Below are 115,343 nucleotides of genomic sequence, written 5' to 3'. Positions count from 1 at the left end.
CACGGCGCGTCGCTGGACCTCGCAGGACCTCGACCGCGCGGGCAAGCCGCACGAACTCGTCGACTCCGGCCGGGTCTGGCTCAACATCGATCACCGGCAGCAGGGCCTGGGTTCGGCATCCGTCGGCCCGGCGCTCCCGGAGCGATACCGCGTGCCCCGCGAGAGCACCTCGTGGAGCGTGCGCCTCGAGGCACACTGACCCGGCCCCAGCGGCGGCGACGCACGGCCCGCACCGGCACGCGCGTGATGTCAGGGCTACGGCCGCCCGACGAGCGAGCCGGGAGGCGCCGGGAACGGGCCTGCGGGGTACAGGTCGTCGGCCACGGCCTGGATGTCGCGGGCCATCGGCAGCCGGATCGTCGACAGCTGGCGCCCGTTGTACCGGGCCCGGAACACGTCGCCCGATCCGACGGCGTTACCCACCCACACTGCGGTCGTCACCCGCGTGCTGGACTCCACGAGCCACGTCTGGAGCTGCTCGTGGGTTCCCGTCTTGCCGAGCAGAGGCGTGCCGTCGTGGGGGTTTCCGCCCGATCCCGTTCCCCCCGGGGCCATGACGCCCTGCAGCGCGAAGGCCGCCGCCGACGCGACCTCGGGGCTGAGCACCGGCGCACACCGGTTTCCCGGAACGGGCAGCTCCTCACCGTCGGCGCTGACGACGCGCTCGATGATCCGCGGCACGCAGTGGACGCCGTTGTTCGCGACCGTCGCGAAGGCGGCTGCCATCGCCATGGGGGCGATGTTGTTGGTGCCGATGATCGCGGCCGCGCCGTCGATGTCGACCGGGTCGCCGGTGCCGCGGGTCACCCCCATGCGCGTCGCGACCTCTTCGATGTCGCAGAGGTCGAGCTTCTCGGCCATGCCCAGAAAGCCGCTGTTGAGCGACTGCGCGGTGAACTGCAGAGGCGTGCCGGTGTACCCCTGAACGCCTCCGAAGTTGCGCACCACGTGGTTCTCGCGATTGATCCACGTGCCCTCGCACCGATCCTGCAGTCGCGGGATCGCGCGCAGGCTGCCGTCGACGCGCTCGGACAGCGAATGCCCCTGTTCGAGCCAGTCGATGAGGGTGAACAGCTTGAACGTCGATCCGGTCGGGAAGCCGTCCGAGACGCCGTGCACGGCGTCTCCCGCGTAGACGAGCGACGTGTAGACGGGGTCGCCGGCGGCCAGATCGGCATCCTCCGTGAACCGGTTGTTCTGGCTGATCGCGAGGATCCGCCCGGTCGAGGCCTCGATGCTGACCGTCGCCGAGCCGAAGGCCATGCCGGGAACCGCCTCGGGGGCATACCGTCGCATCGCGTCCTGGGAGGCGTTCTGCAGCCGCCAGTCGAGGGTCGTGTAGATGTTCAGGCCCTCGCGCGTCAGCGACTGCCGGCGCTGCTGCGCGGTCTCGCCGAACGCGCTGGCGTAGTCCGGATCGAATCTCACCGTGTTGACGACGTACTGGCAGAAGAAGGGCGCGGCCGTCGCTGCGCAGCCCGTTCGCGCCGGCTGCAGGGCCGGGACGATCGGTTCGATGGCGGCGGCGACGTACTGGTCAGCGGTGATGCGCCCGTCCTCCCGCATCCGGTCCAGCACGTAGAGCTGCCGTCCCTTGGTGGCGCTGTAGGCGTCTCCGGCGGCGAGGTACTGCTCGCGGCTGATCGTGCCGTCGGCCAGCAGAGTGTCCAGACCGGCGAGGGTCCCCGGCGTGACGTCGTCGATCGAACCGTCGGCAGCCTTGTTGTACATCGTCCCGTCGGCACCCGTGATCGATCCTCCGGCGCGATCGATGCGGAACGTGTTGGGGTTCTGCACGATGCCCGCGAGCGTCGCGGCCTGGCCGAGCGTCAAGGTGGCCGCGGTCGTGCTGAAGTAATAGCGGGCAGCGGCCTCGATCCCGTACGTGGTGCCGCCGAAGTTGGCGATGTTGAGATAGCCCAGCAGGATGTCGTTCTTCGAGTACTCCTGCTCGATCTGCACGGCATAGCGGATCTCCTGGAGCTTGCGCTCGTAGCCGTCCACGCCGCTGGCCTGGGTCGCGTCGAGCCAGCACGCCTGCAGCACCTCATCGCGCGTCTGCGTCTGGGTGGCCACGGCGTCGCGCTCGCAGCGTTGCACCAGCACGTTCTTGACGTACTGCTGACTGATCGATGAGCCGCCCTGGGTCGACCCTCCCTGCGCGTTCTTGATCAGGGCGCGGGTCGTGCCGAAGATGTCGATGCCGCCGTGCTGGTAGTAGCGGGGGTCCTCCGATGCCAGGATCGCGTCGTACATGACGGGAGCGACCTGGCTGAACTCCACGGGCACGCGGTTCTGGTCGTAGAACGAGGTCAGCTCGACATCCTGTCCGCTCGCGGGGTCGCGCGCATAGATGGTCGTGGGCAGCATGAGCCGGTCGATCTCGAGATAGCTCGGCAGCCCGTGGAAGAGCGACACCGCTCGGCCGGCTGCGTGTGCGGAGAGCGCGAGGACGGGAGCGAGCGGAGCCACGACGAGCAGTCCGGCGATCGCGCTGAGGGCCACGAGGCCGAACAAGCCACCCAGGACCCCGGCGAACGTGCGGGCATAGGGCCCGATCGGTGCCAGTGGAGAAACCTCTGGTGGCGGCTTCACGACAGCTTCCCTCGTGCGGTGGGTCACATCATCGCAGACCGCCTCGGTCGGCGCGAGAGGTGTTCAGGCGCCGAGCGCGGCGATATCGGTGAAGAGGGTGTCGGCGCCGACCTGGCCGCCCTTCAGCAGCAGCTCCAGGCCGTCCAGCCGTGGGTCGGCGGCGTGAGCGCGCAGCAGCACGACGTTGCCCCAGGGGTTGGCGGCGATCGACAGCGAGTCGACGCCGAGCAGGCGCGTGACGCGGCTCGACGTGTCGCCGCCGCACACGATCACCCGCCGGGTCGCGTCGGCGCCCACGGCCGCGGAGACGACGGATGCCGCGGACTCGGCGATCGCCGCCAGAACGGGTCGCTCGCCGGCGGCCCCGACGTCCGTATCGTCGGAGGTGAGCACCACGCCCCGCCCCGTGTGCAGCGCATCGACGACCTCCTCGACCACGACGCCGGGGTCGCGGAGGGGGAGAGGCCGCACGAGCCAGCCGGCGCGCGCCGCGGCATCGGCCTGCCGGCGGGTCTGGGCCGATCGGCTTCCCGACACGACGAGCACCGGCCCGCTCGATGTCGACCTCGACGGCACCGCCGGACCGTCGCCGGGGGAGGCGGCCGCGACACCGTGCGACAGGCCGCCGGAGCCGATCGCGAAGACCGGGGCGGGCAGTGCTGCGAGGGCTCGGCCGACGGCGACGACGTGGTCGTCGGTCAGCGCGTCGAGCACGACGGCCGCGTGCGGCGTGGCGCGCAGCAGCGCGGGAAGGTCGTCGTAGGCGACAACGGGGATCGACCCTATCCGCAGCGTCGTCTGCGCGCCGATATGCATCGCCAGGTCGGACTCCGTCATGGGCGTGGACGGGTGGTGCGCCATCGTGGGCTGGCGGTCCAGCCGGTACACCGTGCCCTGCTCGGCCGCGAAGTGGTGGCCGAAGAGCGTGTACCGCCCGAAGTCCGGCTGCGCGAAGAGCATGGGCACGGGGCGCTCGCCGAACGTCTCGCGGGCCAGTTCGATCACGCGCCCGAGGCTGCCCACGTGGGGAGCCGAGTCCGCGGTCGAGCAGGCCTTGTACTGCACCACCTGAGGCTCGAGCGCGGCGAACGAGGCGAAGACCGGTCGCAGCTCGGCGTCCATCTCGTCGGGCGCCAGGGAGCGCGCGATCCCGGCCACGCCGATGACGTCCACCTGCTCGGCCGCGCGGCGCAGCGCGGCGGCATCCGGAAGTCGTGTGAACAGCCGCCCGCTCCAGCCGCGGCGTGCGAACTGCAGCAGCGCGTCGACGCTGCCGGTGAAGTCGTCGCCGTAGAAGGCGACGCGGGCTCTAGACACGGACCGGCCCGAACAGCTCGGCGGCGCGGCGCAGCGCGGGAGACTTCTCGAACGCGTCATCGACGCTCTCGCCGCGGGCGGCAGACGCCCACGCCTCGCGCATGCTGGCCACACCCGCGGCCGCCCCGTCGGGATGACCGTGGATGCCGCCGCCCGCGAGGACCAGGAGGTCCGTGGTCCCCACCGCGGCGTAGGTGGCGTGGGCGAGCCCGCCCCACTGACCGGATGAGAGCACGGGGACCGTCGGCGTCAGACCGAGCAGCGGCTCGCGCACGGCGGCGATGGAGTCGAGCACCTGGTCGTCCGTCTCGTAGAACTTGTTGCTGATGCCGTTGGTGTGCAGGTGGTCGGCGCCGGCGAGGCGGGCGAGCTTCTGCCACGCACGGAACCCTATCCCGACCTGCTCCGAGCGTCCGAACGCCCCGAACATGGCGCGGTGCCCATGGATCGGCACCTCGCTGTGACGGCGCAGGAACTCCAGGCCCGCGAGGCCGACGAGGTTCACGCAGGCCATGACGCACGTGCCGCCCGCCGACACGACCAGGTCGTGGTTGGCTTCGAGGCGGCCGATGTCGTCGGTGATGTTGAAGGCGTACATGGGTTTGCGCCCGTGGCGGTCGGCGTAGCGCTCCAGCACCGGCATGACCGCGGCCACCCGCGCCGCCAGCGGCGCGGTCGGCCCGTTGCCCTGCAGCTCGTCGTCCTTGATGAAGTCGATGCCGGCTTCGGCCAGCTCTCCGACGACCTCGGCGAGCTCTGCCGGTGCCAGCCCGATGCTGGGTTTCACGATCGTGCCGATCATGGCGCCGTCGGGGCGGCCGACCAGGCGGCGCGTCCCCTCGACGCCGAAGGCGGGACCGGAGTAGCGCTCGGTGAACGCCGGCGGCAGTTCGAGGTCGACGAGGCGGATGGCAGCCAGCTCCTTGATCTCGAACAGGTTGCCGGCCACGGCGGCCAGGAGGTTCGGCATCGAGGGACCGAAGTTGTCGAGAGGGAAGCGCAGGCGCAGCCGCGCGCGGCGGCGGAGGTCGGGGTCGCCGACCGCACCGGGAAGGGGCGATGCGCCGGTCAGCGGCAGTTCGTCGAGGGACTCGACCTGGGCGGCGAATCGGGCGCGCAGGTCATCGGACTCGCGCTCGACGCGCACGAACGTGCCGGTGGACTGCTCGCCGGCCAGCACCTCCGCGGCGTGCTGCAGCGGAAGCGAGGTCTCGATGATGTAGGTCGCGGTGACGTGCTGGGGATTCATGTGCGTCACCACACCAGGGGAAGCCAGACAGACATCTCGCCGGCGCCGCGGTTGCCCCACGCGAAGTAGGGGACCAGGCGCACGCGCGCCGTCGTGAGCTCGGTGTCGGCGAGGTCGTCGTACAGGGCGTCGTCGTCGGCGCCGGGAAGGATGACGGCGTCGGTCTCCAGCGCCACCACCCGACGGCCGGCGATCTCGGCCTCGACCGGGGTGAAGGCCGCGCCGCGACGCACGGCGACCTGCTCGAGGGCCACTCCCTCCGGGAGATCCGCGCTCTCGATGCAGTACACCACCGGCCCGCGGCGGACCGCGACCTGGTTGGTCGCCTCCTCCGCGAGGCGATGGGCACGCAGCACCCGCACCGGCATCGGCAGCGTGAGCTCGACCACATCGCCCGCCGTCCACTCCCGCTCCACACGGGTGTAGGTGCCCGGCGCGCTCACCGCGACCGGCTCGCCGTTGACGGTGAGGGTCGCTCCGGACGACCAGCCCGGCACGCGCAGGTGCAGGGGGATGCCGCTGCCCGCGGCGCTCCCGCTGAGCGACCGACTCGACGAAGCGTCGGTCACGGTGAACGTCAGCCGCCCCGACCACGGGTACTCGCCGTCCTCGCGCAACGCCAGGCGACGGCCGTCATCGGTGGTGACGTCGAGCCTGCTGCCGCCGTACAGGTGCACGTAGAGCCCGTCCTCGCCGAGGGAGGCGGCGCGCTCGTGGAATCGCGCGAGCGTGCGGGCGATGTTGGGCGGGCAGCAGAAGCAGCTGAGGTACGGCTCCCGCAGGCGCTCGTCCGACGGCGGCGGAGGCGGCGTCGGGTGGATGGCGGTATCGCCCGGACGGCGCAGCGGGTAGGGGAGCTCGCGCACCTGCCGCAGCGGGTTGGTATAGAAGTACTCGGATCCTGCCAGGCTGATGCTCGAGAGCAGGCTGTTGAAGGCCACCTGCTCGATGACGTCGGCGTAGCCCGCGTCCGCCGTGAGCGACAGCATCCGCTCGCCCCAGAGGATCAGACCGATGTTGGCGCAGGATTCGTTGTGCGCCGTGGTGTGGGGCAGCTGGTACGCCCGCCCGTACGCCTGGTGCACGCGGCTGATCTGGTCCTGCCAGGGCGAGCCGTCGGGCGATGCCCCGTCGTAGAGCGCACCGGCTCCGCCGGTGATGTAGAGCTTGGTGTCGACGACGTCCCGCCACAGTCGCTCGAGCACCGCCTCGAGCTCCTCGTCGCCGGTCTCGGCGACCAGATCGGCCAAGCCCGCGTACAGATAGTTCGCGCGCACCGCGTGACCGGCCACGACCGTCTGCTCGCGCACCGGGAGGCGGTCCTGGTTGTCGTCGCCGCCTTCGAAGTCGTCGCGAACGCGGACGAAGGCCTCCGAGAGGCGGAGGTACTGCTCGTCCCCTGTCGCGCGGTACAGGTCGATGACCGCCATGTAGTGGGACGGGCAGATCGCGCTGCGCGCCAGCTCGAGCGGCTTGTTCGTCGCGAGATCCTCGAGGAAGCCGGCGGCTTTGCGCGCCGCATCCAGCAGGGTCGTCGATCCGGTGACCTCGTAGTGCCGCACCCCCGCGGTGATGAGGTGCCCCAGGTTGTACGTCTCGAAGTTGAAGCGGTCGGCCAGCTCGATCGCGTCCTGGTGGTTGCGCGTGGAGATGATCGTGGGCGTGTGCAGGTAGCCGTCCTCGCGCTGCACCGACGCGATGAGCCGCGCGACCTCTTCGATGCGCGCGGCGAGCTCGGGGTCGGGGTCGGTCTCGAGGCGCGCGATGGCGGCTTCCAGCCACTTGTAGAAGTCGCCGTCCATGAACGGCGGGCCGGTGTGCTCGCCCTGCGCGAGCCCGGCTGCGATCCGGAAGTTGGTCAGTCCGGGGCTCACGGCCGGGTCGGAGAGCGACGACCAGATCTGGGGGATCGTCACGTCGCGCGTGCGATCGTGGACATCGCCCCAGAAGCCGCTCTCCCATCGGGCGCTCGTGGCGCCGAGGGGTCGCAGCCGGGCATGCGCCCGGGTCGCGGTCGTGGCTGTCATGGCGGTTCCTTCCGGGGTGGCGTTCAGTCTCGTGCCGGTCGCGGCGTCGCGGCAAGCAAGGGACCGATGCGGTCAGACTAGACAGCGCTGAAAGTTCTCGCAACGCTGCATGGAAATGCAGTCTAACCACTGAATCGTCTCAAAGTGAATAGAATTTCAGTACTGACTGTTGACACACGTCGAATTCCTGCCTACTGTCGTGCTCGTACCTTTCACCCGCATGGTCGTCGTCAAGGAGGACGCTATGAACACACGCAGCAACCGTCGCCGCATCGCGGCGCTCGGTCTCGCCCTCGCCGCGGTCGTGCCGCTGGCTGCCTGCGCCGGCGGCAGCGGCGACTCGGGGTCTTCGGCAGCCGGCGGCGCCGGCGGCACGGACCCCGACGCGTTCACCATCATGACGGCGAACGAGAACCCCGTCCTGTCGGACGAGCTCGACGCGCTCGCCGAGGGCGCCTGCAAGGCGGAGAACGAGGCCCTGCCCATCGAGCACCAGAAGGTCGCGCAGGCCGACGTCGTCCAGAAAGTCACGCTGCTGGCCAGCCAGAACGCGCTGGCAACGCACACGATCGCCGGCACCGCGCTCATCCGTCCCGACGGTGACCTCGGCAAGGCGGGCCTGGTCGGCGACCTCAAGGCCGCTCTGGAGGACGCCGGCACGTGGGACAACGTGCTCCCGGCCGCGGCATCCACCGTCGAGCAGGTCTACGGCGGCATGTTCTCGATGCCGTACCAGTACAACATCGAGGGCATCTTCTACAACAAGCAGATCTTCGCCGACAACGGCATCGAAGAGCCCCAGACGTGGGACGACCTGGTCGACGCAGCCGCGACGCTGCAGGAGGCGGGCATCACGCCGATGACCGAGGCGGGTGCGAACGGCTGGCCGCTCACGCGCATCATGGGCATGTACATCTACCGCAACGTCGGCCCCGACGCGATGGTCGACATCCAGAACGGCGACGCGAAGCTCACCGACCCGGAGTACGTCGCCGGCGCCCAGGCGCTCGCGGACTTCGCTGAGGCCGGCTACTTCGGCGAGGGCTTCTCGACGCGCGACGGCGACACCTCCTCGAACATGTTCCTCACCGGCAAAGCGGCGATGACCTACGACGGCACCTGGCTGCTGAGCGCCATCAACGACCCGGAGCGCAACGAGATCGGCGGCGAGAACGTGGGCTTCATGCCGTTTCCGGCGGTCGACGGCGGCAAGGGCTCGATCGACCAGTACCCCGCGAACGCCGGCGCGCCGATGATCGTCAACGCCAAGCAGTTCGGCCCCAAGGTCCAGGACTGGATCAGCTGCATCGCCGAGAACTACGGGCAGCAGGCGCTCCAGGACGCGGGCGTGATCTCGGGTTTCAAGGTCAACGGCGAGGTCACCGACATCTCGGAGAACACCGCCGAGATCCAGGAGCGCATCGAGGGCATCGATGAGACCGTGCTGTGGTTCGAGGCCCTGTTCGACCCGAAGAGCAACTCCCTCGCCTCGACCAACGTCACGCTGCTGACCACGGGGCAGATGAGCCCCGAGGACTACATGGCCGACCTCCAGGCGAGCCTCGACGCCAACAAGTGACGACACCGTGCCGGCCTTCCCGTACGGCCTCGCGAGCCCAGCCCGCGTAGGCTCGGGGGAGGCCGGCACACTCCAGAAATCCCGGGAGAAGGCAACCGCCCGATGAACTCGATCTTCGGAGATCGCAAGACGATCTTCATCCTGCTGGCGCCCGCGCTCCTGCTGTACACGCTCCTCAAGATCGTGCCGGTGGCATGGTCCTTCGGGCTCTCGTTCTTCGAGGGCAACACCCTCCGCGGCTTCGAGTGGGTCGGCTTCCAGAACTTCGCCACCTTCTTCACCGACGGTGCCGCGCTGCAGTCCATGTGGGTGAGCGTCTTCTTCGCGATCGTCGCCACGATCGGTCAGGTCGCCCTCGGCTACGGCCTCGCCCTCCTCTACGTCTTCGTCCTGCGCAAGGGCTCGTCGTTCGTGCGCACCATCGTGTTCTTCCCGGCGATCCTCCCCACGGTCGCGGTCGCGCTGCTGTTCAAGAGCTTCGTGGCGGTCGGTGAGAACCAGGGGCCGGTCAACGACATCATCAACTTCTTCGGCGGCGAGAGCGTCGAGGTGCTCGCCTCGACCGCCGGCACCATGACGGTCGCGATCGTGATGACCCTGTGGGGGTCGATGGGCTTCTACGCCGTGCTGCTGTACGCGGGCCTGCTCGACATCCCCGAAGAGGTCATCGAGTCCGCCCGGCTCGACGGCGCGAACGGGCTGAAGCTCGTGCGCCACATCATCGTGCCGCTGTCGCTTCCGATCCTGCTGTCGTCGATCATCTTCAGCCTCAACGCGACGCTCAAGGTGTTCGACAGCCTGCTGGCCCTCAACAACGGCGGTCCGGGCACCTCGACCGCCCCGCTCACCCTGTACATGTACCGCACCGCGTTCGAGTACGCGGAGTACGGGTACGGCTCCACGATCGCTCTCGTGCTGACGCTGCTGTGCCTGGTGTTCACGCTCGCGATCTTCCGGTCGTCGCGGCGGAAGGCGGAGGTCTGACATGACCACGACGATGATGCCGACGGATGCCCCGGCCACAGTCGCCGTTCCCACACGCCGCAAGCCGGCCCCGAGCCGCGCCCGGCGCACCACGCTGCGACTGCTGCGTCGCGTGCCGGTGTGGATCGTCGTCGCGATCCTCATGGTGGTCGTGCTGTACCCGCAGGTGTGGATGGTGCTCGGCTCGTTCAAGACGCAGTCGGAGTTCCTCTCCAACCCGGCGCTGGCCCTGCCCGAGACCTGGAACTTCGACAACTACGTGATCGCCCTCACCAACGGGAACGTCGCGCAGAACTATCTGAACAGCATCCTGGTCACCATCCCCTCCGTGCTGCTGATCGTCTTCATCGGTGTCGCCGCGGGCTACGCGCTCGAAGTCATGATCTGGAAGGGGCGCAACGCCGTCCTGCTGTACGTGCTGGCCGGCATCATGGTGCCCGGCCAGATGATCCTGGTGCCGCTGTTCATCGTGTACTTCCGGATGGGCATCACCGACTCGCTGCTGCCCCTCATCATCACGTACACCGTCATGGGGCTGCCGTTGACGACGTTCCTCATGGCGACGTACTTCCGTTCCGTGCCGCGCGAGATCTTCGAGGCCGCAACGGTCGACGGCTCGGGCCCGTTGCGATCCTTCTTCGTGATCGGCATCCCGATGATGAAGAACGCGATCCTGACGGTGGGTCTGGTGCAGTTCTTCAGCGTCTGGAACGACCTGCTCATCGCCCTGACGTTCACAACCCGGCCCGAGCTCGCCACGATCCAGGTGGGCCTGCTGAGCCTGAGCGACGAGTACGGTTCGACGCAGTACGGACCGCTCTTCGCGGCGGTGAGCATCAACATCGTCGTGCTGCTGATCGTCTTCCTGACGCTGAACAAGAAGATCATGGCCGGCATGGCCGGCGGCGCCCTCAAGGGCTGAATCACTGGAAGGCTGACTGCATGTCTTCGTCCGCACCTCGCATCGCGTTCCTGCACACCGGTGCCGTCAACATCGGGCCCTTCGGCGCGCTGGCAGCCGAGTTCCTCCCCGGCGCGACGGTCGTGAACTACCTCGATGACCGCATCGTCGCCGACCTCGGGGATCCCGCGCGCGCCGATTCGGTGCCCGAGCGCATCGACGACCTGGTGCGCGCGGCGGCGGCGGGGGGCGCGGATGCCGTGATGTTCACGTGCTCGTCGATCTCCGAGCTGGCCGCGCCCGCTGCAGCGGCCGCGGGAGTGCCGGTGCTGCGCGTGGACGAGGCGATGGCCGATGCCGCCGTGCGCTCCGGGCGGCGGGTGCGGGTGCTCGCGACGCTGCCGACGACGTGCCGCCCCACCCTGGGGCTGCTGCAGGAACGAGCCGCCCTCGCCGGCGTGGAGCCGGAGTTCTCGAGCGAGGTCATCGAGGGCGCCTTCGCGGCTGTCGCAGGCGGCGACCGCGAGACGCACGACCGGCTGGTCGCTGCGGCCATCGTGCGGGGTGCGGCCGAGGCCGACGTCATCGTCTTGGCTCAGGCATCCATGGCATCCGCCGCCGACGCGGTCACCGTCGACGTGCCGGTGCTCACCAGCCCGCGCCTGGGCGTCGAGCGCCTCGCGGAGGCGCTCGGGGTGTGACGGCCTGGCGCCCCGGAGTGTGACGCCCGGCGGAGTCGCTCCGGGGCCGGCGCGGTCGCTCGGGGTTTCGACGCCTGGCGGAGCCGCTCGGGCGTATGGCGACTTGCAAGGTCGGCGCCTGGCGGAGTCGCGCGGAGTCTGTGGGGGTAGGGCCGCTCGGCGGCGGCGGGTCGATTCACGGCGGTGGATATCCCCGGCGGTGGGGTCGCAACTGGCCGGACGTTTCCCGAGTTGAGGAGTTGCGCCGAGATGAGGATGCCTCCGTCGTGGTTCGTCCTCATCTCGGGCGTCGTCCTCATTTGAGGAGTGCGCGCCCGGTCGGGCCCCGGGGGTCAGCGCTCGGCGAGAGCCTCCGCCGAGCGCACGTCGGTGACGAGGGTCGTGACCCAGTCGCCCGCGAGTGCGCCGTGGATCGCCTCGAGCTTGCGCTCGCCGCCGGCGATGCCGACGCGGCGGGGGATGCGCAGCAGGTTCTCGACCGTGATCGCGATGATGCGGTCGTCCACGGCGCCGCGCACGAGTGAGCCGTCGGTGCGGAAGATGCGGTGGCAGATGTCGCCGACGGCGCCCTCGTCCAGCAGGGCCTGCCGCTCCTCGGGCGGGAACGCGTTTCCGCTGGTGGCGAGCACATCCGACGGCTCGATGCTGCCGATGCCCATGATGGCCATCGTCAGCTCGTTCCAGTGGCGCGCGACTTCCTGCATCGAGGGGTCCCGCAGGAGGCTGTCGCGGATCGCCGGGTCTCCGACCACTCCAGGAGCCTGCACGTACACGGGCTCGGCGCCGAGGGTGCGCGCCAGCTCCCCGAGGATGCGATTGGAGTGGCTCTGTGCCTCCGGCGCGCCCACACCACCGAGCAGCTGCACGACCTCCGTCGCGCCGCGAACCGTGAAGGGCCGCATCCGGTCGACCATCGCGAGGATCGTCTGGCTCCACGATGAGACGCCGATCCGGTCGCTGCCGGACAGGGTCGCCTCGAGGTAGGCGGCGGCGCCGGCGCCGAGTGAGGCCAGCAGCTCGCCCTCGTCGGCGTCGGGATCGACGTCGACGACGACTGCCTCGGCCAGGCCGTACTTCTCCTCGAGCTGCTCTTCGAGCTCGGCGTAGACGCCCGGTGCGACGGTCACGATGGTGCGGACGATGCCCACCGATTCGGCCCGCTTGAGCAGACGCGACACCTTGGCCTGTGAGATATTGAGCGCAGCCGCAATGTCGGCCTGCCGGACCCCGCGCTCGTGGTACATGCGGGCGACCTTCGTGAGCAGGCGCACCTGCCCGTCGGCGGGCCGGGTGTAGGGCGTGAGTGGCACGGCGACTCCGATCGCGCGATTCGACTGACGATTCGCTAACGAAAGGATATTCACTCCGCGCGCGCAACGCCAGTGCGCCCCGACCGTTCGCCGGCGCCGACGCTCGCTCGTGCCCCACTGAACACGTTCACTTGCGCTGAACGTACGCCAGAAGGGGCGAAATGCGTACGTTCAGCGCAAGTCAAACGAGACAGCGGGGGCGGAGGGAGCGCCGCGGGCGGGCTAGGCGTTGACGGGAGTGGGCGCCGGCAGGGGCACGACGCGGGTGTGGATGCCGGGGGCCAGCGTCTCTTCTGGGGTCCCTTCCACATCGAGCACGGCCTCGGCTCCGACCGGCACCGTCATCTCCACGTGCAGGTCGCCGTCCTCGCGGCGCCAGGTGATCGCCGCCTCGCCGTACGGAGTGAGCTGCCGCGCCGACGCGGAGGTGAGCCCGCCGCCCGGGCGCGGGGCGAAGCGGATCCGCCGGTACCCGGGCTCCGCGGGCGCCAGGCCGGCGATCACACGGTGCATCCAGTCGGCGACTGCGCCGAGGGCGTAGTGGTTGAACGAGGTCATCTGCCCCGGGTTGACCGTGCCGTCGGGCAGGAGCGAGTCCCAGCGCTCCCAGACGGTCGTCGCCCCCTGCTCGACCTGGTACAGCCACGAGGGGCACTCGCGCTCCAGGATCAGGTCGTACGCCGCGGCGATCTGACCGCCCGAACTGAGCGCATCGGATACCAGCGGCGTGCCGACGAACCCGGTGGCGATACGGTTGCCTGCCGCATGCACGAGCTCGGCGAGCCGGGCGGCTGCGGCATCCCGCCTGTCCGGATCGGTGATCAGGCCGAACCTCAGCCCCAGCGCATACGCCGTCTGGGCATCGCTGGTCATCGTCCCGTCGTCGTGGACATACGCGCCCTCGAAGGCCGCGACGACCTCGTCGGCGAGCGCGTGGTACCGCGCCGCATCGGCCGACAGGCCCAGCACCTCGGCCATCTGCGCGACGGTCCGCGCGGACTTGGCGAAGTACGCGGTCGCCACGAGATAGCGGTCGGTCAGGGCGTCCGCCGGGTCGTCCGGCGGGGCGGCCGGGTCGAGCCAGTCGCCCAGCTGGAACCCGGTGTCCCACAGCCGCGACGGTCCCGACAGCCGCGCGAGCAGGTCGACCCATCGGCGGGCGCTGTCGGACTGGGCGCGCAGCACGCCCGTGTCGCCGAAGCGCTCGTAGAGGGTCCACGGCAGCAGGGTCGCGACGTCTCCCCAGGCGGCGCCGGGGCGCAGCGGCGTCCACTTGTCGACCGCGGGGATCACCGGCACGTACCAGGGCACCGTGCCGTCGGGAAGCTGCTCGATCGCGACATCCCGGAGCCACCCCGAGAGCATGCCCGAGACGTCGTACAGCGTCGCGGCGGTGGGCCCGAAGACCTGGATGTCGCCGGTCCAGCCGATGCGTTCGTCGCGCTGCGGGCAGTCCGTCGGGATGTCGACGAAGTTGCCGCGCATGCCCCAGACGACGTTCTGGTGCAGCTGGTTGAGGGCCGGATCGGACGACGAGAACCACCCGGTGCGCTCGAGGTCGGTGTGGTACACCCGGGCGACGAGCGCCCCGGCGGCGGCATCGGCATCGAGGTCGCCCGGCCAGCCTGACACCTCGACGTAGCGGAAGCCGTGGAAGGTGAACCGCGGCTCCCACTCCTCGACCTCGCGGCCTGCGAGCGTGTAGTTGTCGGTCGAACGCGCGGCGCGCAGCGGTCGGGTGTAGATCTCGCCGTCCTGCATGACCTCGGCGGTGCGCAGTGTCACGGTCGTCCCCGCCTGGCCTGACACGCGGATGCGCACGCGCCCGACGAGGTTCTGCCCGAAGTCGAGGATGCGCGAGCCGCTCGGCCCCGTCAGCACCGCGACCGGTCGCAGCTCCTGCGTGGCGCGCACCGGCGGGGCGGTCGGCGCGACGAGGGTGGCCGGATCGCGGTGGCGCTCCTGTACGCCGTCCCACGCGGAGTCGTCGAAGGCCGGCGTCGACCAGCCGCGCTGCTCCTCGCGGGCGTCATAGTCCTCCCCGTCGTAGAGGCCGCTCGCGATGATGGGGCTCGGTGCCGACCGCCACGACACGTCGGTCGCCACGATCTCGCGGCTGCCGTCGGCGTATGTCAGCTCGAGCTGACCGAGGAACGACTGATCGTAGCCGTAGACGTTGCGGAAACCGCCGCGCCAGCCGAGCCGGCCGCGGTACCACCCGTCGCCGAGCCACGCACCGATCGCGTTGGCACCGGGCTCGATGAGCTCCGTGACGTCGTAGGTGTAGTAGCGCAGCCGCTTCCCGTACACCGTCCAGCCCGGTGAGAGCGTGTCGTCGCCGACGCGCCGACCGTTGAGCTCCGCCTCGTACACGCCATGCGCGGTGGCGTACAGGCGGGCGCGCACCAGCCCTTCCCGCGCCTCGAACCCGCGGCGCACCAGCGAGGGGCGACGCTCGTCGGAATGCGGGTTCTCATTCCGGAACGATCCGACGGGTCTTGCGACCCAGTCGGTCGGCTCCAGCAGCCCCGCTTCCAGGGTGGTGGGAGCGGATGCCGCCGACCAGGCGCCATCGGCCCCGCGCACCGCCACGCGCACGGTGACGATCTCCCGCGAGCTCAGCGGCGCCGCGGGCCAGTCGACGAGCACCTGGTCGACGGAGTCGACGACATATGTCGTCGTCTCGACGCCTCGGGTCACCTCGATGGAGTAGCCCGTCTGACGCCACCCCGACGGAGCCGAGGAGATGCGCCACGAGAGGCGCGGCATCCGTTCCCCGATGCCGAGCGGCTCGCGGTGGTGTTCGATGCGGGGGGCGTCGACGATGACGGACATCCGTACCCTCTCTGACAGATTCGAAACGTTTCATTCGAAACGTGTACAGTGAGTGTCGCATCGATTTCGAAACGTTTCAAGCCGTGGCATCCTCGGGGTCGACGTGCGGCACACGGAGGTACGGGCATGCGGATCGGAGTGACGGGCAGCGGCGGCAAGCTCGGACGTGCGACGGTGGAACGGCTGCGCGCCGACGGTCACGACGTCATGGGATTCGACCTCGCCGGAACACCCGGGCCCGGATTCACCCGAGTGGACCTCACCGACTTCGGGCAGGCGCTCGACGCGTTGCTGTCGGTGACCGCGCGCCATGACGGGCTCGACGCGCTCGTGCACCTCGCGGCGATCCCGGTCAACGGGCTGGTGCCGGATGCCGCCACGTTCCACAACAACGTCACGGTGTCGTTCAACGCGCTGTTCGCCGCCCACCGCGCCGGCATCCGCACGATCGTCTTCGCCTCGAGCATCACGGCGATGGGGTTCCCGTTCGACCAGGCGCCCCCGTTCCTCCCGGTGGACGAGACGTACACGAGTGCCAACAACACGTACGGCCTCGGCAAGGTCGCCGAGGAGGCCATCGCGGCGCAGCTCGTGCGCTGGACGCCGGACGCCTCCATCACCGCGCTGCGCTTCACGAACGTCGTCGCGCCCGACGACTACGCCACCTTCCAGCGCGCGGGGGAGCCGGACTATCGCCGGGACCTGGTCGGATCGTGGGTCGATGCGCGGGACGGCGCCAAGGCGGTCGCCCTGGCGCTCGGCGCCGCACGGCCCGGTTTCGAGATCTACAACGTCGCGGCTCCGGAATCGGGCAACGCGGCGCCCTCCCGCGAGCTGGCGGCGCGCTGGTTCCCCGGCACCCCGATCGCCGACGACCTGGGCGAGTTCGAGTCGTTGATGTCGTCGCGCAAGATCCGCGACCGCCTCGGGTTCGCTGCCGAGCACGATTGGCGCTGACGTGTCGCGCGAGCACGCAGGCCCCGGGCCGCGGCCGGGAATCCGGCAGGTCGCCGCGCGAGCCGGCGTCGCGGTCGGCACCGTCTCGGCGTACCTGAACCACCCCGACCGCGTGTCGCCCGAACGCGCGCGGCGCATCGCCGAGGCGATCGACGAGCTCGGATTCGTGCCTTCCAGCGCCGGCCGTCAGTTGCGGCTGGGCGTCAGCAGCCTCATCGGGTACCTCTCGCCCGACGTCAGCAACCCGCATTTCAGCGAGATCGCACAGGAGGTCGAGTACCGGGCGGAGCGACTGGGCATGACGGTGTTCTTCGCGCACTCGCACGGCGACCGCGAGCGCGAGGATGCGTACCTGGAGGCGTTCGAGCAGCGACAGGTGCGCGGTCTGCTGGTCTCGTCGTTCCAGCCGATCGAGGACCGCCTGGCCGCCATGCGGGAACGTGGTACGCCGTCGGTCCTGGTGGGGCGGCGGGCGTGCGACCCGCGCCAGCCGTCGGTGTCGATCGACGACGTGTCGGGCGGGCGGCAGGCCGGGGAGCACCTCGTCGGGAACGGATGCCGTCGCCTGGCGTTCGTCGGCGGTCCACTGCCGGTGCAGCAGGTCGCCGACCGACTCGAAGGGGCACGGCAGGCCGCGGGTGCGGCAGACGCTGCGCTGGAGGTCATCGAGGTCGGCGAGCGGTCGATCGCCGCCGGTCGCGCCGTCGGGGCGGCGCTTGCCGCGCGGCCTGCCGGCGAGCGGCCCGACGGCGTCTTCGCGGCGAACGATGTGCTGGCGCTCGGCATCCTGCAGGCTCTCGTCGGCGGCGGGGTCGCGGTGCCCGCGCAGCTGGCGCTCGTGGGCTACGACGACAACGAGTTCGCCGAGGCCTCCCTCATCCCTCTCACCAGTGTGCGTGCACGGCACGAGGACTTCGGCGCCGCCGCCGTGGACCTGCTCTTCGACGCGATCGAGCGCGGTACGAGCGGGACGCACGACGGCCCCGCCGCCCGCGTGTTCGAGCCTCAGCTGATCGCGCGGGCGAGCTCACGCCGCACGCCCTGAAGCCGGCACCCGCGCGCCCGCCCGCCCGCAATCCGGATACGACATCGAAGGAGAACCCCGTGTCCCACCCGCAGCCGCACGAGCTGTATCGCCCCCTCGAGCTGGCGTTCGAGGGCACCGCCGTCATCCCCGCCGACCGCACACCGCTCACGCTTCGGGCACGGCACGTCGAGTCCGTGGTCGAACGTGTCGTGGCGGGGTTCTGGGACGGCGGGACGACCTATCGGGTGCGGTTCGCGCCGGATCTCGAGGGGGAGTGGTCGTACACGAGCCAGAGCGAGGATGCCGCGCTCGCCGGCCACGCGGGCAACTTCCTGGTGGGACGCGGCTCCGAGCGCGGGCCTGTCCGCGTCGCTGATCGCTTCCACTTCGCGCACGCCGACGGCACGCCGTTCCGCCCCGTCGGTGGCACGGCGTACAACTGGCTCCACCAGAACGAGCCGCTGTTCTCCGACACACTGGACGCCCTGGCCGGTGCCCGGTTCAACAAGCTCCGGTTCATGGTCTTCCCGCAGGGCGGCGGCTACATCGAGCACATCCCGACGCTCATGCCGTTCGAGAACGCCGACGGCCATTGGGATGTCACGCGTCCCGTCCCCGCCTTCTTCCAGCGACTCGACCGCGCTGTCGAGCTGCTCGGGGAGCGCGGCATCCAGGCCGACGTCCTCATCTACAACGCGTATGACCGGGGCCAGTTCGGGCTCGACGCGCTCACCGAGCAGGAGGATGCCGTGTACCTGCGGTACCTCGTCGCGCGCCTGGCCGCCTACCCGCACGTGTGGTGGTCGCTGTGCAACGAGTTCGACCAGCTGGAGCGGCCGGCCGACCGCTGGGACCGCACCGGCGCGCTCCTGGCCCAGATCGACCCATACGATCACCTCCGCTCGATCCACAACTGGATCGAGCTCTACGACAACAACCAGCCGTGGGTGACGCACGCCTCCATCCAGAACGGCGCCGCCACGACGGAGTTCGGCCGGGCCAACCTGTATCGCGACGTCTACGGCAAGCCGGTCGTGCTCGACGAGATCAAGTACGAAGGCGACATCCCGGAGCGCTGGGGCCACCTGGATGCGCCGCAGCTGGTGCACCAGTTCTGGATCACCACGGTCGCCGGCTGCTACGCCTCGCACGGCGAGAGCTTCGTGACCTCGTCGGGCAGCCTTCACATGGTCGAGGGCGGCGCTCTCCGAGGCGAGTCTCCGGCGCGGCTGGCGTTCCTTCGCGGCATCCTCGACGACATCGATGGTGCCGGTCTGGATCCCATCGACAAGTGGGACGATCCCAGGTATGTCGCCGGCATCCCGCGCCGCGTGTACCTGCAGTACCTCGGCCGCTCCGCTCCCGCCACGTGGTCGTTCCGGCTGCCCATCGGCGTACCGGGCGAGCGGCCGCAGCCGGGCGACCGGTTCCAGGTCGACGTCATCGACACCTGGAACATGACCGTGACGCCGGTCGGCCGCCTCTTCATCCTTGACGACGTGCAGCGCAACGACGCGTTCGACCGATCCGCGGCACCGGTGGAGCTGCCGGCGGGCGAGGCGCTCGCGTTGCGGATCACCCGCGTCGAGGACTGAGCAGTGGCCGATCCGAGCTCATCCGTCGATCGCCTGAGCGCGTGGCGCCGCGGCCCACGACTGGGCACGGCGTACTACAACGAGTACCTGCCCGACCCGGGCCGGCTGCAGATCGACCTCGATCTCATGACGGATGCCGGCATCACGTGCATCCGCGTGGGCGAATCGGTCTGGTCGACGTGGGAGCCGCGAGACGGCGAGTTCGAGCTCGAGTGGCTCACTCCGGTCCTCGACGGCGCCGCGGCGCGGGGCATCGACGTCATCCTCGGCACGCCCACCTACGCCGTACCGCCGTGGCTGGCACACCAGCATCCTGAGCTCGCGGTGGTGCGCCGTGACGGCTCCCGCGTGCCGTGGGGCGGCCGGCAGGAGGCCGACTACACCTCGGAGGTCTTCCGGGGTTACGCGGAGCGGGTGATCCGTGCGGTGCTCGGCCGGCATGGGAGGCATCCGGCGATCATCGGGGTGCAGCTGGACAACGAGGCCGGGCTGCACCTCATCCACAACGACGACGTCGTGCGCAGGTTCCGGCAGTGGCTCGCCGAACGCTACGGCGATGTCCAGACGCTGAACCGCGCATGGGGACTGACGTACTGGTCGCACCGCATCGGTTCGTGGGACGAGCTGTGGGCGCCTGCCGGCAACACCACGCCCGCCTACGACCTCGCGTGGCGGCGATTCCAAGCCGAGCAGACCGCCGACTTCATCGGCTGGCAGGCGGGCATCGCGCGCGAGCTGGTCGCGGACGAGACGTTCCTGACGACCTGCATCGCCTACCAGCGTCCCGGGATGGACGACGTGGCGGTCGGCGCGCGCCTCGACATCGCAAGCGGCAACGCCTACTACCTCGCCCAGGACGCGCTGGACCTCGACCGTGAGGGCGCGGGCGGCCAGTGGTACGCCGACGACGTGCCGCAGCTCATCCTCATGGCCGACCGCATGCGCGCCACGCGGCAGGGGCCCTTCCTCGTCACCGAGACCGGTGCCGCCTCGATCGGCCCGGCCTGGCTCACCCGTCCGCCGTATGACGGCCAGCTCGCCCAGGCGGCGTGGCTGCTGGTCGCGCGCGGCGCGCGTCTGGTGTCGTACTGGCATTGGCACACCCTCCATTCGGGCGCCGAGGTGCACTGGGGCGGCATCCTCGGGCATGATCTGCAGCCGGGCCGCATCCACCGGGAGCTCGCCGCCGTCGGCGCGCAGTTGGAGGCGGCGGGGAAGTGGCTCGCGGACGCCGAACCCGACGCCGACGTCGGCGTGGTGTACGCGCACGACAGCGAGTGGGTCACCGCGTTCGAGCCGCCGCTGGCCGAGGGAGCGGGTGGCGATGGCGGGTCGTACGGCCGGATCGTCGGGGTCTTCGGGCGCGCGGCGGTCGACGCGGGGCTGCAGGTGGGATTCGTGAACGAGCGGCAGCTGCCCGAGGCCGCGGAACTCGTACGACGGTATCCGGCGCTGGTGGTCGCGGGGCTCGTCGCCGCAGCCGACCGCACACTGGAGACCCTTGTCGAGTATGCGCGGCTCGGCGGCCGGCTCATCGTCGGCCCGCGCACCGGCCACGGCGATGACGAAGGCCGCGTGCGCGCGGTGACCGCACCCGCCACGGTCGGCCCCGCAGCCGGCATCCGGTACCGGGAGTACGCCGCGCTCGCCGAGTCCGTGCCCGTCGTCCGCGAAGGCGAGGTGATCGGCACGGCTCACGGCTGGATCGACGGACTCGAAGCCTCCGACGCCCAGACGCTCCTGGGCTTCCGGCACGAGCTCTTCGGCCGCTGGGCCGCGGTGACCCGGCGCGAGGTGGGCTCCGGGGCGATCACGGTGGTCGGAACGCTGCTGGACCGCGCGACGCTCGCGCAGGTCGTGACGGATGCCGCCGGCGCGCCGTCCGTCGCCGGTCCGTTGCGCGCGCGGCCGGGCACCGTCACCGCCCACTCGCTCGCCGGTCCACGCGGCCGGGTCTGGATCGTGCACAACTGGTCGCCGCGGGGCTGCACGGTCGTCCCGGCGCGGGACGCGGCATCCGTCATCGACGACACCGTGCACCGTGCGGGCGTCGAGGTCGCGCTGGGACCGTGGGACGTGCGCGTCTGGCGCGAGGCCTGAGTCCTGCCCGGGCTTCGGTCGACGCGGGGTCAGACGCGCACGAAGGTGCCCGGGCGCACCCGGGCGGAGCGAGTGGTCCCGTCGGGAAGCTCGACCTGTACCGACCGGGTGTCGCGGGCGAGGTTGGCCAGCAGCACCACGTCACCCCGGTCGGTGCGAGCGCCGAGCGCCCACACCAGGCCATCGGGCGAGTCGCCGCGAAGTCCCGGCCGGCCGGCGAGGTCGGCAAGCGCCTCGATCGCGTCGAGCACGGGATAGGGGATGCCGTCGGCTCCGCGTACGCCGCGCGGCCCCCACTCCTCGAAGTAGGCGAGGGTGGCGACACCCGGCACCGCGAGGGCGGCGGCGCTGGCGATGGTCCACGCGGCCAGTTCAGGCGCCGTCTGGCGCGCATCGGCCGCCTCGATCAGCGCCGAGCCGTATCCCTCGCGCAGATCGTCGTGCACCGGCAGAGGCGGCGGCGTCGTCGCGACGTCGTTGAAATGCGGGCGCAGCGAGATCGGTCCGATGTGCACCGGCAGGCCATCGGCGATGGCCACACCCTGTCGCGCCACGAGCCGCTGCATCGGGAGCGCCTCGACCAACTGCGCGCCGCTGAGACTGTGGAACAGCGGCGTACTGCTGAAGACGATGCCGTCCAGGCCCCGCGGAAGTCGGTGGTGCTCGCGGTTGAGCTCGGTGAAGTGCGAGCGGGCGCCGCCGACGACCGGGATGTCGAGCCGTGACTCCGACAAGGCATGGCGCAACAGGGCGATCGCCTCGAGGTCGGAGACGTGCCGAGCCGCACCGCTGGGCCAGAACGCGGTGACGCGCGCAACCTCGGTCCCCGCCAGCGCGCGCACGGCCTCGTCGAGCTTGGACGGGTCCCCGTCTGCCGGCACGAACCGCACGTCGAGCGGCCGGCCCGCGGTCTGGGCGCGGCCCAGAGCGGCGCGCCAGTTCCGCGTGGCGAGATCGAGCTCGACGATGACCGCGGCGGGCCACGGATCCGCGCTGCCGGGTGTTGCAGCCGGACGAGGCCCCGGGTCGGGCGCCGTGGCCGCCGACACCGCGATCGCGGGAAGCGCGGGGCCCGCCTCCAGGCGGATGCGGGTCAGCGGATCCACCGTGACGGGGGCCGGCGATCCCGACACCGCGACCTCGATCGACTGCACGACCCGCTCACCCGCCTCGAGCCGGTACGGGAACGGCAGCGCCAGCGGACGGCTGTACGTCTTGTACGAGGCATCCGTCCAGTTGCGCTGGTCCTCCATCTCGAAGACGTCGCCCTCGAAGCGCAGGTCGACCTCCAGGCCGTCGTGCGTCCACGACAGCGCGCCGATGTCGAATGCCGGCTGGTGCGGGCTGATGTCGGAGGGGAACCGGGATGCCGCGACGCGGCCGTCGCCGTGCCGGATGCGCATCTCGCGCCCGGCGAGCACCGGCGGATGCAGCACCACAAGACCCGTGCGGTTCGTCTCGAACGCGGAGATCGACTCGAGGTCGGTCAGGACTCGCAGGCGATCCGGGCCACGGACCTCGGCCCGCACGATGCCCCGGAGCTGTGCGCCGAGCCCGACGGAGTGCACGTGCAGAGTGAGGGCGAGGTTGGACGCGTCGACCCGGTCCACCACGAGCTCCGTGGTGTCCCAGTTGCGATCCCGGACGACTGCGCGCACCGAGCGGAGCACGACGCGGCCGGCGTGCGCGACGTCGGCGAACTCGTCGTCGCGCAGCTCGAGCGACCATGCGCCGCTGCGCCAGGTGCGCGCCGGTTCGCCGTTCCACACGTCCGTCATCATCCCCATCCTCGTCCTCCCCGTGTCAGTCGTCTCGGCCCCTCGCCCTCCCGTCCCTCCGGCCCCGTCCCTCCGGCCCCGCCACTCCGGACCCCGCCACTTCGGTTTTGGGGCGCGGAAAGTCCGTTCGGGGCGCAGAAGTCGCGCCCCAACCCGACGGTATGCGCCCCAAACCGGGAGGAGAGGGCCGGTGGTCAGATCGTCGTCATGCCGCCGTCGACGGAGAACAGCGCGCCCGTCGCGAAGGCTCCGTCGTCGCTGGCGAGGTACACCATGATGCCCGCGACGTCGTCCGGGGTGCCGGCCCGGCCGAGCGGGATGCGGCCGATGATCGCGGCGCGCGACTCGGGGTCCTCGCTGATCGCGGCCACCAGCGGCGTCTCCGTGTAGGCGGGCTGGACCGTGTTCACCCGGATGCCGCGATCGGCATATGCCGCGGCGACCGTGCGTCCCAGGCCGTGGATTCCGGCCTTCGACGCACTGTACGCGGTGAAGTCCTTGCCTTCGCCGTTGACGCCGGTCGGGCTGCCGGTGAGGATGATCGATCCGCCGCCGCGGGGCAGCATGGAGCGCACCGCGTGCTTGACCGTCAGGAATGTCCCGGTCAGGTTGATGTCGATCGTGCGGCGCCAGATGTCGAGGTCGAGGTCGGCCGCCTGCGCGTCCTGCCCGAACAGCTGCACGCCGGCGTTGGCGACCACGACGTCGGGTGCCCAGCCGGCTGCCTCGACCTCGGCGAACGCCGCGGCGACGGCATCCTCGTCCGAGATGTCCATCGTGACCGCCCGCGCACTGACACCGATCTCGGCGGCCGCCGCCGCAGCGCCTTCGCCGTTGCGATCGGCGAGGATGACGCGGGCGCCCTCGCGGGCGAACCGCCGCGCCACGGCCAGACCGATGCCGAGCGCCGCGCCGGTGATCAGCGCGGTCTTGCCGTCGAGCTGCCCCATATCCGTTCCTTTCCGGCCCTCGGAGCTCTCAGCGCTCGATCTTGTCGAGGTGGAGCATGCGGGCGAGGTTCTTGTCGAGCTCGTCGTCGCGGAAGATCTTCTTCCAGTCCTCCTTGATGATCGACTCGCGGCCGTAGTCCATCGCGATCAGGCACGCGTCCGAGAACGGGTTGTCGCCGCGCAGGCCGTTGGCGAGCGCCACCTGCGTGTGACCGTAGAGGATGCTGCGCGCGGCGGCCTCGGGCACGCCCATCGTGTTCACGGCCTCCTGAAGGGCCTCGTTGAGCAGGTCGCCGATCATGCACGCGACGGTCTCGACGAGCGTCGGCTCGAGCTGCGCCAGCTGCTTGATCGTGACCCAGTGCACGTCGATGACGGGGGCGTAGATGGCGCGGACCGTGGCCTCGACGATCGCCTTCTTGTCGGGCTCGTCGGACTCGATCGCGGCGATCGCGTCCTGCGGCGCCGCGATGCCGCCGAAGGTGTCGGCCCACTCTTCGGGCGTCCGGCGCTGCAGGAAGATCGACGGGTGGCACGGGTGGGCCACCGCCTGGATGACGTCCTCGCGCGTGGTGAGCAGCCCGGCATATGCCGCCGCGGGATCCAGCGTCAGCACGATCGCCCCGGGCTTCAGCTGCGGCACCAGGTCGGCGGTGACCGACTGCAGGGCCAGGTCGGGCACGGCGAGCACGACGATGTCGGCGTCGGCGACCGCGGTGGCGGCATCCGTCAGCTCACGGCCGGCCTCCAGTGTGCGCTGCTGACCCGCGGGCGAGTTCTCGACGTACCAGACGGTGTGGTCGGTCCCTGCGAGGTTGTTGGACACGCGCATGCCCATCTTCCCGCCTGCGCCGATGACGGCGATCTTGTAGGTCCGCTGTCCAGAGCTTGTAGAAGGGTCGGTGGTCGTGGTGCTCACGATGTGCTCCTCAGGTACTCGATGGTGGTGCGGGTCCATTCCCGCTCGGTTCGGATGGTGGTCTCGGCGTCGCCCTGCCACGACAGCCAGTGCTCGACGACCTCGTTGATGCCGCGCTCGCGCGGCCGGACGGTCTCGAGCAGGTGCGGGTAATCGTGCAGGCCGTCGCCCATGGCGGCGCCGCCGTAGGTGAACCCGACCCAGCCGGGCTGACGGGCGAACGCGAAGTCCTTGACATGCACGTTCTTCACGACGGATGCCGTCGCCTCGACGCAGTCCCGCGGCAGCTCGAGACGGGCGACGACGTTCGCCGGGTCGAGGCAGACGCCCAGCCGGTCGCTGCCGATGCGTTGGATCAGGCCGACGAGCTCTGCGGTGGCGACCTGCTCGTACGTCTCGAGGGCGAGGTCGACGCCGGATGCCTCGTAGGCCGGCAGCGCAGCGCGCAGCCAGTCCTCGGCCTGGGTCATCGTCGGGCGGTTCTCGGGGGAGTACAGCATGCTGCGGACCAGGCGTGCGTCGAAGACGGCGGCGAGATCGAGGAAGCGAGCGAGACGCTCGGGTTCGATGCCCTTCGTGCCGAGCTCGACCGTGAGGCCCAGGTCGCGGGCGGCGGCCGCGGCATCCGTCAACTGCACGTCGTCCATCTGCTCCAGCGGCGCGTAGTCGCAGATCTGGAAGAGGTCCACGCCCAGCTCGCGGGTCGCTTCGAACGCCCCGATCAGCGACAGCGGCTCGGGGACGAGGTCGGAGTGCTGCCAGAAGAAGGCATACGTGCCGAGGCCGATCATGCGCCGACCTCCACGTCACTCCCGCGAGACTCCAACGCAGCGCCGAGACTGCGGTCTGCGGCTGCTGTCTCGGCGCCCGCATGAAGTCTCGCGGTGGGGCGGGCCATCCGGGAGGAGGCGAGGGCGGATGCCTCGTCCAGGACCGCAACCAGTGCATCGGGATCATGCGCGAAGCGGCCGAGGAAGAGGCCGTCGACCGCGTCGCCGAGGCGGGTGAGGAGGCCGGGACCGGCGGAGCCGCCGTAGATGACGGCGCTTCCGGCGCGGGCCGGGTCCGCGTCGAGGGCGGCCCGCACCGCTCGGGTGACGGTGGTGATGTGGTCGTCGGGGGCGGGCTCTGCCGCGCCGATCGCCCAGACCGGTTCGTAGGCGAGGATCACCGGACCGGCGGGCACGCCTTCGAGGTTCGCGGCGAGCTGTTCGACGTTCGCGAGCGCGGCGGCGGCGGTCCCGAGCCGCTCCGCTTCGCCGATGCACAGAACGGGAGTGATGCCGTGGGAGAGCGCCGCGGCGGCCTTGGCGCCGGTGACGGTGTCGGTCTCGTCGAACAGTCGCCGCCGCTCGGCATGGCCGATCTCGGCGACGCCGACCCCGACCTCGGCCAGCTCGGCCGCCGTCACCTCGCCCGTGTAGGCGCCGGGCTCGAACTCGGACACGTCCTGGGCCCCCACGATCACCGGTGTGCCGGCGAAGGCGGCGAGGGCGGCCGGGACCTGCAGGTAGGTGGGGATGACGAAGAACCGGACGGCGCCCGTGGTCACAGCCGGGTGCGCACCGGCGCGCCGGGCGACGTCGGCGAACCACGCGCGGGCGCGTTCATGCCCGAAGTACGTCTTCAGGCTCACCCCGACCGTGACCTGCGCGGGCATCAGCAGGAGCCCGTGGTCTCGTACTCGTCGATGACGGCGACCTTCTGCGCCGAGGCGGACGTGGTGTCGAAGCGGTAGGTCAGCCACTCGCGCACCAGGCGGCGCGCGAGCTCGATGCCAATGACGCGCTGACCCATGGTGAGCACCTGCGCGTTGTTGGAGAGCACACCGCGCTCGACCGAGTACGAGTCGTGTGCGGTGACCGCACGGATGCCGGGAACCTTGTTGGCGGCGATCGCCACACCGAGCCCCGTGCCGCAGATCAGCAGCGCGCGGTCGGCGTCGCCGGAGGCGACGCGCTGGCCGGCCTCGATCGCGACCTTCGGGTAGGGGGTGTGACCGTCGGCGTCCACACCCACATCGATGACCTCGGCCACGCCGGGGTTGTTCTCGAGGTCCTTCTTGAGGATCTCTTTGTAGTCGAAGCCGGCGTCGTCGGCGCCGATCACGATGCGCAGCGGCTCAGCCATTCGCGCTCTCCTTCTGGTTCGGTGCCGCGAGCAGTTCGCCCACGGCGGTGACGATCAGCGCGAGCGAGATCGCGCCGGGGTCGGGGGTGCCGACGCTGCTCTGACCGTGCGTGCGGGCACGCCCCATACGAGGCAGGAGATCTGCCGTCGCCTGCGCGGCCCGGGTCGCGGCATGCGCGGCCGTCCGCCACGCGTCGGCCAGTCGCGCGCCGCCGTCGACAGCCTGCGTCAGGGTGGCGCTGAAGGGCACGAGCGCGTCCACGAGAGTCTTGTCGCCGACCTCCGCCTTGCCATAGTCGGTGACGGCGCGCGAGCCGGCGGCCACGCCCGCGGCGACCGCGGCCGCCTCGGGACGTCCTTGGTCGCCGAGCTTGGCGGCGACCGCGCCGAGGATCACGCCCCACAGCGCTCCGGACGTGCCGCCGGCCCTGTCGGCCCATGCGTCGGCAGCGCGGGCGAGGGTGGTTCGCGCGCCCGCTCCCGCATCCACCGCCGCGGTCGCCGCGGCCAGCGCCGCATGCGAGCCGCGCTGCATGCCGATGCCGTGGTCGCCGTCTCCGGCGATCGCATCGATGCGACCGAGCTCCTCCACGTGCGCGTCGACCGTCTCGACGACCGTGCGCAGCGCGGCGAGCACCGTACGAGCGGCTGAGCGGGATGCCTCGTCTCCGGGCTCGATGGCCTCGGTGGCGGTCGCCGTGGTCGGGGCCGCAGCACCTGCACTGATCGGGGAACGAGCCGAAGTGTCCGTCCGCTGGTGAGCGGCGACGGCACCGCGACGGTACGCGGGCGTGTCGACGGGCGACTGCCACAGCGCCTCGAGCTCGTCGTCCAGCCAGAACAGCGTCAGCGACGTGCCGGCCATGTCGAAGCTCGTGCAGTACTCGCCCACGTGCGGATCGACGAGCTCCAGGCCGGCGTCCGCCAGCAGCTGGGCGATACGCCGGTAGACGACGAACATCTCCTCGTACTTCAGCGAGCCCAGCCCGTTGAGGATCGGCACCACGCGGGCGCCCGCCAGCTGCACCCCGTCGGGCACCTCGGCCAGCAGCTTCTCCACGAGCAGCTCCGCGAGGCCGTCAGCCGTGGGGATGTCGGTCTCGTCCACTCCCGGTTCGCCGTGGATCCCGAGCCCGATCGCCATGCGCCCCTCGGGCACGGTGAACAACGGCTGCTCGGCTCCCGGCAGCGTGCAGCCGGTGAACGCGACGCCGATCGACCGGGTCCGCTCGTTGGCGCGGCGGGCAAGACGGGTCACCTCTGCCAGGTCGGCTCCGGACTCTGCGGCGGCCGCGGCGATGCGGAACACGGTCAGATCGCCGGCGATGCCGCGCCGTTTGTGAGCCTCGTCCGCCGTGGCGCTGAAGATGTCATCGGTGACGGTGACCGTCTCGCAGGCGATGCCTTCGGCGCGCAGGCGCTCCTGCGCGGCATCGAAGTTGAGCACGTCGCCGGCGTAGTTGCCGTAGCTGAAGAACACGCCGCCGCCGAGCTCGGCCGCTTTCGCGACGGAGTAGACCTGCTGAGTGGACGGCGAGGCGAACAGGTTGCCCATCGCCGCGCCGTGCGCGAGCCCGGGGCCGACAAGTCCGCCGAACGCCGGGTAGTGACCCGACCCGCCCCCGATGACGACCGCGACCTGTCCCGCCGGCGACATCGTCGCGCGGACCACTCCGCCCGGCACGCGTCGCACGTGGCGACCGTTGGCGGCGACGAACCCGTCGATCATCTCGTCGGCGAAGTCCGCGGGATCGTTCCACAGCCTCGTCATCGGCGACCGGCCTTCGGGTCGGCGGTCGTGACGGCTGCGTCAGCCGCGGCATCCGCACCCTCATCGACCGTCACCGGATTGATGCGGTTGCTGCGGGCGAGCAGCACCATGAGCACGGCAGACACCAGCATGAAGAACCCGACGATGAACATCGGCACCTCGTAGCCGCCGGTCCAGTCGTGCACCGCCCCCGTCACGTAGGGGGCCGAGAAGCCGGCGAGGTTGCCGATCGTGTTGATGAGGGCAACCCCGGCCGCCGCCGCGGCGCCGGTGAGGAACCGGGTGGGCAGCGTCCAGAAGTTCGGCAGTGCGGCGAAGATGGCGCACGCGGTGACGGTGATGACGGCGATCGTGGCCGCCGGTGAGCCGGCGAAGAGGGCCAGGGGGATGCTGATGGCGCCCGCCACGGCGGGAACGGCGATGTGCCAGGTCTTCAGACCCCGCTTCGAGGCATCCCGCGACCAGAAGTACATGACGATGGCGGCCGGGAGGTACGGGATCGCCGTGATGAGGCCCTTCTGCAGGGTGTCGAAGGTCTGGCCGGTCTGCGCCTGGAAGCCCTCGATGATCGTCGGCAGGAAGAACGCGAGGGCGTACAGGCCGTAGATGAAGCCGAAGTAGATGAACGAGAGCACCCACACCCGACCGCTCTTGAACGCGTACTTCGCCGAGACGTGGGTCTCCTTCTTCTGCGTCGCGGCCTTCTCTCGGTCCAGCGCATCGGTGAGCCAGGTCTGCTCGTCGCGCGTCAGCCACTTCGCGTCGCTGGGCTTGTCCTTGAGGTAGAACCACGCGATGACGCCGACGACGATCGCGGGGATCGCCACGCCGAAGAACATGAAGCGCCAGCCCTCGAGCCCGAACGCGCCGTGCTGCTGGATGAGCCAGCCGGCCAGCGGAGCGCCGATGACGGTGGTCAGCGGCTGCGCAAGGTAGAAGAGCATGAGGATGCGGCCGCGGTACTGCGCGGGCACCCACAGGCTGAGGAAGAGGATGGCACCGGGGAAGAAGCCGGCCTCGGCCACGCCGAGGAGGAAGCGCAGGACCACGAGCTGCTCGAAGTTCTGCACCCATGTGAACAGCAGCGCGACGATGCCCCAGCTGACCATGATGCGCGAGAGCCACCGCCGTGCGCCGAACTTGTGCAGGGCCAGGTTCGAGGGCACCTCGAGCAGGATGTAGCCGATGAAGAACACCCCCGAGGCGAAGCCGAACTGCGCCGCGCTGAGCGCGAGGTCCTCGTTCATGCCGTTGGGGGCGGCGAAGCCGATCGCGGTGCGGTCGAGGTAGTTGATGAAGAACATCAACGCCACGAACGGCACGAGGCGGATCGACACCTTCCGGATCGTCGAGCGCGCCACGGGCGGCGCGGCGGTGATCTGGTTCTGGTCCACGGTGACTCCTGCTCATCGACGGTGATCGAGGTGGCTTTCCGGTCCATTGTGACAAACCGGTTGACCAATTGCAAGACCGGTTGACCAATCCAGCGCGACTCGGACGAGGCAGGCTAAGTTGTTCGCATGCCCGCGTACCCCGATGACCGCTCCGCCGAGATCACGGCGGCGCTGGGCGCGCTTCCGACCGGCACGCCGGTGTCGGAGGTCGCGCGGCGTCTCATGGATCTGTTCACGACCGGCGACCTCGAACCGGGAACGCGTCTGCCTCCCGAGAGACAGCTGGCCTCGACCCTCGGCGTCGGACGCTCCGCCGTGCGAGAAGCCCTGGCTGCCCTGGAGATCCTCGGCATCCTGGATGTGCGTCCGGGGTCGGGCACGTACCTGCGCGGGACCGCCAGCGAGCTGCTGCCGCAGACGCTGCGGTGGGGCCTTCTCATCGGCCGCAAGAACACCGGCGAGCTCCTCGAGCTGCGTTCCGGCCTCGAGATCTACGTCGCGCGGCTCGCGGCGGGTCGCGCCGAGGAGTCGGATCTGCGCGCCCTGTCGGAATCGCTCGACCGCATGCGCAGCGGGGTCGGCGACCTCAAGGCGTTCGCACGCGCGGACCTCGAGTTCCACAACGCCCTCGCCGCGGCCGCCGGCAACGACACCCTCGTCGACCTGCTGCACGTGGTGCGCTCGCTCCTGCAGGTCTACGCGGACCGCGCGGTGCACGATGAGGCCGAGGCGCTGACGGCGATCGACGAGCACGCGGTGGTATTCGGTGCCATCGAGGCGGGCGATGAGGATGCCGCCGCCTCGGCGATGGCGACCCACATGGGCACCGCGTCCGAGCGCCTGGCGGCCGAAGCCGCCCGCTGATCCGGAGGGCGGCGCCCTGTCTACGACTTCGTCACGGCCGATGCCGGGGCGCGACCCGCGATGACCCGGGCGAGGTCGGCGTCCAGCGCGCGGAGCGTCTCGGCATCGATCGCCGCTCGGCCGGCCATCGACAGCAGATCGCCGCCGCGCGGCAGTCCCACCATCTCGGTGTTCACCACGTCCGGTGCGTGGCGTGCGACCACCTCGCCGAGCTCTGCGTCCGACAGGAGCTGCGCGAGCGGTCGGCTGAGCAGATCGGCGGCCTGCAGTTCGTGGCGGCGCGGAATGGCCTCCGCGGTGCGCAGCGCGCGCTCATGATCCGCACCGGCCCGCAGGTGCTCCGGTCCGACGTCACCCTCCACTGGAAGACCGAGTCGCACGTACTGACTCGCCGGGGCATCGCCGGCTCGCATGAGTTCCACCATCAGCCGCGCCATGCGCAACTCCACCTCGTCGTCGACGAGGGGATCGAGTTGACCGGGGTCCGTCGACAGGTCGAACAGCAGAGTGCCGTGCCGCCACGAATTGAGCCAGATCGCCGTCGACGCCATGCGCATCGTACGCAGCCCCTTCGTGAACGAGAAGGGCTCGGCGGGCTCCCAGGACGCGAGCTCGTCGACCGAGAACCGCGCCCGCATGTGGGTCGGCATGAGGGTGAACTCCTCGAGCGGACCGTTGTCCGCGGTCTGTGCGGCACGCATGTACACGTACCGGCCGTCGGTGACGTTGACGTGCCCGCCGTGGATTCCGAACAGGGCTCCGTCGTGCGCGGAATCGTCCCGGTGGAGCGGCACGCCGGTCATGTCGGCGGTGCACTCGATGCCGAAGAAGTCCAGAAGCGTCACGGGGATGTCTATCGTCTGAGCGAGACGATCGTCGCGGACACCGCGCCGCCCGGTGCGCGGATCCCAGAGGTACATGGGAATGTGGACCAGCTCGTTGAACCACGGGGTGATGCCTTTGGCCCACCATCCGTGCTCGCCGAGGAGGAAGCCGTGATCGGTGTTGACGATGAGCATGGTGTCGTCCCACAGGTCGAACTCATCCATGGCGTCCAGCACTCTCCCGAGTGAGTGGTCGCACATGTCCAGCAGGGCGAGATACTCGTCGCGCGTCTTCGCGATCTCCCGGTCGCTCTCCAGGACTTTCCGGTAGGCCGGCCAGTCGAACGACGCGTCCGCATCCAGGCCGCGGGACGTGCGGAACCGTTCGGCGGCGAAGAACGGCTCGTGCGGGTCGAACAGCTCGATCTGGAGCATCCAGTCATCCGCCCCGGCGTTCGTCCGGACGAAGTCGAGTCCGGCGTCGACGGTGCGTGTCTGAGAATGCGTTGCCTCGGTCGACATGTGCTCCCGGTTCACCGCATCCTGGAGACGGGCACGCACCGGGAACGGCAGGCGGACGTCGCCGCGTCCGACGACACCCTTCCACGGGTCGCCCTCCTGACCGCGGAAGACCTCCCACGTCGAATACCGCGTGTGGTACGTCGCGCCGCCGTCCTCCCAGTAATGCAGGTGGTCCGAGACGAGATGAGTGTGGATGCCGTGTGCGCCCAGCATCGCAGGCACCGAATCGTCGAACGGCTCCAGCGGCCCCCAGCTGCGGTGGAGGAAGTTGTGACGGCCGGTGTGGAGCTCGCGCCGCGCGGGCATGCAGGGCATGGAGCCGGCGTAGAAGTTCTCGAACGACACCGTGCGCTCGGCCAGACGCGCGAAGTTCGGGAACTCGCGGCCCGCGTCGACGAACGGCGGCACCATGTGCCGGTTCAGGCTGTCGAACATCAGCATGATCGCGCGCATGGTCAGCTCGCCTCCTGACCGCTGACGACGAGTTCGGGTTCGATCTGCACGTGCTCGCTTGCTGCGTAGCCCAGACGCCAGGCGCCCACCCATACGGGACCGTCCGCCGGTACCGGGATCGGCGCCGAGTACAGGTGCCATCGACGGCCATCGGGCTCAGGAGAGCCGGATTGCTGTTCGATCTCGGACAGCGGGGGGAACGGTCCGGAATGCGGAGGGTCGACGGTCCAGGCGATCGACGCACCGGGTGTCTCACACGTCGCCGACAGCGTGCCGTCAGCCACCGACACGTGCGGAGCCGCGGTCGTTCTGGGTATGCCGCCCGGCCGCCACTGCTCGAGAAGCTCGTTCTCGGGAAGGACGCCGAGGTCGCCGTGGTCTGCCCGCCATTGCTCGAGCGCCTCCCGCAGACGCTGCTTGACATCGCGGTAGTCCGGGTCGCCGGCCAGATTGCGGGTCTCGTGCGGGTCGTCGTGGAGGTCGTACAGCTCCTCGGCGGGCCTCCCGGCGGCGACGAGCGAGCGTTGAAGATCGGTGAGGATGTCGGGCGCGCGACCGAGCGAGAGGCGCTGACCTTCCTCGTGGACGAGCCGACGCATATCCGCCCACGTCGCCAGATGGTCGGGGTAGTAGTTGTACTGCATTCCCGAGCGGTCCGGATGCAGGTTGAGGACGTATCGGAAGCGCTGGTCGCGGACCGTGCGCACGGCATCCTCCTGGGCATCCATCCGATCTCGGGCGCCGAAGGCGTAGGGGCCGGCAGGCAAGGGCGTCCCGGTCTCATCGAACAGCGGCCGTCCATGCATGTGTCCGGGCACCGGGATCCCGGCAGCGCGGAGCATCGTCGGTGCGAGGTCGAGCATCTGCACCACTTCGTCGCGGGCGGTGCCGGCGGCCAGGCGGCCCGGCCAGCGAGCGATGAGGGGCACCCGCAGGCCGGCCTCGGTGGCCCAGCGCTTGGCGCGGGGGAAGCTCGCCCCGTGATCGCTCCAGAAGACGACGAGCGTGTCATCGCTCAGCCCGTCCTCGTCGAGTTGATCGAGGATGCCGCCCACCCAGCGGTCCATGGCAGTGATGAGGTCGAAGTACCGTGCCCACGCCTGCCGGAAGGCGTCGGTGTCGGGATGGTACGGGGGCAGCGGGACCTCGGCGGGATCGCTGCGTTCCTCATCGGTGAGTTCGGCGGTCGCGGCGGCGTACAGCTCGTCGCCGTACACGCGGGACTCGTGCGTGATGAGGCTGTGGAACGAGGCGAAGAACGGTGCGCCCGCGGGCCGATTGCGCCAGTGCGCGGTGCTCGAACAGTCATCGAACGCGGTAGGCGGAGTCTGCACCTGGAAGTCGGTGAACCAATTGTTCGTCGTGTAGTAGCCCGCCTCGCGGAAGTACTCGCTGAACAGGCGGACTTCAGGCGGCGGTACAGCCTTCGTGCGCATATGCATGGTGCCGATCGCGTTCGGGTAGCAGCCGGTCATGATCGCCGAACGAGAGGGCGCACAGACAGGAGCCGCCGCGAAGGCGGAGCCGAACCGCACGCCCTCGCGCGCCAGTGCATCCAATCGCGGCGTCGACGGCTGGTCGGCGGCCGGCCAGATATCGGCGTACGCCCCCATGTGCGGGTTGATGTCATGCGTGGAGATCCACACGATGTTCGTCGCTGCCATCGTCTCCTCCTCGAGCCGTTTCGATCGGTGTTGCAAAAAACACTGAACGCTATTTAGTATTACACGACCCGACCGCAGCACCGCGGCCGATTCGTCCTCAACCACAACGACGTCTTGGAGGCAGCCATGCGAATGGCCCGACTCACCGCACTGATCGGCGGCGCCGCCGCCGTCGCGCTGGCGCTCACTGCATGCACCGGCGGCGGAGCGACCACCGACCCGACCGCATCGGGTGACGCCGGTGCAACGGCACCGCTCCTTGTCATCGGCTCACTGCAGGAGCCCACGAGCTGGGATCCGGCTCAGGCGAACGAGGGGCACCTCGCGCCGATCTACCAGTCCGTCTACGACACGCTCATCAAGCGCGAGCCCGACGGCGAGCTCAGCCCCATGCTCGCCACCGAGTGGACGATGGCCGATGACGGCCTCTCGCTCCAGCTCGAGCTCCGCGATGACGTCACCTTCACCGACGGCACGCCGTTCGATGCCGAGGCGGTCAAGGCGAACATCGAACACTTCAAGACCGCGAACGGGCCGCTGCAGGGCAACCTCGCGAACGTCAGCGGCGCCGAGGTCGTCGACGCGGACACCGTGATCCTGCGCCTGGACTCCCCCGACCCCGATCTGCCGGCCAACCTCGCCAACGCCGGCGGGTACATGGGAAGCCCGGCGGCTCTCGGTACGCCCGAGATCGCCGCCGACCCCGTGGGAACCGGTCCCTACGTGCTCGACACCAGCAGCTCCGTCGTCGGCTCGACGTACAAGCTGACCCGCAATGAGGACTACTGGGGTGACCCGCTCCCGTTCGACGCCGTCGAGTTCAAGATCCTGCCCGACGAGACCGCGCGCCTGAACGCGCTCACCTCCGGCCAGATCGACTTCGCGTCGCTCAACCGTGCAGCGTCTGCCGTGCAGGCCGCCGGCGCGGGGCTCAACCAGCCCGAGCCCTTCTCGGTCAACTGGGGCGGCATCCTCTTCTTCGACCGCACCGGACAGCTTCAGCCCGAACTGGCGGACGTCCGCGTCCGTGAAGCCCTCGCCATCGCGATCGACGCCGAGGCGCTCGTGGATGTCGGGTGGGAAGGCCTCGGACAGCCCACGTCACAGGTGTTCGGTCCTGATACGGAGGCCTACGACGAGTCGCTCGACAGCGCGTACGCCTACGACCCGGAGCGGGCGAAGAAGCTCCTCGCCGAGGCAGGTGCCAGCGATCTGGAGATCACTCTCCCGATCAGCCCGGTCTTCGAGCCGGTCATCTACGACGCGATCATCCAGAACTGGGAGGACATCGGTGTCACGGTGAACCGCCACCAGTGGGGTCCGGGCGAAGCCGTCCCGTCCATGCAGCGCGGGGAGTTCGCCATCGCGTTCATGACGCTCGCTCAGCGGTCGGACTGGAACACCACCCAGTTCCTGCTGTCGCCGGATGCGCCGTGGAACCCCCTCGGATCGTCCGACCCGGAGCTGGACGCCTTGATCGCCGAATACCCCGCCGCGGACGAGGCCGGTCGCGCGGAGGGCGCGCGCGAGATCAACGAGTGGGTGATCGACAACGTGTGGTTCGCTCCGGTGATGCGCCCCGACACGTTCAACTTCTACGGCGACAAGATCGAGATCGTGCCGCAGGTCCAGCAGGCCGTTCCGTCGATCTACAACTTCACGCCGAGCGGACAGTGACGACGGTGGGGGCCCGCGGTGGCGGGCCCCCATCCCCTCCTGAGAGTCAGCCATGCCATTCCTTCTGAAGCGCCTGTTGTCGGCGGTGTCGCTCGTCTTCGCGACATCCCTCATCGTCTTCCTCCTTCTGTCGCCGGCCTTCGACGACATCGCTCGGAACGTCCTGGGCGAGAACGCCAGCGCCGAACAGGTGGAGCAGCTCAACACCCAACTCGGCCTCGACCGGCCGGTCTTCGTGCAGTACTTCGACTGGCTCGGCAGTGCACTGACGGGCGACCTCGGGCAGTCCCTCTTCACCACTCAGACGGTGTGGCAGGCGATCTCCGTGCGCATGCCGGTCACTGTCGCGCTCGTCGTGCTCGTCACCGTGCTCAGCGGGATCTTCGGGTTCGCCTTCGGCGTGCTCTCGGCCGTCAAGCGCGGATGGGTCGACAAGACCGTGCAGTTCTTCACGACCCTCGGCGACGCGCTGCCGGCATTCATCATCGCGCTGTTCCTCGTCACGGTCTTCGCCATCCAGCTCGGCTGGTTCCCGGCGACCGGATACACCGACTTCGCGACCGACCCCGCTGCCTGGGCTCGCAGTCTGGTGCTGCCGGTCACGGCGCTGACGGTGGTGGCTGTCGCCGGAATCGCGCAGCAGGTCCGCAGCTCGATGATCTCCACCCTTCGTCAGGACTACGTGCGGACCCTTCGCAGCCGCGGCATCTCCGAAACGCGCGTCGTGCTCTCCCACGCGCTGCGCAACGCCTCGACGACGGGACTCACCGCTCTCGCCGTGCAGGTCGTCGGCATCCTCGGCGGGGCGGTCGTCATCGAGCAGATCTTCGCCCTCCCCGGTCTGGGCAGCCTCGCAGTCCAGGCATCCGTACTCGGTGACGTGCCCATGGTTCTCGGTGCCGTCCTCTCGTACGTCGTCATCGTCGTCGTCGTCAACCTGCTGGTCGACCTCGCGGTCGCCTGGCTGAACCCCAAGGTGCGCCTCTCATGAGCAGCCAGACAACCACGCTCGTCGCTGCCGCCAAGACCTCGCGCAACGGCGCCGTGCGCCGCTTCCTGCGCGATCCCCTCGGCGTGGCAGCAGCCGTCGTCCTCCTCGTGATCATCCTCGGCGCCGTGCTCGTGCCGTTGCTCCCCGTCCCTGCGGCGGACGCGGTCGACCTTCGCAGTGCGATGCTGCCGCCCAGCGCGGAGCACCTGCTCGGCACTGACAGCTCGGGTCGCGACCTGCTCAGCCGGCTGCTGTGGGGCGCACAGGTCAGCCTCGCAGGCGCAGCCCTCGCGCTCATCGTGGCGTTGGTCGTAGGACTGCCGGCGGGCCTGATCGCCGGCTATTACGGTGGTGCGTTCGACGCGGTCGCCAACTGGGTCAACAACCTCAACATGGCGCTCCCGGGAATCGTCGTGCTGCTGGCGGTCCGTGCCGTGGCCGGTCCGTCGGTCTGGGTCTCGATGGCGGTCTTCGGCATCCTGCTGGCGCCCGCGGTGTTCCGGATCGTGCGCGCGGCCGTACAGGGCGTGCGCGGCGAGCTGTACGTGGATGCGGCGCGGGTCGCCGGGCTCAGCGACGCACGCATCATCGGACGCCACGTACTCACCGTCGTGCGCGCACCCGTCATCATCCAGTCCGCGCGGCTGGCCAGCATCGCGATCTCCGTCCAGGCGGGACTGGAGTTCCTCGGGGTCACCGACAGCTCGCTGCCGTCATGGGGTGGGATGCTGAACGAGGGCTTCCGCCGGATCTTCGTCTCTCCGTCGCTGATCCTGTGGCCGAGCCTGGCGATCGGCCTCACCACGATGGCCCTCATCCTGCTGGGCAACGCCATGCGCGACGCGCTGGAGGACCGCGGTTCCGCCGACTCGTCCAAGACCGGCGTCACTGTTCCGGCAGCGGTGTCGTCCCTCGCCGAACGGCCCTCGTCGTCGTTGCTCAGCGTGCGCGATCTCGAGGTCAGCTACGGCGTAGGCGAGGCGCAGACGCCGGTCGTCCACCACGTATCGCTCGATGTCGCACCCGGTGAGGTGCTCGGTCTGGTCGGCGAGTCCGGCTCGGGCAAGACACAGACGGCGTTCTCGGTTCTCGGCCTCCTCCCGGAGGGCGGCTGGGTCTCGCGTGGCTCCATCACCTTCGACGGCGTCGAGCTCACCGCGCTCGACCCTCGCCAGCGCCGCAAGCTGCGCGGCAGCGACATCGCCTACGTGCCCCAGGAGCCGCTGAGCAACCTCGACCCGAGCTTCCGCATCGGGCATCAGCTGACCGAGCCGCTGCGCACCCGGTTGGGCATGTCGCAGCGCGCGGCCAAGGACCGTGCGTTGGAACTGCTGGCGCGTGTGGGCATCGCCGACCCGGAGGCCACGTTCCGGGCGTACCCGCATGAGATCTCCGGCGGCATGGCTCAGCGGGTGCTCATCGCGGGAGCGGTCGCCGGAAAGCCCAAGCTGCTGATCGCCGACGAGCCGACCACGGCACTCGATGTGACGGTCCAGGCCGAGGTCCTCGACCTGCTGCGAGACCTGCAGCAGGAGAGCGATATGGCCGTGCTTCTCGTGACGCACAACTTCGGCGTCGTGGCCGACATCTGCGATCGTGTGGCCGTGATGAAACAGGGTCGGATCGTGGAGACCGCCGACGTCGAGTCCGTCCTGACCGCGCCGCAGGAATCGTACACGCGGACGCTGCTGGACTCCATGCTGGAGGAGGGGCCGGTGCGCACCTACGCGCCGGCGCCCGCTGCGGACGAAAGGACCGGACGATGACCGCCCATGAAGCGTTGCTGCGCGCGGATGATCTCGAGGTCGAATATCGCAGTCGCGGACGCAAGAGCTTCACCGCGCTCAAGGGTGTCTCGCTCGACATCCGGCCGGGGGAGACCCTGGGCCTCGTGGGCGAGTCGGGGTCGGGCAAGACGACGATCGGGCGGGCGATCCTCGGGCTCGTCCCCGTGACATCGGGCACCATCACCTTCGACGGGCGTGACATCACCCGGATCGCCCCCGCCGAGCGGCGCGGACTGGCCCGTGATATTCAGGTGGTGTTCCAGGACCCGTACACGTCGCTGAATCCGTCGATGACGGTCGCTGACATCCTGGCCGAGCCGTTGTTGGTGCAGGGCTGGACGCGCAAGGACGCCTACGCCCGTATCCGCGACCTGCTGGATCGGGTGCACCTGCCGGCGGACGCCGATCGGCGGCTGCCGCGGGAGTTCTCCGGCGGGCAGCGTCAGCGCATCGCGATCGCGCGTGCCATTGCTCTGAACCCCCGGCTCATCATCTGCGACGAACCGGTGTCGGCGCTGGACCTCACCACCCAGGCACGGGTGCTCGATCTGCTGATCGAGATCCAGGAGTCGACCGGCGTGGCGTACCTCTTCGTCTCGCACGACCTCGGTGTCATCCGCCACATCAGCCATCGCGTCACGGTGCTGTACCGAGGCGAGATCGTCGAGGAGGGCGAGGTCGACCAGGTCACGGCCCGTCCGTCACATCCGTACACGCAGCGTCTGTTCATGTCGGCCCCGGTGGCCGACGTCGCACAGCAGCGCAAGCGTCGCGAAGAGCGCCGCCTTCTGGCGGCCGGCAGGGAGAACTGAGGATCCACATGACGACGACCACGAGTGCGGCCGCCGCCACAGCACGACCCGGAGACGCAACGCCGCCGTACCGGGATCTGAACGGCAACGGCGTCATGGATCCGTACGAGGACCCGCGCCTTCCCGTCGAGGAGCGGGTGGAGGATCTGCTCGGCCGCCTGTCGCTGGCCGAGAAGGCAGGTCTCATGGTGCAGTCGGTGGTGAGCGTCACCGTCGACGGCGACATCGACGGCGAGCCGATCGCCGCTCGGGATTTCAGCGCCCGTGAGCTGGTCGAACAGCGGCACATCACCCACCTGAACGTGCACCGCATCCCCGATCCGCGCGCGATGGCGCGCTGGAACAACGAAGTGCAACGGGTGGCCGAGGCCGGACCGCACGGCATCCCGGTGACCATCTCCACCGACCCTCGTCACTCCTTCACCGACAACTGGGGCGCATCCTTCAGTGCAGAGCATCTCTCGGCATGGCCGGAGCCGCTCGGCCTGGGTGCCATCGGCGATGAGGCGACCGTTCGAGAATTCGCCGATATCGCCCGCCGCGAGTACGCGGCCCTCGGCATCCGTCTGGCGCTGCACCCGACCCTCGACGTGGCGACCGAACCGCGCTGGGCGCGGCAGTACAGCACCTTCGGCCAGGATGCCGCGAAGGCGGGTGCGCTCGGCGTCGCCTACGTCGACGGCTTCGAGGGCGGTCAGGGCCTCGGCCCCGAGAGCGTCGCGTGCATGGCGAAGCACTTCCCGGGGGGTGGCCCGCAGCGCGACGGCGAGGACCCGCACTTCCACTACGGCAAGGAGCAGGACTACCCGGGCGGGATGTTCGAGTACCACCTCGAGCCGTTCCGCCGGGTGATCGAGCGCGGCGTCCCGGCGATCATGCCGTCGTACGGCATCCCGATCGGGCTCACGCTGGACGGCGAGCCGGTCGAGGAGGTGGGCTTCGGCTTCAATCGCCAGATCATCACCGGCCTCTTACGCGAGCGTCTCGGCTTCCAGGGAGTCGTCTGCACCGATTGGGGGCTTGTCACCGAGTCGCGCATCGCCGGCAAGACACTGCCGCCGCGGGCGTGGGGTGTGGAGCACCTCTCGGCGATCGAACGGGTGCAGAAGATCATCGAGGCCGGCTGCGACCAGCTGGGCGGCGAGGAGGATCCGGGCTATATCGTCTCGCTCGTCGAGTCCGGCGCGGTCGACGAGGCCCGCATCGATGAGTCGGTGCGACGTCTGCTGCGGGTCAAGTTCGAGCTCGGGCTCTTCGAGAACCCCTATGTGGACGAGGACGCCGCGGTCGAGATCGTGGGGCGGGAGGACTTCCGCGCCGCCGGTCACGCCGCACAGGCTCGCTCGATGGTCGTCCTGACCAACGGGTCGTCCTCTTCGAAGTCCGCGCTGCCGCTGCGGCGGGGCGCGCGCGTCTTCTCGCAGGAGATCTCCGCCGCCTCGCTCAAGAACGCCGGCCTCGTCCCCGTGGCCGACCCGGCGGGCGCGGACGCGATCGTCGTGCAGATCGCGGCACCGTTTGACCCGCGTGATGAGTTCGCGCTCGAGGCGAGCTTCCACGCCGGATCGTTGGAGTTCGCCCCCGAGGTCTCCCAGCGCCTCCAGAAACTCGCCGAGCACGCTCCGGTGATCCTCGTGGTGCGCCTGGAGCGCCCCGCGATCCTGGAGCCCCTCCTTCCCCACTGTGCGGCAGTCGTGGCGGAGTTCGGCGCCTCAGCGGACGCGGCCCTCGAAGTGCTGACGGGACGAACCCGTGCCGAAGGACGTCTGCCCTTCGACATCCCTCGCACCGCAGAAGCGGTGCGGACGTCGCGAGTCGACGTCCCCGGCGACTACGCGAGCCCGCTCTTCCTCGCAGGGCAGCCGAGCGCTCCGGTCCGGCGGAAGGCGGCGCGCCGCACGTACGCGCAAGGGAGGGAGAGTCAGGAGCTGATTCTCGAGACGGCCCTCGAGATCATCGAGAAGAAGGGCTTCGGAGCGACGTCGCTTCGCGATATCGCCGAAGCGGTCGGAATGACCCAAGCCGGTCTGCTGCATCACTTCGGCACGAAAGAGAACCTCCTCGTCGAAGTGCTGCGTCAGCGTGACATCGTGAACCGCCGCATCCTCGCCGCGCAGGGAGGCGACGACCCGATGACCATTCGGGTGGCACGTCACAATGAGACCGTTCCGGCAGTGGTGCACCTCTACGTCAACCTCGCGGCTGCGGCGGCCGACCCCGATCATCCCGCGCACGAGTTCTTCCTGCGCCGAGAGAACGAGGTGCTAGCGAGTATGCGGCGCGACATCGAGGCGCGACAGCAAGCCGGCACATTCCCCTCCGACCTCGACCCGTCAGCGACGGCACGGGTGTTCCTCGCGTTGTCAGATGGCCTTCAGGCGCAGCGGGGGATCAACCCCGAGGTGGGTCTGGCGGACACGATCGAATGGCTCTGGAAGCAGCTCACCGAGAGGAAGGCTCCGTGATGCAGACCATGGACGGCCGAGCCGACACCCCCGAGCTCGAGCGCCTCTACGCGGACTTCGAGGCGTCGTCGTTGGCACCACTGTGGACGCAGCGCGACGACCTGATGCCCCTCACGCCGGCACCGGTGGCCGTGCCCCACGTGTGGCGCTGGGCGACGTTGTACGACATCGCGAAGCGATCCGGCGACCTCGTGCCCGTCGGCCGCGGCGGGGAGCGGCGCGCGATCGGCCTGCGCAATCCGGCCTTCCGGGAACGGCGTACGCGACCCCGACGCTGTGGTGCGCGATCCAGTACCTGGGCGGTCACGAGACGGCGCCTGAGCACCGCCACAGCCAGAACGCCTTCCGTTTCGTGGTCGAGGGCGAGGGTGTGTGGACGGTCGTCAATGGCGACCCCGTGCGCATGTCGCGCGGCGACCTGCTGCTCACTCCGGGTTGGAACTTCCACGGTCATCACAACGACACCCCCGAGCCGATGGCATGGATCGACGGTCTCGACATCCCGCTGTCGAACTACACCGACGTCGGGTTCTTCGAGTTCGGCTCCGAGCGCGTCACCGATGAGGCATCACCGGACTTCTCCCGTTCCGAGCGCCTGTGGGCGCATCCCGGCCTGCGGCCGCTGTCGGGCCTGGAGGAGAAGGTCAGTTCGCCCCTCAGTGCCTACCGCTGGGAGCACACCGACGCGGCGCTGCGCGAGCAGCTCGCGCTCGAGGACGAGGGCTACCCCGCGACGGTGGAGCAGGGTCACGCCGCGATCCGGTACACCAACCCGACCACCGGCGGCGACGTGATGCCGACGATCCGCTGTGAGTTCCACCGGCTGCGCCAGGGAGCTGCGACGCCGGTGAGGCACGAGGTCGGCTCGTCGGTCTGGCAGGTGTTCGAGGGTCGGGGCGAGGTCGTCCTCGGCGGTCGGACGCACGTGCTGGAGAAGGGCGACCTGTTCGTGGTGCCCAGCTGGGTGCCGTGGTCGCTGCACGCCGAGACGGGTTTCGACCTCTTCCGCTTCAGCGACGCGCCCGTCATCGAGCGCCTCGGGTTCGCCCGCACCTACGTGCCCGGCCGGGACGAACCGCGATGAGGCTCGCGACACTGCGTACCGGAACAGGAACCGCCGCCGTCCTCGTCGAGGACGCCGCGCTCGTCGAGATCGAGGGTGCGGCAGACCTCGGCGCGCTCCTCGCCGAGCCGGACTGGCGCGATCGAGCCGCCGCCGCGCGCGGTACGCGGCATCCGCTCGATTCGATCAGCGACGAACAGTGGGCGCCCGTCGTCCCTCGCCCCGGCAAGATCGTCTGCGTCGGCCTGAACTATCGGTCGCACATCGCGGAGATGGGGCGAGACCTCCCCGCGCATCCGACGCTGTTCTCGAAGTACCCCGAGGCCCTTGTCGGCCCGTACGACCCGATTCGCGTGCCTGCCCATGCCGGCGACGCGGTGGACTGGGAGGCGGAGCTCGCGATCATCATCGGCTCGCGGGTGCGCGATGCGGATCGCGATGCTGCCGCCACGGCGATCGCCGGCTACAGCGTCCTCAACGACGTGACGATGCGGGACTATCAGAACCGCACCCTCCAGTGGCTGCAGGGCAAGACCTTCGACGAGACGGCCCCGTTCGGACCCGTCCTCGTGACCCCGGACGAGTTCACTCCAGGGCCGCGCATCCGCTGCGCCGTGAACGGGGAGACGGTGCAGGACGCCGCGACCGACGATCTCGTGTTCGATCCGGCAGAGCTGGTGTCGTACATCTCGGCGATCGTCACCCTCCAGCCCGGCGACGTGATCGCCTCGGGGACGCCGGGCGGAGTGGGCCACGCGCGAACGCCCGCGCGCTACCTCACGGCCGGCGACCGGGTGGAGACGAGCGTCGACGGTATCGGGATGCTCCGCAACCGGGTGGACGTGCGGGAGCGCTGATGGGCGCCCGCACCGACAACGTCAGCGACCCCGTCCTGGCGGCGGACCTGCTCCTCGCCCGCCGAGGGCAGGCGTTCTTCTCCCGCAAGGTCAACGAGCTGCGCGACGAGGATTTCGCCGCACCCTCACGGGTTCCCGGGTGGTCGCGCGCACACGTCGTGGCCCACGTCGGCTACCACGCGCGAGCCGTCGCCCGGCTGATCGAGGCCGCGGCGCTCGGTCGGCGGGTCCCGATGTACGAGTCGCCGGTGCAGCACGCGGAGGAGGTGCACTTCGGCGCGTCGCTGCCGGTGGAGGCGCTGCGCAACCTCGTCGCGCACGCAGCGGTGCATCTGAACGTGGAGTGGCGCGACCTCCCCGCGCGTGCCTGGTCTCACGTCGTGGTGCTGGAGGACGGATCGAGCGCCCCCGCCTCCGCGACCGCCTGGCTTCGCGCGCGGGAGGTGTGGCTCGGCGCGCTCCATCTCGGCAACGGGGCGGAAGCGGCCGACCTGCCCGCCGAGGTGCACCGCCGCGCGGCATCCCTTCTTCCGTCCCTTCCCTGAGGAGCCTCCGACATGTTCATCGATGCGTCCAGCCTCGACCCCGCGTCGACCTATCGCCTGCTGGTGGGCTCGGTCGTTCCGCGCCCGATCGCGTGGGTCACCAGCGGCATCCCGCCGCACACCGTCAACCTCGCCCCCTTCAGCTCCTTCGCCTGGGTCAGCCAGCACCCGGCCATGCTCGGCTTCACCATCAACCGCCGTCCGACCGGGCTGAAGGACACCATGCGCAACATCGAGCGGGACGGCGAATATGTCATCAACATCGCGCACCAGGACCTGCTGGACGACGTGCACGCCAGTTCGGAAGCGCTGGCGCCGGACGTCAGTGAGGCGGAAGCGCGAGGCCTCGACCTGACACCATCCCAGCTCGTTCGGGTCCCGCGTCTGGCCGGTGCGCCGATCAGCATGGAGTGCGTGCACGAGCGCACCATCTCGTTCAGCCCGACGGGCGGCGACTTCGTCGTCGGACGCGTGGTGGGCTGGCACATCGACGAGACGGTGATGCGAGACGGACGCATCGACACCGAACTGCTGCGCCCCCTCGGCCGCCTGGCCGGACCCCGATACACCACTCTGGGCACCGTCATCGAACTGCCCCCCGTCCCCGGAGGCTGAACCATGTCCCGCACGAACATCGTCTTCATCCTGTCCGACGACCATGCGGCCCACGCCATCTCGGCCTACGGCAGTCGCGTGAACTCGACTCCGCACCTGGACCGCATCGCGCACAATGGCGTGCGGATGGACGCTGTCTTCTGCACCAACTCCATCTGCAGCCCGTCCCGCGCCTCGATCCTCACGGGGACGTACTCGCATGTGAACGGCGTGTCGTCGATCTGGACGGAGATGGACTACCGCGTCCCGACGTTCCCCGAGGTTCTGCAGCGCGCCGGCTATCGCACGGCCATGTTCGGCAAGTGGCACCTGGGCGAGCACGGGCAGGCCCTGCCTCGCGGCTTCGACACGTGGAAGATCTTCCCCGGACAGGGCGACTACGTGGATCCCGCGATGATCGACGAGCGCGGCACCCATACGGTGCCCGGCTACGCGACCGACATCGTCACCGATCTGTCCCTGGACTGGCTCGACGGCCTCGGGGACGACGAGCCGTTCTGCATGATGGTGCACCACAAGGCGCCGCATCGCCCGTGGGTCCCTGACGAGAAGCACCGGCACCTGTACGCGGACGGCGCGATCCCGGAGCCGGAGACGTTCTTCGATGACAACGAGAGCCGCAGCAGGGCCGTCCGCGGCGTGCGCATGACGATCGCCGACGACATGGGCGCCGACGACCTCAAGCAGGACATCCCGGAGCATCTCCGCGGTCCGGAGAACCGTGAAGCGCGCATGCGTTGGAAGTACCAGATCTACATGCGCGACTACCTCCAGTGCGTCCAGTCGATCGACGACAACGTCGGCCGGCTGCTGGACCGGTTGGAGGAGAAGGGGCTCGCCGAGAACACCCTCGTCGTCTACACGTCCGATCAGGGATTCTTCCTCGGCGATCACGGATGGTTCGACAAGCGGCTGATGTTCGACCAGTCGTTGCAGATGCCGATGCTCATCCAGTGGCCCGCGGCGGTCGAAGCGGGCAGCAGGTGCGAGGCCATCATCACCAACGTCGACTTCGCGGCGACCTTCCTCGATGCCTGCGGGATCGACGCGGGGGAGGAGCTTCCCACCTCGCAAGGGCGCAGCTTCCTGCCGCTGCTGCGCGGCGAGCGGGTCGAGGACTGGCCGGATGCCGCCTACTACCGCTACTGGGAGCACGACGACCCCATCCATGCGGCGCCGGCGCACTACGGGATCCGCACCGCCGAATACAAGCTCATCCACTACTACGGCGCCGGCCTCGGTGTGCCGGGCGCCTCCGAGCGGCTGTTCGAGCCGGAGTGGGAGCTGTACGACCTCGCGGCGGATCCCGCGGAGGTGCGCAATGTCGCCGATGATCCGGCGTACGCCGAGATCCGCGCAGCGCTCGCAGCCAAGCTCACCCAGTACCAGCGGCACTACGGCGACGAGCCGTACCGCGGTCCGGACACGCCTCGGCCGGACTGGGGTCCGTACGACGCGGAGACCCTGGAACGCGTCACGCGCGTGTTCGCGCGCTGACGGGAAGGGTTCGCTGTGGAGGATGATCGAGGCGCCTGCGGGCCGTCGTGCGCGTGCGGGTCACCCTCTCGTGCTCGGTTCCTGCAGATCGGACCAGTGGATGCCGCCCGTGCCGCCGCGCCGGGGAGGCGCGCCCGTCACACCGTCGAGCAGGCGACGATCCCGGCGGGCGAGTTCACGATGGGAGACGCGTCGGGCGATGAGAACCCCGGCGACGGCGAGACCCCGCGGCACCGCGTGGCGCTCGAGGCTTTCGATATCGACGCGACCACGGTCACCAACGACGACTTCGCCAGATTCGTTTCGGACACGGGATATCGAACGGAGGCGGAGAGCTTCGGCTACAGTGCGGTGTTCCATCTTGCGGTGCAGGCGCCGGCGTCGGACGTGATCGGACCGGCAGCCGGCACGCCGTGGTGGCTCGGAGTGCGTGGCGCCGACTGGGCGCACCCGGGTGGGGCCCACTCGACGGTCGACGGTCTCGGTGATCACCCCGTCGTCCACGTCAGCTGGAACGACGCGCAGGCGTATTGCACCTGGGCGGGTCGCCGGCTGCCCACCGAAGCGGAGTGGGAGTACGCGGCACGCGGTGGTCTCGACGGCGCGACATACCCGTGGGGTGACGACGATGTCGACGAGGGCGGCTGGCGGGCGAACATCTGGCAGGGCGAATTCCCGACGGTCAACACCCTCGACGACGGCTACCTCACGACCGCCCCCGCGCGGGCCTTCGACCGCAACCGATACGGGCTCTGGCAGCCCGTGGGGAACGTCTGGGAATGGTGCGCTGACTGGTATTCGCCGCGCACGTACACCAGGGCGCCGGCTGTGGATCCGCGCGGCCCGGAGCGCGGGAGCAGTCGAGTCCTCCGCGGCGGCAGCTACCTGTGCCACATCTCGTACTGCAACCGGTACCGAAACTCGGCCCGCTCGCACAACACCCCGGACTCGTCGATGGGCAACGCGGGGTTCCGCACCGTCGCGGCCGAAGGCTCGCGCGACGCTGGCGCCCGGACGACGTGGAGCTGACGCCATGACGATCCACCGTGCGGCCGTCTCGGCCATCCCTCGTCCCCGCACGATCGTGACGGCCGACCCCGAGCTGGACGACCTCAACTCGATGATCCGGTTCCTGCTGTACAGCAACGAGGTCGAGGTCGAGGGGCTCGTGTACGCCTCCAGTCGATTCCACTGGCGTGGCGACGGACGCGGAACGACATTCTTCCTCCCGGAGCGTGAGTACGACCAGCCGCAGACCTCCTGGCGCTGGGCCCCCGGCGAGCGCTTCATTCACGACGCCGTCGACGCGTATGCCGAGGTGCATGACAACCTCCGCTGCCACGATCCCCGCTATCCCGAGCCCGACGCCCTGCGGGCGGTGATCCGCGACGGGAACGTCGACTTCGAGGGCGACACCTCCGTCGAGTCGCCCGGGTCGCGCCTGATCGCCGACGTGCTGCTGGACGAGAGGCCTGGCCCCGTCTTCCTCCAGCTGTGGGCGGGGCCGAGCACCGTCGCGCGGGCGCTCATGTCGATCGAGGAGCGGTTCCGAGGCACCGACCGTTGGGAAGCGGTGCACGCAGGCGTGTCGGCCAAGGCGGTGATCACGAAGTTCGCCTCGCAGGATGCGACGTACGACGAGTACATCGCGCCCGTGTGGCCGGGCATCCGGGTGATCGAGGTGGCGACGCTCGCATGGGGATATCTGGCCCGCCGTACGGTTCGTCCCGAGGACCGGCATCTGCTCGGCGCCGATTGGATGCGGGAGAACATCACCGGCGTCGGACCACTCGGTGCGCTCTACCGGGTGTGGGGAGACGGCCGGCAGATGGTCCCGGGCGATCTCACCGACTACTTCCACCTCTCGGGGCTGTCCGCCGACGAGCTACGGGCTCAGGGCTACAAGGTGTGGGCGGACCCGCAGCCGCCGGGGGAGTGGATCTCGGAGGGCGACAGCACGAACATGCTGAACCTGCTCGTGCCAGGGCTGCGCGCGCACGAGCACCCGTCGTACGGCGGCTGGGGCGGGCGCTACCGTCGGAGCGTGGAGGGCGCCGACACGTGGACCCTCGTGGATGCCGCCTTCGGGCGCGGCCGTGCCGACGGGGCGTCCGACACGCCCGCCGGGGACGAGGGCTCGGTCGTGCGCTGGTTCGCCGATGCCCAGAGAGACTTCGCGGCGCGCTTGCGCTGGACCGTCGCCGGCTGGGACGACGCGAACCACCATCCGCGTCTCTCCGTCGAGGGCGGGATCGACCGGGACGCCGCGCCCGGAGAGCGCCTGGCGCTCGCGGCATCCGCCACGGATCCCGACGGTGATGCCGTGACCGTGCGGTGGTGGGTCCACGAGGCGGGTTCGCTCGGCGACGTCGCGCTCGTGACCGATGGCCCGAACGCCGAGGTGGCGGTGCCCGCCGACGCTGGACCGGGCGACACGATCCACGTCATCGCCGAGGCGGTCGACGACGCGCCGCTGCCGCTGAAGGCGTACCAGCGCGTGATCATCACCGTCCGCTGACGGCGGGCACACCCCCGGGCGCCACGTGGGAGTCAGCACGTGGGAGTCAGCCCGGGGAGCCGGCGGGTCAGCTCGCCGCGCGCGTGCGGGCGGGGAGGTCGTCTTCGCCGTCGCGGGGCAGCGGGATGGGCGTGGTTCCGGCGACCTCGTCGCTGAACTCCTCGGGGGCGATCACCGTGAGCGGGCGCGTCTCATCCAGCGTGAGGCGGAACCGCTTGCGCTCGTGGCGGTGCAGCCGGCCCGACACGAGCAGCCAGGACCCGCCGATCGCGAAGGCCACGAACGCGGCGACCGCTCCGACGAGGATCGCGACACGTGGACCGTACTGAGCGGCCACCCACCCGACGATCGGGGCGCCGATCGGGGTGCCGCCCATGAGGATCGCCATGTACAGCGCCAGCACGCGACCGCGCAGAACGGGGTCGGTGGTGGTCTGCACGTAGCCGTTCGCGGTCGTCATCATCGTCACCACCGAGAACCCGGTGAACATGAGGGTCACCGCGTAGAGCCAGTACGTGGGCATGAACGCCGACACGAGGGCGGCAGCCCCGAACATGGCGGTGCCGACGATGAGCACCCGCAGTCGCGCGCGATCCCGCCGGGCCGCCATCAGGGCACCGGCGACCGAGCCGATCGCGAGGATCGAGCTGAGCAGGCCGAACCCGTCGGCCTCCTTGCCGAACTCGACGGCCATCGTGGAGGCGAGGATGGGGAAGTTCATTCCGAACGCGCCGATGAGGAACACCATCGCGAAGGTGACGATGAGGTCCGGCCTGCCGGCGACGTAGCGGAACCCGTCGGCCAGGCGCGAGGACTGCGGCGCCTTCACCCGAGGCACCAGCTCGTCGGTGCGGATGAGCACGAGGGCGGCGAGCATCGCGAGGAACGTGACGCCGTTGGCGACGAACACCCAGCCGGTGCCGATCGCGACGATCACGACACCGGCCACCGCCGGCCCGATCATCCGCGCGCCGTTGAACGAGGCCGCATTGAGCGCGACGGCGTTCGAGGCGTTCTCGCGCGCGACGAGATCCGACACGAACGCCTGCCGCGCCGGGTTGTCGAAGGCGGCGACCACGCCGAGTGCGAGAGCGAACGCGTACATGATGGTCAGGTTCATCGCGCCGGCGAAGATCAGCACGCCGATGGCGACGCCCAGGAGCAGCAGCAGGCTCTGCGTGATCAGGAGCAGCTTGCGGCGGTCGAAGCGGTCGGCCACGAGACCGGTGACGCCGACCAGCAGCAGCGGCGGCGCGAACTGCAGCGCCATCGTGACGCCCATCGCCGCGGCATCGTTGTCGGTGAGCTCGGTGAGCACGACCCAGCTGATGGCGGTGGACTGCATCCACGCGCCGATGTTGGAGACGAGGGCGCCGATGAACCAGACGCGGTAGTTGAAGGCCGCGAACGAGCGGAACATCGCCGAGCCCGGCCGGCCGCCGCGAGTCCCGGCGGCGGGAGCGGATGAGCGGCTCACCGGGCTGCCATCCTCTCCATGATCTCGGCGGCACGGGCGATGGTCGCCCGCTCCTTGGCGGTGAGCCCTGCCAGAGCGGCCTCGACCCACGCGTCGCGGCGTCGGGCTGTCTCGTCGACGATGGAACGACCGGCGTCGGTGAGGGCGATGACGACCTTGCGCCCGTCGTTCTCGTCGGCCGATCGCGTGATGTACCCGGATTCCTGCAGGCAGTTGACCGTGCGGTTCATCGACGGCGCCGACACGCGCTCGCGGTCGGCGAGCTCGCCGAGCGTGTGGGGGCCGTGCGTCCACAGCGCTGCGAGCACAGCGAACTGGCCGTCGCTCATCGAGTCGACCGCTCGTTGCGTGCGCATGCGGCGCGCGAGGCGGAAGGTGGCGATCCGCAGCCGTGAGGCGGCGGCCGAGAGCTCCGGCTGGTCGCTGGTGTCGGTTCCGGGGTCTGAGGTGAAAGTTCCGCTGCTCGTCATTCGGATACTTAGCCTAGCTCATTAGTTTCGCTAAAGAAAGTTGCCGACGGATGCCGCAGGCCGCGGCATCCCCCTCTCACGAGCGGGCCGCCCTAGACTCGCCGCATGTCCTCCTCGCCCGAAGAACGGTCCTTCCGTGATGCGCACGGCGTGACGATCGTGTACGACGTCCACACGGCGCAGACCGAACCGCGGGGGGTCGTGCAGCTCCTGCACGGCGTCGGCGAGCACGCCGGGCGGTACGCCGCCCTCATCGGCGCCCTCACGGCGGACGGCTTCATCGTGTACGCCGACGACCACCGCGGTCACGGACGCACCGGAATGGGCCAGCACGGCGGCGATGCCTTGCAGCTCGGCCGGCTCGGTCCCGGCGGGCTGCGCGCCGCCGTCGCGGCGGTGTGGCAGCTGACCGAGCAGATCCGCGTCGATCACCCGGGACTGCCGCTCGTGCTGCTGGGGCACTCGTGGGGATCGTTCCTCGCGCAGATCCTCGTGAACCGACACCCCGACGCCTACGATGCGCTGGTCCTGAGCGGATCGGCACTGCGCTGGCCCGGATCGCTCAACTCCGGCGACCTCAACAAGCCGTGGAACGGGCCCGACGCGAGCGGAGTGGAGTGGCTGGCGTCCGACCCCCGCGTAGCCGAGGAGTTCCTCGCCGACTCGCTCACCACGAAGGAACCGCTCCCGAAGCTGTTCGGTCCCATCGACACACTGCGGCTCATCGGAAGACCCGGCAAGAACCTGGGTCGCGACATCCCGACCCTCCTCATGGTGGGCCGCGACGACACCGTGGGCGGTCCGCGCAGCGTCCACAAGCTCGCCGACGCCTACCGCAACCGCTCCGGATTCACCGATGTGACGACGCTCGTCTATCCCGGAGCGCGGCACGAGATCTTCAACGAGGTCATGCAGGAGGACGTGCGCGGGGACCTGCTCGCCTGGCTCGACCAGCGCATCGCCGTGCGGGACTGAGCGGCCGCCGCGGGCGCAGCGTCGCGCAATAGGCTGAACGCATGCACGGCGAATACAAGGTGCCCGGCGGAAAACTCGTCGTGGTCGACCTCGAGGAGCGCGACGGCCGGATCGCCGACTTCCACCTCGCGGGCGACTTCTTCCTCGAACCCGACGACGCCCTCGGCGACATCGACGCCGCCGTCAACGGGCTGCCCGTGGAATCGGATGTCGCGACGATCGCCGCCGCCGTCCGCTCGGCGCTGCCCGAGGGCGCACAACTGCTCGGCTTCACACCCGAAGCCGTCGGCACGGCGGTTCGCCGCGCGCTGGTGACCGCTCCGGGGTGGCGCGACTTCGACTGGGAGATCGTGCACGACAAGCCCGTCTCACCGCGCATGAACCTCGCCCTGGACGAGGTGCTCACCGGTCGCGTCGGCGACGGGCGCCGTCGCCCGACGCTGCGCATCTGGGAGTGGAACGAGAACGCCGTCGTCATCGGCTCGTTCCAGTCGCTGCGCAACGAGGTCGATCCGGAGGGCGCGGCCCGCCACGGCTACGACGTCGTCCGGCGCATCTCGGGCGGCGGCGCGATGATGATGGGCGCCAACTCGATCGTCACGTACTCGCTGTACGTGCCCGCATCCCTTGTGGCGGGGCTGACGTTCGCCGACTCCTACGCCTTCTTGGACGACTGGGTGCTGCAGGCGCTGCGCGCGCTCGGGATCGACGCGACGTATCAGCCGCTGAACGACATCGCCTCGCCGCAGGGCAAGATCGGCGGAGCCGCGCAGAAGCGACTGGCCAACGGGGGAGTGCTGCACCACGCGACCCTGAGCTACGACATGGACGGCGAGGTCATGACCGAGGTGCTGCGCATCGGCCGCGAGAAGCTCAGCGACAAGGGCACGACGTCGGCCGCGAAGCGAGTCGACCCGCTGCGGAGGCAGACGGGACTGCCGCGCGAGGCGATCATCGCCAAGCTCGAGGAGACCTTCACCCACCTCTACGGCGCGGTGCCCGGGCACATCACGGAGGACGAGTACGCCGAGGCCGAGGCGCTCGTGCAGTCGAAGTTCTCGACCGACGCCTGGCTGCGCCGCGTCCCGTGAGCGACGCTGCGCCGCCCGCCGAGCACGGCGGAGGGGTGGTCGAGATCCACCATGGCGACAACCTCGAGGTGGTGCGGGGACTGCCCGACGGCGCGTTCACCCTGATCTATCTCGACCCGCCGTTCAACACCGGCCGCGTCCAAGAGCGGGCGCTCGAGACCGCGCGGTCGCGGCATCCGTCCCCTCCCGTGCCCGACCAGTCCGCGAGACTTCAACCGGACGCCGAGACAGCGGTCTCGAACCGAAGTCTCGGCGCTCGCTTGAAGTCTCGCGGAGAGACGCGCGCGGGTGAGCCCGAGGCCGGGGGGACGCAGGCCGGGGGGACGCAGGCGGGTGAGACGGCGGCCGGTGAGACGGCGGGCGTGGTCCGCCGCGGGTTCCACGGGCGCGAGTACGAGCGGATCCGCGGCGACCTGCGCGCGTACGACGACCGGTTCGACGACTACTGGGGATTCCTCGAACCGCGGCTGCTGGAGGCCTGGCGGCTGCTCGCCGACGACGGCACGCTGTACCTGCACCTCGACTACCGCGAGGCCCACTACGCGAAGGTGCTGATGGATGCCCTGGTCGGGCGAGAGCGGTTCCTCAACGAGCTGATCTGGGCGTACGACTACGGTGCGAAGACCCGCAAGCGGTGGCCCACCAAGCACGACACGATCCTCGTCTACGTCAAGGATCCGCAGCGCTACTGGTTCGACTCGGATGCCGTCGACCGCGAGCCGTACATGGCCCCGGGCCTGGTCACCCCCGAGAAGGCGGAGCGCGGGAAGCTTCCGACCGACGTGTGGTGGCACACCATCGTGCCGACCACCGGCCGGGAGAAGACGGGCTACCCGACCCAGAAGCCCGAGGGGATCCTGCGGCGGATCGTTCAGGCCTCGTCGCGGCCCGGCGACCGCGTGCTCGACCTCTTCGCCGGATCCGGCACCACGGGTGCCGTCGCGTCGGCGCTCGGGCGCGACGCCGTGCTCGTCGACTGCAACCCCGCCGCGATCGCGGTGATGCGCGACCGGATGCCGCACGCCCGGGTTGTCGGGATGGAGCCTGAGTAAACGCTTCCTTAGGCTGGGCACATGCGATTCGGAACCTTCATTCCCCAAGGCTGGCGATTCGATCTCGTCGGCATCGAGCCCTCGGCCCATTGGGAGGTGATGAACGGCCTCGCGCAGCGCGCCGACGCAGGTCCGTGGGAGTCGCTGTGGGTGTACGACCACTTCCACACCACTCCCGTCCCCTCCGACGAGGCGACGCACGAGGCGTGGACCCTGATGGCCGCGTTCGCGGCGTCGACCAGCCGCATCCGGCTCGGCCAGATGTGCACGTGCATGGGATACCGCAACCCCGCCTACCTCGCGAAGGTGGCCGCGACCGTCGACATCGTCTCGGGCGGCCGTACCGAGATGGGCATCGGCGGCGGCTGGTACGAGCACGAGTGGGAGGCGTACGGCTACGGCTTCCCGCCGGTTCCCGAACGGCTGCGGATGCTGCGCGAGGGCGTCGACATCATGCAGCAGGCGTGGACGACCGGCCGGGCCACCCTCGACGGCAAGCATTACCAGGTCGACGGCGCGATCGTGCAGCCGCTGCCGCTGCAGGACGGCGGCATCCCGTTCTGGATCGCCGGGGGCGGCGAGAAGGTGACGCTGAAGATCGCCGCCCAGTACGCGTCGTACACCAACTACGCGGGCTCGCTGGAGGACATCGACCGCAAGAGCGCCATCCTGCGCGAGCACTGCGATGCGCTCGGCCGCGACTACTCGGCCATCACGCGGTCATCGAACTTCAACACCATCGTGGGGGCGACCGATGCCGAAGCCCGCGATCGCCTGGCCGTCGTCAAGGAGCGCCTGCTGCCCCACGTGGGCCAGGCCCGCGCGGACCAGATCGAGCAGGACTTCCTGTCGTCGCCGGCATTCGGGGCCGTCGACCAGGTGGTGGAGCGCCTGGCCGAGCGCGAGCGCCACGGCATCACCTACGCCATCCACTACTTCCCCGAGGCGGCGTACGACCTCTCGGGCATCGAGCTGTTCGAGCGCGAGGTCATCGCGGCGCTGGCGTGACAGCTGCCGGTGTCAAAGCGGCGGGCTAGATGTTCTTCCCCGTGAGGTTGGGTACGCGGGCTGAGGGGGTTTGGCCGCCGATGCCGGTGTGGGGTCGGTGGTGATTGTAGTGATGCAGCCAGGCGTTGTAGGTGGCGGCGCGTGCTTCGTCGCTGGCGTAGGTCGCGGCATAGGCCCATTCCGCGGCGAGGGTGCGGTTGAACCTCTCCACCTTTCCGTTGGTCTGGGGCCGGTAAGGCTTGGTCCAGCGGTGTTGGATGTCGCCGAGGGCGGCGGCGAAGTCGCGTGAGCGGTAGCAAGATCCGTTGTCAGTCATGACGGCGGTGACGGCGATCCCGGCCTGTTGGAAGAACGCGTTCGCGCGGCGCCAGAACGCCGCCGCGGTCTCTTTGCGCTCGTCGGCCAGGATCTCCGAGTACGCCAGCCGGGAGTGGTCGTCGACGGCATGGTGCAGGAACGCGTAGCCGCGGCCCCGCTTCTTGTTGTTGCGATTCCCGGCTTGTCTGCCCAGCATGCGGTGTCCACCGCCGTTGGGGATACGACCCTGCTTCTTGATATCCACGTGCACCAACCGGCCCGGTCTGTCGACCTCGTATCGGACCGGCTTCGGCTTGCGGACGGGCAGCCCGGTGGCCTGGTCCAGATGCGTCAGCAGCGGCATCCGATACCGGGCCAGCACCCGGCCGACGGTGGAGCGGTGCAGGCGCAGGTGATACGCGATCCGATGCGGCCCCCATCGGCGGGTGAACCGCAACGCCACGATCCGGCGCTCCGTGCGTCTGGAGATCCGTGACGGTGACGAGTGCGGGCGAGAGCTGCGGTCGGTCAACGGGCACCCGGCGCGGTATCGGTCAGCCCACCGCTTCGCTGTCGCCGGCGAGCACTGGAACCGTTCCGCGGCCCGCCGCAGGGGCCACTTCTCGTCGACGACGAGAACAGCAAGACGACGACGCCCTTCCGGCGTCAAAGGCGCGTTAGCGTGAGTCACGAAGACCTCCGTGGAGCGGATGTGAGGGTGGTACCCACATCGTCCCCGGAGGTCTTCGCCTACCTCAGACGTTCACAACGTGTCGGGGAAGAACAGCTAGATCGCTCCGAACGTGCCCTGGGCTCGTGTGCACCGTCGATCCAGCCCGCCGCTTTGACGCGGAGGACCGCCTCCTCCCCAGCCCCGAGCTACACCGCGGGCCTCCACAGATGTGACGGAGCGGCCCTGAAAAGGGGGCGCCCGGCCGCAGGCTCTCGGCGTGCCTGCATCCACGCCACCGCTGCCGACGCGCTTCCACCGCCGCCGCGACCTGTGCGCGGCGGGCTGGACCGATCGCCAACTGGCGCGCGCGGTTGCCGAGGGGTGCCTCATCAAGCCGCGGGCGAACGCCTATCTCCCGCCCGATACGCCGGCCGATGTCGTGGACGCCTGCCGGCTCGGCGGACGGCTCACGTGCGTGTCGGAGCTGGCGCTGGCTCGGTGTGTTCGTGCTCGACACCGGGGAGCTGCATGTGCACGTGCACGAGAACCGGACCTCGGCGCCGCGGCTCGGCCGACGTGTCCGACGCCACTGGGACCGGCTCACCCGCACGCCGGCGGTGTGCTCCACGTCGGTCGAGGCGTTCGACGCGATGGTGCAGGCCGTTCGATGCCAGACGGCCCGAGCAGCCCTCGCCACGCTGGATTCGGCCCTCCACCTGGGGGTGCTGCAGGCGGACGACCTCGATGAGCTGTTCGCGGCGGTGCCGAGGCGTCATCGGGTGCTCCGGCGGCTCATCGATGCCCGAGCGGAGTCGGGGCCCGAGACACTCCTACGCCTCATGCTGCGAGCCGCCGGCGCCTCCTTCGAGGTTCAGGTGAAGATCCGCGGTGTCGGTCGCGTCGACTTCGTCGTGGACGGATGGCTGATCGTCGAGTGCGACAGCCGGGAGTTCCACTCGACGTGGGCCGACCAGCGGCGCGATCGTCGTCGCGACCAGGCCGCCGCGGCCCTCGGATACGCGACGTACCGGCCGATCGCAGAGGACATCATGTGGCGTCCCGGCGAAGTGCAGGCTGCGCTCGTGGGCCTGCTTCGGGGCCGTGCCGCTCGTGGAGGGTGAAACCGGCGGGCTCAATCGCCCCCGAAACGCGTCTGGAGGTCGTTGAAGCGCGATCGAGGCCGCCGCTTTGACGCGACGGCCCACGGCGGCCCCGTCCTCGGGCGCCGAACACGTAGGTCACAGGAGCGGCGCGACCGAGGCGTAGCCGTCGGGGTCGATCTCGGGCGCCGGCCCGCCGAAGACGCGGGTCGTGCCCGGTGCCGTCGACCACGCCGGCCAGCCGGGCTCCCCCCGGGTGATGAAGCGCGCAGCCGCACCGTGCGTCTGGTCGGCGAGGGACTGGGGCGGATGCGGCCCGGTCAGCGCCTCCACCTGCAGCGAGTCCAGGCAGTCGAACCAGAACGGCACGTCGATGCAGTGCACGGCGGCATCGTGCACCATGCCCGGCTGAGTGGAGCGGAACGCGTACCGGTAGACCCATGTCGGCGCGACCCCGCGCGCGTTCGCGATCCGCACGACGGCGGTGCGGAACACATGGTCGGTGATGTACCGCCCGAGGACCGCCGCGTGGCCGCGGGCGACGACGTCGGCGTTCGCGGCGAGGTAGGCCTTGCGGCGCTCGCCGCCGAGTCCGGATGCCCCCAGCAGCACACCCAGCGGAATCCAGCGGAGCGTGTGCGCCTGGTCGGCCACGATCATCGAGAATTCGTCCTCGGTCGCGCCCAGCACGAGTGGCTTGTCGCTGCCGATGCCGGCGGCGATCGCCTCCACGGTCGGTCGCGTGAGCAGGTCGCCGTCGATCGACGGGCCGAGGGTGAGGCCCTCCTGCAGCAGCTTCGTGGCGCCCTCCGGACCGGAGACCTGGGTCGCCGCCTTCTGCGCGTCGATGAGACGCTCCTCGGTCACCGTCGACAGGGCCGCGCGGGTGGGAGCCGCGCCGACGCGGGAGGCGATGTCGCTCCCCAGCGCCTCCGCACGCTCGGCCGGCACGTCGGCGAGGGCGCCGGACAGCGCCCACACGGAGTGGAACAGGTGCTGTGCCGCCGGCATCCCGAGCAGCGTCAGCACGGCGCCACCGCCCGCCGACTGGCCGGCGATCGTGACCCGGGCGGGGTCGCCGCCGAAATGCGCGATGTTGTCCTGCACCCACTGCAGGGCCAGCAGCCAGTCCCGGACGCCACGGTTGGACGGGGCGTCCTCGATCCACCCGAAGCCGTCGAATCCGAGCCGGTACGAGATGCTGACCGTCACGATGCCGTCGCGGTTGAATGCACGACCGTCGTACCAGGGGCTCGCCGGGGAGCCCGACACGTAACCGCCGCCGTGGATCCAGACCAGGACCGGCAGCGCGGCATCCTGACCGGGAGCCGGCGTGAAGACGTTCACGTTGAGCGTCGACTCGCCGGGGATCGACGGCTCGGGGATCAGGGTGATGCCCTGGTCGCCCCGCTGGGTCGTGGCGCCGAATGTCAGCGCGTCGCGCACTCCCTCCCACGGCTCGGCGGGCACCGGCGCCGCGAAGCGCAGGTCGCCCACGGGCGGCTGGGCGAACGGGATGCCGAGGAACGCGGCCGAGCCGCCCGCACCCGGTTCGCCGCGCCAGAAGCCGCGCACACGCCCTGTCGTCGTGTCGGCCTCCGCGTAGGCCACCGTTGTGGCGCGCGCCTGCGCGCGTCCGGTCGCTTCGGCCGACGCGCCGGCCGCGGGCGGGGGAGTGGTCGTCATCGTTCCTCCGGGGTGAGCAGATCGAACAGCGCACCCACGGTGGCGGCCATGTCGACGTGCGGTTCGAGCATCCACTGCACCTGCATGCCGTCGGCGACGGCCTGGAAGATCCGCGCGAGCGTTTCGGGGTCGACGCGGTCGGTGATCTGACCGGCCGCCTGCTGGGCGGCGATGGTGGAGGCGAAGAAGTCGCGAAGGCTTTCGCCGCGCTCGAGGAAGAACCGGTGAGCCGGGTGCGCGGGGTCGGCCGCATCGACCGACAATCGGGCGAACAGGTGCACCAGACCCGGCACGTCCGCGTTGTGCGTGATGATCCCGAGATAGCCGGTACGGATGTCGGGGAGCGGGGCGTCCGCCACCGGATCCGCCCTGCTCTCCACCGGCTGCATCCCGTAGGCCGCAGTGTCGAGCTCGTCGCGCTTGCGGAGGATCTCGGTGAAGAGCTCCTCCTTGCTGTCGAAGTAGTGGAGGAGCCCGGCCTGACTGAGGCCCACGGCATCCGCGAGCTCCCTCACCGAGGCGCCGCGATAGCCCTCGCGGGCGATGACGTCGAGCGCGCGCGTGAGGATCTCCTCCCGCTTCGCGACGCCCTTCGCGTAGGAGCCCCGTCGCCCCGTGCCGCTGTCTGCCATGAGGCAAGTAAACCCGAGCAGCGCGCGATCTCTCAAAACCATGTGAGATGCGGTTTTTGCGCCGGCGGGAAGGCGCGCGTCGCCCGGCCGTACCGCACGGTTCCCGGGTCGTTCACCTGCTGTTCGCCGCGCGCTGTGAAGCTCCACGCATCCACCCGATGCCGGTCTGGGGACCGGCGAGACCGCGAGGAATCCTCCGTGCCCATGCATCGTCGCGCCCTCGGCGCCGCCCTGGCCGCCATCGTCGGCGTCGCTCCCCTTACCGTCGTCGCAGCCGCCCCGGCCGCAGCCGCTGCCGCCCCGGGCGACGTCGTGATCAACGAGGTCAACTCCGACCCGGCCGACTGGTTCGAACTGGCCAACCTGACGGATGCCGACGTGGACCTTGCCGGGCTCTGGTACGTCGACAGCGACACCGCCGACGGGGGCCACTGGGTGCCGCTGACAGGGACCGTGCCCGCCGGCGGCGTGCTCGCCGTCGACTCGACCGTCGGACTGGGCAAGGGCGACAGCGTGTCGGTGTACCAGGGTGACAAGGCGGCCTTCGACGCCGGCACCGCTACGCTCGTCGACACGGTCACGTGGCCCGCGGGTGCGCATGCGTCGTCGTGGGGGCGGTGCCCCGACACCAGCGGCGACTTCCGCGCGACGCCGCCGACGAAGGGCGTCACGAACGACTGCACGGTGACAGTGCCGCCCGCGCTCGACCCGAACTGGGACGACATCGAGATCAACGAGATCTCCTCGCTCAACGACGATGACGAGGGCAACCCCGGGTTCGGTGACGCGATCGAACTGGTCAACACCGGCACCAGCGAGGTGAGCATCGAGGGCTGGTACCAGACCGACAGCGGCGCGGCCACCGGTGCCTCACCGCTGACACTCGCAGACCTCCGAGTGTGGGATGGCGACTCGTTGGAGCCGGCCGGCTCCTGGGTGATCCCGGCGGGCGGCTACGTCGCGTTCTCGTCCAAGAAGGGGCTGTCGGGCGAGGGGGACGCCGTCAAGATCTTCGGTCCGGGTGCGGATGCCGCCGCCCGCACGCTCGTCGACGAGCAGGCGTACGGCGATGGAGCGGCCGGGGTGTCCGACACGTTCGCGTCGAAGGCGCAGTCGTCCGCCGCATGCCCTGACGGATCCGACGACTTCTGGTCGGTGACCGAGAACAGCTTCGGCCGCGACAACAGCGAGTCCTGCCAGTCCAGGTTCCGGCCGCTGGAGACCGCAGTCGTCCTCAACGAGGTCTCGAACGTCGCCGGCAAGGCCGAGCTGCTCAACACCGGCACGGAGCCCGTGGACATCTCGGGCTGGCAGCTTCTGGACTCCGCGAACGCTGTCGTGCACACCGTCCCGGCAGACACCTCGATCGCCGCCGGCGGGTTCTACGTCGCCGCCGACATCACCGGGCTGGACAGCGTGGACTCGCTCACCATCCGGCGGGCAGGCGACGGTGCGACCGTCGTCGGACACACGTGGTTCGAAGACGGCCACGCCTCCTACAGCCGGTGCGAGCTGTTCGGCAGCGTGTCGTACGTCGAGACGCCCAGCGCCACCTGGGGCGCAGCCAACGCCTGCCCGGCGCTGGCCACCGAGACCTGGCCGGGCGCGAGCGCGGTGTCCGTCGTCGACGCCGTCGACGCGTTCACCGACCTCGACGCCAACGACGAGGGCGATGTGTCGGGCGCGGCCTTCGACCCCAGCGACCCCCGCATCCTGTGGCTCGCGATGAACAAGGGCCGCCTCTTCAAGATGCACAAGGTCGGCGACCTCTACGAGGCCTTCCCCGGGTGGGAGGGGGGCATCCCGGTGCGCTTCGCCGACGGCGGTGGCGAACTCGACGCCGAGGGCGTGACCGTCGGCCCGGACGGTGCCGTCTACCTGACGTCGGAGCGCGACAACGCCCGCGCGAAGGACGTCTCGTACAACAAGATCGCGCGCTTCGACGTGGACGCGGTGACGGCAGGGACCACCGAGCTCGTCGCCACGCACGAGTGGGACGTCAACGGATTCGTCCAGACGGGGACGAACCTCGGTCTCGAGGGCATCACGTACGTGCCCGACGCGTTCCTCGTCGAATCGGGGTGGAAGGTGGGCGGGGCGCCGTACACCTCGTCCGCCTACCCCACGCCCGGGCTCTTCGTGACGGCGGTGGAGGGCACGGGAGCGCTGCACTTCTTCTCCCTCGCCGTCGGCGCCGCGCCGGTGGAGGTCAAGGTCGAGGCGTCGGGCTTCCCGTGGTCGATGGACGTCGCGTACGACCCGGATCGCGGAGCCCTGTGGGCGCTGTGCGACGACGGCTGCGGCGGCGCCTACAATCTGCTGACCGTCGTCGACGGCGACTTCCAGGTCGAGCACTCCTATGCGCGACCGGCGGGGATGCCGAACCTCAACAACGAGGGCATGGCCATCGCCCCGGCATCCACCTGTGTCGACGGCTCGCAGGAGGTCGTGTGGACCGACGACGGCGACACCGACGGGCACTCCCTCCGCGCCGGCACGCTGCCGTGCGTGTCGACCGGTGGCCCGGGAGGACCCGGGGAGCCGACGCCCACCCCGACGCCGACCGACCCGGGCACCGCGACCCCTGGTCCCGTCGCGGCGGACGAGCTGACCGACGCCTCCCGCGGGACGGTCGATGCACCTGCGTCGGCCGCCCGGGGCCAGACGATCACGGTGTACGTCGGCACCCGCTACGCCGGGGAGACGGTCTGGGTGTGGCTGCACTCCGCACCGGTCTCGCTCGGGGCTCATGTCGTCACGGCCGCCGGCACGGTGACCGTCACCATCCCGGTGGGCGCCGCGCTCGGGGCGCACAGCCTCGCCGTACTGGATGCCGACGGCAACCTCATCGGCTGGGACGGGATCACCGTGACAGCGGCGCTCGCCGCCACCGGTGCGGACGGCGCGACGCTCTTGACGGCATCCGCGTTCGCTGCACTGCTCATCGCCGCGGGTGCTGTCGCAGTGGCCGGGCGCCGGCGCAGGGCGCGGGGCTGACACGCCGGCGCCCCGCTCCCAAGGGGACGGGGCGCCGGAACCGCGTCAGGAGCGGAGGAAGGCGAGCAGCGCCTCGTTCACCTCGGCGCCGTGCGTCCACAGCAGGCCATGCGGCGCGCCCTCGAGCTCGACGTAGGTGGCGTCCGGCAGCAGCTCGCGGAACCGGCGGGCGGTCACGTCGATCGGCAGGATGTTGTCCGCCGTGCCGTGGAGGATGAGCGCCGGCACGTCGACCGCCGGAATGTCGCGGCGGAAGTCCGTCGGCCAGGTCAGGGGTGCTGCGGCGATGGCGGTGTTGCCGGCCTGGTTGGCGATCTGCACGCTGGCGTCCAGCGCCTCCTGCGAGATGCGCGTGCCGAGGTTGTCGTCGAGGTTGTAGAAGTCCTTGAAGAAACCGGCGATGAACGCGTAGCGATCGTCCAGAGCGGACTGGGCGATGCCGTCGAAGAACTCCTGCGGCCCGGCGCCGCCGGGGTTGTCGTCCGTCTGGAGCAGGAACGGCTCGAGCGACCCGAGGAACGCCACGCGAGCGATCCGGCCGCTGCCGTAGCGAGAGAGGTAGCGCGCGATCTCGCCCGTGCCCATCGAGAATCCCACGAGCACCGCGTCGCGCAGGTCGAGGTCTTCGATCAGCGCGTGCAGGTCGGCCGCGAACGTGTCGTAGTCGTAGCCGGAGCCGGCCTTGCTCGACGCGCCGAAGCCGCGGCGGTCGTAGGCGATGACGCGGTATCCGGCACCCAGCAGCGCCGCCTGCTGCTTGCCCCACGACTCGCCGTTGAGCGGAAAGCCGTGGATCAGCACGACGGGCTGCGCGTCGGCCGGGCCCTGGTCGGTGTAGTAGAGGTCGACGTCCGCCGAGTTCTCGGTTCCGACGGTGATGTATGCCACGATCGCTCCTTCCGGTCCGGGACGCGGATGTCCCGGCCACAGGTTCGACGCTAGGGCGCGGCATCCGTCCCCGCCAGTGCCGTGCCTCGGCGCGTCACACGCCCGCACCGCCCCGCTCGCCTCGCGCGTGTTCAATCCTGTTCACTTGCGCTGAATGTACGCCCCAACGGCGTTCGAGCGTACATTCAGCGCAAGTGAACGCGGGGCCGGGGCGGGAAGGGGGAACGAGCGCCCCGACGGGCGACGGCGGACGCGACCGGGGGGTCAGTCGCGGGCGGCGCCGGCGGAGGGCGTCACCGTGAAGATCGTCGGGGCGGCGAAGCCGGATGCCGCGAAGGCGGCGGTTGCGGCATCCCGCACCGCGTCCACCCGGTCGCGGGCGACGAGCGCGATGGCGGCGCCGCCGAAGCCGCCGCCGGTCATGCGCGCACCCACGGCCCCCGCCGAAAGGGCCGCGTCGACGGCGGTGTCGAGCTCGGGCACCGAGATCTCGAAGTCGTCGCGCATCGACGCGTGCGAGGCGACGAGAAGGTCGCCGATCGCCGTCGGTCCCTGCTCGCGGAGCGTGCGGACGGTGTCGAGGACCCGCTGGTCCTCCGTGACCACGTGCCGCACGCGGCGGAATGTCACGTCGTCGACGAGCTGGGCGAGACGGGGCAGGTCGTCGGGAGTGACATCCCGCAGTGCTGGCACCCCGAGCGCGGCCGCCCCCCGCTCGCACGCCGCCCGGCGCTCGCCGTAGCCGCCGGTCGCGTGCGAGTGCTTCACCCCGGTGTCGATCACCACGAGCTCGAGACCGGCAGCCGCGAAGCCGAGGTCGACGACCTGCGCCTCGAGCGAACGGCAGTCGAGGAAGATGGCGGCGTCGGCGCGGCCCCGCAGCGACGCCATCTGGTCCATGATGCCGGTGGGGGCGCCGACGGCCTCGTTCTCGGCGCGGCGGCCGACCCGTGCCAGTGCGGCGCGGTCGAGGTCTACGCCCCACGTCTCGGCGAGTGCCACCGCGGTCGCGGCCTCGATCGCCGCAGACGACGACAGCCCCGCGCCCACGGGCACGTCGGACGCGAACGCGAGATCGACACCGGCGACCGACCCCGGGTCGATCGCCGCGGCCTCCAGCAGCGCCCAGGCGACGCCGAGCGGATACCGCGCCCACTCCGGGATCTCGTCCCGCCGTGCAGGGAAGAGCGCGTGCAGCTCGGCGAGGCCGGCCTCGACGGGAGCCGCGTCGGACTCGGCGGCTCCGGGGAACCCCGTCGCGACACGGATGCGGTGGTCGGCGCGCGGCGCGAGCGCCACGTGCGTGCGGTGCTGGATGGCGAACGGCAGCACGAATCCGTCGTTGTAGTCAGTGTGCTCCCCGATGAGGTTGACGCGGCCGGGCGCCGACCAGGTGCCGGTCGCCTCGGTGCCGAAGCGTTCCCTGAACAGGGCGCGCGCGGCGCCGGCGGTGCGGGTGTCGGTGGCGGTCACAGGGTCTCCTCGGGGATGGATGCGACGGCCTCGCGCAGCCTCGCGGCGGCCGTCTCGGGCGGGATGTCGCCGATCCAAGCGCCCATGGCGGCCTCGGATCCGGCGAGGAACTTGAGCTTGTCGGCGGCCCGTCGGGGCGACGTCAGCTGCAGGTGCAGCCGCGCGGTGTCGCGGCCGCGGTGCACGGGCGCCTGATGCCACGCCGCGATGTACGGCGTCGGCGTCTCGTACAGCGCGTCCACACCACGCAGCAGCCGCAGGTAGAGCGGGGCGAGCTCGTCGCGCTCGGCGTCGGTCGTCTCGGCGAAGTCGGCGACGTGACGGTGCGGCAGCAAGTGCACCTCGACGGGCCAGCGTGCCGCGAACGGCACGAAGGCCGTCCAGTGCTCGCCCTCGAGGATGACGCGCTCGCCGGCGCGCTCGAAGGCGAGGATCCGCTCGAACAGGTCAGGTCCTTCACGGTCGATCGACGCGAGCAGGCCGGCCGTGCGGGGCGTGATGTACGGGTAGGCGTAGATCTGTCCGTGCGGGTGGGGGAGCGTCACCCCGATCGCCTCGCCACGGTTCTCGAAGGGGAACACCTGCTCCACGCCGGGAAGCTCCGAGAGGGCGGCCGTGCGATCGGCCCAGGCCTCGATGACCGTGCGCGCCCGCGTGGGCGTCAGGGTGCCGAACGATCCGGAGTGCTCGGGGCTGAAGCACACGACCTCGCATCGCCCGACACTGGTGCGGGTGCGGCCCAGCCCGGGAGCGACGAGGTCCTCCAGGTCGCGCGGAGCGTCGGCCCCCGCGGGAGCGTCCCCGTGAGCGGATGCCAGGGCCGGCCCGAACGAGGGGGACTTGTTCTCGAACACCGCGACGTCGTAGCGGGACGGGATCTCCGACGGGTTGGTCGACGTCTGCGGCGCCAGCGGGTCGAGCTCGGCAGGCGGCAGGAACGCGCGGTTCTGGCGGGCGGCGGCGATGGAGACCCAGTCGCCGGTCAGCACATCGCGCCGCATCGTCGCCGTCTCGGGCCGGGGCGCCAGCTCCCGTGCGTCGATGGCGCGGTCGGGGCCGAGGGTGGTGCCGGGGTCGTCGTAGTAGATGAGCTCGCGGCCGTCGGCCAGCCGTGTCGCGCGCTTGACGACGCCGGCGCCGAGGTTCTGAGGTGCGTCGGCGGCGGCATCCGTCCCGAACTCCGGAATGTTCACGTAAACACGGTACGGGATCGGCTATGTTAGCGTCAACACGGACCACCGATGCGGAGTTCGTGCACGCCAGGACGGCGTACAGACGGATGCCGCAGCCGCCGAGCGGTCGGACATCCGGGTGGACGGGGGTGAGCGGTGAACGCCAGGCGGGTGTCGATGGCCGACGTCGCGGCGCGCGCCGGAGTGTCGGGGCAGACCGTCTCACGCGTCGTCAACGCCAGCCCGCGCGTCGATCCCGAGACACGCCGGCGCGTGGAGGCCGCCATGGCCGCGCTCGGCTACCGCCCGCACCGCGCCGCCCGGGCGCTGCGGACGGGTCGCACGCAGACCGTCGGGCTCGTGGTGTCGACGCTCGCGTCGGTGGGCAACTCCCGCATGCTGCAGGCGGTGGCAGACGCCGCCGCAGCCCGCGGCTACGCACTCACGGTCGTCACCCTCGGCGCCGACGGCGAGGCGACCACGGCGTTCGAACGCCTCGCCGAGCAGGGGGTGGACGGCGCGATCGTGCTGAACGAGGCGACCGAGCGTGTGCGTCAGGCGGACCTTCCGGCCGCGGGACTGCGCCTCGTGGTCGTCGACTCCCCGCGCGATGACCGCTTCAGCGTCGTCGAGACCGACCACGCCGGCGGGGCGCGGCTGGCGGTGGAGCACCTTCTGACGTCCGGTCATTCCACGGTCCACCACCTCGCAGGCCCCGCCCGATCCTTCGCCGCCGCGGAGCGGGAGCGCGGGTGGCGCGACGCCTTGGCGGGCGCCGGGGCGCCGGCGCCCGCGGTGGTGCGCGGCGACTGGACGTCGGGCTCGGGGTTCGCCGCGGCATCCGCTCTCATCGACGACGGGGCCACCGCCGTCTTCGCGGCGAACGACCAGATGGCGCTGGGACTGCTGCGTGCACTGGCGGAGGCCGGCCGCGACGTGCCGGGCGAGGTGAGCGTGGTCGGCTTCGACGACCTCGCGGATGCCGCGGACTACCGTCCTCCGCTCACCACGGTGCACCAGGACTTCGATGCGCTGGGCGCCCGTGCCGTGGCCGTGCTCATCGACGGCATCGAGGCCGGCGGCGCGGCGACGTTCGAGACCGTGTCCACCCGCCTCGTCGTGCGGGCGAGCACGTCACCCGTCGCCCGCTGAGCCGAGACGCCGGCGCTGGGCCTTGCAGCCGTGAGCCGGTGCCGCCGCCCGCTGAGCCGGTGCGGCCGCGTGCCGCACCGGCCGCGACAGCGCTGCGGACGAGGCGGCGGGGCGGCGGGACTCAGCCGGCGGCCCGGCGGGCCTCCCAGCCGGAGCGGACCATCTCGTCCACCGTGTAGCGGTTCTTCCAGTCCAGGTCGCGCGCGGCCAGCTCGCCGGTGGCGACGATGCGATCCGGGTCGCCGGCGCGGCGCGGGGCGATCTCGGGCGTGAAGTCGATGCCGGTCACGCGCGCCATCGCGTCCATGATCTCGCGCACGCTGAGCCCGTTCTGGGAGCCGAGGTTGTACGCCGGCTCGATGGGCTCGCCGGCCAGCAGTCGCTGAGCGGCCGCGACGTGCGCGGCGGCGATGTCGGCGACGTGCACGTAGTCGCGCACGTTCGTCCCGTCGGGGGTGTCGTAGTCGTCGCCGTTGATCCTCGGCGTGCGCCCCTCCAGGAGCGCCTCGAACACGAGCGGGAACAGGTTGTGCGGACTGGTGTCGTAGACGGCGGGGTCGCCCGAGCCCACCACGTTGAAGTAGCGCAGTGCGGTGTAGCGGAGCGGGTGGTCCGATGAGGCGGTGGCGACCGCCTGGTCGCGGATCAGCCATTCGCCGATGAGCTTGGACTCGCCGTACGGAGACGCCGGGCGCTTGGGGAGGTCCTCGGTCACGAGTGGGACGTCGGGGGTGCCGTAGACGGCGGCCGACGAGGAGAAGACCAGGTTCGCGACCTCAGCCGCCTGCATCGCCTCCAGCAGTGCGCGTGTTCCCTCGACGTTCTGCGCGTACGTGTGCAGTGGGCGCTGCACGGAGACGCCGGCGTACTTGAACCCGGCCAGGTGGATCACACCGACGACGCCGTGCTCGCGCAGGGTTGCTTCGACGAGCTCGCGGTCGAGGATCGAGCCCTGCACCAGCGGCACGCCGTCGGGCACGAACCCGGCATGGCCGCTGGACAGGTCGTCGATCACGATGGGAGCGAGGCCCGCGCCGGCGAGCGCGCGGACGATGTGGGCGCCGATGTAGCCGGCGCCTCCGGTCACGAGCCAGGTCATGTCACTCCGGGGGTCGAGGGCGTGCGCCGAGCGGCGCGCGTACCATTCTGCCCGCTCCGGCCGGCCTCCTCAGACGCGCGCCGCCCACCGCGCGGCACGCTGCAGCAGGGCGACGAGCTCGGGCGAGTCGTAGGCGCGCTCGTCGTGGCCGAGCGATGACACGACCGCGCGCGTCGGCTCTTCACGCACCCACACGGCGGGATGTCGCACGCCGTCCACCTCGTGCACCGCGAGCACGCGGACGTCATCGTCGACAGCCAGGTCGCTGTAGCGCTCGTCGAAGACGTCGAATCCGGACGACCCGGCGGTGATCGGGTGGCCGGGGTCGACCACGGGCACGCGAACCTCGGCGATCGGCGGGTGCCACGAGCGTCCGGGCTCCCAGGCGCCGCCGATGGCTTCGCGCCACGCGGGGTGGTCGCGCAGCGTGGCGAGGGCCGCGTGCACCGCGAGGATGCCGATCCCGCGGGCGATCGCCGAACGCAGCCCCGCGTCGGCGTCGGCGTCGCGGCGGTGCTCGAGCGGCGTGTCGCCGTCGCGCCACGGGTCGCCGGCGTTCACCACGAGGAGGTCGACGCCGTCGAGGCGGGCCAGCGCGTGGTCGACGTCGTCGTCGACCGTCACCTCCCAGCCGTCGGCGCGCAGCGCCCCGGCGATGCGGCGCGACGTCGCGGGGAACGGATGCCACGGGTCGGCGTAGCGTCCAGTCCCGCTGGCGATCACGGCCCGGGGTGGTGCGGACGGTGCGTGCGCGCGATCCATGGTTACCATGATCCGCAGGATAGCGCTTTCCGCACGGTCAACGCGGCCCGCCCCGCTTCCCCCGACGAGCCGCAGCCCCACCCCGAGGAGAATGAACGCATGGCCCCCACCGTCGTGATCGCCCCCGACTCCTTCAAAGGCACCATCGGGGCGGCGGCGGCGGCGGCAGCGCTCGCCGACGGATGGCGGAAGGCGCGACCCGGCGACGAGGTACGCCTGCGGCCGATGGCCGACGGAGGTGAGGGCACCGTCGACGCCTTCGCCGCCGCGGTGCCCGGTGCGCGCCGCATGCCGATCCGGGTCACCGGCCCCGAAGGGGCGCAGGTGGAGGCATCCTGGCTGCTCCTGCCCGACGGCACGGGCGTCGTGGAGTTGGCCGGCACGAGCGGCATCGAACTCCTGGGCACGCCGCCGCGGCTGCGCCCCCTCGATGCGGACACGCGCGGCTTCGGCGAGGCGATCGCCGCGGCGCTGGACCATGGCGTCTCGCGGCTGGTGCTCGGCATCGGGTCCAGCTCCTCGACGGACGGCGGCACGGGCATGCTCACCGCCCTCGGAGCCCTCTTCGCCGACGACGCCGGCCGGCCCGTCCGTGCCGGCGGCCGCGGACTGGCCGACATCGCCTCGGCCGACCTCTCCGGCCTTGCGACCCTTCCGCCCGGCGGGGCCACGGTGCTCACCGACGTCACCAATCCGCTTCTCGGCAGTCGCGGCGCGGCGGCCGTCTTCGGCCCGCAGAAGGGCGCGACGGCGGCAGACATCGCGGCCCTCGATGCCGGGCTCGCCCGGCTGGCGGCGGTCGTCGGAGCGGATCCGGATGCCGCGGGGGCGGGTGCTGCGGGCGGCACGGGGTTTGCACTGCTGGCGTGGGGTGCGACGCTCGTTCCCGGCTCCGCAGCCGTAGCGGAGCTCGTCGGACTGCCCTCCGCCCTCGCCGATGCCGCCATCGTCGTCACGGGGGAGGGGTCGTTCGACGGGCAGTCGGCCGCCGGCAAAGTCCCCGCTCATGTCTCGGCGCTCGCCACCGCCCTCGGGGTGCCGGTGGCGCTCGTCGCCGGGCGGGTCGCGCCGGATGCCGATGTGTCGACGTTCGCGGCGACCGCCGCGCTCACCGAGCTCGCCGGGTCGGCCGCGGCAGCGATGGCCGATGCCGCGCGCTGGCTGCAAGAGGCGGGCGCGCAGCTGGCGCAGACGGTTCACGACCGCTGAGCATCGCTCGACGACGGCTGAGCACCGCTCACACGCCGTGACGTCAGGGCACGCGCAGCACGCCGTTGCGGCGGTGGGGCAGCGTCGCGAGCGTCTCGTCGCGCAGCACGTCGGGCAGCAGCGCCGGCGGGGCGTCCTGGAACACCACCGGCCGCAGGAAGCGGCGGATCGCCGTGGCGCCCACCGACGTGTGCAGCGACGTGGTGGCGGGCCACGGGCCGCCGTGCTGCTGCGACCAGGTGACCGCGACACCCGTCGGCCACCCGGCGAAGAGCAGCCGGCCGGCCTTGCGGACGAGCACCTCCCGCACCGCCGCGACATCGTCGGACGGCTCGGAGTGCAGCGTCGCGGTGAGCGAGCCGGGCACCGCCTCCAGCGCGGCGTGCAGCTCATCGGGCGAGGAGTAGCGCACGAGCAGCGTGACCGGCCCGAAGCACTCCTCGAGGAGCGTTCCAGGACGGGCGGCGACGGCCGCGGCATCCGTCGACAGCACGATGGGCTGCGCCGACCCGGACTCGGCCGGAAGACCACGGGCCACGACGGCGACCGACGGGTCCGATTCCAGGTGCTCGATCCCCGACGGGAAGGCCGACGTGATGCGGTCGGTGAGCAGGGGACCGCCCGCGGCTCCCGCCGCGAACCGCGCGACGAGGCCTTCGAACCCGGCGCCCTCGGGGACGAAGACAACGCCCGGCTTCGTGCAGAACTGTCCGACGCCCAGGGTGAACGAGCCGACGAGGCCTTGCGCGAGCTCCTCGCCGCGCTCCGCCACGGCGGCTGCGGTGAGCACGACGGGGTTCACCGAGCCGAGCTCGCCGTAGAACGGGATGGGGTCGGGGCGGCCGGCGGCGAGGTCGAACAGCGCGCGGCCGCCGCTGAGCGACCCGGTGAACCCGGCGGCCTGGATGACCGGATGCTGCACCAGCGCGTTGCCCGCTTCACGGCCTTCGATGAGCGCGAGGGATCCCTGCGGCGCACCGGCCGCGGTCAGCGCAGCGGACACGATCGCGGCCGTCCGCTCCGACAGCCGCGGGTGCCCCGAGTGCGCCTTCACGATGACCGGGTTCCCGGCCGCGAGCGCCGAAGCCGTGTCGCCGCCTGCCACCGAGAACGCGAAGGGGAAGTTCGAGGCCGAGAACACCGCGACGGGTCCGACCCCCACCAGCATGCGCCGCAGGTCGGGGCGGGGTGGCGTCGCCGTCGGATCCGCATCGTCGACGGTGAGCTCGAGGTACGAACCCTCTTCGACGACCGTCGCGAACAGGCGCAGCTGCCCCGTCGTGCGGGCGACCTCGCCCCGGAGGCGGGCCTGGCCCAGGCGGGTCTCCTCATCGGCGGTCGTGACGAGCTCCTCGGCGTGCGCGTCCAGAGCGTCGGCGGCGGCGCGCAGCCACGCGGCGCGGGTCGCGGCGTCCGAGGCTCGCCAGATGGGGGCGGCTGCCGCCGCAGCCGTCGCGAGAGCGTCGAGTTCTCCAACAGTCGTGGTCATGGGATCTCCGGGGACTTCGGGGGCGTTTCGGCTCGCTTCGTTCGCTCGACGACCGGGGTGAAGCGGATGCCGAGGCCGGCGTGGGGCGTTTCGGTCAGGGTTCCGTCGGCGATGCGCACGGGCGATGGGCCGTCGAGGGCGCCGAGCGGGCCGAAGCCGGCATCCTCGACATCCTCGACCATAGGCGCGGGAACGCCCGGCACGGGCCGCAGGCACAGAGCGAGCTGGCCCGAGAGCTCCGGCAGCAGGTGGGGGTGGAGCGAGGCGCCGTACTCGGCGGCGATCGCCGCGATGCCGAGGAACGGGGTGATGCCGCCGACCCGCACGACGTTGGGCTGCACGATCTGCGCCGCACCCGTGCGGAGGTAGTCGTCGAAGCGGTACACGTTGTGGAGGTTCTCGCCGACGGCGATGGGAATGCCGCTGGAGCCGGCGAGCCGCCCCGCCAGCTCGAGGTGGCCGTACAGATCATCGGCGCGCAGGGGCTCTTCGATCCAGGCCGGCGACACCTCGGCGAGCACATCGAGTGCGCGCGTGGCGCGGTCGAGGTCCCACCGCTGGTTGGCGTCGATCATGAGCGCGCGGTCGGGGCCGAGCACTTCGCGCACCGCCCGCAGGCGGTCGAGGTCCTCGGCGACGTCGGGCTTGCCGACCTTGACCTTGACGGCGTCGAAACCGGCGTCCACCCACCGGTGCACCTGTGCCACCAGCTCATCGAGCGGATAGTGCAGGTTGACGCCGGAGCCGTACGCGGTGACGCTGTCGCGCTGCGCCCCGAGGAATCCGGTGAGCGACGTGCCGGCGGCCCGTGCTGCGGCATCCCACAGCGCGAGGTTCAGGCCCGCCATCGCGATCGTGGTGAGGCCCCCGCCCCCGGCCTCGTGGAGGTGCTGCCAGAGCGGGAGCCACTCCGAGCCGGGGTCGGCGGACCGCCCGATCGCGAACCGCGCGATGTCGTGCGTCAGCAGCGCGTGCACGGCTTCGGCGCCGATCTGCGGGGTCCACGAGAAGCCCCAGCCCTCGGCGCCGTCCGAGCGGATGACGTGGGTCGCGACGACACCGACCGACGTCACGTCCGCTCCCCACGGGCGCGTCAGCGGCACGCGGAGGAGCCGGGCGTCGAAGGCGGTGATCGTCGCGTCGACACCCGGCTCGGCGTCTGCGGTCGGCTGTGCTCGCGTCATAGCAGTGCTCGCCCGGCCTCGAGGATCTCGGCCAGGCGCGTCTCCTGCGCGCGCGTCGGGTCGACCAGCGGCGCACGCACGGAGCCGACCGGCAGCCCGCCCAGCCTGAGCCCCGTCTTGATGAGCGACACGCCGAAGCCGGGCGTCTGGTCGCGCAGCTGCACCAGCGGCGAGTAGAACCCGTCGAGCAGCTGGGTGCGGCGCGCCTCGTCACCGCTGACGTACGCGCGGTAGTACGCGTCGGCGACCTCGGGGATCATCGCGAACGCCGCCGAGGAGTACAGCGGGATGCCGATGCCGCGGTACGCGCCCTGCGTGAGCTCCGCGGTGAGCAGGCCGTTGAAGAAGGCGAAGTCGTCGCGTCCTTCGGCCGCCACCGCACGCACGATCTGCTGCGCCAGCCCGACATCGCCGACGCCGTCCTTGAAGCCGACGACCTTCGGGTTCTGCGCCAGGCGCCGCACGGACTCCACGGAGTACTGGGCGTTGGCGCGGTGATAGATCACGACGGGCAGATCGGATGCCGCCGCCACTGCTTCGACGTAGGCCACGAGGCCCGCCTGCGGACCGCCCACCAGGTACGGCGGCAGCACGAGCAGCGCATCGGCGCCGGCGTCGGCGGCGGCACGAGCGAGCGCGGTCGCGTGGCCGAGGGGCCCACCGGTGCCCGCGACCACCGGCACGCGGCCCGCCACGGTCTCGGTGGCGATCTGCACGACGCGGACGGCCTCGTCGGTGGACAGCGCGTGGAACTCTCCCGTCCCACACGCGGGGAACACGCCGCCGGGAGCGTGCGCCAGGGTGGTGCCCACGTGCTGTCGCAGGAGGTCCTCGTCGACGCGGTCGGCGGCGTCGAACGGGGTGACGGGAAAGAAGAGGATGCCGTCGAAGTTCACGCCAGCACGTCCTTTCGGGCGGGATCGGGGAAGGAGGAGGTCTCGGGTGCGGCCTCGCCGAGCTCACCGCGCCAGGTATGCACGGGCCGCCAGCCGAGCACCCTGCGGGCCTTGGCGTTCGAGAACGCCGGCGCGCTGCCGGTGAGGCCTGCGGCCAGTCCCTCGGTTCCCGGCACGAAGCGCGGCAGCAGCTCGGCAAGCGGCCGGCGGGCGAGCGCGTCGTCGGCGCCGACGAAGAACACCTCCGCGTTGGGGATCTCGGGCAGGGCCAGCAGCAGGGTGTCGATGAAGGTGGCCACGTCCCGCGCGTCGACGTAGTTGAACAGGGCCGGCGCCGACAGCGCCGGATCGTCCAGGCGCTCCCGGACGGTGTGGCCCTGCTGGGTGAGAGCGCCGCGCCACTCCTCAGGGGCGATGACGTAGCACGGGCGGAACGCGGCGAATCGCGTGCTGTCGCCCGTCTGCCGTGCGAGCATCGCGATCGTCTGCTCGGCGAGGAGCTTCGACAGGGCGTAGGCGTTCCACGGCTTCGCCGGCGTGGTCTCATCCAGCGGCAACCGCTCGGGGAGCCAGCCGGTCGGCGCGCCGTAGCCGAGGACGGTCGGGCTCGATGCGGTGACGATCCTCGGTATGCCGGCCGCGACGCCCGCCGACAGCACGCCGAGCGCCATGGCGGCATTCGTGCGGAGGATCACCTCCTCGGGCGCGCTGAACGGCACGGCGATCGCGGCCAGATGGATGAGCGCGTCGGCGCGAGCGTCGGAGATCGCGCGGGTGGCGGCATCCGTGTCGGTCAGGTCCACCGCGATCTGCTCCACGCCCTGCAGCTCGCCGGCGTCCGAGACGGCGCGGTCGAGCGAGACCAGTTCATGGCCGGCGTCGGCGAGTCCGGCGACGAGACTGCGGCCCAGGCGCCCGGCGCCGCCCGTGACGACGATGCGGCTCATGATCCGATGCGCGGCGCCGCTGCGCCGTCGGCCGCGAGGAAGCGGATGCCGAGATCGGCGACCTGCACGGGCAGGCCCGTCTCCAGCGATCGGTTGCCCGCGATGCCGACCGCGATGGACCGGACGCCGTCGCGCCAGTCGGCCGGGCGGGACAGCGGGTCCTCGCCGGGTCCTTCGAAGACGTCGGCCAGCAGCAGGGCGTCGCCACCGCCGTGGCCGTCACCGGTGCTCGTGATCGGCACCTCGTATGCCGCCTCCCAGTGCCGCTGCACGAGGAGGCGCTCGCCTTCGGGTCGCAGCGATCCCGAGGGTCCGGCGTCGACGGCGGACGGGTCGATCACGGGGTGGAGGCCCTCGTCTGCCAGCACCGCGCCGCGCTCGACGACCTCGAGCTCGGCGCGGCCGTGAGTGCCGTTGACCGCGACGCGGTAGCCCTCCCACGGAGAGTGGGCGTTGAGTGAGTAGCTGAGCGTCGCGCCGGAGGCGTAGTCGACGACGAGGGCGAGATTGTCTTCGATCGTGATGCCGTCGCCGAACACGTCGCGGTCCCGCAGGTACCCGTCGTGCTGCTCGGCATCCAGGTACAGCGCCTTCAGGCGGGCGTCGTCGCGGAGGTCGAGCTCGAAGGCGTCGCCGCCGTCGTGCGTGCCGCGGGCGGGACGGTCGTGGATGCCGCGGGCCGCGGCGTTCGCGGCGCCGTAGAACCGCAGCCCGCCCGAGGCGAACACACGGCGCGGGGCGGAGCGGATCCACCAGTTGACGAGGTCGAAGTGGTGGCTCGCCTTGTGCACGAGGAGCCCGCCCGAGTGCTCCTTCTCGCGGTGCCAGCGCCGGAAGTAGTCGGCCCCGTGCTTGGTGTCGAGCACCCAGGAGAAGTCGACCGAGGTCACCTCGCCGATCGTGCCGTCCTGGATCACCTGGCGGAGCGCGGAGTTGCGGGGCGAGTACCGGTAGTTGAACGTGATGACGACCTCGCGGCCGGTGCGGTCGATCGCGTCCTCGATGGCCGCGGCGCTCGGCCCATCGATCGTGAGCGGCTTCTCGACGACCACGTCGGCTCCGGCATCCAGGGACCGCACGATCAAGGGCGCGTGCAGGTCGTCGCGGGCGCAGATCACCACGCGGTCGACGCGCTCGTCGCGGATCATCGTCTCGAGGTCGTCGGGGCCGTAGACGGTCGGCGCCGCATGGCCTGACGCGACGACGCGGTCGACGTGGTACCGGGCGCGCACGGGGTTCGGCTCGCAGACGGCCACGAGCTCGGCCTCGTCGGAATAGCGACCGGTGATCGCCTCGACGTACATCTGGGCGCGGTGTCCCGCGCCGACGAGGGCATACCGACGACGACTCATCTCACTCCTTCAGGAAACGTTTTCTCACGCTATCACGCCGATGCGCCGCCTTGCCCGGGAACGTCGTCTCGTCAACCCGTGTGCGCCATCGGGCCCGCGCGGGAGACTGGGCCCATGGCGATGCGTGGAGTGGTCGAGCAGCCTTCGGGACTGCAGTACGCCGAGGACCTCATCTCGGAGGCGGAGGAAGCCGCGCTGCTCGAGCGACTCGCCCAGCTGGAGGTGACGCCACTGGTGATGCACGGCGTTCCCTCGCGGCGGCGCACCGCGCACTTCGGCGTGGGTTACGACTTCGACACGCGCTCCACCTCCGAGGTCGCGCCGATCCCCGAGTACCTCCTGGCGCTGCGGGCGGCCGCGGCCCGGTTCAGCGACGTCGATCCCCGGAGCTTCGTCGAGGCGCTCGTGTCGTTCTACCCGCCGGGGGCGACGATCAGCTGGCACAAGGATGTGCGGGCGTTCGGCGGAGTGGTGGTCGGCGTCTCACTCGGCTCGCCCTGTGTGATGCGGTTTCAGCGGACGGCCGCCGGTGGCGAGCGCCGCGTCTTCGAGCAGCCGCTGGCCCCTCGTTCGGCCTACGCGCTCACGGGTGCGGCTCGGTGGACGTGGCAGCACTCGATTCCCGCCGTGCGCGCGGACCGGTGGTCGGTGACCTTCCGTCAACTCGGTCGCACCACCGCCGAGTCACCTCGGTAGACCCCTCGCGCGCCCCTCGCGAGCGCCACGTGGGGCCCAGCCGTGCGGACCTAGTCTCCGTCGACGCCTGCCGCGTCGGCGCCTGCCTCCACCGCCGACGGCTCGCGATCCTCCACGAGGAAGGCGGATGACGTGCCGGCGGCGTCGCCCGCGCGCAGACCGGCGCCCTGGAGCGCCCGCTCGATGGCCAGGTCCGCCTCGGAACCGGGTCGGATGTCTCGATCGTCGTTCGACATGATGCCTCCTTGCCCCAGGCTAGCGAGCATCTGCGCGAGGCGTTCGTCGGGGTCGCAGGCGTCCCTTCCGGCGGGTGAGCGTCGCGCGGATAATGAGCGCATGCAGGGACCGCGCCGGTCCGCCGGCTCGGCGGGCGAGCTCGCGGAGCCCGAGCAGCTCGCGGAGGCGGACGAGCTCGCGCTCCTGCGCCGCCGCGCCTACGGACCGGATGCCGACATCGGGGGCGACGAGGCTGCCCAGGCCCGTCTCGCCGAGCTCGAGGACATCCATCGCCGCCGGCTCGACCGCGCGGCGCCCCCGGCGGCCGACTCCGCCGATCCACCCAGGCCCGCTCCTGCCGCGCTCGACATGCCCGTGAGCGGCCGGCCTCCCACCGTCGCCGCCCCCGCGCGCCTCGACCGCGCGGACGACCGGCGGCGACGCCGCCCGCGATGGACGCTGCGGGCCGGCGCGGTGGCGGCGCTTGCGCTCGTGGCGGCGCAGGCCGCGTCGCTCGCCGGGTCGCCCGTGGAGCCGGTCCCGACGGCCGCGGCCGCCGGCACCGCGGCCGACGTCGTGCTGCTGCGCGTTCCCGGTGGCGGCGAGCCCGCCGATCCGCACGCCACTTTGGACCGGCTCGGGCTGGCCGCCGACCAGCTGCGCCGGTACGAGAGCCTCGACGGGCTCGCGGTGTGGGGCGGACGGTCCCGTTTCGGCACGATGTGTCTCCTCGTCGCCGACCCGGCCAAGGGGATCGGTGAAGGGACCGGGGCCGAAGGCTGTGCGCCCTACGGCGCGATGGCACCGGCCGAGCTGCTGGTCTCGGACTCATCGTCCGGCGGCCTGATCCGCCTGGTCCTGCAGAGCGACCACGTCGATGTGTACGTGTACGGGCCGCCGCAGCGCGCGCCCCTGAGCCCCTGAGCCCGCCCTGAATCCGCGACCGAGCGCGTCGACCTCGGCGGCGAGAGCAGCGCCGGTTCGCGGTCAGGCTGCAGGACCCGTGGTGCCTCGCACCGTCAGCTCCGGCAGCAGGGTGAGCGGGTGCGCCGGCTCCGCGCCGTCGAGCAGCTCCCGCATGCGCGACCAGGCCTGGGCGCCCAGCTCGGCGGCCGGCACCGCGGCGGTGGTGAGCGGCGGCGTCGTATAGCGGGCGAACGGGATGTCGTCGAACCCGACGATCGACAGATCGTCGGGCACTCGGCGTCCCGCGGCCTGCACAGCGCTCAGCAGCCCCATGGCCACGAGGTCGTTGAAGGCGAGGGCGGCCGTGGCGCCCGAGGCGAGGACGACCTCGCCCGCCGCCGCTCCGGCCTCGAAGTCCACGCCGCAGGGGATCTCGGTGACCTCGGTGCCGGGATGCGCGGCGACGAAGGCGGCGATCGCGTCCAGGCGCGCCGCGTTGGCCACGCTGCGGGCCGTGCCCGCGAGGAAGACGATGCGCCGGTGTCCGAGCTCGTGGAGATGGGCCAGCTCGGCGGCGAGGGCGCTTCCATAGTCCGCACCCACCGACGGCACGTCGCCGGAGGTGCGGTTGATGAGCACGACGGGACGCAGGCCGCCGACCACCTCGTCGAGCTCGTCCTGCGGCAGTCGCGGCGAGCAGAGGATGACGCCGTCCGTCCTGCGCCGCGTGGCTCCGGCGAGCACCCGCTCCTCCTCGATCGACTCAGCGGAGTCGGCGACCAGCACGTGGTAATCGTCCGCCGCGGCGGCGCGGCTGAGTCCCCGCAGGATCGCCTGGAAGGTCGGGTTGCCGAGGTCGGGCACGATGACAGCGACGGTCTGCGTGCGCCCCAGCACCAGGCTGCGGGCGACGGGGCTGGCGGTGTAGTCGAGGGCAGCTGCGGCATCCTTCACGCGCTCGACCAGCACCGGGTCCACCGTGGGGTTGCCGTTCAGTGCGCGCGACACGGTCGACAGCGACACCCCCGCGCGGGCGGCGACATCGGCGATCGTGATGCGCGGTGTTCCGTCGGCTCGGGGCTGTCGAGGCATCCGTGACTCCTTGGGTCGCTCGGCGGCCTCAGCCTATCCGGACGGGTGCGACGCGCGACCGGGCTGCGCCCGCGGCGTCAGTCGCGGGGCGGCGTGCTCCCGCGGACGATGACCTCCAGCGGGAGAGGCGGCTCGTCGGCATCCCAGTCCGGGTCCGTCGCCGCGTGGAGCGCACGGTATCCGAGATCTTCGAGCGGCACGCGCACGGTGGTCAGGCCAGGCCGGATGTCGCGGCCGGTGGCGATGTCGTCGAAGCCGGCGACGGCGATGTCGGCCCCCACCTGTCGTCCCGCGTCACGTACCGCCGACATGACGCCGATCGCGACCACGTCGCTGATCCCGAAGATGAGGGTGCCCGCGGGGACGTCTTCCCGCAGCAGCTGCGAGCCGGCGGCGTAACCCTCGTCGCGGGTGAAGCCGGCGCGGCGCACGTCGCGGATCGCGCCGCCGGCGCCGGTGAAGCCCTCGGTGAAGCCCGCCAGCCGGTCGTCGGAGGTGCGGATGCCCTCGGATGCCGCGACCACGATCGCCTCGCGGTAGCCCACGCGAGCGAGCTCGGCGCCCAGAGCCCTTGCGCCACCCTGATTGTCGACCGCGACCGATCGCGCCGCGCCGCCCCCCGGCCCCACCACGACCACGCGCCCGCCCATGTTCGAGAAGGCGTCGAGCTCGTCCTCCAGTCCGACGGCGTCGGGCCCTTCCACGCGGGATGCCGCGAGGATGAGTCCACGGGGACGCTGACCGCGCAGCGCGCGCACGAGTTTGACCTCACGCTGTGGATCGCGCTCGGTGATCGCGATCGTGACCACGAGGCCGGCCTCGTCGGCGCCGCGGGCCACTCCCGCCGCCAGCTGGCCGAAGTACGGGTCGGCGATGTCGGCGACCAGCAGCGCCACGATCGCGGAGGTGCCGCGCGCCGTCGCCTGGGCGGACAGGTTCGCGGTGTACCCGAGCTTCTCGGCGGCAGCCTCGACGCGCTCGCGGTAGCTGTCGGCCACCTTGCGAGTCGAGCCGTTGAGCACTCGCGACGCGGTCGCCAGCGAGACGCCCGCTTCCCGCGCCACGTCGTGCAGGGTGGCGGCGCCTCGCCCGGGGCCGATGATCTCGCTCACAGGCCAGAGTCTAGGCCCTGACCCGGCCTCGACCACGGACGCGGGAAACGGTTTTCCCGCGCGATTCACCGGTCCAGCGCGTCCCGCAGATACGCGCGCGCCTGGTCCTGCATGACGCCCGTCATCTCGTGTGCGGCGTCTGCCACGCGCCGGTGTAGCGCGCGCCGAGCAGCGCACGTAGCCGGGGCGTCGGCATCCGCCATCCCCGCTCGCGGCCGTGAGCCGTGCCAGTCGCGGCGTCGGAGCGGACAGGTCGAAGAGTCCGGCATCAACGCGCGACGCGGGCGCGCAGGTGCGGAGAGACGGATGCCGCGAAGCCGGCCTCCGTGCGCCGCACGGCCTCAGCCGGATCGGCGGCCCACACGTCTTCGTTGAAGATCTCGACCTCGATGTCGCGGTCGTAACCGGTGGCCTCCACCGCCGCCGTGAGCGAGGCGAAGTCGATGACGCCGTCGCCCGGGTAGTGCCGGCTCAGCAGCACATCCGCCGGCAGCGGCGTCTTCCAGTCGCACACCTGGTACGTCGCGATGCGGCCCTCACGGCCGGCCCGCTCGATCGACGGGAGCACGTCCGGGTCCCACCAGATGTGGAACGTGTCCACCGTGGCGCCGACAACCGCGGGGTCGAAGTCGGCGGCGATGTCGAGCGCCTGACCGAGCGTCGAGACGACGCACCGGTCCGAGGCGTACATCGGATGCAGCGGCTCGATGGCGAGCGTCACGCCCGCGGCCGCGGCATCCGCTGCCAGCTCCCCGATCGCATCGCGCACGCGCTCACGCGCGCCCTTCAGGTCGCGGGAGCCCTCCGGCAGCCCGCCCGCGACGAGCACGAGGATCGCGGTCGACCCCTCGGCGCCCGCCGCGGCGAGGGTGGCTGCCTCTTCGATCGCGAGACGGTTGTCGTCGATGGATGCCCGCCGCGCCGGTCCCTCGGGCATCGTGAAGAAACCGGACCGGCAGTGCGTCGTGAAGCGCAGCCCCGAGTCGGCGAGCATCGACGCCGCGGTGGCGAGACCGACCTCCTGCACGGGTTCGCGCCACAGGCCGATGGCCTGCACGCCCGCCGCGGCGGTCACGCGAAGCGCGGTCGCGAGGTCGGCGTGCTTGATGGTCGCCTGGTTGATCGACAGGCGCGGGTCGACGGCGCTCACAGGCATTCCTTCCGAGGCATGTCCCGATTTCGCTCGCTCCTGGGGGTGCCGATCGACCGAATTCGGGACATGAGGGCGAACGATGGGGACACGGATGCCTCGACACCGGGCGCGAACGGGGAGCTCTGGATCGCCGTGATCACGCGATCGCCCCCGGGACGTCGACCCCGTTGTGGCGGAGCATCCCGTGCCAGCGGGCGGCCGCCAACTCGGGCTGCTCGAGGGCGCGCGAGGAGTTCGCCAGCTCGATGATCCGCGACAGGTGGGGAAGACTGCGCGCCGAGTGCAGGCCGCCCACCATCTGGAACGCCGGCTGGTGGCCGTTGAGCCACGCCAGGAACGCGACGCCGGTCTTGTAATAGAAGGTGGGTGCGGCGAAGATCTGACGGCTGAGCTGCTCGGTCGGGCCGAGGATCTCGAGGTACCGGGACGGGTCACCGGCGTCCAGAGCCTGGATGGCCGCGGACGCGACGGGCGTGATCGCGGCGAACGCGCCCAGCAGCGCATCGGAATGCTGACGCGTGCTGTCGGGATTGCGCTGCGGCTGGGTGGCTTCGGGCACATCCTGCCCGCCGATGAGTCCGACGTAATTGAAGTCGTCGCCGGTGAACATCCGCACGCCCTCGGGCAGGCGTTCGCGCACCGATACCTCGGATGCGGCGTCGAGCAGGCTCATCTTGACGCCCGCGACCTTGTCGGCGTTCTCGTCGATGATCTCGACAAGCACGTCGGATGCCGCGCGCCAGTCGTCGCTGCCGAAATACCCCTCGAGCACCGGATCGAAGGCCGTGCCCAGCCAGTGCAGCACGACGGGCGTCGTCGCGGCGGCGAGTACCTCCTGGTACACCCGGCGGTAGTCCTGGGCCGACGCGGCGGCTCGCGCGAGGTGGCGCGACGCCATGAGCACGGGACCGGCACCCTGATCCTCGGTGAAATGCAGCTGCTCCTTGTAGGCGTCGATGACCTCGTCGAGCGAGATGCGGTCGGCGTCGATGTGGTCGGTGTTGACCCCGACCACGACCGAGCCGCCCTCTTCGCGTGCGACCTGAGCCGATCGGGCGATGAGATCGCGGGTCGCTGCGGCGTCGAGGCCCATGTTGCGCTGGGCGGTGTCCATGGCGTCGGCGACGCCGAGGCCCCACGAGTACACGGCGCGACGGAAGTCAAGCGTCGCGTCCCAGTCGATCTCGGCAGGCTGACCGGGGGTGTTGTCGGCCCAGGTCTTCGGCACCACGTGTGCAGCGGCGTACGCGACGCGGCTGCGGAGCGGGCCATGTGGCGGGGAATACCCGGGGACGTCGTTCAGCTCGACAGCCGAGAGAACACCGGCGTCGGAGAGGAGCGTGAGCTGCGGCATCCGGATCAGCCCAGCGTCAGGGTGGGCAGCTCGATCTTGCGACCCTCGCGGCTGGACTGCAGGCCCGCTTCCGCCAGCAGCACGCCGCGGGCGCCCGACAGCAGGTCGAACGCGTAGTCGGTGCCGAGAGCGTAGGAGGTGAGGAACTCCTCCCACTGCTGACGGAAGCCGTTCTGGAAGACGTCGTTGGTCGGCACGTCGGCCCAGTCCGCCCGGTAGTCGTGGTCGTCGGCGAGATCGGGATTCCACACCGGCTTCGGCGTGGCGTTGCGGTGCTGGATCTTCGCGCCGAAGAGGCCGACGACGGCTGAGCCATGCGTGCCGTCGACGTGGAACTCGACGAGCTCGTCCCGGTTCACGCGCACGGTCCACGAGGAGTTGATCTGCGCGACGATGTCGCCCTCGAGCTCGAAGATGCCGTACGCGGCGTCCTCGGCGGTGGCGGTGTAGCGCTCACCCTTCTCATCCCACCTGTCCGTGATGTGCACGGCGGCCTGCGCATAGACCGTCTTCACCTCGCCGAACAGGTTCTCCAGCACATAGTTCCAGTGCGGGAACATGTCCACGATGATGCCGCCGCCGTCCTCGGCGCGGTAGTTCCAGCTCGGGCGCTGCGCGGGCTGCCAGTCGCCCTCGAACACCCAGTAGCCGAACTCGCCGCGCACCGAGAGGATGCGCCCGAAGAAGCCCGAGTCGATGAGGCGCTTGAGCTTCTGCAGGCCGGGAAGGTACAGCTTGTCGTGCACGACGCCGGTCTTGACCCCCGCCTCCTGCGCGAGCTTGGCGAGCTCAAGGGCCTCATCGACCGTCTCGGCCGTGGGCTTCTCGGTGTAGATGGTCTTGCCGGCGGCGATCGCCTTGCGCAGCGCGGAAGCGCGGGCCTTCGTCACGAGGAAGTCGGCGTAGATCTCCCAGCGCGGGTCGGCGAGAGCCGCGTCGAGATCCGTCGTGAAGTCCTCGATGCCGTGCCGGGCGGCAAGCTCCGCGAGCTTGCCCTCCCTGCGGCCGACGAGCAGCGGCTTGACGGTGAGCTTCGTGCCGTCGGGCAGCTCGATGCCCCCCTGGTCGCGGATCGCCAGGATCGAGCGCACGAGGTGTTGACGGTAGCCCATGCGGCCCGAGACCCCGTTCATGATGATGCCGACCTCGCGGACGCCGTCGGTGGCGGGAGGGACGGATGCCGGGGCCGGGGCGAGTGTCGTATCGGTCACGGTTCTGCTTTCTTCTCTGAGACCCAGCGCGCAGGCGGTGGGTAAACGCTTTCCGACAGTGTGTCACGGGCGGGGATGCCGCGCAACCGCACGGCCCCGCGTCGAGGCGGAAGATGGGATCTCGGTGCGCGGCACCAGGACGAAGGCGACGCCCTGAGGGTCGAGTCGCACGCGGTCGACGAGGGCGCGGGTCTCGGCATCCGTCCCCTCGATCGCGATGTCGACGCGCGTGTCTCCGTGGTTGATGAGCGTCACCAGGTCGCCGCGGCGAGCGGCCTCGACGTCGCGCGGCAGGTCGGCGACGACGGGACTCACACCGGATGCCCGCACGACCTGCCCGACCACGGCCTCGAGCCCTTCGGCGACGGGCTGGGTGGCGACGTACCACGCTTCGCCGTCCCCGTGCCGGTGGCGGGTCAGGGCGGCGCCCCCGGCCGTCAGGCCGTCGGTGAACTCCGCGACGACGTCGGCGCTCGTGGCATGGACGCGCTCCGCCACCAGCCGCCCAGGGTAGGCGCCGCTCCCGAGCCGGAAGGTGACGGACCCGCCCGTTTGCGTGGCCCGCGTCGGCAGGGCGCCCACGCCCGTGCCACCGGCGCCGGTGCCGCCGATCGCGCCGAAGTCCTCGAATCGCACGCCGAGCGCGGGGCCGAGCTGCGTCAGGAAGCCGCCGTCGCGGAACTGGTCGTGCTCGTCGACGATGTCGCTGAACGGTCCGGTGAGGAGCGTCCCGCCGCCGGCGACGAAGCGTTCCAGCGCCGCTGCTCCCTCCTCGCGCAGCAGGTACAGCAGGGGTGCGACGACCAGGTCGTATCCGTCGTCGACGCTCTCCGGCGCGACGATGTCCACCATGAGACCGCGCCGGTGCAAGGCCCCGTACCATTCGAGCGAGAGCGCGAGATAGTCGATCCGGGTGGGGTGATCGCGTTCCTCGACGCCCCACCAGCTCTCCCAGTCGAACACGAGCGCGACTCGGGCATCGCGGCCCGGCGGCGGAAGATCCGGCAACGCGGCCAGCCGTGCGCCGAGCGCGGTCACGGCGTCCCACACCCGGGTCTCGGTGCCGGCGTGCGGAAGCATCGCGGAGTGGAACTTCTCGCTGCCCGCCCGCGACTGGCGCCACTGGAAGAACATGATGCCGTCCGCCCCGCGCCCGATCGACTGCGCGGTCTCGGCCATGAGTGCCCCGGGACGTTTGCCGGCGTTCGCGGGGCGCCAGTTGACGGCATCCGTCGCCTGCTCCCAGAGCAGCCACGGCACGCCGGGCTTGAGGGAGCGGACGAGATCGCGCTGGAACGCGGCGTCACGCACCCGGTTCGGATTGGCCGGGTCGGGGTAGCAGTCATCGGCGATGACATCCATGTGCGGCGCCCACCGCCGGTAGTCCGCGGGCTTGAAGGGGCCCATGAAGTTCGTGGTGATCGGCTGCGTCGCCCCGGCGGCCACAAGGATCTCCCGCTCGAGGAGGTAGCACTCCAGGAGCATGTCGGACGTGAAGCGCCGGAAGTCCAGCATCGACGACGGGTTGTGGCTGTACGGGGCCAGGCGGGGCGGGAAGACCTCGTCGAACGCCCCGTACCGCTGCGACCAGAAACTCGTGCCCCACGCATCGTTCAGCGCGTCGACCGTGGTGTACCTGGCGCGCAGCCATACCCGGTAGGCGTCACGGGCCGCGTCGGAGAAGTCCATCGGCAGGTGGCAGCCGAACTCGTTGCCGACGTGCCACATCACCACGGCGGGATGGTGGGCGTATCGCTGCGCGATCCGGCTCACGAGCTCGCCGGCCAGGCGACGGTACGTCGGCGACGAAGGCGCGAAGTGCTGCCGGCTGCCCGGCCAGTACGAGGCGCCGGACTCATCGGCCGGCAGCGTCTCGGGGTAGGTGGCGCTCACCCACGGCGGGGGAGAGGCGGTCGCCGTCGCGAGGTTCACCGCGATGCCGCCGGCGTGCAGTTTGCCGATCACCCTATCCAGCCACTCGAAGTCCCACACGTCCTCGGCGGGCTGGATGCGCGACCACGCGAAGATCCCGAGGCTCACGATGTTGACGCCCGCCTCCTGCATCAGGCGGACGTCCTCGTCCCACACCTCCTCCGGCCACTGGTCGGGGTTGTAGTCGGCGCCGTACAGCACGTCGAGCGGCTCCTGTTCTGGCTTCGGGGTGGGGCGACGGAGAGAGTCAGCGGCGCCGGCGCGCGGGCACGGCCATCACCGCGAACGCGGCGCAGCCGAGACCGGCGATGATGAGCGGGGTCAGCATCCACGTGACGATGACCGTGAGCGCCGCTGCGGCGGCGAGGTACAGCGCGCCGACGGGATCGGCGGCGAGGGCGGACGGGATGCCGCTCACCGCGCGCCGCCAGCCGTGTCCCGGCGTCCACGCGCCCGCGGCCAGGAGCAGGCCGACTGCGACCGTTGCCAGTCCCGCCCAGCCGACGACGGCGATGACGCCGCCGCCGGGAAGGGCGCCGGAGTTCGCGAGGTCGATGTCGAGCAGCAGCAGGAGGGCGAGGATGAGGCACGCCACTCCGACGACCAGGCCCCCGGGCAGCGCCTTGCGCCAGTCCTGCCAGAACGTGCGCACGTGGGACTGCTCGGCGGCCGCGTATCGGCGGAGGTGACGGATGCCGGCGGCCAGGGCGGCCGGCAGTGTCACGACGAGGATCCCGCCCGCCGTGACGAGCAGGCCTGTCAGCAGCACCTCGCCGAAGAGAGCGAACGCGCCCCTCGCGCCGGGGTAGCGAGCGGGATCGCGCTCTTCGAGCGTGGGCCCGCTGCCCGACGCGTCGGCTCGTCGTGCGGCGCGGAGTGTCTTGCGGTCCATGAGGTGCGGCATCCGTTCTCAGTCGTGTGTTCGCCGGAGTCCGGGTCAGCCTTTGAGGCCTTGGGTGGCGACGCCGTCGACGAGGAAGCGTTGGAAGACCAGGAAGAAGAGGAGGACGGGGAGGAGGGCGAGGAGGCTGGCGGTGATGGTGGCGCCGTAGTCGGCGCCGCCGGAGGAGGCGTCGTTGTAGAGGCGGAGGGCGATGGGGAGGGGGTAGTTGTCGGGGCTGGTGAGGTAGAGGAGGGGGCCGAGGAAGTCGTTCCAGGCCCAGATGAACGCGAAGATCGCGCAGGTGATGAGGGCGGGTTTGATGAGGGGAAGCATGATCGACCAGAAGATGCGGACGTGTCCGGCGCCGTCGATGCGGGCCGCTTCGTCCATGTCGCGGGGCATCTGGCGGATGAACTGGACGAGCAGGAAGACGAAGAACGCTTCGGTGGCGAGGAATTTGGGGAGGATGAGGGGGATGAACGTGTCGACCCAGCCGAGGGTGTTGAACAGGATGTACTGGGGGATGATCACGACGTGGAACGGCAGCAGGAGGGTGCCGATCATCGCGGCGAACAGGATGCTGAGGCCTGTGAACTGGATGCGGGCGAAGGCGTAGGCGGCCAGGGATGAGGAGATCAGGACGCCGAGCACGGAGGATGCGGCGATGAGGAAGCTGTTGAGGAAGAACCGCCACATCGGCACTCCGGCGATGCCGTCCATCACCTTGGTGTAGTTGTCGAGGGTGGGGTTGTTGGGGATGAGGCCGGGGTTGGAGCCGAACTCGCTGTTGGGTTTGAAGGTGGACAGGAACAGCCATACCAGCGGGTAGAGCACGATCGCGGTGAACGCGATGAGCACGATCAGCCAGATCACCGTCTGCCATGTTCTGCGGGTGATCTTGCGACGCGCAGGGGCGGGCGCCGGGTCGAGTTGGTGTTCGAGGGTGGCGATGGTGGGTTCGCCGAAGCTGGTGGTGCTCATCGGTTGTCTCCGGCGTAGTGGACCCAGTTCTTCTGGGTGCGGAAGAGGATGAGGGCGATGATGGCGACGACGATCAGCAGGACCCAGGCGATCGCGGCGGCGTAGCCCATCTGTCCGTCGGCGAAGCCGCGTTTGTAGAGGTAGACGGTGATGAAGTTGGTCATCCCGGCCGGTCCGCCGGTGCCGTTGGAGATGATGTAGGCGGACGCGAAGACCTGGAACGCGCCGATGAGGCCCAGCAGCAGGTTGAAGAAGATGACGGGGGACAGCATCGGCAGGGTGACGGCGGTGAATCGGTGCCAGGGGCCGGCGCCGTCCATTTCGGCGGCTTCGTAGAGTTCTTTGGGGATCTGTTTCAGGCCGGCCAGGAAGATGACCATGGTGGCCCCGAACTGCCAGATCGCCAGCAGGATCATCATCGGCAGCACCAGGGCGGGGTTGCCGACCCACCCGCCCAGGTCGATCCCGAACAGGGACAGGCCCGAATCGACGGGGCCGTCGGAGGCGAACATCGCCCGCCACACGATCGCGACCGATACGGATCCGCCGATCAGCGAGGGGGCGTAGAACGCGGAGCGGAAGAACCCGGCCGCCCGGTCCCGGTAGTTCAGCAGCATCGCCACCCCCAGCGCGGCGGCCAGGGTGATCGGGGTGCCCACGATCACGTAGATCAGGGTGATCTGCGCGGACTGCACGAACGCGGGGTCGTTGGTGAACATCCGCACGTAGTTGTCCAGCCCGATCCATTTCGGCGGGCTGAAGATGTTGTAGCTCGTGAACGACAGGTACAGCGAGTACACCATCGGCAACAACGTCAACCCGAAGAACCCCAGCAACCACGGCACCAGGAACCCATACCCCGCCAACGACTCCCGCACCACACGACCACGGGCACCCGGACGTGACAGCGGACCCTCGGGGCGTCCTCTCCGGAACAACGACCGGCGGGAGGACTCCTGGCCGGTGACGATCACGCGGGTGGCTGTAGTACTCACGGGAACACTTTCGGATCGCGAACGGTCTCGGGTACCGGGTCCGGGCGCTCACGCCCCGGACCCGGCAGGGCCGTCACTGGTTCAGGACGACATCCATCTCGGAGAAGAACTGGTCGACAGCCTCGTCCACGGTGATCGTGCCGAAGCCCAGCTCCTTGCCGATCTCGAGGAACTTCTGCTCCAGGGTGCCGTAGCCGTTGATCGGCACGGGAGGAGCGTCGCCGAGGCGGTCGGCGATGGACGCCTCGTAGTCCTTGATCTGCTGGCTGATGGGATCGAGGTTCGCGGCCTCCAGCGCCGTCTCCGAGGCGGGCAGGCCGCGGTTCGTGCCGAAGATCTCACCGGACTCCGGGCTGTTGATGAGGAAGTTGACGAGCGTGGCCGCAGCCGCGGGATGCTTCGTCTTGGCCGAGACCGCCTCGAGCATCGAAGGCTTGAGGTAGAGGTCCTTGGCGCCTTCCTCCGTCACCGGCGGAGCGATGAGGTTCAGCTCGGTGAAACCCTCGCCGAGGTTGGCGAGGTATCCGGCGCCGAAGTTGTCCCAGGTGAGCTCGCTCGCCGTGAGTCCGGCATCGAACCCCGACAGGGGCAGAAGCTCCTCGGCCTTCTGAGCGGGAAGCGTGATTCCGTCGCGGGCGGCGTCTCCCTGCTCCCAGAAGGCCTTCAGGTCGTCCTTCGTGAAGTTGACCTCGCCGTCTTCGGTGAACAGGTCCTCGCCCTTGGCACGCTGCTGCACCTCGAAGTTCTGGATGCGTCCGGTGTAGTCGGTGCCGCCGTAGATGGTGCCTCCGCCGGCGTCGGTGATCTCGCCCATCCAGTCGGTGTACTCCTCCCAGTCACCGCCGGGGAAGTCCTCGACGCCGACCTCCTCGAGGAGCTTCGGGTTGGTGAACAGACCCCACGCGTTCGTGGACGTGGGGATCGCGGTGGTCTTGTCGTCGACGACGCCGATGCTGAGGATGTTCTCGGGCAGCGGGTCGGTCTCGATGATGTTGCCGAGGTACGGGTCGAGGTCCAGCAGCAGCCCGTTCTCGGAGTACTGGCGCAGGTACGAGTAGTCGAACTGCATGACGTCGGGCAGGCCGCCGCCGGCGGCCTCGGTCTGGCGCTTCTCCCAGTACTCGGGGAAGGCCAGGAACGACGTGTTCACGGTGATGTTCGGATACTCCTCGTTGAAGGCCTCGATCACCTGGTTGTACAGGTCGGCGCGCACGTCGTTGCCCCAGAACGACATGTTCAGGGTGACCTTCTCGTCCGGGTCGAAGGTCGGGGCCGCGTCGGGGGTGCTGCCGCTCCCACCGGCGCAGCCGGCGAGCACGAGGGCTGCGCCGGCCGCGACTGCGGCACCGGCGATCGCCCGCTTCTTGCTGAACATCCTTGTCCTCTCTTGAACGTCTGCGTCCAGATCTCCGCGCGAGACGTCCGTCGTCCGGGTGTGCGGTGGCGCGTCCCGTGGTGCAGATCTCGGAGAAGCAGGATCTCGGAAAGCGCTTGCCAGCTACCGTACCCGCTCGAAAAACGTTTCGCAAGAGACGGCGCCCGCGAATTTGAACGATTCATTCCAGGTGCCGGAAGCCCGCCGCCGCCGCCGTCCCGGGCGACAGGTCAACCGGCCTTCCGCAGGACAGATCGCCGCGTCTTCGTCCTGTAGAAGCGCGGTCGACCTGTTGAAGTCAGCGCAGGGGGGCAGGGTGCCGCAGCATGCCTGAGGATGCCGCCCGGAAGCCCGCCGCCCAAGCCCGCCGTCGCCCGCGCGCCCGCCGCCGTCGCCCGCGCCCGGCCGCCGACAGGTCAACCGGCGTTCCGCAGGACGGATCGCCGCGTCTTCGTCCTGTGGAAGCGCGGTTGACCTGTTGAAGTCGCGCGGGGGCGCTGGGTGCCTCAGGATGCCGCCAGCCCGCCGCCGCCCGCCAGCCCGCCGTCGCCCGCGCCCGGCCGCCGACAGGTCAACCGGCGTTCCGCAGGACGGATCGCCGCGTCTTCGTCCTGTGGAAGCGCGGTTGACCTGTTGAAGTCAGCGCGGTTGACCTGTTGAAGTCAGCGCGGGGGGCGCAGGTCGATGACGGTGCTCGCGAAGCTCGTGCGGTGCGTGGGGTGAGCGGCGAGTACGGCCGGCGTGATGACCTGCCCGTCGGCGTCGGCCGATGCGTATATCGCCGCGACGATCTCGAGGGAGCGGGCGGGAGCCTCGGCCGTCGCGGGCAGCGGTGCGCCGGAGCGCAGGGCGTCGAACACATCGCGCAGGAGGGGGAGGTGACCGCTGCCCTCCTCGGGTCCGGTGAGGTCCCAGCCGGCGGCTTCGGCCGGCTCCACGTGCGGTGCGGGCGTGATGCGCCAGTTGTCGTGACCGTGCCCGTACAGGTGGTCCACGGTCACGGTCGCCTTCTCCGTGTCGATGCGGATCGAGCTCGTCTCGCGCGGTGACAGCGTGCTCGACACGACCTGCGCGACCACGCCGCCCTCGAAGACCACGGTGGCGGTGGACACGTCCTCGGTCTGCGTCTCGCGGTCCAGGCGCCACAGGCGCCCTTCGACACGGGTCCACGCGCCGAGCAGGAAGGCGAGCAGGTCGATCTGATGGATCGCGTGGCCGAGCGTGGTGCCGCCGCCCTCGGTCTCCCACCGGCCGCGCCACGGCACGGCGAAGTATGCGGCATCCCGGTACCACAGCGTCTGGCATTGGGCGACGAGCGGCCGTCCGAGTGCCCCGGAGTCCAGGAGCCGTTTGACGTGCGCGGCGGCGGTGCCGGTGCGCTGCTGGAAGACGACGGCCAGTTGCCGATCCGCGGCGGTCGCGGCATCCGTCATCTCCTGCAGCTGGTCCAGTGACGGCGCCGGCGGCTTCTCGACGACGACGTGCGCACCGGCGGCGAACGCGGCGATCACCTGCGCGGGGTGCGCGCCGGGGGGCGTGCACACATGCACGACGTCGGGGTGCTCGGCAGCCAGAAGCGCTGCAAGGTCGTCGTACACCGCCGCACCGCCGAATGCCACCGCGAAGGTCTCGGCCGTCGCGCGGCTGTGGTCGGTGACCGCGACGAGCTGCGCGTGCGGGTAGGCGGCGATCGCGGCCGCGTGGGAGTGGGCGATCGCTCCGGTGCCGACGATGGCGCAGCGCAGGGTGTCGGTCACAGTGGGGTTCCTCGTGGGTCGTCGGCGAACGGATGCCGGGGGCCCGGCATCCGGTTCCAGATTAGGTCGCACGCCCGGTAAGCGCTATCCCACCCTTTCGCCAGGAGCCGGATACCCGGCGCTCGACGGTCATCGCTTGAGGCCGGACTGCGTGGCGTGCAGCTGCGCGTAGCGGCCGGGGGACGCCACGAGCTCGTCGTGACTGCCCTGCTCGACGATGCGGCCGTGCTCGAGGACGACGATGCGATCGGCCCGGCGGATCGTCGAGAGGCGGTGCGCGACCACCAGCGTCGTCCGGCCGGTCATGAGGCGGTCCAGCGCCTGCTTGACCAGCTCCTCCGACTCCGGATCGAGAGCGGATGTCGCCTCGTCCAGCAGCAGGATCCGCGGGTCGCGCACCAGGGCGCGGGCGATCGCGAGGCGCTGACGCTGGCCTCCCGACAGCCTGGCGCCGCGCTCCCCGACCACGGTGTCCCACCCGTCGGGCAGGGCATCGACGAACTCTGCGGCGTTCGCATCGTGCAGCGCCTGCCGCAGGCGAGCCTCGGGCACGTCATCGAGGCCGTACGCGATGTTCTCGCGGATGCTGCCCTCGAACAGCACGGACTCCTGCGGGACCACCGACACGAAGCGGCGGACGGTGCGCAGGTCGAGTCCCTGCATGTCGCGGCCGTCGAGCAGGATGCGCCCGGACGTCGGCCGCACGAATCCGAGCACGAGGTTGAGCATCGTCGACTTGCCCGACCCCGACGAGCCGACGAACGCCACGGTGCTGCCCGCCGTGATGTCGAGCGACACGTCGTGCACGGCATCCGTCTGGGCTCCGTCGTAGCGATGGCTCACGTGCTCGAGCTCGAGGTGTCCGGTGACCTCGCGCACGGCGCTGCGTCCTTCGTTCTGCTCGAGGTCCGGTTCCTGCAGCACCTCCGCGATGGAGCGCATCGACTCCATGCCGCGCGCGCCGACGGGGATCAGCATCAGCAGTTGCGTGAGGCCCTGCGTCAAGAGGGCGAAGTAGGTCGAGAGCAGCACGACCTCGCCGGGGGTGATGGGGAGGATGCCGGTGAGCGCGAAGACCGCCGCCAGCACGAGGCATCCGACGCCCAGAAGCTGCATGGTCACCCACGAGATGGATGCGACGTGCCCATTGAGCATGTCGAGGTGCAGCCCGGCCCGGCGCACGCCGTCGGCGCCCGCCGACACCCGCGACACGGCCGTCTGTTCGAGGCCGTGTGCCCGCGTCACCGGGATGAGCGAAGCCATCTCGCCGACGCGGGCCGCGAAGCCCTCCACCTCGCGCCGGAAGACCTCGTTGCGCGCCCGCGACCTGCGTCCGAGCGCCCACCGCAGTCCCAGGGCGATGGGAACGGCCAGCGCGTAGACGGGCAGGAACTCCGGGACCGCGATGGCCGTCATCGCGACGGCTCCGATCAGCACCATCGTCGACGACAGCAGGGGGTGGGTGACCTGCTGCAGCATGAGCTCGACGTTCTCGACGTCGCGCACGACCTTGGTCTGCACGATCGACGAGCTCACCCGGGTGTGATACCCGATCGACAGGCTCTGCAGGCGCGCCGCCAGCGCGTTGCGCAGTTCGGCGCCGGTGTCGCGTACCACCGTCATGAAGTTGCGCGTGTACACCAGGTGCATGGGGTAGTTCTGTAGCAGCAGCGCGGCGGCGATCGCGAACCAGAACAGCACGCTCGAGACCTCGCCGCCGCCCGCGACGAGGTCGATGACCTCCGCGGTGACGACGGGAAGGAACCACAGCGGGATCTCCTTGATCGCGAAGGCGACGAGCGAGGCGACGAGCCGTGCCGGATGCCGCGCCAGCAGCCGGAGCACCGATCGGGCGGGACGAGGCTGCTGAACGATGCGGATCGTTCCGGTAAGCGTTTTCTGCATTTGCGGGACATGCTACAGACGGATGCCGCAGCCGCGGTACGACGGCTTCTCGGAGGTGCCGGGTCTGCCTGCCGTCAGCTGCCCGCGCCGGCCACGGTCGATTCGCGAATGACCAGCTCCGGCCGGTAGACGACACTCGCGATCTCGGGGTCGGCGGCTCCCCGTCGCGTGAGCAGCATTTCGGCGGCGGTCTTGCCCATCTCGCGCGCGGGCTGGCGCACCGAGGTCAGCGGGACTGCCGAGATGGCGGCGAACTCGATGTCGTCATAGCCGACCACGGCGATATCCTGCGGCACGCGCACACCGCGCGAGACCAGGCCGTGCACGAGCCCGATCGCCAGGTGGTCGTTGGAGACCACCAGGCCATCGGGACGCTGCGAGGGGTCGCGGCGCGCGATCAGCTCCCCGAACGACCTGCCCAGTGCGGAGGTCGTGCGCTCGGTCCAGATCAGCTCGAGCGTCGCCGCGGAATGGGCGGCGACTGCCTGTCGTGCCCCCGCGAGCCGGTCGCGCACCTGGCGCACCCCCTCGCGGGCGCCTACGAACGCGAGCCGTCGGCGCCCGCACGCGAGCAGATGCTCCGTCGCCAGACGTCCGCCGGCGACGTCGTCGAACGAGACGGAGGCGAGCTCGCCGCGGTCGTCCACCGCATCGACAAGGACCACCGGGATGCCGCGGCGCCGCAGTCGCTGCAGCCACGGCTCGAGCGGTCCGAACGGGCTCACCAGCGCGCCCTCGACCTGCACGCGCTCGAACAGCTCGAGGTGATCCCGTTCCTTGGCGATGTCGTCGCCCGAGTTGCCCACCAGCACGCGCAGGCCTGCTGCGGACGCGGCATCCTCCGCTCCGGCGACCATGTCGGCGAAGAACGGGTTCGCGATGTTGATCACGGCCATGCCGAGCAGGCCGCTGCGGCCGGCCCGCAGCTGCTGCGCGGCCTGCAGCGGCACATATCCGAGATGTTCGGCGGCCGAACGAACGCGCTGCACGAGGTGCTCGCTGACCGTACCGGGCCGATTCAGGGCGTTGGAGACCGTGCTGATCGAGACGCCCGCGTGCTGTGCGACGTCGCGGATGCCGACGCGCTTCACGCGTTGCTCGTCTCTGCGGCCGGAGCGCGGTGTCTTCCGGGGTGGGCGCCGGAGCTGCGGACGGGGAGGGGGATGCGCGGCGTGTTCACGGCGCCCACTCCGCCGCGAGCTCCCGTGTCTCGGCGACGGACCACACGCGGTCGCCGAACACGTGCCGGTGCATGAGCGTGAGCTCGTCACCGGGCGCCAGCAGGATGTGCTCGTCGAAGGACGGCGAGGGCGCCAGGATCGGGAACGGCTCGCTGCGGACGAACCACCGGATCGGGGGGATGCCGGATGACCGGCCGGCGAACGCGAGCACGGTGCCCCCGCCGTCGTACTCGTCATGCTCGCCCCAGAACGCGACCCACGGCGCCTCCCGACCCATGACGGCATCCGCGCCTGCCTCGTCGTCGACGCCGCCGGCCAGCACCCGGCCGCCCGTCCAGGCGCGCGGCATCCGGAGCACCAGGCCGGTGTAGCCCGCGTTCGGCCGGCCCTGCGTCGTGGGACTGCCGAGCTCCAGATCGTGTCCGGCGATGTTGCGGAGCCTGGTCGAGAAGTCGAGGATCCAGAGCCCGCGCTCCGTGTCGACCCCGTGGAGCCGGTGAGTGCGCGTCTCGGCGAGCCAGGCGGCGCCGGCGCGCGTGATCCAGGTGAGTCCCTCGGTGAACGAGACGTCCGCGGCGGTGACGGCCGGGGGTGCTGCGAAGCCCTCGTGCCGGATGCGACCGACGTTGTCGAGCTGGCGGTAGCCAGTGCCGGACCGGAAGGTGGGACCGCCCCAGAAGTTCTGGCCGGAGACGTGCGTCCACGTCATCTGCAGCCCCTTGTGCCAGCGATGATCCCACGGGCGGAACGCCGTCAGCGGCGCGCCGTCGAGTGTCCGCAACGGGTGCCAGAACGGCTTGGGTCCCTCGGACGCGGCGCCCCCCGGCGCGAACGCATACCGAGCGATGTCCACACCGCCGGTCGAGATCGTGAGCTCGGAGTCGTCCTTGCGGAGCGCGAGTTCGGCCATGCCGCCAATTGTGACGCAACTCTCCGGAAAACGCTTGCCGCGCACCCGGGTGGCGGCGCATCAGAGCAGCGCGCGGTGATGTCGTCGGCTCCTCGGGACAAGGGCTCCGACGGGCGCGGGGAGGAAATGTACCGCGCCGCGCGCCGGATGGGTAGGGGGATCTGCCGGGAATCTGCTGCACGCTAACGTCGTCGGCATCTCAGAGGGCCCGCACACCCGGCGGCGCCCCGGAGGCAAGGGAGGAAAACATGCTCTGGACAATTCTCGGCCTGATCATCATCGGCCTCATCGCCGGACTCATCGCTCGCGCCCTCATTCCGGGCAAGCAGAGCATGGGGATCCTGATGACGATCGTCCTCGGAATCGTCGGCTCGTTCGTCGGTGGATTCCTCGGCTACCTGCTCTTCGGCGCCGACCCCAACGGCGGCTTCCTGCAGCCCTCGGGCATCATCGGGTCGATCCTCGGCTCGATCATCGTGCTCGGGCTCTACGTGCTCTTCACCCGCCGTCGCGGCGTCGCCCGCTGATTCCGGCGTTCCGGTCATCGGCCGGACAGACGCGAACCCGCACGCTGCGGCGTGCGGGTTCGCTGTCGTCAGACCACCGGTTGCGCGGTTCAGGTGATCCGAGCGGTGTCCGCGGGTCAGGCGTCGCGGGTCAGGCGTCGGGGGTCAGGCGTCGGGGGTCAGGCGTCGGGGGTCAGGCGTCGGCGATGGCCTGCGCGACCACCTCGCGCGCTTCGGCCTGCACCTGTGCCAGGTGCTCGGGGCCGCGCAGCGACTCGGCGTAGAGCTTGTACACGTCCTCGGTGCCCGACGGGCGCGCGGCGAACCACGCGTGTTCGGTCTGGACCTTCAGTCCTCCGATCGCCGCCCCGTTGCCCGGCGCGTGCGACAGCTTCGCCGTGATCGGCTCGCCCGCGAGCTCCGTCGCGGTGACCGACTCGGGCGTCAGCTTTCCGAGCGCCGCCTTCTGGGCGGGGGATGCCGGGGCATCCACCCGCTGGTAGGCCGAGGACCCGAACTCGGCTTCGAGCTCAGCGTAGCGCTGCGACGGCGTCTTGCCGGTGACCGCGAGGATCTCGGCGGCGAGCAGGCAGAGCAGGATGCCGTCCTTGTCGGTGGTCCACACGCTCCCGTCGAACCGCAGGAACGACGCACCCGCCGACTCCTCACCGCCGAAGGCCACGGACCCGTCCAGCAGGCCTGGCACGAACCACTTGAACCCGACCGGCACCTCCAGCAGCCGGCGATCCAGCGACTGGGCGACGCGGTCGATGATCATCGAGCTCACGAGCGTCTTGCCGACGGCCGCGTCCGAGGGCCAGTCGGGGCGATGCGAATACAGGTAGTCGATCGCGACGGCGAGGTAGTGGTTGGGGTTCATGAGCCCGGCGTCCGGCGTGACGATGCCGTGGCGGTCGGCGTCCGCGTCGTTGCCGGTGAGGATGTCGTACTCGTGGCGGCGGCCGATGAGCCCCGCCATGGCCGACGGCGACGACGGGTCCATGCGGATCTTCTCGTCCCAGTCCAGGGTCATGAACCTCCACGTCGGGTCGACGTCGGGGTTCACGACCGTGAGGTCCAGGCCGTGCACCTCGGCGATGAGCGCCCAGTACTCCACCGACGCCCCGCCGAGCGGATCTGCTCCGATCCGCACGCCCGCCCGACGGATGGCCTCGACATCGATGATGTTCGCGAGATCGCGCACGTAGGCGTCCCGGAAGTCGTACTCGCCGAGCTTGTCGCCGTCGAGGTCCTTGAACGGAGTGCGCGACACGCCCTCCAGTCCCGCTGCGATCAGCTCGTTGGCGCGGTTCGCGATCCAGCCGGTGGCGTCGGTGTCGGCCGGGCCGCCGTTGGGCGGGTTGTATTTGAAGCCGCCGTCGCGCGGCGGGTTGTGGCTGGGCGTCACGACGATGCCGTCGGCGCGGCCCGGGTCGGCGGCATCCCGCCCCCGGTTGTAGGTGAGGATCGCGTGGCTGAGCGCCGGCGTGGGCACCCAGGAGTCGCGGGCGTCGACGCGCACGTCCACGCCGTTGGCGACGAGCACCTCGATGGCGCTGCGCTCGGCCGGCAGCGAGAGCCCGTGCGTGTCCCGGCCCAGGAACAGCGGCCCCTCGATGCCCTGCGCCCGTCGGTAGTCGACGATCGCCTGCGTCGTGGCGAGGATGTGGGTCTCGTTGAAGCTCGCCGTCAGCGACGAGCCGCGGTGGCCGCTGGTGCCGAACGCGACCCGCTGCTCGGGGACCCCCGGATCCGGTACGACGTCGTAGTACGCCGCGATCAGCTCGTCGATGTCGATGAGGTCGGATGCTTCGGCCGGCTGTCCTGCGCGAGTCATGCGTCCAGTCTGCCCCGGATGGCCGCCCAGGTCACGCCGCCCCGGCCCGCTCCCGCCCCGCCTTCGTCCCGAGGTCGTCCCGAGGTCGTCCGAGGTCGGCCCGAGGTCGTCCCGAGATCGTCCCGAGGTCGTCCCGAGGTCGTCCCGAGATCGGTTTGTGCGGAGAACACGCCGTTATGCCGATACCCGTGACGGCGTGTTCTCCGCACAAATCGTCCTGGGCGGGCACAAACCGCCCCGGGCGAGGACACGGGCGGGCACAAACCGCCGCTGGGGAGGCCGGGGGAGGGGATCGCAAGCCCGGGGCCGGCAGATGCGCAATAGGCTGGCACGCGTGACTTCCGAGGTCGACGCCGTCGAGGCTCCCGCACCTGTCCGCCGCACATACAGCTACCTGGGGCCCGCCGGCACGTTCACCGAGGCCGCGCTCGCCCAGGTCCCGGAGGCGCGAGGACACGAGTGGCGTCCCGTGCGTAACGTCGGGGAGGCGCTCGCCGACGTCGTCGAGGGCCGGTCCGATGCGGCCATGATCGCGATCGAGAACTCCGTCGACGGAGGTGTGTCGACCGCGCAGGACGCACTGGCCACTGTGCCGGGCCTCCGGATCGTCGGGGAGTACCTCGTCCCCGTGGAGTTCGTGCTCGTCGGCCGGCCCGGCGCTCGCCTGGAAGACGTGTCGCTGATCGCCGCGCATCCCGTCGCCTACGCGCAGTGCCTGCAGTGGCTGACCAGCGAGCTGCCCGCGCACGCCCATGTGCCGGCCCCGAGCAACGTCGCGAGTGCGATGAGCCTGCTGGACGGGACGAGCGACGCGGATGCCGCGATCGCGCCGCCCGGCATCCTCGAGCATCACGAGCTCGAGCTGCTCGCCTCGAACATCGGCGACAACGCCAACGCGGTGACCCGGTTCGTGCTCGTGAGCCGGACCGTCCCGCCGCCGCCGCCGACCGGCGCCGACAAGACGTCGCTCATCGTCGAGCTGCCCGATGACCACCCCGGCGCCCTGCTCGAGATGCTCGAGCAGTTCGCCACCCGCGGCATCAACCTCTCGCTGCTCGCGTCGCGGCCCATCGGCGACGAGCTGGGCCGGTACCGGTTCGTCGTCGACGCGGACGGGCACCTGCAGGACGAGCGCATGGCCGACGCGCTCCTGGGCCTTCGCCGGTTCAGCCCGCGCGTCACCTTCCTCGGGTCGTACCCGCGCGCCGATCGCGCCGTCGTGCACTATCCGGAGCGCTACGCCGACGACGTGTTCGTCGAGGCGCGCGACTGGCTGCGCGGGCTGCTGTCGGGCGAGCCGGAGACGCAGGAATGACGGATGCCGCGGCCTTCGCCTTCGATCCCGCGAACGCCGTCCATGCCCGCGCGCTGCGCCGGCTGGAGTCGGAGCAGGTGGCGTGGCTCGGCACCAACGGCCGCGATGGCTATCCGCACGCCGTTCCCATCTGGTTCCTCTGGAACGACGGCCGGGCGCTCATCATGAGCGAGCCCGAGACGGCGAAGGTGCGCAATCTCCGCGCCGACGACCGCGTCCTGCTCCACCTGGAGGCCGGGCACGATGGCGAGCAGCTCACGGTGCTGCGCGGTGTGGCCGCGATCTCGCCGGAGCCGTCGAGCGCGTGGGTGGGCCGGATCGGCGACGCCTATACGGCGAAGTACGACGCGTGGCTCCAGCGGCTGGGACTCACGACGGCCACGATGGCCGACCGGTATTCCGTGCTCATCGAGGTCACGCCCCGCAAGCTCATCGCCTGGTGACGAGCTGCCGAGCGTGGCGGAGCGAACGCGTCAGCTGCCGGACAGTTCGGCGGCCAGAAGCTCCAGCGTCTGCAGACGGCCGGGCGCGGCATCCATCGGCTCGTCCTCGTAGGAGCCCGCGATCGGCGAGATCATGACCTCGTCGACGCCGTGCCGCTCCGCGAACGCGCGAAGATCGGATGCCACGGCCGCCGGTGTGCCGACGAACCACTTCGCCCGCGCCGACGCCATGAAGCTCTCGCCGAGGCCCGCGAACTCCGCCGCGCCGGCGATCGACGTCTCGACGGTCTCGAGCGGGATGAGAGGACGGTTGGTCCGCAGCCGGGCGGTCATGCGCAGGTTGGGGAGTGCGCGGGCGTCGGCCTCTTCCTGCGTCGGGGCGACCAGAACGTTGGCGGTGAGGAACGTCCGGGGCGCGTCGAGCGTCTCGGACGGCTGGAAGGTGGTGCGGTACAGCTCGAGCGCTCGTTCGAGTCCCTCGCCGGAGAAGTGGTTGGCGAAGACATAGGGCAGGCCGAGGGCGGCCGCCAGCTGGGCGGAGTAGTCGCTCGAACCTAGAAGCCACACCTCGGGGGTGGAGGTCGCGGCGGGGGTCGCGTGCACGTCATAGGTGCCGCCCGACGTGAAGCGCAACGCGGCACCGTCCGGCGCAACCAGGCGCATGATGTCGCGGACGTGATCAGGGAATCGCTCGACGTCGCTGGTGGTGCCACTCTGACGCAGCAGCTGGGTGATGACCGGGTCCGAGCCGGGGGCCCGGCCGATTCCGAGGTCGATGCGACCGGGCGCCAGTGCTTCGAGGGCGGCGAACTGCTCGGCGACAACGAGCGGCGAGTGATTCGGCAGCATCACGCCGCCGGAGCCGAGTCGAATGCGGGACGTCCGCGCAGCGGCCGCCGCGGCGAGCACGGGCGGCGTGGTCGACGCCACCGCCGGCATGTTGTGGTGCTCGGCGAACCAGTACCGGCGGAAGCCGAGTCGATCCGCCGCATCCACGACGGACAAGGATGCCGCGACCGCCTGGGCGCTCGTCTGCCCGGTGCGGACCGGCACCAGGTCGAGTACCGAGAGGGACAGGGCCGGCGGTGAGGACGGGGCGGGGGTTGCGGTGCTCATCGTTGAGTGCAACCCGCCGCCCCGGCATCCGCATTCCGGATCACACCGGATCGGCGGGCATCAGGGGAGGCGGTTGGCTTTGGCGAGGTTCTCGCGAAGCTGGTCTGCCGTCTGCCGGGCCACGTACGCGGGACGGTCGCGCTCCAGCCGCCACGACTCGCTGAGGGGGCCGGCGTTCACGGTGTCGAACCCGAGGGCGTCGTAGACCCCGGTGACGAACTCGATCGCCTCGGGATAGTCGCTCGCGGTACCGAGCGCCCGGCGGTCGGGGGCGCCGGCGGGAAGTCCCGTCGTGTTGATGTCGCCGGCGAGGATGTGGTTGAACGCTTTCACGACCTTCGAGGCCGGCAGGTGCTGTTGAACGAGCTCGGACGTCGTGGTCTCGCCGCGGTCGAGGGCGTCGATGTGGCCGTCGCGCTCGAAGTAGTAGTTGTTGGTGTCGAGCACGATCTTGCCGGCCAACGGCTCGACGGGCACGTCCCTGAGCGCGCGCAGTGGCACGGTCACCACGGCGATGTCCCCGGCTGCGGCCGCGTCGTAGGCGCTCGCCGCGGAGACCTTCGGGCCGAGCTCGGCGACGAGATCCTGCAGACTCTCGGGTCCGCGCGAGTTCGAGATCACGACGTCGTAGCCGAGTCCTGAGAAGGCGCGGGCGAGCGCGCTGCCGATGTGTCCTGCACCGATGATTCCGATCGTCGTCATGCCTGCCCTCAACCGTGCAGCGCGGCATCCCATTCCGGCATCGTGTGGGCGAAGTCCTCGGGAAGCGTTTTCGCGATACGGCCCGCGTCGGTGCGGCGCCGTGTGACGATGTGGGCATGGACTATGTGCATCTCGGACGAACCGGCACCTCCGTCTCGCGGATCGTGCTCGGCACGATGAACTTCGGAGACCGCACCTCGGAGGAGGACTCGTTCGCCATCCTGGACCGGGCACTGGAGCTCGGCGTGAACTTCATCGACACTGCCAACGGCTACGGCGGCGCGGGTGGCCGGGGCGCGACCGAGGAGATCATCGGGCGATGGTTCGCCGCCCGCCCGGGTGTGCGCGACGACATCGTGCTCGCGACGAAGGTCCACTCGCCGATGGTCGACCCCACGCCCCATGGCGACGTCGTCAACGCTCGCGGTGCGTCCGCGTGGCAGGTGCGACGCGAGGCGATCGGCTCGCTGCGGCGTCTGCAGACCGATCGCATCGACCTGTACCAGTTCCACCACATCGACCGGCACATCCCGTGGGAGGAGCTCTGGCAGTCGATGGAGGTGCTCGTCGCCAAGGGGGAGGTCGTCTACACCGGGAGCTCGAACTTCGCGGCGTGGAACATCGCCCAGGCCAACGAGATCGCCACGCGGCGGCACTTCCTCGGGCTGGTGAGCGAGCAGTCCCTGTACAACCTCACGCAGCGCTCCATCGAGCTCGAGGTCATCCCGGCCGCGCAGCACTACGGTCTGGGAATCCTGCCGTGGTCGCCGCTGGCCGGCGGTCTGCTCAGCGGCGGATCGTCCGACGCGAAGGCGCGCTCGGCATCCGAGCGGGTGACAGCGCAGCGCGCAGAGCGCCGGGAGCAGCTGGAGGCTTACGAGCGATTCGCGCAGGAACGGGGATGGACGCCGTCGGCCCTCGGTCTGGCCTGGCTGCTGCACCAGCCCGGCGTCACCGGTCCGATCATCGGGCCTCGCACGGTCGAGCAGCTGGAGTCGGCGGTGTCGGCGCTGGACATCCGGCTCGCGGACGAGGACCTGGAAGCACTCGACGAGCTCTTCCCCGGCCCCGGCGGCCAGGCCCCGGAGGCGTACGCCTGGTGAGTGCCGCTTGACGCGCGCAGGGCTGGGTTGCGTCTGACGCGGCCGGTGCGCGGCGCGTGGCGTGCGTGGACGTGCGCTGGTGCCCTGCGATGCGCTGACTTGCGCTGACTTGCGCAATCCTGCAAGTTCTTGCATACACTGAGCGCATGTCGAAGCGTCTGGCCGAGGTGGCGCGCAAGGTCGGAGTGAGCGAAGCCACGGTGAGCCGTGTGCTCAACGACAAGCCCGGGGTGTCGGAGGCGACGCGGCAGGCCGTGCTCACCGCCCTGGACGTGCTCGGCTACGAGCGCCCCACGAAACTCCGCGGTGAGCGTGCCCGGCTCGTCGGACTGGTCCTCCCGGAGCTGCAGAACCCGATCTTCCCGGCGCTGGCCGAGATCATCGGCGGCGGGCTGACGCAGAACGGCTACACGCCCTTGCTGTGCACGCAGAACGCGGGCGGGATCACCGAGTCCGACTACGTCGATCTCCTGCTGCAGCAGCAGGTGTCGGGCGTCATCTTCCTCGGCGGCAACTACAGTCAGGCCGACGCGGCGCACGAGCACTACGACCGGCTCCGGCAGGTGAACCTGCCCACGGTCCTGGTGAATGCCCGCATCCCGTCGCTGGACTTCGCGACCGTCTCCACCGATGACGGCGCCGCCGCCGAGCAGGCCATCCAGCACCTGCACCAGTTGGGCCATCGCCGCATCGGGATGCTTCTCGGGCCCCTGGACCACATCCCGTCGCAGCGCAAGCTCGCCGCCGCGCGCCCCCTGCTGGAGCGCCTGGGCTCGCCGCTCGATGACGCCCTGGTGGTGCGCGGCCTCTACTCGCTCGAATCCGGCCAGGCCGGGGCATCCCGTCTCTTCGCGGGGGGAGCGACGGCCGTCGTGTGCGCCAGCGACCCGCTCGCGCTGGGTGCCGTCCGCGCCGCTCGCCGCGCCGGCCTGCGCGTGCCCGACGACGTGAGCGTGGTCGGGTTCGACGACTCCTTCCTCATGAGCTGCACCGAGCCGCCGCTGACGACGGTGCGCCAGCCGATCGAGTCGATGGGCCGCACGGTGATCGACCTGCTGCTCTCGCAGATCGCCGGCACGACCGAAGCCGGCGACGAGCTGCTGTTCGAGCCCGAGCTGGTGTTGCGGGCCTCGACGGGTCCTGCCGCCCGCTGACCCGCTGCCCGCGTCCCTGCCGCCCCTCGGCTGGCCGGCGCGTCCCACTTTCGTGCTGTCATGTCCCGATGTCAGCGCTTTCCGAAGCTTCTTGTGAGCGAAATCGGGACATCAAGATGGATGCCGCCGCCTGACGCCGCACGCCGCGCGGCCGGGAGCGGCAGCACGCCGCGGCCGGGAGCGGCAGCATGCCGCGCGGCCGGGAGCGGCCGCACGCCGCGCGGCCATGAGCGGCAGCACGCCGCGCGACCGGGGACCAGAAGCACGCCGCGCAGCTACGGACCGGCTGCGCCCCGCCGCGCGGCCGGCGACCGGCAGCGCCCCGCACCCCGCCGAGGCCGGGGACGCCCGCCCGCGGCATCCGCACCCTCGGACCCTGCGGTGCACCGCCGTGCTCGTCCCCCAAGCTCGGTTTGTGCGGAGAACACGCCGTTACGGGGTGCGGGATCGCGGCGTGTTCTCCGCACAAACGGAAAGGAGGGCGAGGGGTGAGAGCGGGTGACGACAGGACGAGCGTCATCGAGATCTTGCGTAAAATCGTCGCGGACTTGCGCAAAGAGCATGGCGCCACGTACATTCTCCCTATCGAGTCCTTCCAACGACGACGAGGAGTCACGTGGACACCGAGGTCCTCACCCGCGCCGAGCGCGCGGTGCCTGCGAGCGACGATCCGCTGTGGTGGCGGTCGGCCGTCATCTACCAGGTGTACGTCCGCAGTTTCGCGGACGGCAACGGCGACGGCACCGGCGACCTCGCGGGCGTGCGGGCACGCCTCGGCTATCTCAAGGACCTCGGCGTCGACGCGATCTGGTTCAACCCGTGGTACCCGAGCCCCATGGCCGACGGCGGCTACGACGTGCAGGACTACCGCGACATCGACCCGCGCTTCGGCACGCTCGAAGAGGCCGAGCTGTTGATCCAGGATGCCCTGGCCCTCGGCATCCGCACGATCATCGACGTCGTGCCCAACCACATCTCGGATCAGCACCCGTGGTTCCAGGCAGCGCTGGCCGCCGGTCCCGGCAGCCCCGAGCGCGAGCGCTTCTGGTTCCACCCCGGCAAGGGCGAGAACGGCGACGAGATCCCGACGCACTGGGTTTCGAGCTTCCAGGGTGAGACCTGGACGCGCACGACCAACCCCGACGGGACGCCGGGGGAGTGGTACCTGCACATGTTCACTCCCGAGCAGCCCGACCTGAACTGGAACCACCCCGATGTGCGCCGCGAGCACGAGGACATCCTGCGGTTCTGGTTCGACCGGGGCGTCGCCGGCGTGCGGATCGACTCGGCAGCGCTGCTCATCAAAGACCCCGACCTGCCCGAGGTCGGTGAGAAGCAGGGCCCTGGTCAGCACCCCACTGAGGATCGCGACGAGCTGCACGACGTCTACCGCGCCTGGAGGGCGATCGCGGACTCGTACCCCGGTACCCGGGTGCTCGTCGGCGAGATCTGGGTGCCCGACATCGTGCGGTTCACCAACTACCTGCGCCCCGACGAGATGCACACCGCGTTCAACTTCGACTTCCTCGCGCGGCCGTGGGGCGCGGCATCCTTCCGAGAGTCGATCGAGCAGACCCTCGCCGCCCATGCGCCGGTGGGCGCCCCGAGCACGTGGGTGCTGAGCAATCACGACGTCACACGGCCGGTCACCCGCTACGGCCGGGAGGACACCGCGTTCGCATTCCTCAAGAAGCGCTTCGGTGTGCCGACCGACCCCGAGCTGGGGCTGCACCGGGCCCGCGCAGCGGCGCTCCTGGTCGCGGCGCTTCCGGGCAGCCTGTACATCTACCAGGGCGACGAGCTGGGACTTCCCGAGGTGGAGGACCTGCCGCGAGAGCTGATCCAGGACCCGATGCATTACCGGTCCGGCGGCATCGATCCGGGCCGGGACGGATGCCGTGTGCCACTGCCGTGGTCGGGCGACGCTGCGCCGTTCGGGTTCAGCCCCGGCCGCGCCCGCACCTGGCTGCCGCAGCCCGAGGCGTGGCGCACCCTCACGGTCCAGGCGCAGGCCGCCGATCCGGGATCCACCCTCAACCTCTACCGTCGCCTGCTGCACCTGCGGCGGCAACTCCCCGAGCTGGGAGACGGCCCACTGGAGTGGTGGGACGCCCTCCCGAGCGGGGCCGCCTCCGCCCCCGACGTGCTCGCGTTCCGACGCGGGGAGCGCTTCGCGTGCCTGGTCAACACCGGCGACGCCTCCGTGCCGCTGCCGCCGGATGCCTCGGTGCTGCTGTCCAGCACGCCCCTCGACGAGTCGGGCAGACTGCCCGGCAACGCCGCGGCATGGCTGCGGATGGATGCCGCGGCATCCCGATCCACCGACTCCACCCCCCGCATCACCACCACGGAGCCGCCCGCGTCGAGAGGCTGACGCGAGGCTCCCCTCAGAAAGGAAAGACGATGAAGTCACCAGCAAGGGTCCTGCTCGCCGGTGTCGCCACCGTGGCGACCGTCGGCGCGCTCGTCGGCTGCTCGGCGGCCGGCGGCGACAGCGGCGAGGACGGCAAGGTCGAGCTGCGCGTCGCGACGTTCCCGCCCGGCGCCGACGAGGCGGCCTACACGGCGTTCGCCGAACAGGAGAAGCAGTTCGAGAAGGAGCACCCCGACATCGACATCATCGGTGTCGAGTACGAGTGGGAGGGGCCGACGTTCGCCGTGCAGCTGGCCGGCGGCAGCCTTCCCGACGTGTTCACCGTGCCCTTCACCGACTCCAAGACGCTGATGGAGAACGGCCAGCTCATGGACGTCACCGCGGAGGTCAAGGAGCTGGGGTACGAAGACAGCTTCAACCCCATCATCCTCGACGGCGTCAAGGACGCCGACGGCAACATCTACGGCTTCCCGCGGCAGGCCTATGCCATGGGCCTGCACTACAACCGCGACCTGTTCGAGCAGGCGGGGCTGGACCCCGACCAGCCTCCGGCGACGTGGGATGAGGTGCGCGAGTACGCCAAGCAGATCCACGATGCCACCGGCAAGGCCGGCTACGCGCAGATGGCCATCAACAACACCGGCGGCTGGCAGCTGACGGCGCAGACCGTCGCGCGCGGCGGCCGCACCCAGGTCGACAACGAGGACGGCTCCGCCGAGTCCACGATCGACAACGAGGCGACGAAGGCGGCGTTGCAGTTCCTGCACGACCTGAAGTGGGAGGACGACTCCTTCGGCGCCAAGGTCGACCTCGACTGGGGCACCATCAACCAGGAGTTCGCGGCCGGCAACATCGGCATGTACACCTCGGGCTCCGACGTCTACACCGCTCTCGTGCGCGACTTCGGCCTCGACCCCGCGGTCTACGGACTCGGCGTGGTGCCGGTCGAAGGCGACGACCCGGGCACCCTCGGCGGCGGCGACATCGCGGTGATCAGCCCGGCCGTCGACGACGCGACGAAGGAGGCCGCGGTCACCTGGATCGACTGGTACTACATGCAGAAGCTGCTGGACGAGGATGCCGCCGCTCAGGACGCGAAGACCCTCGCGGAGTCCGACCAGGCCGTCGGCACGCCGGTGCTGCCGGTGCTGAGCCGCGAGCTGTACGAGGAGTCGCTCACGTGGATCGAGCCGTACATCAACGTGCCGCGCGACCAGATGACGCCCTTCATCGAGAGCATCTGGGACCAGACGCCGGTGGGTGAGCCCAAGGCCAAGACCCAGGAGGTCTACGCTCTCCTCGACACGGTTGTCCAGACGGTCCTCACCGACGAGAACGCCGACATCGACGCTCTCCTCGCCCAGGCCCAGACCGACGCCCAGGCTCTGCTCGACGAGTAACCAGGCGAGCGCGTTTCGTCTCGCGGAGACTCGCGCTGAGCGAGCGCGTTTCGTCTCGCGGAGACTCGCGCTGAGCGAGCGCGTTTCGTCTCGCTTCGCTCGCTCAACGACCGGGGGTTCGGTCGTTGGGCGAGCGAGACGAAACGCCCCGAGCCCCCCGGTCGTTGAGCGAGCGAGCGCAGCGAGCGAGACGAAACGCCCGAAACGCCCGAAACGCCCGAACCACAGCAAAGGCCCACGATGACCGCGACCCTCCCGGAGCGACCCGCCGCCGAGGCATCCGTCCCTCCGCTCGCCCCGCCGGAACGTCGGCGCGGGCGGCGCTCCCCGCTCACCTGGTACCGCGGGGGAGGCCTGGCGAACCTGTTGTTCGTGCTGCCGATGGTGTTCGTGTTCTTCTTCTTCTCGTGGTCCCCGATCGTGCAGTCAGTGATCATGAGCCTGCAGAAGACGAACCTGCTCGTCTCGGAGTGGGTCGGCCTCGACAACTACCTCGCGGTGCTGACGGACCCGCAGCTGGGGCGGGCCGTGATAAACACGGTCTACTTCGCGGTCCTGGCGCTGCTGTTCGGGTTCCCGCTGCCGCTGTTCGTCGCGGTGCTCATGAGCGAGGTGCGCCGCGGCAAGGGGCTGTACTCGGCACTGGCCTACCTCCCCGTGGTCATTCCGCCGGTCGTCGCAGTGCTGCTGTGGAAGTTCTTCTACAGCGCCGACCCGTCGGGCGTCTTCAACACCGTGCTCGGGTGGTTCGGCATCCCGCCGCAGCCGTGGATCTCGTCGGCGGTGCAGGCCATGCCCTCGCTCGTGCTCGAGGCCACCTGGGCGGCGGCGGGCGGCTCGATCATCATCTACCTCGCGGCGTTGCTGTCGGTGCCGCCGGAGCTGTACGACGCGGCGGAGGTCGACGGCGCCGGGATCTGGCGGAAGGTGTGGCACGTCACGCTGCCTCAGCTGCGCGGCATCCTCTTCATCATGCTGATCCTGCAGATCATCGCGACCGCGCAGGTGTTCCTCGAGCCGTTCCTCTTCACCGGCGGCGGACCGGCGGGGGCGACCAAGACGATCCTGCTGTACATCTACGACAAGGCGTTCCGCAACAGCCTGGGCGGCGACTACGGCGAGGCCACCGCAGTGTCGGTGCTGCTCGCGATCGTGCTCGCGATCCTGTCGTGGCTGTACTTCAAGCTCACCAACCGCTGGAGCACCTCATGATGTCGACGATCACGAACGCCGAGCGTCGCGAGGGTCTGCGCGGCTGGCTGTCGCGCCGCAACCCGGGCGGCGGACGCAAGCGCGAGTCCGTCGACGATCTCGCCGAGCGCACGATCGTCTCGTCATCCGAGCGCCGACGCCCCGGAACCCGGTTCGGGATGTCGGTGACCCACGTCTTCCTCTTCGTCTCGCTGGTGATCGCGGGCCTGGGGCCGATCCTGTGGCTGGCGAAGTCCGCCGTCACTCCGACACAGGACACCCTGCAGCAGCCGTTCGCGCTGTGGCCGAACGGGATCGACTGGCAGAACCTGTCGATCGCCTGGAACGACATCCACATCGACCAGTACTTCTTCAACACGATCGTCCTCGCCGCCGGGGCATGGTTCGCGCAGCTGTTCATCGCGACGACGGCCGGCTACGCGCTGTCGGTGCTGCGGCCGAAGTACGCGCCGATCCTCAACGCGCTGGTGCTGGCGACGCTGTTCATCCCGGGCATCGTGCTGCTCGTGCCGCTGTATCTGACGATCGTGCGGCCGCCGTTGCTCGGGGCCGACGCGAGCCTGCTCAACAACTACCTGGCCGTCTGGCTGCCGATGGCCGCGAACGCGTTCAACATCCTCTTGGTCAAGCGGTTCTTCGACAACCTGCCGCGGGAGGTGTTCGAAGCGGCCAAGACCGACGGCGCCGGTCCGTTCCGGCTGTTCTGGTCGATCGTGCTGCCGATGTCGAAGCCGATCCTCGGTGTCGTGTCGGTGTTCGCGATCATCGCAGCGTGGAAGGACTATCTCTGGCCGATGCTGGTGCTTCCCGACCCGGCCGTGCAGCCGCTGTCGGTGCGGCTCCCGGCCGTGCAGTCGCAGACCGAGCTCGACGTCTTCCTCGCAGCCCTCGCGATCGCCACCCTCATCCCGATCGCGATGTTCCTGCTGTTCCAGTCCGTGTTCCTGCGGTCCGCCGGCCTCGGCGGTGCAGTCAAGGGCTGACCCCTCCTCCTCTCTTCTCTGCGGTTTGTGCGGAGAACACGCCGTTTTCGGCGCCGCGTTCACGGCGTGTTCTTCGCACAAACGGAGGGAGAAGGGGCGCGGCGGCGGGCGAACAGGGCGGACGGGCCTCCTCGATCAGGGATGCCAGCCGGCATCCATCAACGCCTGCCGGACACGCGCGACGGCCTCGTGCAGGTCGTCCGCGTGGTGCCGCAGCACGTGGATGACGCGCCAGCCGGCGGCCTCCAGTCGCTCGAGTTGCTCCTTGTCGCGGAGGTACTGAAGGTCGTCGAGTCGATGCTGCTCGCCGTCGTATTCCACCAGCACGCGGTAGCGGGGGTATGCGAGGTCGCCGTGGCGGATGAACATGCCATAGCGGTCGTGAAGCGGAGCGTTCACCTCCGGCTCGGGGAGACCTGCGGCGACCAGCGCCAGACGCACCGAGGACTCGCGGACGGAGTCCGTGCGCGGCCGGATCAGCTCCACAGCCTCGCGCAGCCTCGGGGATCCGTGGCGGCCGGCGGATCTGCGCACCGCTGTCCGCAGCTGCTCGAGGGTCGCGTCCGGGCTGCGTCGCCGGACCAGGTGGTCGCCGAGAGCCACCAGTTCGTCCACCGTCAATACGGAGGCCAACGCGCACCACGTCTGCACCGGCGAGGTGACCCGGAGACCGTCCCGTTCGACGGCGGTCACCAGGTCGCGCGGGGCGAAGTGCGCCACGACGCCGGCGCGCCGCGGCCGCGCCTGCCGTGTGGACGTGGAGATGTGCACACGCAGATCCTTCTCGAGGCGCGCGGGCAGCGGCATCCCGTGCCATCGCGCCGCCGTGCCGTGACTCAGCGCGGCCCTGTCACTCATGATCAGCCGGAACGCTTCGGCTCGGGCCAGGGCGATCTCGCGCAACTCGCCCCAGTAGTCATCGGCGGCTTCGGCGTCGCTGAGCGAGAGCAGCGCCGGCGATGAGATCGGGCTGCGGATCCCGCGGAACGGTGAGCCCAGGTCGCTGCGCCGCATCCGCGCGTCGCCGACACCATGCGCCCGCCCCCGCTCCCTTGTGAAGTGCGTGCGGAACAGTTCCGGCGGAAGAGCGCGTGGACGTCGCATCGCCCGATCGTCGCGAACCCTCACCCCGATGCCGTGCCGGGCGGCGACTCTCGTGGACAACCCGCGCCGTCGCTCCTTTGTGCAGGAGTCGCCGACAGGTCGGGCCCCTCCCGCCCGTCCCACGGTTTGTGCGAGGAACACGCCGTTACGACGCCACCCGAAACGGCGTGTTTTCCGCACAAACGGAACGAAGGAGGAGCGAAGGAGGGGGAGCTGGGGGGCTAGAGGTCGTGGGTGGTGTGGCCCTTGGGGACGACAACCAGGAGCGCGGAAGGCTCCACGCGGGTCGTGACCCGCACGGCCTCGCCGAACTCGTCGCCGTCGAGTTGGACCGGTCGCGGCTCGTGCGTGGCCAGCTCGATCCCGGCGCCACGGGAGTAGAGCACCGCATTGTCCCTCGTGCGCAGCGACAGCACTCGGCGTCCCGCGCGGAACCGGCGCAGGAAGCTGTTGTCCCAGGCCACCCGGCGCCACACGAACAGCCAGCCGAAGACGCCCTTGGGCTGGAAGATCACGATGTCCAGCGCCCCGTCGGCCACCGATGCCTCGGGGATGAGATCGAGGCCGCCCGGCAGCTTGCCGCAGTTCGCGAACAGCACGCTCTGCACGCGCGACGAGTGCAGGCGATGCCCCGGCAGCTCGTACACGACGCGGAACGACTTCGCGCTCGGCAGCGCACGCGCCGCACCGTCGACGTAGGCCACCCATCCGACGGTCTTCTTCAGCTGCGGGTTGGTGTTGGCGATCATGGCGGCGTCCAGGCCGATGCCGCCCATGACGACGAACGCGTGCTCCTCGGTGGTGCCGTCGGGTCGGCGCACCTCGGTCCAGCCAACGTCCATCGCGAGCGTGTCGCCGTCGAAGACCGCACGCACCATCGCGGCGGGATCCGTCAACGGCAGGCGCAGGTTCCGCGCCAGCAGGTTGCCGGTGCCGCTCGGCACGATTGCCAGGGGCACCCCGCTGCCGCTCATCGCCTCGGACACGGCGCGCACCGTGCCGTCGCCGCCGGCGACGAGCACCGCCTGCACACCCTCCTCGAGGGCCTGCCGCGTCACGTCGTCCCCCAGGTCGTCGACCGTCGTCTCGTAGAACAGCGGCTCGGACCAGCCCGCCTCCGCAGCCAGGCGCGCGACCTGCTCCCGCAGGTCGTCGCCGTCGACCTTGGTCGGGTTGTAGACGAGGGCGGCCTTTGGCGACGGGCGTTCGGCGACATCCGGCATCGGCCGGGTCTCGCCCTCGCGGCCGACGCGGCGCGCCTCACCGGTCTCGCCGTCGGCGGTGTCGGGGGCGACGTCCTCGGGCTCGCGGATCACACCGTCCGGCTCTGCCGCCTTCTCGGGGTCGGGTGCGTCGGGCCGGTGGTCTGCCCTGGATGCCGCGTCACCGGCGCCGGCGGACTCACGCGCCGCGTCGGACTCACGCTGCGCGCCGGCCGCCGCCTCACCGGGAGCGCCGGATGCCGCATCACCAGCGTCGGATGCCGCGGCGGGGGCGTCGGGCCCCGCCTGCGCGTCGCGGGCCTCGGCGGCGTCGGACGCCGTGTCGTCCGGTGGCGTGTCCGCCACGGCATCCGTCTGCTCCTGGATCTCGGTCGCGACGGCGTCGAGCTCCGCGGTGGTCGGGCCGTCGGCGTAGATCGCGTCGGCCGGGTGCGGCGGGTCGAGGTCTTCGCGCCGAGGCTCGTCGTTCGATCCGGAAGCCGCCATGCGTCTTACCTTAGGGCGCCCTGGTCGGGAAGGGTCAGGATGCCGCGGCACGGGGCCCGACTAAGCTTGCAGGGTGATCGATCCCGTGCTGCTTCGCGACAATCCCGAGCTGGTCAAGCGCTCGCAGGAGGCGCGGGGCGAGTCGACCGACACGGTGGATGCCGCGCTGCGCGCCGACCGTGAGCGCCGCGCCGCGATCACGGCCTTCGAGGAGCTGCGGGCGGCGCAGAACGCGCACGGCAAGCGGGTCGCGCAGTCGCCGAAGGAAGAGAAGGCCGCGCTCGTCGCCGAGGCCAAGGAGCTGAGCGATCGGGTCAAGCAGGCGCAGCAGGCGGTGACCGCCGCGGAGGAGGCGTTCACGGCCGCCTTCGAGGCGATCGAGAACATCGTGATCGAGGGCGTTCCCGCCGGTGGCGAGGACGACTTCGTCACCCTGCGCACCCACGGCGAGATCCCCGCGTTCGGCTTCGAGCCGCGCGATCACCTGGAGCTCGGCGAGCGGCTGGGCGCGATCGACATGGACCGCGGCACCAAGGTGTCGGGCAGCCGCTTCTACTTCCTCACCGGGATCGGCGCGCGCCTCGAGATCGCGCTCATGAACCTGGCACTCGACCGCGCCCTGCAGGCGGGCTTCACGCCGATCGTGCCGCCGACCCTGGTGCGCCCCGAGGTGATGCGCGGCACCGGCTTCCTCGGAAAGCATTCGGCAGAGGTGTACCACCTCGAAGACGACGACCTCTACCTCGTCGGCACCAGTGAGGTACCGCTGGCCGGCTACCACATGGACGAGATCCTCGACCTGTCCCGCGGTCCCAAGCGCTACGCCGGCTGGTCGACGTGCTACCGCAGCGAGGCCGGCTCGTACGGCAAGGACACCCGCGGCATCATCCGCGTGCACCAGTTCAACAAGCTCGAGATGTTCGTCTACACGACTCCCGAGGATGCCGAGGCCGAGCACCTGCGCCTGGTGGCGATGCAGGAGGGCATGCTGCAGGACCTCGGCCTGTCGTACCGGGTCATCGATGTCGCGGCCGGCGACCTCGGCTCGTCGGCGGCCCGAAAGTACGACGTCGAGGCGTGGGTGCCGACGCAGAACGCCTACCGGGAGCTGACGTCCACGTCCAACTGCACGACGTACCAGGCCCGGCGCCTCGACATCCGGTACCGCCCGGACGGGGGCAAGACCCAGCCGGTGGCGACCCTCAACGGGACGCTGGCCACCACGCGCTGGATCGTCGCGCTGCTCGAGACGCACCAGCGCGAGGACGGCTCGGTCGTCGTCCCGGAGGTGCTGCGGCCCTTCCTCGGCGGGCTCGAGGTCATGGAGCCGATCGAGTGACCGAAGCGCACCTGCCCGCGACGGGCTCGGTCAAGGTCGTAAAGCCGAGGAAGGCCGCGAAGCTCGTCGAGAGGGTCGCGCGCGACACCGAGGATGCCGCGGTCGCCACCGAGCGGCTCCTCATCGCCCTCGATCTCGACGGCACGGTGCTCCTGGAGGACGAGTCCCTGAGCCCGGGCGTCGTGGAGGCCGTGGAGCATGCGCATCGTGCCGGCCACGAGGTGATGGTCGCCACCGGCCGCAGCTGGGAGGGCACCCGCGGCATCCTGCGGATGCTCGGCATCGCCCCCGAGTTCGTCGTCTGCTCGAACGGCGCGGTCGTGCTCGCTCGCGTCGACGGTGACGATCTGCAGTACGACCGGTGGCATGTCGAGACGTTCGACCCTCGCGAGGTGCTCGTGCAGCTGCGCGAGCACCTGCCCGACGCCCGGTATCTCGTGGAGCTGCCCGACGGGCAGCGGCTGTACACCGAATACCTCGACGACTGGAACCTGGTGCATGCGCGTCGTGTGCCGTTCGACGAGCTCGGCGCCCAGCCGGTGTGCCGCATCGTCGTGGTCGCGCCCGACCAGGGTGAGCGGGACTTCGTGGACCTCGTCTCGCGCATCGGCCTGCATCAGGTCTCGTACGCCGTCGGGTGGACCGCGTGGCTCGACATCGCCCCGCAGGGCGTCGACAAGAGCACCGGACTGGAGCTCGTGCGCACGGAGCTCGGCATCGACCCGGCTCACGTGCTCGTGATCGGCGACGGCCGCAACGACGTGGGCATGTTCCGCTGGGCGCTGGATCACGGCGGTCGCGCCGTCGCCATGGAGCAAGGCCCCCAGGAGGTGCGGGATGCCGCGGGCGAGACGACCGCGTCTGTCCAGGCCGGCGGCGTCGCCGAGGTGCTCCGTCAGCTCTGACCGCCCCCGGGGCCGCCGACCCCGTAGCGGGCGCCCCCGAAGCGTCCTGCGGCGCCGGCCGGCGGCGGCATCCGGAGCGTCCTTCAGAGGATTGCCAGGCGGCGTTGGAAGAATGGCCGACAGGCCTG

93 protein-coding genes and 1 pseudogene (1 of these 94 only partly in view) are annotated in these 115,343 nt (G+C 70.6%); 43 read left to right on the top strand and 51 right to left on the bottom strand.

Annotated elements, in window-relative coordinates; translation table 11 throughout:
• Positions 1-199 carry the end of a glycoside hydrolase family 2 TIM barrel-domain containing protein gene (locus C9992_RS08695; protein WP_235008133.1) on the top strand. It extends 2,861 nt beyond the left edge of the window, so only the last 199 of its 3,060 coding nucleotides appear in the window; its start codon lies beyond the left edge, outside the window; the stop codon is at positions 197-199.
• Positions 200-255: 56 nt separating this feature from the next.
• Here the strand turns inward: C9992_RS08695 and C9992_RS08690 are convergent, their stop codons facing one another.
• The 4 genes from C9992_RS08690 to C9992_RS08675 all read right to left on the bottom strand — a co-directional run bounded on the left by C9992_RS08690 (position 256) and on the right by C9992_RS08675 (position 7,188).
• Positions 256-2,595: a transglycosylase domain-containing protein gene (locus tag C9992_RS08690; RefSeq protein WP_235008131.1), complete on the bottom strand. Its 2,340-nt coding sequence runs from the start codon at positions 2,593-2,595 to the stop codon at positions 256-258.
• 63 nt (positions 2,596-2,658) lie between these two features.
• Positions 2,659-3,912: a four-carbon acid sugar kinase family protein gene (locus C9992_RS08685; protein WP_235008129.1), complete on the bottom strand. Its 1,254-nt coding sequence runs from the start codon at positions 3,910-3,912 to the stop codon at positions 2,659-2,661.
• Positions 3,905-5,161, bottom strand: coding sequence for a RuBisCO large subunit C-terminal-like domain-containing protein (locus C9992_RS08680; protein WP_106815338.1), 1,257 nt, complete (start codon positions 5,159-5,161; stop codon positions 3,905-3,907). The genes C9992_RS08685 and C9992_RS08680 overlap by 8 nt, the downstream gene beginning before the upstream one ends.
• A 5-nt stretch (positions 5,162-5,166) precedes the next feature.
• On the bottom strand, positions 5,167-7,188 hold the full coding sequence (locus tag C9992_RS08675; RefSeq protein ID WP_106815162.1) for a glycoside hydrolase family 127 protein: 2,022 nt from the start codon (positions 7,186-7,188) through the stop codon (positions 5,167-5,169).
• Positions 7,189-7,432: 244 nt separating this feature from the next.
• On the opposite strand from C9992_RS08675, the gene C9992_RS08670 reads away from it, so the two are divergent.
• The 4 genes from C9992_RS08670 to C9992_RS08655 all read left to right on the top strand — a co-directional run bounded on the left by C9992_RS08670 (position 7,433) and on the right by C9992_RS08655 (position 11,353).
• Positions 7,433-8,767, top strand: a complete 1,335-nt coding sequence (locus tag C9992_RS08670; RefSeq protein ID WP_106815161.1) for an ABC transporter substrate-binding protein — start codon at positions 7,433-7,435, stop codon at positions 8,765-8,767.
• A 102-nt stretch (positions 8,768-8,869) separates the two neighbouring features.
• Positions 8,870-9,751, top strand: a complete 882-nt coding sequence (locus tag C9992_RS08665; protein WP_106815160.1) for a carbohydrate ABC transporter permease — start codon at positions 8,870-8,872, stop codon at positions 9,749-9,751.
• 1 nt (position 9,752) lies between these two features.
• Positions 9,753-10,673, top strand: a complete 921-nt coding sequence (locus C9992_RS08660) for a carbohydrate ABC transporter permease (protein ID WP_106815159.1) — start codon at positions 9,753-9,755, stop codon at positions 10,671-10,673.
• 20 nt (positions 10,674-10,693) lie between these two features.
• A complete protein-coding gene (locus C9992_RS08655; protein ID WP_106815158.1) occupies positions 10,694-11,353 on the top strand; it encodes an aspartate/glutamate racemase family protein in 660 nt (219 codons plus the stop codon).
• Positions 11,354-11,685: 332 nt separating this feature from the next.
• Here C9992_RS08655 and C9992_RS08650 read toward each other — a convergent pair whose 3' ends face one another.
• Positions 11,686-12,663, bottom strand: coding sequence for a sugar-binding transcriptional regulator (locus C9992_RS08650; protein WP_106815157.1), 978 nt, complete (start codon positions 12,661-12,663; stop codon positions 11,686-11,688).
• 222 nt (positions 12,664-12,885) lie between these two features.
• Entirely contained in the window at positions 12,886-15,498 is a 2,613-nt protein-coding gene (locus C9992_RS08645; RefSeq protein WP_106815156.1) for an alpha-L-rhamnosidase, read from the bottom strand.
• A 126-nt stretch (positions 15,499-15,624) separates the two neighbouring features.
• Between C9992_RS08645 and C9992_RS08640 the strand changes: the two genes are divergently transcribed.
• From C9992_RS08640 to C9992_RS08625, 4 genes are read left to right on the top strand one after another with little or no spacing between them, the layout of a single operon-like run.
• A complete protein-coding gene (locus tag C9992_RS08640; protein WP_106815155.1) occupies positions 15,625-16,455 on the top strand; it encodes an NAD-dependent epimerase/dehydratase family protein in 831 nt (276 codons plus the stop codon).
• A gap of 1 nt (position 16,456) precedes the next feature.
• Positions 16,457-17,500 carry a LacI family DNA-binding transcriptional regulator gene (locus C9992_RS08635; RefSeq protein ID WP_200826267.1) on the top strand — a complete coding sequence of 348 codons (1,044 nt, stop codon included), beginning with the start codon at positions 16,457-16,459 and terminating at the stop codon, positions 17,498-17,500.
• 59 nt (positions 17,501-17,559) lie between these two features.
• Positions 17,560-19,077: an apiosidase-like domain-containing protein gene (locus C9992_RS08630; RefSeq protein WP_106815154.1), complete on the top strand. Its 1,518-nt coding sequence runs from the start codon at positions 17,560-17,562 to the stop codon at positions 19,075-19,077.
• A gap of 3 nt (positions 19,078-19,080) precedes the next feature.
• Positions 19,081-21,177, top strand: coding sequence for a beta-galactosidase (locus C9992_RS08625; protein ID WP_106815153.1), 2,097 nt, complete (start codon positions 19,081-19,083; stop codon positions 21,175-21,177).
• 29 nt (positions 21,178-21,206) lie between these two features.
• Here C9992_RS08625 and C9992_RS08620 read toward each other — a convergent pair whose 3' ends face one another.
• From C9992_RS08620 to C9992_RS08585, 8 genes are all read right to left on the bottom strand, one after another.
• Positions 21,207-22,955 carry a hypothetical protein gene (locus C9992_RS08620; protein WP_106815336.1) on the bottom strand — a complete coding sequence of 583 codons (1,749 nt, stop codon included), beginning with the start codon at positions 22,953-22,955 and terminating at the stop codon, positions 21,207-21,209.
• A gap of 194 nt (positions 22,956-23,149) precedes the next feature.
• Positions 23,150-23,905, bottom strand: coding sequence for an SDR family NAD(P)-dependent oxidoreductase (locus tag C9992_RS08615; protein WP_106815152.1), 756 nt, complete (start codon positions 23,903-23,905; stop codon positions 23,150-23,152).
• 28 nt (positions 23,906-23,933) lie between these two features.
• Positions 23,934-24,824 (bottom strand): phosphogluconate dehydrogenase C-terminal domain-containing protein, encoded by an 891-nt coding sequence (locus C9992_RS08610; RefSeq protein ID WP_106815151.1) that lies wholly within the window; start codon positions 24,822-24,824, stop codon positions 23,934-23,936.
• Positions 24,821-25,615, bottom strand: a complete 795-nt coding sequence (locus C9992_RS08605; RefSeq protein WP_106815150.1) for a sugar phosphate isomerase/epimerase family protein — start codon at positions 25,613-25,615, stop codon at positions 24,821-24,823. Before C9992_RS08605 ends, C9992_RS08610 begins: the two co-directional genes overlap by 4 nt.
• Positions 25,612-26,484, bottom strand: a complete 873-nt coding sequence (locus C9992_RS08600) for a triose-phosphate isomerase family protein (RefSeq protein WP_106815149.1) — start codon at positions 26,482-26,484, stop codon at positions 25,612-25,614. The genes C9992_RS08605 and C9992_RS08600 overlap by 4 nt, the downstream gene beginning before the upstream one ends.
• Positions 26,484-26,954 carry a ribose-5-phosphate isomerase gene (locus tag C9992_RS08595; protein ID WP_106815148.1) on the bottom strand — a complete coding sequence of 157 codons (471 nt, stop codon included), beginning with the start codon at positions 26,952-26,954 and terminating at the stop codon, positions 26,484-26,486. The genes C9992_RS08600 and C9992_RS08595 overlap by 1 nt, the downstream gene beginning before the upstream one ends.
• Complete coding sequence (locus C9992_RS08590) at positions 26,947-28,725, bottom strand: dihydroxyacetone kinase family protein (RefSeq protein ID WP_106815147.1); 1,779 nt, start codon at positions 28,723-28,725, stop codon at positions 26,947-26,949. The genes C9992_RS08595 and C9992_RS08590 overlap by 8 nt, the downstream gene beginning before the upstream one ends.
• A complete protein-coding gene (locus C9992_RS08585) occupies positions 28,722-30,119 on the bottom strand; it encodes an MFS transporter (protein WP_106815146.1) in 1,398 nt (465 codons plus the stop codon). The genes C9992_RS08590 and C9992_RS08585 overlap by 4 nt, the downstream gene beginning before the upstream one ends.
• Before the next feature lie 126 nt (positions 30,120-30,245).
• Between C9992_RS08585 and C9992_RS08580 the strand changes: the two genes are divergently transcribed.
• Positions 30,246-30,983 carry a FadR/GntR family transcriptional regulator gene (locus C9992_RS08580; RefSeq protein ID WP_106815145.1) on the top strand — a complete coding sequence of 246 codons (738 nt, stop codon included), beginning with the start codon at positions 30,246-30,248 and terminating at the stop codon, positions 30,981-30,983.
• 20 nt (positions 30,984-31,003) lie between these two features.
• Here the strand turns inward: C9992_RS08580 and C9992_RS08575 are convergent, their stop codons facing one another.
• Both C9992_RS08575 and C9992_RS08570 read right to left on the bottom strand, forming a co-directional pair.
• Positions 31,004-32,782: a sulfatase gene (locus tag C9992_RS08575; protein ID WP_106815144.1), complete on the bottom strand. Its 1,779-nt coding sequence runs from the start codon at positions 32,780-32,782 to the stop codon at positions 31,004-31,006.
• A gap of 2 nt (positions 32,783-32,784) precedes the next feature.
• Positions 32,785-34,446 (bottom strand): sulfatase family protein, encoded by a 1,662-nt coding sequence (locus C9992_RS08570; protein ID WP_106815143.1) that lies wholly within the window; start codon positions 34,444-34,446, stop codon positions 32,785-32,787.
• 126 nt (positions 34,447-34,572) lie between these two features.
• On the opposite strand from C9992_RS08570, the gene C9992_RS08565 reads away from it, so the two are divergent.
• The 12 genes and pseudogenes from C9992_RS08565 to C9992_RS08510 all read left to right on the top strand — a co-directional run bounded on the left by C9992_RS08565 (position 34,573) and on the right by C9992_RS08510 (position 49,273).
• Complete coding sequence (locus C9992_RS08565) at positions 34,573-36,123, top strand: ABC transporter substrate-binding protein (protein ID WP_106815142.1); 1,551 nt, start codon at positions 34,573-34,575, stop codon at positions 36,121-36,123.
• 52 nt (positions 36,124-36,175) lie between these two features.
• Positions 36,176-37,114: an ABC transporter permease gene (locus tag C9992_RS08560; protein ID WP_106815141.1), complete on the top strand. Its 939-nt coding sequence runs from the start codon at positions 36,176-36,178 to the stop codon at positions 37,112-37,114.
• Positions 37,111-38,880: a dipeptide/oligopeptide/nickel ABC transporter permease/ATP-binding protein gene (locus C9992_RS08555; RefSeq protein ID WP_106815140.1), complete on the top strand. Its 1,770-nt coding sequence runs from the start codon at positions 37,111-37,113 to the stop codon at positions 38,878-38,880. The genes C9992_RS08560 and C9992_RS08555 overlap by 4 nt, the downstream gene beginning before the upstream one ends.
• Complete coding sequence (locus tag C9992_RS08550) at positions 38,877-39,713, top strand: ABC transporter ATP-binding protein (RefSeq protein ID WP_106815139.1); 837 nt, start codon at positions 38,877-38,879, stop codon at positions 39,711-39,713. Before C9992_RS08555 ends, C9992_RS08550 begins: the two co-directional genes overlap by 4 nt.
• Positions 39,714-39,721: 8 nt before the next feature.
• Positions 39,722-42,178: a glycoside hydrolase family 3 N-terminal domain-containing protein gene (locus tag C9992_RS08545; protein WP_106815138.1), complete on the top strand. Its 2,457-nt coding sequence runs from the start codon at positions 39,722-39,724 to the stop codon at positions 42,176-42,178.
• A pseudogene (locus C9992_RS08540) lies at positions 42,178-43,262 on the top strand (cupin domain-containing protein). The gene C9992_RS08545 and the pseudogene C9992_RS08540 overlap by 1 nt, the downstream one beginning before the upstream one ends.
• Entirely contained in the window at positions 43,259-44,098 is an 840-nt protein-coding gene (locus C9992_RS08535) for a fumarylacetoacetate hydrolase family protein (protein ID WP_106815137.1), read from the top strand. The pseudogene C9992_RS08540 and the gene C9992_RS08535 overlap by 4 nt, the downstream one beginning before the upstream one ends.
• A complete protein-coding gene (locus tag C9992_RS08530) occupies positions 44,098-44,643 on the top strand; it encodes a maleylpyruvate isomerase N-terminal domain-containing protein (protein WP_106815136.1) in 546 nt (181 codons plus the stop codon). Before C9992_RS08535 ends, C9992_RS08530 begins: the two co-directional genes overlap by 1 nt.
• 12 nt (positions 44,644-44,655) lie before the next feature.
• A complete protein-coding gene (locus tag C9992_RS08525; RefSeq protein ID WP_106815135.1) occupies positions 44,656-45,258 on the top strand; it encodes a flavin reductase family protein in 603 nt (200 codons plus the stop codon).
• A 3-nt stretch (positions 45,259-45,261) separates the two neighbouring features.
• Positions 45,262-46,755 (top strand): sulfatase family protein, encoded by a 1,494-nt coding sequence (locus tag C9992_RS08520; protein WP_106815134.1) that lies wholly within the window; start codon positions 45,262-45,264, stop codon positions 46,753-46,755.
• A 15-nt stretch (positions 46,756-46,770) separates the two neighbouring features.
• The gene (locus C9992_RS08515; protein WP_456085560.1) at positions 46,771-47,784 is read left to right on the top strand and encodes a formylglycine-generating enzyme family protein; all 1,014 of its coding nucleotides are present in this window, start codon (positions 46,771-46,773) and stop codon (positions 47,782-47,784) included.
• 4 nt (positions 47,785-47,788) lie between these two features.
• A complete protein-coding gene (locus tag C9992_RS08510) occupies positions 47,789-49,273 on the top strand; it encodes a DUF1593 domain-containing protein (protein WP_106815133.1) in 1,485 nt (494 codons plus the stop codon).
• Between the two features lie 67 nt (positions 49,274-49,340).
• Here C9992_RS08510 and C9992_RS08505 read toward each other — a convergent pair whose 3' ends face one another.
• On the bottom strand, positions 49,341-50,693 hold the full coding sequence (locus C9992_RS08505) for an MFS transporter (RefSeq protein WP_106815334.1): 1,353 nt from the start codon (positions 50,691-50,693) through the stop codon (positions 49,341-49,343).
• Positions 50,694-50,746: 53 nt separating this feature from the next.
• Complete coding sequence (locus C9992_RS08500; protein ID WP_106815132.1) at positions 50,747-51,220, bottom strand: MarR family winged helix-turn-helix transcriptional regulator; 474 nt, start codon at positions 51,218-51,220, stop codon at positions 50,747-50,749.
• Positions 51,221-51,325: 105 nt separating this feature from the next.
• Here C9992_RS08500 and C9992_RS08495 point away from each other — a divergent pair, with 105 nt between their 5' ends.
• The 4 genes from C9992_RS08495 to C9992_RS08480 are packed head-to-tail and all read left to right on the top strand — an operon-like array spanning position 51,326 to position 55,346.
• Positions 51,326-52,195 carry an alpha/beta hydrolase gene (locus C9992_RS08495; protein ID WP_106815131.1) on the top strand — a complete coding sequence of 290 codons (870 nt, stop codon included), beginning with the start codon at positions 51,326-51,328 and terminating at the stop codon, positions 52,193-52,195.
• A 41-nt stretch (positions 52,196-52,236) separates the two neighbouring features.
• The gene (locus C9992_RS08490) at positions 52,237-53,286 is read left to right on the top strand and encodes a lipoate--protein ligase family protein (RefSeq protein ID WP_106815130.1); all 1,050 of its coding nucleotides are present in this window, start codon (positions 52,237-52,239) and stop codon (positions 53,284-53,286) included.
• A complete protein-coding gene (locus tag C9992_RS08485) occupies positions 53,265-54,338 on the top strand; it encodes a DNA-methyltransferase (protein ID WP_407662230.1) in 1,074 nt (357 codons plus the stop codon). Before C9992_RS08490 ends, C9992_RS08485 begins: the two co-directional genes overlap by 22 nt.
• A gap of 21 nt (positions 54,339-54,359) precedes the next feature.
• Positions 54,360-55,346, top strand: a complete 987-nt coding sequence (locus C9992_RS08480) for an LLM class F420-dependent oxidoreductase (protein WP_106815129.1) — start codon at positions 54,360-54,362, stop codon at positions 55,344-55,346.
• Positions 55,347-55,371: 25 nt separating this feature from the next.
• Here C9992_RS08480 and C9992_RS08475 read toward each other — a convergent pair whose 3' ends face one another.
• Entirely contained in the window at positions 55,372-56,334 is a 963-nt protein-coding gene (locus tag C9992_RS08475; protein WP_106815128.1) for an IS481 family transposase, read from the bottom strand.
• A gap of 416 nt (positions 56,335-56,750) precedes the next feature.
• Between C9992_RS08475 and C9992_RS08470 the strand changes: the two genes are divergently transcribed.
• Positions 56,751-57,437, top strand: coding sequence for a PDDEXK family nuclease (locus tag C9992_RS08470; RefSeq protein ID WP_235008126.1), 687 nt, complete (start codon positions 56,751-56,753; stop codon positions 57,435-57,437).
• Between the two features lie 117 nt (positions 57,438-57,554).
• On the opposite strand, the gene C9992_RS08465 is transcribed toward C9992_RS08470, so the two are convergent.
• The gene (locus C9992_RS08465) at positions 57,555-59,102 is read right to left on the bottom strand and encodes a carboxylesterase/lipase family protein (RefSeq protein WP_106815127.1); all 1,548 of its coding nucleotides are present in this window, start codon (positions 59,100-59,102) and stop codon (positions 57,555-57,557) included.
• A complete protein-coding gene (locus tag C9992_RS08460; protein WP_106815126.1) occupies positions 59,099-59,734 on the bottom strand; it encodes a TetR/AcrR family transcriptional regulator in 636 nt (211 codons plus the stop codon). The genes C9992_RS08465 and C9992_RS08460 overlap by 4 nt, the downstream gene beginning before the upstream one ends.
• 204 nt (positions 59,735-59,938) lie before the next feature.
• Here C9992_RS08460 and C9992_RS08455 point away from each other — a divergent pair, with 204 nt between their 5' ends.
• Entirely contained in the window at positions 59,939-62,731 is a 2,793-nt protein-coding gene (locus C9992_RS08455) for a lamin tail domain-containing protein (RefSeq protein ID WP_235008155.1), read from the top strand.
• A gap of 45 nt (positions 62,732-62,776) precedes the next feature.
• On the opposite strand, the gene C9992_RS08450 is transcribed toward C9992_RS08455, so the two are convergent.
• The 3 genes from C9992_RS08450 to galT all read right to left on the bottom strand — a co-directional run bounded on the left by C9992_RS08450 (position 62,777) and on the right by galT (position 66,285).
• The gene (locus tag C9992_RS08450; protein WP_106815124.1) at positions 62,777-63,619 is read right to left on the bottom strand and encodes an alpha/beta fold hydrolase; all 843 of its coding nucleotides are present in this window, start codon (positions 63,617-63,619) and stop codon (positions 62,777-62,779) included.
• Between the two features lie 264 nt (positions 63,620-63,883).
• On the bottom strand, positions 63,884-65,092 hold the full coding sequence (gene galK / locus C9992_RS08445) for a galactokinase (protein WP_200826266.1): 1,209 nt from the start codon (positions 65,090-65,092) through the stop codon (positions 63,884-63,886).
• Positions 65,089-66,285, bottom strand: a complete 1,197-nt coding sequence (gene galT, locus C9992_RS08440) for a galactose-1-phosphate uridylyltransferase (RefSeq protein WP_106815123.1) — start codon at positions 66,283-66,285, stop codon at positions 65,089-65,091. The genes galK and galT overlap by 4 nt, the downstream gene beginning before the upstream one ends.
• Positions 66,286-66,441: 156 nt before the next feature.
• Here galT and C9992_RS08435 point away from each other — a divergent pair, with 156 nt between their 5' ends.
• Positions 66,442-67,416 carry a LacI family DNA-binding transcriptional regulator gene (locus C9992_RS08435; RefSeq protein ID WP_106815122.1) on the top strand — a complete coding sequence of 325 codons (975 nt, stop codon included), beginning with the start codon at positions 66,442-66,444 and terminating at the stop codon, positions 67,414-67,416.
• Between the two features lie 121 nt (positions 67,417-67,537).
• Here C9992_RS08435 and galE read toward each other — a convergent pair whose 3' ends face one another.
• Together galE and C9992_RS08425 are read right to left on the bottom strand one after the other, a co-directional pair.
• Positions 67,538-68,515: a UDP-glucose 4-epimerase GalE gene (gene galE, locus C9992_RS08430; RefSeq protein WP_106815121.1), complete on the bottom strand. Its 978-nt coding sequence runs from the start codon at positions 68,513-68,515 to the stop codon at positions 67,538-67,540.
• A gap of 69 nt (positions 68,516-68,584) precedes the next feature.
• A complete protein-coding gene (locus C9992_RS08425; RefSeq protein WP_235008124.1) occupies positions 68,585-69,286 on the bottom strand; it encodes a ThuA domain-containing protein in 702 nt (233 codons plus the stop codon).
• A gap of 90 nt (positions 69,287-69,376) precedes the next feature.
• Here C9992_RS08425 and C9992_RS08420 point away from each other — a divergent pair, with 90 nt between their 5' ends.
• Positions 69,377-70,486: a glycerate kinase gene (locus C9992_RS08420; RefSeq protein WP_106815119.1), complete on the top strand. Its 1,110-nt coding sequence runs from the start codon at positions 69,377-69,379 to the stop codon at positions 70,484-70,486.
• A 43-nt stretch (positions 70,487-70,529) separates the two neighbouring features.
• Here the strand turns inward: C9992_RS08420 and C9992_RS08415 are convergent, their stop codons facing one another.
• Genes C9992_RS08415 through C9992_RS08395 form a run of 5 tightly spaced genes read right to left on the bottom strand, consistent with a single transcriptional unit; the run spans position 70,530 to position 76,354 of the window.
• Positions 70,530-71,975: an aldehyde dehydrogenase (NADP(+)) gene (locus tag C9992_RS08415; RefSeq protein ID WP_106815118.1), complete on the bottom strand. Its 1,446-nt coding sequence runs from the start codon at positions 71,973-71,975 to the stop codon at positions 70,530-70,532.
• Positions 71,972-73,159, bottom strand: a complete 1,188-nt coding sequence (locus C9992_RS08410) for a mandelate racemase/muconate lactonizing enzyme family protein (protein WP_106815117.1) — start codon at positions 73,157-73,159, stop codon at positions 71,972-71,974. Before C9992_RS08410 ends, C9992_RS08415 begins: the two co-directional genes overlap by 4 nt.
• Positions 73,156-74,055 (bottom strand): 5-dehydro-4-deoxyglucarate dehydratase, encoded by a 900-nt coding sequence (locus C9992_RS08405; protein WP_106815116.1) that lies wholly within the window; start codon positions 74,053-74,055, stop codon positions 73,156-73,158. The genes C9992_RS08410 and C9992_RS08405 overlap by 4 nt, the downstream gene beginning before the upstream one ends.
• Positions 74,052-75,002 (bottom strand): NAD-dependent epimerase/dehydratase family protein, encoded by a 951-nt coding sequence (locus tag C9992_RS08400; RefSeq protein ID WP_106815115.1) that lies wholly within the window; start codon positions 75,000-75,002, stop codon positions 74,052-74,054. The genes C9992_RS08405 and C9992_RS08400 overlap by 4 nt, the downstream gene beginning before the upstream one ends.
• Positions 74,999-76,354 (bottom strand): Gfo/Idh/MocA family protein, encoded by a 1,356-nt coding sequence (locus tag C9992_RS08395; protein ID WP_106815114.1) that lies wholly within the window; start codon positions 76,352-76,354, stop codon positions 74,999-75,001. The genes C9992_RS08400 and C9992_RS08395 overlap by 4 nt, the downstream gene beginning before the upstream one ends.
• Before the next feature lie 114 nt (positions 76,355-76,468).
• Between C9992_RS08395 and C9992_RS08390 the strand changes: the two genes are divergently transcribed.
• The gene (locus C9992_RS08390) at positions 76,469-77,050 is read left to right on the top strand and encodes an alpha-ketoglutarate-dependent dioxygenase AlkB (protein ID WP_106815113.1); all 582 of its coding nucleotides are present in this window, start codon (positions 76,469-76,471) and stop codon (positions 77,048-77,050) included.
• Between the two features lie 50 nt (positions 77,051-77,100).
• Here the strand turns inward: C9992_RS08390 and C9992_RS08385 are convergent, their stop codons facing one another.
• The gene (locus C9992_RS08385) at positions 77,101-77,286 is read right to left on the bottom strand and encodes a hypothetical protein (protein ID WP_106815112.1); all 186 of its coding nucleotides are present in this window, start codon (positions 77,284-77,286) and stop codon (positions 77,101-77,103) included.
• A 100-nt stretch (positions 77,287-77,386) separates the two neighbouring features.
• On the opposite strand from C9992_RS08385, the gene C9992_RS08380 reads away from it, so the two are divergent.
• Positions 77,387-78,190, top strand: coding sequence for a hypothetical protein (locus tag C9992_RS08380; protein WP_106815111.1), 804 nt, complete (start codon positions 77,387-77,389; stop codon positions 78,188-78,190).
• Positions 78,191-78,253: 63 nt separating this feature from the next.
• On the opposite strand, the gene C9992_RS08375 is transcribed toward C9992_RS08380, so the two are convergent.
• From C9992_RS08375 to C9992_RS08310, 14 genes are all read right to left on the bottom strand, one after another.
• Entirely contained in the window at positions 78,254-79,264 is a 1,011-nt protein-coding gene (locus tag C9992_RS08375; protein WP_106815110.1) for a LacI family DNA-binding transcriptional regulator, read from the bottom strand.
• Positions 79,265-79,341: 77 nt separating this feature from the next.
• On the bottom strand, positions 79,342-80,376 hold the full coding sequence (locus C9992_RS08370) for a LacI family DNA-binding transcriptional regulator (RefSeq protein WP_106815109.1): 1,035 nt from the start codon (positions 80,374-80,376) through the stop codon (positions 79,342-79,344).
• Positions 80,377-80,644: 268 nt separating this feature from the next.
• Entirely contained in the window at positions 80,645-81,532 is an 888-nt protein-coding gene (locus C9992_RS08365) for a sugar phosphate isomerase/epimerase family protein (RefSeq protein ID WP_200826265.1), read from the bottom strand.
• 133 nt (positions 81,533-81,665) lie between these two features.
• Positions 81,666-82,883 (bottom strand): dihydrodipicolinate synthase family protein, encoded by a 1,218-nt coding sequence (locus tag C9992_RS08360; protein ID WP_106815107.1) that lies wholly within the window; start codon positions 82,881-82,883, stop codon positions 81,666-81,668.
• A 5-nt stretch (positions 82,884-82,888) separates the two neighbouring features.
• Complete coding sequence (locus C9992_RS08355) at positions 82,889-84,094, bottom strand: Gfo/Idh/MocA family protein (RefSeq protein ID WP_200826264.1); 1,206 nt, start codon at positions 84,092-84,094, stop codon at positions 82,889-82,891.
• Positions 84,095-84,157: 63 nt separating this feature from the next.
• A complete protein-coding gene (locus C9992_RS08350) occupies positions 84,158-86,227 on the bottom strand; it encodes a beta-galactosidase (protein WP_106815106.1) in 2,070 nt (689 codons plus the stop codon).
• 46 nt (positions 86,228-86,273) lie between these two features.
• Positions 86,274-86,918: a DUF624 domain-containing protein gene (locus tag C9992_RS08345; protein ID WP_106815105.1), complete on the bottom strand. Its 645-nt coding sequence runs from the start codon at positions 86,916-86,918 to the stop codon at positions 86,274-86,276.
• A gap of 45 nt (positions 86,919-86,963) precedes the next feature.
• Positions 86,964-87,890 carry a carbohydrate ABC transporter permease gene (locus C9992_RS08340; RefSeq protein WP_106815104.1) on the bottom strand — a complete coding sequence of 309 codons (927 nt, stop codon included), beginning with the start codon at positions 87,888-87,890 and terminating at the stop codon, positions 86,964-86,966.
• Positions 87,887-88,885, bottom strand: coding sequence for a carbohydrate ABC transporter permease (locus C9992_RS08335; protein ID WP_106815103.1), 999 nt, complete (start codon positions 88,883-88,885; stop codon positions 87,887-87,889). The genes C9992_RS08340 and C9992_RS08335 overlap by 4 nt, the downstream gene beginning before the upstream one ends.
• Positions 88,886-88,958: 73 nt before the next feature.
• A complete protein-coding gene (locus C9992_RS08330) occupies positions 88,959-90,260 on the bottom strand; it encodes an ABC transporter substrate-binding protein (protein ID WP_106815102.1) in 1,302 nt (433 codons plus the stop codon).
• 662 nt (positions 90,261-90,922) lie between these two features.
• Positions 90,923-92,017, bottom strand: a complete 1,095-nt coding sequence (locus C9992_RS08325; protein WP_106815101.1) for a Gfo/Idh/MocA family protein — start codon at positions 92,015-92,017, stop codon at positions 90,923-90,925.
• Positions 92,018-92,146: 129 nt separating this feature from the next.
• Positions 92,147-93,922 carry an ABC transporter ATP-binding protein gene (locus C9992_RS08320; RefSeq protein WP_106815100.1) on the bottom strand — a complete coding sequence of 592 codons (1,776 nt, stop codon included), beginning with the start codon at positions 93,920-93,922 and terminating at the stop codon, positions 92,147-92,149.
• Positions 93,923-93,996: 74 nt separating this feature from the next.
• Positions 93,997-95,013, bottom strand: a complete 1,017-nt coding sequence (locus C9992_RS08315; protein WP_106815099.1) for a LacI family DNA-binding transcriptional regulator — start codon at positions 95,011-95,013, stop codon at positions 93,997-93,999.
• Between the two features lie 85 nt (positions 95,014-95,098).
• Positions 95,099-96,013, bottom strand: a complete 915-nt coding sequence (locus C9992_RS08310) for a DUF6807 domain-containing protein (RefSeq protein WP_106815098.1) — start codon at positions 96,011-96,013, stop codon at positions 95,099-95,101.
• Between the two features lie 248 nt (positions 96,014-96,261).
• Between C9992_RS08310 and C9992_RS08305 the strand changes: the two genes are divergently transcribed.
• The gene (locus C9992_RS08305; RefSeq protein ID WP_106815097.1) at positions 96,262-96,540 is read left to right on the top strand and encodes a GlsB/YeaQ/YmgE family stress response membrane protein; all 279 of its coding nucleotides are present in this window, start codon (positions 96,262-96,264) and stop codon (positions 96,538-96,540) included.
• Positions 96,541-96,712: 172 nt separating this feature from the next.
• Here the strand turns inward: C9992_RS08305 and pgm are convergent, their stop codons facing one another.
• Positions 96,713-98,356 (bottom strand): phosphoglucomutase (alpha-D-glucose-1,6-bisphosphate-dependent), encoded by a 1,644-nt coding sequence (pgm, locus tag C9992_RS08300; protein WP_106815096.1) that lies wholly within the window; start codon positions 98,354-98,356, stop codon positions 96,713-96,715.
• A 334-nt stretch (positions 98,357-98,690) separates the two neighbouring features.
• Between pgm and pheA the strand changes: the two genes are divergently transcribed.
• Positions 98,691-99,671: a prephenate dehydratase gene (gene pheA, locus C9992_RS08295; protein ID WP_200826263.1), complete on the top strand. Its 981-nt coding sequence runs from the start codon at positions 98,691-98,693 to the stop codon at positions 99,669-99,671.
• Positions 99,668-100,114: a pyridoxamine 5'-phosphate oxidase family protein gene (locus C9992_RS08290; protein ID WP_106815094.1), complete on the top strand. Its 447-nt coding sequence runs from the start codon at positions 99,668-99,670 to the stop codon at positions 100,112-100,114. The genes pheA and C9992_RS08290 overlap by 4 nt, the downstream gene beginning before the upstream one ends.
• Before the next feature lie 30 nt (positions 100,115-100,144).
• Here the strand turns inward: C9992_RS08290 and C9992_RS08285 are convergent, their stop codons facing one another.
• Positions 100,145-101,230, bottom strand: coding sequence for an LLM class flavin-dependent oxidoreductase (locus C9992_RS08285; protein WP_106815093.1), 1,086 nt, complete (start codon positions 101,228-101,230; stop codon positions 100,145-100,147).
• Between the two features lie 60 nt (positions 101,231-101,290).
• Positions 101,291-101,932: an NADPH-dependent F420 reductase gene (locus tag C9992_RS08280; RefSeq protein ID WP_106815092.1), complete on the bottom strand. Its 642-nt coding sequence runs from the start codon at positions 101,930-101,932 to the stop codon at positions 101,291-101,293.
• Positions 101,933-102,048: 116 nt separating this feature from the next.
• On the opposite strand from C9992_RS08280, the gene C9992_RS08275 reads away from it, so the two are divergent.
• The 6 genes from C9992_RS08275 to C9992_RS08250 all read left to right on the top strand — a co-directional run bounded on the left by C9992_RS08275 (position 102,049) and on the right by C9992_RS08250 (position 110,158).
• On the top strand, positions 102,049-103,035 hold the full coding sequence (locus C9992_RS08275; protein ID WP_106815091.1) for an aldo/keto reductase: 987 nt from the start codon (positions 102,049-102,051) through the stop codon (positions 103,033-103,035).
• Positions 103,036-103,181: 146 nt separating this feature from the next.
• Complete coding sequence (locus tag C9992_RS08270; protein ID WP_106815090.1) at positions 103,182-104,189, top strand: LacI family DNA-binding transcriptional regulator; 1,008 nt, start codon at positions 103,182-103,184, stop codon at positions 104,187-104,189.
• Between the two features lie 616 nt (positions 104,190-104,805).
• Complete coding sequence (locus tag C9992_RS08265) at positions 104,806-106,563, top strand: glycoside hydrolase family 13 protein (RefSeq protein WP_106815089.1); 1,758 nt, start codon at positions 104,806-104,808, stop codon at positions 106,561-106,563.
• 29 nt (positions 106,564-106,592) lie between these two features.
• Complete coding sequence (locus C9992_RS08260) at positions 106,593-107,963, top strand: ABC transporter substrate-binding protein (RefSeq protein ID WP_106815088.1); 1,371 nt, start codon at positions 106,593-106,595, stop codon at positions 107,961-107,963.
• Positions 107,964-108,203: 240 nt separating this feature from the next.
• On the top strand, positions 108,204-109,175 hold the full coding sequence (locus C9992_RS08255; protein WP_200826262.1) for a carbohydrate ABC transporter permease: 972 nt from the start codon (positions 108,204-108,206) through the stop codon (positions 109,173-109,175).
• Positions 109,172-110,158 (top strand): carbohydrate ABC transporter permease, encoded by a 987-nt coding sequence (locus C9992_RS08250; protein ID WP_106815087.1) that lies wholly within the window; start codon positions 109,172-109,174, stop codon positions 110,156-110,158. The genes C9992_RS08255 and C9992_RS08250 overlap by 4 nt, the downstream gene beginning before the upstream one ends.
• Before the next feature lie 135 nt (positions 110,159-110,293).
• Here the strand turns inward: C9992_RS08250 and C9992_RS08245 are convergent, their stop codons facing one another.
• Both C9992_RS08245 and C9992_RS08240 read right to left on the bottom strand, forming a co-directional pair.
• Positions 110,294-111,262: a hypothetical protein gene (locus C9992_RS08245; RefSeq protein ID WP_146145312.1), complete on the bottom strand. Its 969-nt coding sequence runs from the start codon at positions 111,260-111,262 to the stop codon at positions 110,294-110,296.
• 221 nt (positions 111,263-111,483) lie between these two features.
• Positions 111,484-112,971, bottom strand: coding sequence for a diacylglycerol/lipid kinase family protein (locus tag C9992_RS08240; protein ID WP_106815085.1), 1,488 nt, complete (start codon positions 112,969-112,971; stop codon positions 111,484-111,486).
• Positions 112,972-113,044: 73 nt separating this feature from the next.
• Between C9992_RS08240 and serS the strand changes: the two genes are divergently transcribed.
• Both serS and C9992_RS08230 read left to right on the top strand, forming a co-directional pair.
• On the top strand, positions 113,045-114,310 hold the full coding sequence (gene serS, locus C9992_RS08235; protein WP_106815084.1) for a serine--tRNA ligase: 1,266 nt from the start codon (positions 113,045-113,047) through the stop codon (positions 114,308-114,310).
• Complete coding sequence (locus tag C9992_RS08230) at positions 114,307-115,215, top strand: HAD family hydrolase (RefSeq protein WP_106815083.1); 909 nt, start codon at positions 114,307-114,309, stop codon at positions 115,213-115,215. Before serS ends, C9992_RS08230 begins: the two co-directional genes overlap by 4 nt.
• Positions 115,216-115,343 lie beyond the last annotated feature (128 nt).

The sequence above is a fragment of the Microbacterium timonense genome, from assembly GCF_900292075.1.
Lineage (GTDB): Bacteria > Actinomycetota > Actinomycetes > Actinomycetales > Microbacteriaceae > Microbacterium > Microbacterium timonense.
This window is presented reverse-complemented; position numbering and strand designations above follow the sequence as displayed.

Excerpts from the sequence above, each read along its gene's own strand:
- C9992_RS08550 (WP_106815139.1), top strand. The coding sequence starts at position 38,877 with ATGACCGCCCATGAAGCGTTGCTGCGCGCGGATGATCTCGAGGTCGAA.
- C9992_RS08565 (WP_106815142.1), top strand. The coding sequence starts at position 34,573 with ATGCGAATGGCCCGACTCACCGCACTGATCGGCGGCGCCGCCGCCGTC.
- C9992_RS08435 (WP_106815122.1), top strand. The coding sequence starts at position 66,442 with ATGGCCGACGTCGCGGCGCGCGCCGGAGTGTCGGGGCAGACCGTCTCA.
- C9992_RS08500 (WP_106815132.1), bottom strand. The coding sequence starts at position 51,220 with ATGACGAGCAGCGGAACTTTCACCTCAGACCCCGGAACCGACACCAGC.
- C9992_RS08615 (WP_106815152.1), bottom strand. The coding sequence starts at position 23,905 with ATGGGGCAGCTCGACGGCAAGACCGCGCTGATCACCGGCGCGGCGCTC.
- C9992_RS08590 (WP_106815147.1), bottom strand. The coding sequence starts at position 28,725 with ATGACGAGGCTGTGGAACGATCCCGCGGACTTCGCCGACGAGATGATC.
- C9992_RS08320 (WP_106815100.1), bottom strand. The coding sequence starts at position 93,922 with ATGCAGAAAACGCTTACCGGAACGATCCGCATCGTTCAGCAGCCTCGT.
- C9992_RS08280 (WP_106815092.1), bottom strand. The coding sequence starts at position 101,932 with ATGACGACGATCGGAATCATCGGTGCAGGACACATCGGCAGCGCGCTC.
- C9992_RS08255 (WP_200826262.1), top strand. The coding sequence starts at position 108,204 with ATGACCGCGACCCTCCCGGAGCGACCCGCCGCCGAGGCATCCGTCCCT.
- C9992_RS08545 (WP_106815138.1), top strand. The coding sequence starts at position 39,722 with ATGACGACGACCACGAGTGCGGCCGCCGCCACAGCACGACCCGGAGAC.
- C9992_RS08645 (WP_106815156.1), bottom strand. The coding sequence starts at position 15,498 with ATGTCCGTCATCGTCGACGCCCCCCGCATCGAACACCACCGCGAGCCG.
- C9992_RS08640 (WP_106815155.1), top strand. The coding sequence starts at position 15,625 with ATGCGGATCGGAGTGACGGGCAGCGGCGGCAAGCTCGGACGTGCGACG.
- C9992_RS08510 (WP_106815133.1), top strand. The coding sequence starts at position 47,789 with ATGACGATCCACCGTGCGGCCGTCTCGGCCATCCCTCGTCCCCGCACG.
- C9992_RS08385 (WP_106815112.1), bottom strand. The coding sequence starts at position 77,286 with ATGTCGAACGACGATCGAGACATCCGACCCGGTTCCGAGGCGGACCTG.
- C9992_RS08375 (WP_106815110.1), bottom strand. The coding sequence starts at position 79,264 with ATGCCTCGACAGCCCCGAGCCGACGGAACACCGCGCATCACGATCGCC.
- pgm (WP_106815096.1), bottom strand. The coding sequence starts at position 98,356 with ATGACTCGCGCAGGACAGCCGGCCGAAGCATCCGACCTCATCGACATC.
- C9992_RS08400 (WP_106815115.1), bottom strand. The coding sequence starts at position 75,002 with ATGAGCCGCATCGTCGTCACGGGCGGCGCCGGGCGCCTGGGCCGCAGT.
- C9992_RS08410 (WP_106815117.1), bottom strand. The coding sequence starts at position 73,159 with ATGACGCGAGCACAGCCGACCGCAGACGCCGAGCCGGGTGTCGACGCG.
- C9992_RS08415 (WP_106815118.1), bottom strand. The coding sequence starts at position 71,975 with ATGACCACGACTGTTGGAGAACTCGACGCTCTCGCGACGGCTGCGGCG.
- C9992_RS08470 (WP_235008126.1), top strand. The coding sequence starts at position 56,751 with ATGTCGTGGACGCCTGCCGGCTCGGCGGACGGCTCACGTGCGTGTCGG.
- C9992_RS08535 (WP_106815137.1), top strand. The coding sequence starts at position 43,259 with ATGAGGCTCGCGACACTGCGTACCGGAACAGGAACCGCCGCCGTCCTC.
- C9992_RS08575 (WP_106815144.1), bottom strand. The coding sequence starts at position 32,782 with ATGCGCGCGATCATGCTGATGTTCGACAGCCTGAACCGGCACATGGTG.
- C9992_RS08245 (WP_146145312.1), bottom strand. The coding sequence starts at position 111,262 with ATGCGACGTCCACGCGCTCTTCCGCCGGAACTGTTCCGCACGCACTTC.
- C9992_RS08395 (WP_106815114.1), bottom strand. The coding sequence starts at position 76,354 with ATGAGTCGTCGTCGGTATGCCCTCGTCGGCGCGGGACACCGCGCCCAG.
- C9992_RS08420 (WP_106815119.1), top strand. The coding sequence starts at position 69,377 with ATGGCCCCCACCGTCGTGATCGCCCCCGACTCCTTCAAAGGCACCATC.
- C9992_RS08480 (WP_106815129.1), top strand. The coding sequence starts at position 54,360 with ATGCGATTCGGAACCTTCATTCCCCAAGGCTGGCGATTCGATCTCGTC.
- C9992_RS08595 (WP_106815148.1), bottom strand. The coding sequence starts at position 26,954 with ATGGCTGAGCCGCTGCGCATCGTGATCGGCGCCGACGACGCCGGCTTC.
- C9992_RS08465 (WP_106815127.1), bottom strand. The coding sequence starts at position 59,102 with ATGACGACCACTCCCCCGCCCGCGGCCGGCGCGTCGGCCGAAGCGACC.
- C9992_RS08380 (WP_106815111.1), top strand. The coding sequence starts at position 77,387 with ATGCAGGGACCGCGCCGGTCCGCCGGCTCGGCGGGCGAGCTCGCGGAG.
- C9992_RS08560 (WP_106815141.1), top strand. The coding sequence starts at position 36,176 with ATGCCATTCCTTCTGAAGCGCCTGTTGTCGGCGGTGTCGCTCGTCTTC.
- C9992_RS08620 (WP_106815336.1), bottom strand. The coding sequence starts at position 22,955 with ATGACGGACGTGTGGAACGGCGAACCGGCGCGCACCTGGCGCAGCGGC.
- C9992_RS08290 (WP_106815094.1), top strand. The coding sequence starts at position 99,668 with ATGACGGATGCCGCGGCCTTCGCCTTCGATCCCGCGAACGCCGTCCAT.
- C9992_RS08680 (WP_106815338.1), bottom strand. The coding sequence starts at position 5,161 with ATGAATCCCCAGCACGTCACCGCGACCTACATCATCGAGACCTCGCTT.
- C9992_RS08360 (WP_106815107.1), bottom strand. The coding sequence starts at position 82,883 with ATGCCGCAGCTCACGCTCCTCTCCGACGCCGGTGTTCTCTCGGCTGTC.
- C9992_RS08455 (WP_235008155.1), top strand. The coding sequence starts at position 59,939 with ATGCATCGTCGCGCCCTCGGCGCCGCCCTGGCCGCCATCGTCGGCGTC.
- C9992_RS08525 (WP_106815135.1), top strand. The coding sequence starts at position 44,656 with ATGTTCATCGATGCGTCCAGCCTCGACCCCGCGTCGACCTATCGCCTG.
- C9992_RS08670 (WP_106815161.1), top strand. The coding sequence starts at position 7,433 with ATGAACACACGCAGCAACCGTCGCCGCATCGCGGCGCTCGGTCTCGCC.
- C9992_RS08330 (WP_106815102.1), bottom strand. The coding sequence starts at position 90,260 with ATGTTCAGCAAGAAGCGGGCGATCGCCGGTGCCGCAGTCGCGGCCGGC.
- C9992_RS08345 (WP_106815105.1), bottom strand. The coding sequence starts at position 86,918 with ATGGACCGCAAGACACTCCGCGCCGCACGACGAGCCGACGCGTCGGGC.
- C9992_RS08310 (WP_106815098.1), bottom strand. The coding sequence starts at position 96,013 with ATGGCCGAACTCGCGCTCCGCAAGGACGACTCCGAGCTCACGATCTCG.
- C9992_RS08600 (WP_106815149.1), bottom strand. The coding sequence starts at position 26,484 with ATGCCCGCGCAGGTCACGGTCGGGGTGAGCCTGAAGACGTACTTCGGG.
- C9992_RS08365 (WP_200826265.1), bottom strand. The coding sequence starts at position 81,532 with ATGCCTGTGAGCGCCGTCGACCCGCGCCTGTCGATCAACCAGGCGACC.
- C9992_RS08580 (WP_106815145.1), top strand. The coding sequence starts at position 30,246 with ATGCCCGCGTACCCCGATGACCGCTCCGCCGAGATCACGGCGGCGCTG.
- C9992_RS08655 (WP_106815158.1), top strand. The coding sequence starts at position 10,694 with ATGTCTTCGTCCGCACCTCGCATCGCGTTCCTGCACACCGGTGCCGTC.
- C9992_RS08460 (WP_106815126.1), bottom strand. The coding sequence starts at position 59,734 with ATGGCAGACAGCGGCACGGGGCGACGGGGCTCCTACGCGAAGGGCGTC.
- C9992_RS08675 (WP_106815162.1), bottom strand. The coding sequence starts at position 7,188 with ATGACAGCCACGACCGCGACCCGGGCGCATGCCCGGCTGCGACCCCTC.
- C9992_RS08240 (WP_106815085.1), bottom strand. The coding sequence starts at position 112,971 with ATGGCGGCTTCCGGATCGAACGACGAGCCTCGGCGCGAAGACCTCGAC.
- C9992_RS08605 (WP_106815150.1), bottom strand. The coding sequence starts at position 25,615 with ATGATCGGCCTCGGCACGTATGCCTTCTTCTGGCAGCACTCCGACCTC.
- C9992_RS08660 (WP_106815159.1), top strand. The coding sequence starts at position 9,753 with ATGACCACGACGATGATGCCGACGGATGCCCCGGCCACAGTCGCCGTT.
- C9992_RS08425 (WP_235008124.1), bottom strand. The coding sequence starts at position 69,286 with ATGGTAACCATGGATCGCGCGCACGCACCGTCCGCACCACCCCGGGCC.
- C9992_RS08305 (WP_106815097.1), top strand. The coding sequence starts at position 96,262 with ATGCTCTGGACAATTCTCGGCCTGATCATCATCGGCCTCATCGCCGGA.
- C9992_RS08505 (WP_106815334.1), bottom strand. The coding sequence starts at position 50,693 with ATGTTCCGCTCGTTCGCGGCCTTCAACTACCGCGTCTGGTTCATCGGC.
- C9992_RS08270 (WP_106815090.1), top strand. The coding sequence starts at position 103,182 with ATGTCGAAGCGTCTGGCCGAGGTGGCGCGCAAGGTCGGAGTGAGCGAA.
- C9992_RS08390 (WP_106815113.1), top strand. The coding sequence starts at position 76,469 with ATGGCGATGCGTGGAGTGGTCGAGCAGCCTTCGGGACTGCAGTACGCC.
- C9992_RS08665 (WP_106815160.1), top strand. The coding sequence starts at position 8,870 with ATGAACTCGATCTTCGGAGATCGCAAGACGATCTTCATCCTGCTGGCG.
- C9992_RS08340 (WP_106815104.1), bottom strand. The coding sequence starts at position 87,890 with ATGAGCACCACCAGCTTCGGCGAACCCACCATCGCCACCCTCGAACAC.
- C9992_RS08555 (WP_106815140.1), top strand. The coding sequence starts at position 37,111 with ATGAGCAGCCAGACAACCACGCTCGTCGCTGCCGCCAAGACCTCGCGC.
- C9992_RS08260 (WP_106815088.1), top strand. The coding sequence starts at position 106,593 with ATGAAGTCACCAGCAAGGGTCCTGCTCGCCGGTGTCGCCACCGTGGCG.
- C9992_RS08275 (WP_106815091.1), top strand. The coding sequence starts at position 102,049 with ATGGACTATGTGCATCTCGGACGAACCGGCACCTCCGTCTCGCGGATC.
- C9992_RS08490 (WP_106815130.1), top strand. The coding sequence starts at position 52,237 with ATGCACGGCGAATACAAGGTGCCCGGCGGAAAACTCGTCGTGGTCGAC.
- C9992_RS08285 (WP_106815093.1), bottom strand. The coding sequence starts at position 101,230 with ATGAGCACCGCAACCCCCGCCCCGTCCTCACCGCCGGCCCTGTCCCTC.
- C9992_RS08520 (WP_106815134.1), top strand. The coding sequence starts at position 45,262 with ATGTCCCGCACGAACATCGTCTTCATCCTGTCCGACGACCATGCGGCC.
- C9992_RS08530 (WP_106815136.1), top strand. The coding sequence starts at position 44,098 with ATGGGCGCCCGCACCGACAACGTCAGCGACCCCGTCCTGGCGGCGGAC.
- C9992_RS08495 (WP_106815131.1), top strand. The coding sequence starts at position 51,326 with ATGTCCTCCTCGCCCGAAGAACGGTCCTTCCGTGATGCGCACGGCGTG.
- C9992_RS08570 (WP_106815143.1), bottom strand. The coding sequence starts at position 34,446 with ATGGCAGCGACGAACATCGTGTGGATCTCCACGCATGACATCAACCCG.
- galE (WP_106815121.1), bottom strand. The coding sequence starts at position 68,515 with ATGACCTGGCTCGTGACCGGAGGCGCCGGCTACATCGGCGCCCACATC.
- C9992_RS08250 (WP_106815087.1), top strand. The coding sequence starts at position 109,172 with ATGATGTCGACGATCACGAACGCCGAGCGTCGCGAGGGTCTGCGCGGC.